This window comes from Paenilisteria portnoyi (genome assembly GCF_014322795.1).
Lineage (GTDB): Bacteria > Bacillota > Bacilli > Lactobacillales > Listeriaceae > Listeria_A > Listeria_A portnoyi.
This window is the reverse complement of the sequence record NZ_JAASTT010000006.1, coordinates 57,672-148,839: the sequence shown is the minus strand read 5'-3', so window position 1 is coordinate 148,839 and position 91,168 is coordinate 57,672. Positions and strand designations below refer to the sequence as shown.

Here is a 91,168-nt window from a genome sequence, read left to right as displayed (position 1 = left end):
GATAGCGTTGAAACACCAGTTGGGTGGTAAAGCACTCCCCTTTGTTGGGGTTGTTCGAAGTGAAGCGAGTTACAACCTCAATATGCAAAGGAACAAAGTGAGTTTGTAGTTCCTCTCTAAAGCCTGTGCTCCAGTGCTCATGTACTTTAGTACATTCCGCTCCGGTGCGCGGCTTTGCCTAGAATCTGAGCACTTGTCGCTCCGCTGAGATTTGGAGGGGAATCGTGAGATAGCGTTGAAACACCAGTTGGGTGGTAAAGCACTCCCCTTTGTTGGGGTTGTTCGAAGTGAAGCGAGTTACAACCCCAATATGCAAAGGAACAAAGTGAGTTTGTAGTCCTCCTCTAAATCCTGTGCTCCGGTGCGCGGCTTTGCCTAGAATCTGAGCGCTTGTCGCTCCGCTGAGGCTCGGCGGGAGATCGTGAAATGCGTAAAAACATCAGTTACTTTAATTCGAGTTTTATTTATTAGTAAGTCATGAAAGAACATTCTTAATCCTCAGCTCTCCTAAAATCCTCTTTACAAAAAATCCAAAAGGTGGTCAAATTATATGCCGGACATATCCATTTCCTATCTGGAAAAACTGACAATTAAAGAAATTTATGCGCTTGCAAAGGAACATAAGATTCCCTATTATAGCAAGCTCACTAAAAGAGAACTCAGCTTTGCTCTGCTAAAGGCAAGTGCTGAAAAACAAGGCTTCTTCTTTATGGAAGGCGTTCTTGACATTATTGCCTCGGAAGGTTTTGGCTTCCTGCGCCCCATCAACTATTCTGCAAGCTCCGAAGATATCTACATATCGGCTTCCCAAATCAGACGTTTCGATCTAAGAACTGGTGATAAGGTTTCAGGAAAAGTTCGCCCTCCAAAAGAAAATGAGCGCTATTTTGGTTTGCTTCACGTCGAGGCGGTTAATGACGAAAATCCCGAGGTGGCGAAAGAACGTGTTCATTTCCCAGGTTTAACGCCGTTATATCCTGATCGCCAAATACGTATGGAGATTGGTCAAGAGCCGATTTCAACGCGTATGATCGACATGATTGCCCCGATTGGTTTCGGACAACGTGGATTGATTGTAGCTCCTCCTAAAGCTGGTAAAACGATTCTTTTAAAAGAAATTGCTAATGCGATTACAGAAAATAGTCCGGATGCAGAACTGATTGTACTATTGATTGATGAACGTCCTGAAGAGGTAACCGATATTGAGCGCTCGGTCAAAGCAGAGGTTGTTAGCTCGACGTTTGATGAAGTTCCAGAAAATCATATAAAAGTTGCTGAGCTGGTCTTAGAACGAGCGATGCGTCTTGTGGAGCAAAAGCGTGACGTTATTATTTTGATGGATAGTATTACGCGGCTAGCTAGAGCGTATAATCTTGTTATTCCACCAAGCGGGCGAACGCTCTCTGGCGGTATTGATCCAGCCGCTTTCCACAGACCGAAGCGCTTTTTCGGGGCTGCTCGAAACATCGAAGAAGGCGGAAGTTTAACAATCTTGGCAACAGCACTTGTTGACACAGGTTCGCGAATGGACGACGTGATTTATGAAGAATTTAAAGGAACCGGAAATATGGAGCTCCATCTCGATCGTGCGATGGCAGAGCGACGCGTCTTCCCAGCTATTGATATTCGCCGCTCAGGAACGCGTAAAGAAGAGCTATTACTTCCAAAAGAAAACCTAGAACAGCTGTGGAAAATCCGTAAAATTATGCCGATTCAAGGCGATGCATTAGACATTTCCGAGCGCTTTATTCGCTATTTGAAAAAGACACCAACAAATGCAGATTTTTTCGAAGTTATCCAGACAGAAATGTTTAAAAAATAAGCCTTGCTAAATTAGAAAAGCATTGTTATAATGAATTTACTGTGTGCAAGTGTGCAGAAATTACTCTGTTTCAGATGATTCAGGGCGAAGGAGTTGAAAACAATGAAAGCTGGAATTCACCCGGAATACCATCAAGTGGTATTTCTTGATACTAGTACAGATTTCAAATTTCTTTCTGGTTCTACTAAGGGCTCGAACGAAACGATTCAATGGGAAGATGGCAACGAGTATCCATTACTACGTGTCGAAATCAGTTCTGATTCTCACCCATTCTATACTGGTAAACAAAAACATGCGACAGCCGACGGACGTGTCGACCGTTTCAACAAGAAATACGGCATCAAATAAAAAAGTCACCCTCGGGTGGCTTTTTTATTTGATACCTTGAACCTACGTGGGGTAAATCGGAATGTACGGCTTACGCATAAAAAATAAAAGTTGATGGCCCATCGGATGATTTTCAGACCTTTTGTGTACAGAGTACCAATCAACATAAGAGAAACATAAACCTCAAAACAAAATCCAAACATTTTCAATTCAATCTTGCTTAGGGTAGAATTGGAGGATAGAGAAATAAAGGAGGTTTTCATATGGTGGAACATTATGATTATATAGCGATTGGTGGAGGTAGTGGCGGGGTTTCTTCGGTGAATCGTGCAGCTAGTTACGGGAAGAAATGTGCGCTTGTGGAGCCGAAACATCTTGGTGGCACGTGTGTAAACGTTGGCTGTGTGCCTAAAAAAGTGATGTGGTACGGGGCTCAGATTTCTGAGGCGATGAACAAATATGCGCCAGATTATGGTTTTGATGTGAAACAAGAGAATTTTGATTTTGCGAAGTTGGTGGGAAATCGGGAGGCGTATATTGAGCGGCTTCATGGCTCGTATCAGCGCGGACTCGATCATAATAAGGTCGATATTTTGAAGGGGTACGCATCATTTGTTGATGAACACACGATTGAGGTGAATGGTACGCAGTATACGGCGGATCATATTTTGTTGGCGACGGGTGGAAAACCTGCTTGGCCTGACGTTCCAGGAGCGGAATATGGGACGGATTCGAATGGCTTTTTTGCGTGGACGGAGTTGCCTAGAAGCGTTGCGGTTGTAGGTGCTGGATATATTGCCGTGGAGCTTGCAGGCGTATTGCAGGGCTTTGGCGTGGAGACGCATTTGTTTGTTCGTAAACAGACGCCGATACGCAGATTCGATCCTTTGGTGGTGGAAACTTTAATGGAAGTCATGAAGGAGCAAGGGTTAACGCTTCATACAGAGGCGATTCCTAAAGCAGTCACGAAAAATGAGGATGGAACGGTGACGCTTCATTTGGAGGATGGTCGCACGCAGACAGTAGAGAAATTGATCTGGGCGATTGGCAGAAAACCAGTAACCGAGACGCTTAACTTAGCAGCAACGGCGGTGGAACTTGATAAAAAAGGCTACATTAAAGTAGATAAATTCCAAAATACAGCGGTTCCGGGGATTTATGCAGTCGGAGATATTACGGGGCATATTGAGCTGACACCGGTTGCGATTGCTGCGGGACGTCGCTTGTCTGAACGGTTATTTAACGGGAAATTGGATGAGCATTTGGACTATAACCTGATTCCGACGGTTGTTTTTAGTCATCCAGCGATTGGGACGGTGGGCTTGACGGAACCGGAGGCTATTGAAAAATATGGGGAAGCGCAAGTGAAAGTCTATACGTCTTCGTTTACCTCGATGTATACCGCGATTACAGAACACCTCGAACCGTGTGCCATGAAGCTGGTTTGTGTTGGCGATAATGAAAAAGTAGTTGGCTTGCACGGAATTGGGACAGGTGTTGATGAAATGATTCAAGGCTTTGCGGTTGCTATGAAAATGGGCGCAACGAAAGCTGATTTTGATAATACAGTCGCGATTCATCCAACAGGCTCTGAAGAATTTGTGACGATGCGTTAATAGGATAGATAAAGCGCCGTTCCGGGATATAGGAACGGCGCTTTAATTTTATGCTGGGCTGATTTTTGCTCCTGCTAAATCAGATGTTTTTAATTTTTTCTGGAAGGCGATGAAGAAGATAAGTCCCATGATTAAAGTGATGGTTTCGGTGACTGCCATAGACCAGATAACGCCGTGGAGGCCAAACATAGCGTGCAGAATTAGAATCATCGGGATGTAAAGAACGCCTTGTGTGACGGACATGACCATCGTTGCTGTACCTTGACCGGTCGCTTGGAAAAGGCTGATGAACAGGATGGTAAAGCCGTTGAAGATTGCGGATACGAGCATCGCCACGAGAATGTAGGTACCAATGCTTAAAACGTCAGGATCGTTCGAGAAAAGCTGGATGATTGGTGCTATAAATAGGTAAACTAAGCCAACGAATGTAACGGAAATGACACCGATGTAAAGAGAAGCTTGTTTCATTCCTGCCTTAAATCTCGGAATATTCTTACTAGCAAAGTTAAACGCGAAGAATGGGATCAAGCCTAGAATCAGACCCATAGCTAAGAATTCTGGGATTTGAACGATGCGTAGCGCGATTCCGAATCCAGCGATGACATTATCCCCATATTGGATCGCAAAATTGTTGAGCAGTAAGGTCGTCACGATTAAAAAGGCAGACTGTAATAGTTCGGAGACGCCAATTTTATAAACTTCGAGCTGGTCTTTGATGGATATTTTGAAGTGTTTTAAGAAACCTTGCAAATGTTCGCTGCGTTTTTCTAGGAAATAGAGGTAGTAAATGGCGGAACCGAGTTGGGATAAAACCATTGCAAGTGCGGCTCCGGCAACATGCCAGCCTAGACCTAAGATAAGGATTGGATCAAGAATCAAGCTGAGCCCAGTGCTGATAAAAATACCGTACATGGATTCTTTGGAGGCACCGCCAGACCGTACTAACTGCTCGAGTGCGAAGTTAAGTATGACAATGAAACCACCAGCAAATAGGGTCAATGCATATGTTTTGGCGTAATCAAAGGTTGCTACATCAGCGCCAAGTAGTTGGGCGATTGGATCAATTAAAAGGAGAGCGAGGAGTGCGAGTAAAAGTCCGGCAATGATACTTGCATAGAATGTGTAACCGGCGACGCGCTTGCCCCTTTCTGTGTCTTTTTGGCCATTGAGACGGGTGATAAATGTGCCACCACCAACGCCAAATACGTTACCAAAAGCCATGAGTACAGTGAAAATCGGTAAACCAAGCGTGATCGCGGAGAGCATGTTTGTGTCGTGTAAGAGTCCGATGAAATAGGCGTTGATGACGTTATAAATGGTGCCGACAGACATCCCAATCATCATTGGAATCGATAAATGAGCAATCGCTTTCTTCACTGGTGCGGTTTCTAAATAATATTGATCTGAAAATTTCTTTGTCATGTTCGTTCCTTCTTCCTTATAAATTGTTACTTACTTTCGTTAAAAGTGATTTTAATTGTTCGGCTTCGGTAGCGGTGAGCGATTGTGTGATACTGTTTTCAATTTCTGCAAAAATGGTATTGAATTCTTCTATTAACGCCACGCCTTTATCTAAGACATAAATATTCTTTTGACGTTCGTTATCTTTTGGAACAACGCGTTTGATGTACCCTTTTTTCTCGAGGCCTTGTAGCATGCTCGTGATGCTGGCGCCTTTGCGGTTGAATTGTTCGGCTAAATCTTTTTGAATAACACCGTGTTCTTGGTTCTCAAAAATGTAGCCAATCATGCGTCCTTGCTGGCCGTTGAGGTCTAATTCCCGAAGCCTGGCATCGGCATTCATCTTGATTTTCATCCCAACTCCGCGGAATAAATCGGAATAAGGGGTATTTAGTGGTTGTTTGGTCATTTTAATTCGACTCCTTATAGTTAGAATTCTAACTTGATAAAATGATTATAATAGATAGATATCTAACTGTCAAGTGTCTAAGTTAAATAAGGATGGTTAGTAGTCTTTTACACGTTTTCCATTCTAGATGTGATAATCTTATGAACATTGGCCTAAATGAATATTCTGATATGTCAAATAATCCTTTGCTTTATGGTGGGAAATTGCGTATAATAAGCATAATTACATGGTTTTATAACTGAGGAGGTTGACAAGTGGAAGCGAAATTAGAAGTTGGGATTTTAGGATTTGGAACAGTTGGTAGTGGTGTCATTCACATTTTAGAAGAGCATGCGGAGAAAATTAGTCAAATGACCGGCTACCAAGTGAGCGTCAAAATGGTGCTCGTGCGCGACTTAGAAAAGAATCGTCGTTACGAGACGAAAGGATTTAGCTTGACCACGGAACCTTCTGACATTTTAAATGATCCAGCCATTTCGGTGGTTGTGGAAGTTATGGGAAGCATTGAACCGGCGCGCGAGTATGTTTTGCAGGCATTGAAAGCTGGGAAACATGTGGTCACGGCGAACAAGGATTTAATTGCGTTACATGGGGATGAACTGATTGCTGTGGCGCAGGCGAACAAATGCGATTTATTCTATGAAGCGAGTGTTGCCGGCGGAATCCCGATTTTGCGGACGATTGTGAACGGGCTTGCGGCTGATAAAATCCAGAAAGTTATGGGAATCGTGAACGGGACGACGAACTTCATGTTGACAAAAATGAAGACGGAGAAGCGGGATTATGAGGATGTTTTGAAGGAAGCTCAGGACCTAGGGTTTGCGGAATCTGATCCAACGAATGATGTGGACGGAATCGATGCGGCTCGCAAAATGGTCATTTTGACGCGTTTGGCATTTGGAATGAATGTCGATTTGGCGGACGTGGACACGGTTGGGATTCGCGGGATTGCGCCGCGTGATATGGAAGTCGCGGAACAGTTGAAATACGTGATTAAATTGGTCGGCACGGCGGAAGAGAAGAACGGTTCGGTTGCTGTTAGTGTTGGGCCTGTGCTCTTGCCGAAATACCATCCGATGGCGGGCGTGAACAACGAGAATAATGCGGTGTTTGTAACAGGTGCCGCGGCTGGTGAAACGATGTATTACGGGCCGGGTGCTGGTGAATTACCGACGGCGACGAGTGTGGTCAGCGATATTATTACGGTCGCGAAAAATAGCAAGTTAGGCACAAACGGCAATGCATTCAATAGTTATAAACATGACACGAAGCAAACCGTTCCGGAAGAAATTTTCTCGAAATACTATTTGCGGATTGTCATGGATGATAAAACTGGAACGTTCCTGAAGTTAACGCAGATTTTTGCGGAAGCGGGCGTTGGTTTTGATAAAATTTTGCAAGAACCGCTGGACGAATATACGGCAACGGTTGTTGTGGTGACGCATGTGACGAGCAAGGCGCAACTGGAACAAGCGATTGAAAAAGTGAAGCTGGAACCGCAAATGCAAGTCGAAGCGAAATATCAAGTTGTGGAGGGATAAATAATGTACGAAGGATTATTGAAACGATACAAGGACTATTTACCGATTACTGATAAAACACCGATGATTGGCTTGGCTGAAGGGAATACACCGCTGATTCCGTTGCCAAATTTGTCGAAGGAACTTGGCGTGACGTTATATGGAAAATATGAAGGCTTGAATCCGACGGGATCGTTTAAGGATCGTGGTATGGTGATGGCAGTTGCGAAGGCGAAGGAAGAGGGCGCGACGGCGGTTATTTGTGCTTCTACTGGAAACACGTCGGCTGCTGCTGCTGCGTACGCGACTCGTGCTGGAATGAAGGCTTATGTGGTGATTCCAGATGGCAAAGTGGCGCTTGGTAAGTTGGCGCAGGCCGTGATGTATGGCGCGGATATCATCGCGATTCAGGGGAACTTTGATGAAGCTTTGGACGCGGTTCGTGAGCTTGCGGAAACGGAAGCCGTGGCACTTGTTAACTCGGTGAACCCGTACCGTTTGGAAGGCCAAAAAACAGCGGCGTTCGAGATTTGCGAACAATTAGGTGGTAAATCACCAGACGTGCTGGCAATACCGGTTGGGAACGCAGGAAACATTTCGGCGTATTGGAAAGGTTTCAAAGAATGGGACGGACATTTTGGCGTGGGCTTACCGCGGATGCACGGTTTTGAAGCGGAAGGTGCTGCGGCAATCGTCCAAGGCGCGCCAATCAAGAACCCAGAAACGATTGCGACGGCGATTCGGATTGGTAACCCTGCAAGTTGGGAATTGGCTGAGGCGGCGCGTGACGAGTCTAAAGGTTATATTCATTCTGTAACAGACGACGAGATTGTGAATGCATACAAAAAAGTCGCAGCGCAAGATGGTGTCTTCATTGAACCAGGCTCGGCGGCATCGCTTGCTGGCGTGATTCAACACGTGAAAAGTGGCGCGATCAAACAAGGTGAAACAGTCGTGTGTGTGTTCACTGGAAACGGCTTGAAAGATCCTGATACGGCGATGAGCGTGCACGAAGTTCCGATTTCGCACGTGGAAGGCGTGGACGCAATGCGGGAATACTTGCGCACAGGCGTGACGAAATGATTAGAATCCAAGTTCCGGCTACAACAGCGAATCTTGGACCAGGCTTTGATTCGTGTGGCCTCGCGTTATCACTTTATTTGACGCTAGAAGTTTTAGAACCAGCAAAAGAATGGCATATCGCGCATGATTTAGGCGACGGAATCCCGATGGACGCAACGAACGTCATCGTCGAAACCGCGCTGAGCATCGCGCCAAATCTCGAACCACACAACTTGAAAATGCTCTGCGATATTCCGGCAGCGCGCGGACTTGGAAGCAGTTCGGCGGCCGTGGTGGCAGGCATCGAGCTTGCGAATATACTCGCGAATTTGGAGTTGACGCCAGAACGCAAAGTTGAGATTGCCGCGGAAATCGAAGGCCATCCAGATAACGTTGCCCCAGCAGTACTCGGTAATTTTGTCGTTGGTGCAAAATTGGATGGCGAAGATTTTTACGTTCGGCACCTTTTCCCAGACTGTGCGTTGCTCGCGTTTATTCCGCAAGAAGTACTGCTAACGAGTGAAAGTCGCGGTGTTTTGCCAGACCAGCTTCCCTATAAAGAGGCAGTCAAAGCAAGCAGTATCGCCAATGTGATGATTGCGGCACTTTTACAAAATGATCTGAAATTAGCGGGTGACATGATGGAGCGCGATTTATGGCATGAGAAATACCGCGCAAAACTCGTCCCACATTTGGCGCCATTGCGTGCATTGACGAAGGAAAATGGTGCTTACGCGGCGTGTTTGAGCGGAGCAGGCCCAACGATTCTGATCTTCGCTCCAAAGTCAGAAAGCGAGAATCTAATCCAGGTCATGAAAGAATTCGATCAAACAGCGACAGTTCTTTCACTAAACGTAGAAGGCAACGGTTCAACGATATTCTCATGAAATAACTACAAGTAAAGTATCCGTTTTTGTGCTTTACTTGTAGTTTTTTGTCATGCAAATGTAAAAAATCTACATAAAAATCCCCTTTAACATGTGACTGCTTGTCCCAAATTACGCGCTGTGATAGAATGAAAAAGAGTTTTTAACATGGGAATGCGAGGTTTTGTAAGGATGGCACAGCTTTTCTTTAGATATGGTTCAATGAATAGCGGTAAAACAATAGAAATTTTAAAAGTGGCACATAATTACGAGGAACAAAATAAACCGGTCGTGATTTTCACATCTGGTATTGATGATCGCGATCAAGTCGGAGTTATTTCGAGTCGTATTGGTTTAAAACGCGAGGCAACACCAGTATTTTCAACAACAAATTTGCATGATGAAGTAGCAAAAATAGATCCTAAACCATATTGCGTATTACTCGATGAATCGCAATTTTTGGAGAAAAAACATATTTTGCAACTAGCACAAATCGCAGACGGACTCAATATTCCCGTTATTGCATACGGACTAAAAAACGATTTTCAAAATGAGCTTTTCGAAGGCTCCAAATATTTATTGTTATATGCAGACAAAATCGAGGAAATGAAGACAGTTTGTTGGTTTTGCACGAAGAAAGCGACGATGGTGTTGCGTGTCGATGAAGAAGGACAACCAATGTATAAAGGTGACCAAATCATGATTGGCGGCAACGATCGTTACTATCCAGTTTGCCGGAAATGTCACGCCAACCCGAAAATTTAATTTTTGCAACTAAAAAAAGAGGTGAACCTAAATGTATGATCGTTTACAAGCAGTGGAAGATCGTTATGATGAATTGAATGAATTGCTGAGCGACCCAAACGTGGTCAGTGACGCGAAAAAGCTCCGCGATTATTCCAAAGAGCAGTCGGCTATTACAGAAACAGTGGAGACATATCGTGAATATAAAGAAGTGACCGAGGGGCTTGCAGAAACACGTGAGATGATGAACGAGAAGCTCGACGATGACATGAAAGAAATGGTGAAAGAAGAATTCAACGAGTTAACAGCAGAGAAAAGCCGACTAGAGGAGCGTTTAAAACTATTGCTCGTTCCAAAAGACCCAAATGACGACAAAAACGTTATTATGGAAATTCGCGGAGCTGCAGGTGGCGATGAGGCCGCTCTATTTGCTGGCGACTTATTCCGGATGTATTCGCGTTACGCGGAATCTCGCGGTTGGAAAGCCGAAGTTATGGAAGCAAACGCGACGGGAATCGGTGGCTATAAAGAGATTATCGTATTGATTAACGGTGCTGGCGCTTACTCTCGCCTAAAATACGAAAATGGTGCCCATCGTGTACAGCGCGTTCCAGAAACCGAATCAGGCGGCCGGATTCATACATCGACAGCAACGGTTGCGATTTTGCCAGAAGCGGAAGATGTGGAAATCGATATTAAGGATAACGAAATTCGGACGGATACGTTTGCTTCAAGTGGCGCGGGCGGACAAAGTGTTAATACAACGATGTCAGCCGTACGTTTGACGCATATTCCGACGGGGATTGTTGTTTCGATGCAAGATGAACGTTCTCAAATTAAGAATAAAGAAAAAGCGATGAAAATTTTGCGTGCGCGTATTTTTGATAAATTTGAGCGTGAAGCACGTGAGGAATATGATACGCATCGGAAATCTGCAGTTGGTACGGGTGACCGTTCTGAGCGGATTCGGACGTATAATTATCCACAAAACCGTGTAACAGATCACCGTATTGGTTTGACGATTCAAAAGCTCGACCAAATAATGGAAGGCAAGCTTGATGAAGTTATCGACGCGCTGATTATGGAAGACCAAACGAGCCGACTCGATCATCTAAGCGACGGTATGTAAGATGACAATCGCCGAAATTTTGCATCAAGCAAAAGCTGAACTAAGCGCTCGCGAACTAGACCTCAACATAGCAGAAATCATCATCGAAACGCGGCTTGGTCTGACACGATCCGAACTATGGATGTCGACAAGTAAAGTGCTAAGTCCAAGCGAAAAGGCCCAGTTTGACAGCGATTTCGCACGTTATATAAATGGAGAGCCAGTTCAGTATATTTTAGAAGTGGCTCCTTTTTATGGTCGCGATTTTTATGTCACACCGAGTGTCCTGATCCCTCGTCCAGAAACGGAAGAACTCGTTTATGCCGCCGAGAAGTTTATCGAAAAAAATCCGGCTCGAGTTCAGCGCATTTTGGATGTCTGCACAGGCAGTGGAATTATCCCGATCACACTTAAAGCAACATTTCCCGATTGCCTGGTGACCGGTTCGGATATATCCAAGGAAGCTCTCCAAATTGCAGAACAAAATAATACCCGGTTAAAAACCAATGTCCGATTTATCCACAGCGATCTCGTCGATTATTTCCAACAAACCGGCGAAAAATTCGATATGATTCTGGCAAATCCGCCATATATTGCTGATAGCGAACGCGTGGAGATGTCAAATTACGTCTTAGATCACGAACCAGAACTAGCCTTATTCGCACCAAATAACGGTTTAGCGATTTACGAGCGTCTAATTCAGCAATTACCAAATGTTGTGGATAACCTATTTTGGATTGGCATGGAAATCGGTTACACACAAGCTTCTGCAGTAAAACATTTTTTCGAAAAAAGTTTTCCACAGGCAAGCGTCACGATTCAACAAGATATCAACGGCAAAGATCGGATGGTTATTTGTCATAACTAACTGATATAAAAGCATTTCTATGGATGAAGTGCTTTTTTATTCGGATTGATTATCCACAGCACTGGGGATAAAACTTTGTGCAAAAAAATATTTTTAATCAAATCTTAATAATTAAAACCCAGTTATCAACACACTTATGCACATTATCCACAGGTTCACAATTAGTTATCCACATTGACAAAGTTATTATCCACAGTTTGGGGATAACTTTGTGGATGAAAGCCGATTTTTCAAATAAATCGATCCCACACTGTAAAAAATGCACCAAAACCGTTAAAATAAGATTAAAGCAATGTAAAGGAGCAAATCCTAATGGAAACAAAGATTTGGCATATAACGAAGGAAAATGAAATACAGACATATCTCGAGGCTGCGAAACTTTTGCAAGCGGGAGAAACGGTGGCTTTTCCTACTGAAACGGTATACGGCATTGGCGCAGACGCTACAAATGAACAAGCCGTTTCTAAAATATACGAAGCAAAAGGCAGACCATCCGATAACCCACTTATTGTACACATCGCGGATCAATCGCAAATTCATGAATTCGTCAAGGAAATCCCGAGCAATGCAAAAAAACTCATGCGCGAATTTTGGCCAGGCCCGTTGACGATTATTTTGCCATTACAGCCCGGTCGACTAGCTACAAATGTGACGGCAGGCTTGGATAGCGTCGGTGTACGTATGCCAGAGCATCCTGTCGCGCTTGGCCTTTTAGCGGTGGCTGGGATTCCAGTAGCGGCGCCAAGTGCGAATCGATCTGGAAAACCGAGTCCGACATCTGGAGAACATGTGGAGGAAGATTTATCGGGACGGATTGCGGGTATTGTCTTTGGTGGGAAAACTGGAGTAGGTCTCGAATCAACGGTGATTGATTGCACGCTCGAGACCCCAGCGATTTTGCGACCAGGAGGCGTTTCACAAGAGAAGATAGAGGCGGTGATTGGTCCCATTATTTCAGAAGCGAAAGATATCGCACAACAAGAAGCACCGAAAGCGCCAGGGATGAAATATACGCATTACGCACCAAAAGCTCCTGTGGCGATTATTGAGGGCGATGCGACGTTTTTCCAAAAGCAGATTGACCTAGCTGAAAAACGCGGAGAAATCGTCGGTGTGCTCGTTTCAGATGAGCTAGAGGAACAGTTGCGGAAATCGGACTACATGATGGGGCTAGGAAGTAAGTCTTACCCAGAGGAAATCGCCTATCGTTTATACGACCGATTACGCCATTTTGACCATACACCTGTGACGCTTATTTACGCTGAACCTTTTGCGAAAATTGGTATTGGGGAAGCGGTAATGAATCGTCTTGATAAAGCAGCAGGCGGACATTATATCAAGCAAAGCGAGGAAAGTTAGAATGAATATTTTATTTGTGTGTACGGGAAATACATGCCGAAGCCCGATGGCCGAAAAAATGTTACAGTGGTTCAAGCCAGAATGGGAAATCCGTTCAGCTGGACTTGCAGCACAGACAGGCGCACCGATGTCGATGCAATCAAAGGAAGTGTTGCAAGAACACGGTTTGCCAACCTATCATATGGCAAAATTGCTGACCTCTGACTTAGTAGAAGAAGCCGACAAAATTTTTGTGATGACAGAACAACATCGGCAGTCCCTTGTGGGTAAGTTTCCGAATAAAAAAACGGAGCTGATTTCCCCATACGATTTTGATGTGGCGGATCCATATGGGGGAAGTAAGGCAGATTATGAGTACACCTTTGCGGAGTTGGAAGAGATGATTGCGCGACGGTTTCTATTAGATGCTTAGGGGATACTTTTCGGTGTCCTCCTATTTTTTTTGTGACTAAGGCGTGCTAAGTTTCTCGTCAGATCTACCGCTCACCATTGTGAATTACCTCACTATTTAGAATTAGATAATCTTGCGCGAAAATACTTGCAATTTAAGCGGAAATGGGGGATTATTAAACCATGTACGAAGCTTTACTAATCATTTGAGAAAAGGATGGGGATCCACACATGGTTTATCTGCAAAAGCACGACAAGGCAGTTTTTGATGCAATTGAGTTAGAGTTAGGCAGACAACGCAGTAATATCGAGTTAATCGCATCGGAGAATTTCGTAACGGAACAGGTTATGGAAGCGATGGGATCTGTTTTAACAAACAAATACGCAGAAGGTTACCCTGGCAAACGCTATTATGGTGGTTGTGAATATGTTGATATTGTAGAAAACTTAGCTCGTGATCGCGCGAAACAATTATTTGGCGCCGAGTACGCTAACGTTCAACCTCACTCTGGAGCACAAGCAAACATGGCGGTTTATCACGCTACGCTGAAGCCGGGAGACGTTGTTCTTGGAATGAATTTATCTCATGGTGGCCATTTAACACACGGTAGCCCAGCTAATTTTAGCGGTGAGTTGTATAAATTTGTGGCTTATGGTGTGGATGAAGAAACGAAACAAATTGATTATGACAAAGTTCGTGAAATTGCTCTAGAACACAAACCGAAAATGATCGTCGCGGGAGCAAGCGCTTATCCACGTGCGATTGATTTTGCTAAATTCCGTGAAATCGCGGATGAAGTTGGCGCCTACTTAATGGTCGACATGGCTCATATCGCTGGCCTTGTTGCGACAGGTCATCACCAAAACCCAGTTCCGTATGCCGACTTCGTAACAACGACAACGCATAAAACACTGCGCGGCCCACGTGGAGGTATGATTTTAGCGAAGGCAGAATGGGAAGCGAAACTAAATAAAGCCATTTTCCCAGGAATTCAAGGTGGTCCATTAATGCACGTTATTGCGGCGAAAGCAGTCGCATTTGGCGAAGCGTTACAGCCTGAATTCACAACATACAGCGAAAATATCTTAAAAAATTCGAAACAATTGGCGAAAACACTACAAGAAAACGATGTAGCAGTTCTAACAGGCGGTTCGGATAATCATCTGCTTCTAATCGATTTAAAACCACTGGGTCTAACTGGAAAAGCAGCAGAAGCAGTGCTTGACGATGTCGGTCTGACTGTAAACAAAAATACAATTCCATTTGAAACAGAAAGTCCTTTTGTAACGAGCGGTATTCGTGTAGGTGTTGCAGCAGTAACGACACGTGGCTTTGATGAAGAAGCGATTGCTAGAGTCGGAAAACTCATTGCTAAAGTATTGCATAACTTAGAAGACAAGGCTGTCCTTGCAGAAGTGAAACAAGAAGTAGCCGAAATCACAGCGGAGTATCCATTATATCCATCACTATAAACGGAAGAGGGCCTTACTATCGATTAGTAGGGCTTTTTTTGTAGTATTTTTTACGAAACGATTTAATACTTGCACAAGCGTGATTCTCTGATACAATAAGAGAAGGAAATTTACCTTAAAGGAGCGAATATAATGGCAAAAGTACACGTAATAGATCACCCGTTAGTTCAACATAAATTAACAATTATCCGCGACAAAGATACAGGGACGAAAGCATTCCGCGAATTAGTCAATGAAGTCGCAACATTAATGGCTTACGAAATCACACGCGACGTCGAGCTAGAAGATACATTTGTTGAAACACCGTTACAAAGAACACCCGCAAAAACAATTGCAGGTAAAAAATTAGGCGTTGTTCCGATCCTCCGCGCTGGACTTGGCATGGCAGACGGAATTCTGACACTTATCCCCGCTGCAAAAGTAGGACATGTGGGACTTTACCGCGATCACGACACATTAGAACCAGTTGAGTATTTCGTGAAATTACCATCTGACGTAGAAGAACGCCTATTTATCGTAGTTGATCCAATGCTTGCAACAGGTGGTTCTGCAATCATGGCTATCGACTGCCTGAAAAAACGCGGTGCTAAAAATATGAAATTCATGTGTTTAGTTGCGGCTCCAGAGGGAATTAAAGCACTACAAGAAGCACATCCAGATGTGGATATTTTCGTCGCTGGCTTGGATGAAAAACTAGACGAACATGGTTACATCATTCCAGGTCTGGGTGATGCTGGTGACCGCTTGTTTGGTACAAAATAAAACAATAGAGACACAAGAACGAGGAAGCACAAGTTTCCTCGTTTTTTCAGAAAGGGTTGGGAACTATGAGTAAAATTAAAGTAATGAGTGTTTTCGGAACACGACCAGAAGCGATAAAAATGGCTCCACTAGTTTTAGAATTTGAGAAGCAAAAAGAGTTTTTCGAGTCTCGCGTAGTCATCACCGCGCAACATCGTGAAATGCTAGATCAGGTGTTGGATATTTTCAACGTGCAGCCGGATGTAGATTTAAATATTATGCAAAAAAAGCAGACGCTAACGGACATCACAACACGCGCGATGCAAGGCTTGAATGAAGTGATTGCAGAGGAAAAACCAGATATCGTTCTTGTTCACGGTGATACGACGACAAGTTTTGCGGCGGCACTAGCTGCTTTCTACAACCAAACGGCTATCGGGCATGTAGAGGCGGGCTTGCGGACATGGAATAAATACTCGCCATTTCCAGAAGAGATGAACCGCCAACTAACGGGTGCCATGGCTGATTTGCATTTTTCACCAACTGCACAATCAAAGCAAAATCTGCTAGACGAAGGCAAGAATCCAGATACCATTTTTGTCACAGGTAATACCGCGATCGATGCGCTGAAAACAACGGTTCAAGAAGACTATCACCATCCAATTTTAGATGGCCTAGGCGATAATCGATTAATCCTAATGACCGCACATCGTCGCGAAAATCTTGGTGCACCAATGCAAGGGATTTTTGAAGCTGTTCGTGAAATTGCAGAGTCGCGCGAAGACGTTGAAATAGTCTACCCAATGCATATGAACCCGGCTGTTCGTGAAAAAGCAACCGCAATTCTTGGCGGGCATCCACGTATCCATCTTATTGAGCCGCTAGACGCAATTGATTTCCATAATTTCTTGAAAAAATCTTATCTTGTATTCACGGATTCCGGCGGTGTACAGGAAGAAGCGCCTGGAATGGGAGTTCCTGTTTTAGTGCTACGCGATACAACCGAGCGCCCAGAAGGTGTGGAAGCTGGTACATTGAAACTCATCGGCACCGCTAAAGAAGATTTGAAAAAAGAAGCCTTCGATTTACTGGATAATAAAGATGCCTATCTAAAAATGGCAAATGCAAGCAATCCTTATGGAGACGGCGAAGCATCTGCGCGAATTTTAGAGGCCATCAAGTTCCATTTCCAAAAAACAACAGAACGCCCATCAGACTATACTGTATAAAAATAACCAGACCATCTCTCGCTTCAAAAAATTCGTGCGAGAGGTGGTCTTTTATTGTCTGTTAATAGTCCGTTTTATTACGCCTAAAAACCTATGAAAAAACAAGAAATCCCAATGGAAGCGCATCATTATTACAGATATATTACGAGACAAGTTTTTGCTAGAGCTTTACAGTAGATTGTGTTAAGATGAACAATGTTATTACAAAAGAGCCTAAGATTTAGCTGTTCATGAAATGCGTAAGGGATAATTGCTGCAAGTCAGCACTGTCTCAATCCCGCCGACGTCCTAGATATCAGGACGTGGACAGAATTGACCCAAGTGTGCTGGGTAATTATAACTTCATATTCAAGTCATACGTGTCTAGCTATTTTTCACTGGAAGGAAGCTTTCGCAACCACGTACCTTGCCGAAAGTCTTTTACCAAATCAGGTGAGAGCTTTTTTTGTATAATTACTTGTGAACTTTCTAACGAACATGGAGGTGTAGCAAAAGATAAACTACTCTGAAAAAAATCCGAACACTACTGGTATTGGTGAAATGTGGATAATTTAAATGATTTTTCAAAAAAATGTTAAAAATCAATTCGCATTATTTCCTTGAAGCAGTGTTATTGTGGTAGAATTGTTACCAAGTAGGTACGGAATTTGTGAAAAGATATTGACTTTTTACTTTTGCCTATTGTATGCTAAAAACTAACGCACTGATAAGGCTTACAGCTGTGTTTAATTTTTTGTTAGCAAATGGGTAATGTGTAAAAAATCACAAACTCCAAGCTTACTTCTGTCTTAAAATCCGAGTCACATTTTACAGACGGGAAGCAAGAAATACCAATAACATTAAGAAAGGACATCTGCCGGAATGTTAGAATCACTAATAGGAATGTATCATCGTCATCAGAAATACATCATTGCTTTTGTTGGTATATGTGTAGCTGGCTGGTTACTAACCCCACATGTACATATTTTTTTGGGGCTGAAACTGGGGATTATTGTAGGTTGGTTTAACTACTGGCTGTTGATGAGACGTACACAAGCCATGACGAAAGCGATTGCCGAGAAGCGAACTTTTTATGGCATGGGCACAACAGCAAGAATGGGAAGCGTTCTACTTGCAACAATCATTGCGACACAAGTACCGGATTTCTTTCACGTTTATAGCATGGTGATTGGTTTGGGCATCGTTTATTCCGTGGTTTTCTTGGATTTTGTTATCTATTCCATCTACCGGAAGAAAAACGCTTAAAAAGAGAGAGGGGTGAACCAAATTGGAAGAGGAATTTCCAATATGGTACTTAGGGAAATTAGCATTTAACTTGTCTAATGTCCTGATGATCACAGTCACATGTGTTATCGTACTTTTTATTGCAATCTTTTGTACGAGAAAGCTACAAATGCGTCCCACAGGAAAACAGAACTTTATTGAATGGGTAATGGACTTTGTTAAAGGCATTATCAACAGTAATATGGACTGGAAAACTGGCGGGAGATTCCACGTATTAGGAATCACGTTGATATTCTTTATCTTCGTAGCCAATATGTTAGGATTGCCAATGCAAATAGCTGTCGGTGGCGAAGTATGGTGGCGTTCACCTACTGCCGATCCGATTGTAACACTAACCTTGGCCGTACTCATTATCGGGTTGACTCATTATTATGGAATCAAACTCAGAGGAGTTAAGCATTACGTTGTTGGAACTTACTTCAGCCCAATGAAATTTTTATTCCCATTGAAGCTAGTAGAAGAATTCGCCAACACATTGACACTCGGTTTGCGTCTATACGGTAACATTTTTGCAGGGGAAGTATTGCTAAGCATTATCGCTTTACAATTAGCACATATTAACCCAGTAGTTGGCGTATTTGCCATTATTCCAGCAGTGGTTTGGCAAGGATTCTCCGTATTTATCGGTGCTATTCAAGCCTACCTATTCACCGTGTTGACAATGGTTTACATGTCGCACAAAGTAAGTGACGAACACTAAGCAACACTCGCCACATCTAAGTCAAGTCAGAGCTATGAGGCAAAACTCATAATCTTTTTATAAACAAAAATAAATTAGAAGATAATTCGAGGAGGATATTTATTATGGGATTAGGTACAATTGCAGCGGCAATCGCCGTAGGTTTAGGAGCTCTAGGAGCAGGTATCGGTAACGGTCTTATCGTATCAAAAACAGTTGAAGGTGTTGCTCGTCAACCAGAAGCACGTTCTATGCTACAAACAATCATGTTCATTGGTGTTGGTTTGGTTGAGGCCCTTCCAATCATCGCTGTTGTTATCGCGTTCATGGTAATGAATAAGTAATTAGAAAACGTGGCGGGACCCACTCGCCATTCCTTTATGTGTCAAAAAACATGAAACGATAAAAAGCGAATGTATGGAAAGGAGTGAATCGAACGTGCTAGGATTTAATATTGCACTAGGTTCAGCCGTTTTTACAGCTGGTGATTCTATTTTTACCGTCGTAGCATTCTGTATTTTGTTAGTCTTAATCCGAATCTTTGCTTGGAAACCTTTGATGAATATCATGAAGGCCCGTGAAGAGCATATCGCATCGGAAATCGACTCTGCAGAAGAAAGTCGTGTACAAGCAGAAGCCCTGTTAGCCGAACAAAAAGAAGTTCTTCAACAAGCTCGTTTGGAATCTCAAACAATGATTGAGAACGCTAAACAACTTGGTGAAAAAGAACGCGAAGAAATCATCAAAGTTGCGCGCGCTGAAAGTGAACGCATTAAAGAAGAAGCCAAAAGCGACATTACTCGCGAAAAAGAAGATGCTATCAAAGCGCTTCGTGAACAAGTCGGCTCCTTGTCTGTCTTAATCGCATCCAAAGTTATTGAAAAGAACTTGGACGAAGAAGCACAAACCGCACTTGTACAAGAGTATATCGGAAAGTTAGGCGATGACAAATGAGCAAAGATTTCGAAGTTGCGAATCGTTACGCCGTAGCACTTTTTGAAGTTGCAAAAGATGAGCAATTGGTCGACCAGTTCGACGCGGAGCTCGCGGTTGTGAAGGAATCAATAGAACAAAATTCTGATTTCGCTACACTAATCGAAAATCCAACGCTCACAGATGATGCTAAGAAAAATATGATCGCAACTGTCTTTAGTGGTTTAACGCCAGTATTACAAGATTTCATTTTTCTGCTAATCGACCGTGGACGCGAGGATTATCTAGTAACTATCATCGATCGCTATCTACAAAAAGTAAAAGACGCTCGTGGCATTGCCGACGCAGACGTATATTCCGTTATCCCGCTTTCAGAGGCAGAGGAAGCAGAATTATCCAAAGCGTTCGCTGCAAAAATGGCTAAAAACGAGTTAAATATTCATAATCATATCGATCCGTCCCTTCTTGGAGGCGTACGGGTAGTTATTGGAAACCGTATCTATGACGGCAGTCTAAAATCTAAACTAAGAGACCTGGAGCGACAAATTAAATTGTAGGCTTTCAGTGTAACAAGGGGTGAATTTGATGAGCATAAAAGCTGAAGAGATTAGTTCTCTCATAAAGCAACAAATTGAAAATTATCAATCGGAGCTAAAAGTTAGCGATGTTGGAACAGTTACCTATATTGGTGATGGTATCGCGCGTGCTCACGGATTAGATAACGCAATGGCTGGAGAGCTTCTCGAGTTCTCAAACGGCGTTATGGGTATGGCTCAAAACTTAGAGACCAATGATGTTGGTATCATTATTTTGGGACCTTATACTGAAATCCGTGAAGGTGATGAAGTTCGTCGTACAGGAAAAATCATGGAAGTTCCAGTTGGCGAAGGCCTTATCGGTCGTGTTGTCAACGCACTTGGTCAACCTGTTGACGGTTTAGGCCCAATTGAATCGAGCGGCACACGCCCAATTGAAGCAATTGCACCGGGCGTTATGCAACGTCAATCCGTTAATGAACCACTTCAAACAGGAATTAAAGCTATCGATGCCCTAGTGCCAATCGGTCGTGGTCAACGTGAGCTAATCATCGGTGACCGCCAAACTGGTAAAACAACCGTTGCTATCGATACAATTCTAAACCAAGCAGACCAAGACATGATTTGTATCTACGTTGCCATTGGTCAAAAAGAATCAACAGTCCGTACAGCAGTTGAAACATTACGTAAACACGGAGCGCTTGATTATACAATCGTTGTAACAGCATCCGCATCTCAACCAGCCCCATTACTATACTTAGCTCCATACGCTGGTGTTGCGATGGGTGAAGAATTCATGTATAACGGCAAACACGTTTTGATTATCTATGATGATTTATCAAAACAAGCTGCTGCTTATCGTGAACTTTCCTTGCTACTTCGTCGTCCTCCAGGTCGTGAAGCATATCCAGGGGATGTATTCTACTTGCATTCTCGTTTACTAGAACGTGCTGCAAAATTAAATGACGCATTAGGTGGCGGTTCAATTACAGCCCTACCGTTTGTAGAAACGCAAGCTGGAGATATCTCTGCTTACATCCCTACGAACGTTATCTCGATAACAGATGGTCAAATTTTCTTGCAATCTGATCTGTTCTTCTCAGGTGTTCGTCCCGCAATCAATGCCGGGTTATCCGTATCCCGTGTTGGTGGATCAGCACAAATCAAAGCCATGAAAAAAGTTGCCGGAACGCTTCGCCTAGATTTAGCATCTTATCGTGAGTTAGAATCTTTCTCACAATTCGGATCTGATCTTGACGCAGCAACACGCGCTAAGCTAGAACGTGGTAAACGTACAGTAGAAGTTCTGAAACAAGATTTACACAAACCACTGAAAGTTGAAAAACAAGTCCTGATTCTATACACATTAGTTCACTCCTTCTTGGATGATATTCCTGTAAAAGATGTGTTGCGTTTCGAAAGCGAAATGAATACGTGGTTCGACCATAATCGTCCAGAATTATTGGAAACGATTCGTACGACGAAATCATTACCAGACGAAGCAGAGTTAGACAGTGCGATTAAAGAATTTAAAAATACATTTGTTCCTTCAGAAGCCTAAACAGTTTTTGATTAACAAACGAAACAAAGGTGGTGAAAATCTTTGGCATCTTTAATAGATATTAAGCAGCGAATCACTTCTACAAAGAAAACCAGTCAAATTACAAAGGCTATGCAAATGGTTTCTGCATCCAAACTGGGTCGTGCAGAAGAAAAAGCAAGAGCCTACGCTCCATACGTAGAAAAAATTCGAGATGTTGTAACCCATGTTGCTTCTGGTAACAGTGCAGACCATCCGATGTTAGTAACACGGGCAGTCCACAGAACCGGCTATATCGTAGTCACTTCGCATAAAGGTCTGGCAGGCGCTTATAACAGTAATGCTATCAAAGAAGTGTACAAACAAATTCAAGAAAAGCATACTTCAAGCGATGAATATGCAATTATCGCATTAGGAAGAGCTGGTGCAGACTTTTTTAAAGCCCGCAGTATGAATGTTGTTTTGGAAGTACCAAGTATTTCGGATCATCCAATCTTTGCTGAGATTAAAGATGTTGCGCGCAATACCGTTCAAATGTTCGAAGATGGCGTTTTCGATGAAGTATTCATCGTCTACAACCACCATGTGAATTCAATTTCTCAATCTATAAAAAATGAAAAATTGTTGCCACTTACAGAGTTCCATGAAAATGAGGTGGAACACGATTTGACGACATATGAATTTGAGCCTTCAGAAGGTGAGATTTTAGAGGTATTGTTACCGCAATATGTTGAAAGTTTGATTTTCGGTGCTATTTTGGATGCTAAAGCCGCGGAACATGCTGCTCGTATGACAGCCATGAGAAGCGCGACTGACAATGCAACCGATATTATTGACGACCTATCATTACAATATAACCGTGCTCGCCAAGCTGCGATTACACAAGAAATAACAGAAATCATTGGTGGCGTAGCGGCTCTTGAATAAAATTTTGAGAGTCCACGCACCTTTAAAGTTCCCGATTAGGGAAAGCAAGTGAGGAGGAAAATCGCATGACTGAAGGACGAATAATCCAAGTTATGGGTCCCGTTGTAGATGTAAAGTTCGATAATCACTTACCTGAAATCTACAGCGCGCTTAAAGTTGAACATAAAGCACTATCCGAAGAGGAAAAAAGTGTGGAACTTACGCTTGAAGTAGCTATCCATTTAGGCGACAATGTCGTTCGTACCATTGCGATGGCTTCAACAGACGGAGTTCAAAGAGGCATGACAGTTATTGACACTGAAAGCCCAATCACAGTTCCAGTTGGAAATATTACTCTTGGACGTGTGTTCAACGTACTTGGAGAAACAATTGATTTAGATGAGCCGATCGCAAGTGACGTTCAACGCAATAAAATTCACCGTCTAGCACCAACATTTGATGAACTTTCTACTACAACTGAAATCTTGGAAACAGGAATTAAAGTAGTAGACCTTTTAGCCCCTTACGTTAAAGGCGGTAAAATTGGTTTGTTCGGTGGTGCCGGTGTTGGTAAAACAGTACTTATTCAAGAGCTCATTCATAATATTGCCCAAGAACATGGTGGTATTTCGGTATTTGCCGGCGTAGGTGAACGTACTCGTGAAGGTAATGACCTTTACTTTGAAATGAAAGACTCAGGCGTTATTGAAAAAACAGCCATGGTATTCGGACAAATGAATGAGCCACCAGGTGCGCGTATGCGTGTTGCCTTGACTGGTTTGACAATTGCGGAATATTTCCGTGATGTTGAACATCAAGATGTGCTACTATTCATCGATAACATTTTCCGATTCACACAAGCTGGTTCAGAGGTTTCTGCCTTACTAGGTCGTATGCCATCTGCTGTAGGTTACCAACCAACATTGGCAACTGAAATGGGACAATTGCAAGAGCGTATCACATCCACAAACGTTGGATCTGTTACATCTATCCAAGCAATCTATGTTCCGGCCGATGATTATACCGATCCAGCACCAGCAACAACATTCGCCCATTTAGATGCAACAACGAACTTGGAGCGTAAATTAACAGAACAAGGTATTTACCCCGCGGTAGATCCACTTGCGTCAACGTCACGTGCCCTTGCTCCGGATATTGTTGGAGAAGATCATTATGAAGTTGCAACACAAGTACAGCAATTATTACAACGCTACAAAGAATTACAAGATATCATTGCGATTCTAGGTATGGATGAATTGTCTGATGAAGATAAACAAGCCGTTGGACGTGCTCGTCGCGTACAATTCTTCTTGAGTCAAAACTTCCACGTTGCCGAGCAATTTACTGGTCAAAAAGGTTCTTATGTACCAGTAAAAGAGACGGTAAAAGGTTTCCAAGATATTCTTGCAGGTAAATACGATCACCTTCCAGAAGATGCATTCCGTTCATTGGGACGCATTGAAGAAGTTATCGAAAAAGCCAAAAGCATGGGCGTTGAAGTTTAATAAAAACAGGAGGAGATACACATGGGCATTTTAAATGTAAGTATTGTTACTCCAGATGGTCCTGTTTTCAGCGGTGAAGCGAGCATGGTTATCGCAAGAACAAAAGCCGGCGAATTAGGCATTTTACCTGGCCATGTTCCTTTAGTAGCCCCTCTCAAAATTGATGTGGTGCGTTTAAAGCATGATGGCAAAGAAGAGTGGGTTGCAGTAAATGGTGGATTTATGGAAGTAAATGGTGAAGAAGTGAATATATTGGCAGACACAGCTGAACGAGAAGAAGAGATCGATATCGTTCGTGCAGAAGCTGCTAGACAGCGTGCAGAAGATGAGCTACGAGAGGCGAAGAGCAAACAAGTCGATGAATTAAAAGCGGAAGTGGCTCTTCAAAAAGCAGTAAATCGGATCCACGCCTACAACAAAAAGTGAGGCAGAATGAGTTTGGAGTTGACCATTTTAGAATGGGTACAGCTCCAAGCTCATTTACTACATTCTCTAAAGATAAAGAAGCAAAGCATATAAAATTGTTATTCAGTGAAAATACTGGTAGAATGGTAGAGGCTGATAAAATTTTTGGAGGTAATAGATGTATACAGTTATTGGACAACAAGCAATTATCGTCATGGTTTCACACTTACTTTTCATTGTTATTGCCTTTTGGGCACTTCAAGCACTCCACTTTGAAAAGCTAATACGTCGCGACCATGTGATACAAGCGAGAGTGCTATATCTCATTATTGCTGTAGCTTTAGGAGTTACAATTAGTAATTTCTTTTTAGATTACTTTATTTCAGCAAGGCAACTAGGCAATTTATTCGGCAATTGATTGGAAAAGCTTATACATGTTCGAACTTGATATAACTCTTTTAAAATTAGTGTTGAAATGTAGTAAGCATTAATGGTAAAATGTTCAGAGTATGAGTAAAGATAAGAATACATTTCAGGATTAATTTTAAGTGATGTATATCAAATATGAATAGAGTAATTAATACGCGGAGGGGTTCGTTTTGGAAAAAATTATTGTCCGTGGTGGGAATAAATTAGAGGGAACAGTGAAAGTAGAAGGTGCCAAAAATGCTGTTTTACCTGTTATAGCCGCTACCTTATTAGCTAGCAAAGGAACAAGCACGTTAAGAAATGTACCACGTCTATCTGATGTCTACACAATTAACGAAGTACTAAAATATCTAAAAGCAGATGTATCTTTTGAAGATGACGTTGTTACTGTTAATGCCACAGGAGATATCTTATCAGATACGCCGTTTGAATATGTTCGCAAGATGCGTGCTTCTATCGTCGTTATGGGACCACTTCTAGCTCGTACAGGTTCAGCGCGTGTAGCACTACCAGGTGGTTGTGCTATAGGTTCACGCCCAGTTGATTTACATTTAAAAGGGTTCGAGGCAATGGGTGCCAATGTAAGAATTGAAAATGGCTATATTGAAGCAACGGCTGAAAAATTAGTAGGAGCTAAAATATATTTGGATTTTCCAAGTGTAGGAGCAACTCAAAATATTATGATGGCTGCTACATTAGCTGAAGGTACAACGGTTATTGAGAACGTAGCAAGAGAGCCTGAAATTGTTGATTTAGCTAATTTCTTAAACCAAATGGGTGCTCGAGTTATTGGTGCGGGTACAGAAGTGATTCGTATTGAGGGTGTTAAAGAGCTTACTGCAACAGACCATTCTATCATTCCAGATCGAATTGAAGCTGGTACATTTATGATTGCAGCGGCAATTACTGAAGGAAATGTGTTTATTGAAGATATGGTACCAGAACACATCAGTTCGCTTATTGCAAAGCTAGAAGAGATGGGTGTTAAAATCGTCGAAGAAAATAATGGTGTTCGAGTTATTGGACCTAAAAATCTGAAGGCTGTTGATGTGAAGACCTTACCTCATCCAGGGTTCCCGACAGATATGCAATCTCAAATGATGGTTATTCAAATGTTGAGCACAGGTACAAGCGTTATGACAGAAACGGTTTTCGAAAATCGATTTATGCATGTTGAAGAAATGCGCAGAATGAATGCAAATATGAAAATTGAAGGCCATTCTGTTATCATTTCTGGCCCAGCTAAATTGCAAGGTGCAGAAGTAGCTGCAACCGATTTGCGCGCAGCAGCAGCGTTAGTTCTAGCTGGTTTAGTTGCTGATGGATATACACAGGTGACTGAACTTAAATATTTAGACCGGGGCTATCATAATTTCCACATTAAATTGAAAGCTTTAGGCGCGGATATTGAACGTGTACCGAATTCTGAAAAAGTTAATTTAAAGGAAACAACGAAATAAATAAACGGACTAGGTCGTAACTGATCTAGTTTTTTTATTTGTCAAAAATATTTTCTTACTTACAACTAGTGAAAAGATATATATGTTAAAAGAAATATGCTATAATGCAAAAGAGGTAGTATGAGGCAATACATATGAAACAACACAGAAAGGGGTCATTATAAACTATGGCAAAAGATGTTGGGATAGATTTGGGTACTGCAAATGTTCTTATTCATGTAAAAGGAAAGGGTATTGTATTAAATGAACCATCTGTTGTAGCAATCAATAACATTACAAATGAAGTTTTGGCGGTAGGTACAGAAGCACGTAATATGGTAGGAAGAACTCCAGGAAATATAACTGCAATTAAGCCTATGAAAGATGGTGTGATTGCTGATTTCGATATTGTTCAAGAAATGCTACGTATTTTCCTACAAAAGCTAGATTTAAAAGGATTCTTCTCTAAACCAAGAGTTTTAATTTGTTGTCCAACGAATATAACTTCCGTAGAACAAAAAGCTATACGGCAAGCAGCGGAGCAAAGTGGTGGGAAACAAGTATTTATGGAAGAAGAGCCGAAAGTAGCGGCAATCGGCGCAGGTATGGATATTTTTCAACCAAGCGGAAATATGGTTATTGATATAGGTGGCGGTACGACAGATATTGCGGTTCTATCCATGGGCGATATTGTTACTAGTAAATCAGTGAAACTCGCAGGGAATCAACTGGATGGTGACATTTTACAATATATTAAGCGCCAGTATAATCTTTTAATAGGTGAGAGAACATCTGAAGAACTAAAAATTAATGTTGCAACTGCTTCAATCGGAGCACGAAAAGAATCAATGGATATCCGAGGACGAGATTTAGTAACTGGTCTACCTAAAACTGTAACAGTAACCAGTGAGGAAATTGAGTTAGCTTTAAGAGAATCTGTGCATGTTATTGTTCAAGCTGCAAAGCAAGTATTAGAACAAACACCACCAGAGCTTTCAGCAGACATTATTGATCGTGGGATTATCATGACGGGCGGAGGAGCTTTGCTACACGGCTTAGATGAACTACTAGCTGAAGAATTAAAGGTCCCTGTCTTGCTTGCTGAAAATCCTTTAGATGCAGTTGCTATTGGAACAGGAATACTCTTGGAAAATACGTCACGTGCTAAGAAAAACTTGCTTTAGAAAAAAATTGAGGTGATGGTTTGTCTCTTAGAGTAGAACTTGTTGACCAGTCAAATTGGGAAGATATTATTAATCTGACCGTAGATTCCAACCAAGTAAGCTTTATTGAATCAAATGCCTGCTCCATTATAGAGTCGCATTATACAGCTGGCTGGTATCCGCTAGGCTTGTACTCTGAAGAAGCGTTAGTTGGCTTTGCGATGTACGGTTGTTATGAGAACGATTCTGTTTGGTTAGATCGTTTCATGATAGATGAAAGATATCAAGGGCAAGGATTCGGTCACAGTTTTTTAGTTTACTTATTGGAACATCTACAGACTCAATTTAAAATCAAAAAAATATTATTAAGCTTTACGCCAGAAAACACATACGCTAGAATATTTTATGAAAGACATGGTTTTTTTAATACAAATGAAGTAGATTCAAAGGGTGAATTAATCTTCATGTACAATTGTTCGGAGGTATATAATGTTAGATATTAGTGAAATTAAAAAGATATTACCGCATCGCTACCCATTTTTATTGGTGGATAGAGTAATAGAGCTAGAAAATAAGAAAGTAGTAGCAATTAAAAACGTTACAGCGAATGAAGAGTTTTTTAATGGACATTTCCCGGACTATCCTGTTATGCCAGGAGTCCTAATTGTAGAGGCTTTGGCTCAGGCAAGTGGAATTGCTATGATGCAAGTAGCAGGTAATGAAGGGAAAATTGGCTTATTTGCAGGTATTGATGGATGTAGATTCAAGCGTCAGGTTATTCCTGGGGACCAATTACGTTTAGAAGCTGAGATTCTTCGCTTACGTGGGTCTATTGCTAAAGCGCATGTGAGAGCAACAGTTGAAGGAGAACTAGTTTGTGAGGCAGATATAATGTTTGCTTTAACAGATGTAGTTAAATAAGAGAAGATAAGCCGCGATATTGCATTGCGGTTTTTTCTATGGAGTTATCGATAGGCTGAGTTATAGAATAGCAGACTATAGCTACGAAATAAAGAGCAGTAAAATATATCTTAACTTTGAATTTCTTTTTTTGAGTATGGTTTGGAGAGAGAGTTTCTGTTTTTCGTCTAAAAGAAAAACCTATTTTTAGCTGTGTCAAAGTACAGAAAAAATTTTTTTATGGATTTTACAGATAGGAGGTTGGGAGGTATGCTAGTGGGACTAAAAAAGAAAAGAGTGATAATATGATTAATCAGGTAACGCTAGTTGGCAGATTGACTGAGGATCCAGAAATGCGTTTTACATCAGAAGAAAAGGCGGTTGTGAATGTTACCGTAGCTTTAAATCGATTTGGGAGAGGTAGTAGACTAGATAATGAGGCTGATTTTATTCCTTGTGTAATATGGGGAAAACAAGCAGAGAATACAGCGGAGTATTGCCGGAAAGGAACTTTAGTCGGGATAAATGGAGAGTTACAGACTAGAAATTATGTTAACAGAGAAGAAAAGAAGGTATACGTTACTGAAGTATTGGTAGATAAGATACGTTTTTTGAGTAAAAATAAGGAGCAGAAAGTAGACGATATTGAAGTGGTGGTAGAAGAAAGCAATTAAAACGCAGATAATAATTGTAATCTCCTGTTATATTATACGTGGATATTAAAAAATTAGTCTTAAAAGGCTACTATTTTTGATGAATTTCATCGTATTTTTACTATTTTAGAAATGTATAAATGTACCAAAAATCATATATTGGTATGGACAATTTCTATTAATTAACTATTTTGAAACAAGCTGTGATGTGCATAGATATTACTGGGGCTTACGTTTTCTAGATACAGATGCTTTCGCCTAATAAGAAAGAAAATTCATTCAAAATAGTTTATTGACAAATATTACGCATGAAGGGGCGATTTCAAGAGCTGTGTTACGTAGCCTTAATGGTTTAGTAACCCAATGCATTCTCCCATATGATACGATTATTCTCGAAGTTATCAAGGAGGTAATTATTACATGAAGAAAACAGTAGCTACTATTGCAGCAGGTATAGTCCTGGCTGGAATTGGAACAACTCAGGTTAGTGCGGCAGAATACAAGGTGCAATCAGGAGACTCACTATGGAAAATTTCAAATGAAAATAACATCTCCATAGATCAATTGAAACGCGATAACAATTTAAGTTCAAATGTTATTTATCCAAATCAGAAATTAGAAGTTGCAACTGCCAAAACATCCACGACCCCTACAGGTACATATAAAATCGTACCGGGTGATACACTAAGTAAGATTGCTCAGAATTATAAAGTTACCGTTGGCCAATTAAAATCTTGGAATTCTCTATCATCTGATTTAATTATTGCGGGTGAAACTTTAAATATCGGTAGTACGCAATCAGAGGTTACAACTTCTGATTCAGAAGCGCCGAAGCAAGAAACTAAATCAGAAACACCAGTAGTTCAAGAAGAAACTACACAGAAACAAGAGGCAAAAACTAATACACCAAGTAAGCAAACGCAAAGTTCGAATAAAAGCTCATCTAAAAGTGTTGCAAAAACAGTAACAGTGACTGCAACAGCATACAGTAAAGCAGAGCCAGGAATGGGGCATGTGACAGCATCCGGTATTGATTTAAATGATAATCCAAGAGTTATCGCTGTCGATCCATCTGTTATTCCACTAGGATCTAGAGTCTATGTGGAAGGATACGGAGAAGCTATCGCTGCTGATACTGGTGGAGCAATCAAAGGTAATAAAATTGATGTACATTTAGATAGTGTACAAGCTTGTTATAATTGGGGCGTTAAAACTGTAAAAGTTCAAATCCTAAACTAATAAGACGTTAAAAAATTCGCGGTTGATATTATATCAATTGCGAATTTTTTATGTTGTTGTCTTAGTTACATAATGAAATGATGAGAGAATATATAATTTTAGCATAGGAAGAATCAGATATTTATGATAAACTTAGAGATATGAGAAATATAGGAGTGAACATATGAAAAGGACGGTTGAGATTCTAGGTATTCCATTTTATAATGTTTCTCAGAATGCTTTTGTAGATGAATTAATGGACGCTGCTGTGAATAAAAAGCGTAAGTTTATTGTGACAGCCAACCCTGAGATAGTGATGCATGCACAACAAGATTTGGAATTTAACCAAGTGATTCGGCAAGCGGATTACATTGTTGCAGATGGTATCGGAGTGGTTAAGGCCGCAAAGAGTATTGGGAAGCCGCTTAAGGGACGAGTAACAGGATATGATACAATGTTAGGACTTCTTGAAAAAGCAAATGAAATGAAGCTGAGAGTATATTTTATTGGTGCTAAACCAAATGTTATAGAAAAGTTAGTTGAACACGTTAATGTAAAGTATAGCAATATTGAAATTGTAGGGGCACGTGATGGTTATTTTGCTGCTTTTGAATCAGAAGCAATAGCGGAGGATATTTTAAGGAGTCAAGCGGATTTTGTATTTTTAGCTCTTGGATTTCCTCGGCAAGAAAAATGGATATCAGCCTACTTAGAAAAGTTTGAAAAGGGCGTATTTATGGGCGTTGGTGGTAGCTTTGATGTTCTTTCTGGGTGTACAAAACGTGCTCCTAGTTTTTGGGTGAAGTTTAATTTAGAATGGTTGTATCGTATCTTGTCACAACCGAGCCGCTGGAAACGTGCGTTGGCTATCCCTCGTTTTATGTTAGCGATGAAAAAGCAAAGAAGGCAAGGGTGATTTTATATGTTTATCAAGCATGCTACTCTATATCACCTTGTCATGCCTCTAAAAGAGCCTTTTAAGACTAGTTATGGCGTTATGAAGGATAAACACCTATGCATCATTAAAATCGTCTCAAACGACGGCTTAGAGGGCTATGGTGAACTTGATGCATTTTCTACTCCTTGGTACACGGAAGAAACGACTCATACAGCAAGTTTGATTATTAAAGATCACTTACTGCCTATGCTTAAGAATATAAATCTTACAAATCCCCACCAGGTTAGTGAAGTTTTTCAAGTTATCCGAGGAAATGAGATGGCGAAGGCTGCTGTTGAAACGGCTGTTTGGGATATTTTTTCAAGAATGGCGACGCAACCGTTGACAACTTACTTAGGCGGTAAACTAAGTGATATTTCTGTTGGCATTAGTATCGGTATCAAAGAAACACCGGATGAGCTAGTGCAAGTTGTATCGAGATATGTTAGTGAGGGGTATTCACGAGTAAAGCTTAAGATTAAGCCTGGCTTTGATGTGGAACATGTGGAACAAATCAGACGAAATTTTCCAGAATTATCATTAATGGTAGATGCTAATTCAGCATACGGTAAATCAGATATTGCTGCACTGAAAAAGTTGGATCAATATAACTTAGCCATGATAGAACAACCTTTTGGGGTGACAGATTTTGTGAATCACGCGTGGTTGCAAAAGCAAATGCAAACGCCTATTTGTCTAGATGAAAATATTCGTTCTTTAGCGGATGTAAAGCAAGCTGCGGAATTAAATAGCGCTAGAGCGATTAATGTCAAAATAGCACGTGTTGGCGGTCTAACTGAAGCCATCAAAATAGCTGCATTTTGCTATGGAAATGATATGATTGCTTGGTGCGGCGGTATGTTCGAAGCGGGCATTGGTCGTGCGCATAATATTGCATTAGCTTCTCGAACAGAATTTACTTTCCCAGGAGATATATCAGCTTCTAATCGTTATTTTGAAAGGGACATTATCAAAGAGGAATTTAGTATTAAAAATGGGAAAATAACGACTCCAGCGGGGTTGGGAATAGGTGTGGAAATAGACAAAGAAAGTCTAAATTTCTACTGTAAAAGACGAGAATATATCGTTTTAAACTGAAGGATGGAGCTGAAATTAATTTGCAAATATGGATTATGATTATTTGTTTTCTAATTGGAATTTTGATTATCCCGTTAGTTCGCAAATTTGCTTTTTATATCAATGCAGTTGATGAGCCTCGTGAACGGCATATTCATACAAAAATCACACCAACTTTGGGTGGACTTGCTATATTTTTGGCATTTACTGCAGGTATGTTACTGATAAATGTCGATAAAAGTGGTTTTTTACCAGTGTACATAGGTGCAGTGATTATTGTCGCAACTGGATTTATCGATGACATTATTGAATTATCACCTAGATGGAAACTTGTGGGGCAAATCAGTGCTGCACTTTGTGTGGTGTTGTGGGGGCAGATAACTATTGAATTTATCAATATCCCATTCATAGGTCCACTATACTTTGGCGCTTGGGCAATACCGATTACACTTATTTGGATTGTTGCGATTGTTAATGCGTTAAATCTTATTGATGGATTAGATGGTCTGGCTGGAGGAGTCTCAATCATTGCTTTACTAACGATTGCGGGGATGGCATTGTTGCTCCAAGACGTGTTTGTAGCGCCAGTGGCCTTTATGTTGATTGCTTGTATTCTTGCCTTTCTCGTTTATAATTTTCCACCAGCAACTATCTTTATGGGGGATACAGGCTCTTTGTTTTTGGGGTATATGATTGCAGTATTATCATTAATGGGCTTTAAAAATGTGACGTTTATCTCCATATTGGTGCCTTTAATTATTTTAGGTGTGCCGCTTTCTGATACTTTTTTTGCCATTATAAGAAGACTAAAAGCCCGAACTCCAATTTCGATGGCTGATAGATCGCATATTCATCATAGACTTATGGCTTTAGGTTTTTCACAGAGACAAACAGTATTACTGATTTATTGTATGGCTATTTTATTTTCAATAACAGGTTTCGTATTCTCCTTTTCAACGACATGGGGAGCCGTTATTTTATTATTATTATTGGCATTATGTATAGAAATAATTGTAGAGTTTATCGGTTTGATTGGAGAAAATTATCGCCCAATCTTAAATATACTATCAAAAGTAAGAAGAAAAAGACCATAATAAAAAGGCGCTAAGGCTAGAGAAATTTCTCTGATACTTAGCGCCTTTGACTATTTAATTATCTTCACTGTACGGCATTGCATTAGGAAATGGCTTATTAACACCTTGAAGCTGTCCAGCAAACTCATTGGCAACACTTTGCACAGAGTTTTCATCTAATTGGTAATAATAGACACCATCTTGTGGCGAATCGGATCCTGTTAGTGCGAGAGATTTCATGTCAATATCATTAGTCATACCATATTTAGCAATGGAAAGCATCTGTGAAAAAGTCATATTGGTCTTCATATTATCTCCAACGGCTTTAATAACATCTGAGTATTTGTTTATAGAACCAATAGAGGTTGATTTATCAATGATAGCTTTCATAACGAGTTGTTGCCGCTTGCCGCGTTCGATGTCATTATCGATATGGCGTGTTCTAGAAAGTGCTAATGCTTGTTCTCCATCGAGCTTTTGTTTTCCTTTTTTCAGTGTAATAGTTCCTGCTTGGTCTTTTGAGTTCTGCTCTGTGAAATCAACGGGAACATCGACTTCAACACCATCAAGCGCATCAACTATTTCTAGGAATGCATCGAAATTAAAACGAACATAGTAATCAACAGGAACTTGGAACAAATCTTCTACTGTTTTCATAGTTAGCTCAGGGCCACCGTATGCATGGGCAGCGTTTATTTTTGTGTACCTGTCAGTTTTACCGTCTTTACTTTCTATATGGACATAAGAATCACGCGGGATACTTGTCATCTCAAGCTTATTATCTTTTACGTTTAGTGTTGCTAAAATGAGTGCATCACTACGAGGGCTTCCGCCGTTATTTGCTTGTCGTTTTGTACTGTCATCTACGCCGATAATTAGAAAGGAAAAGCTGTCTTTAATTGGATCAACATCTTTATTGCGTAGCGATGAGGCCTCTCCACTACGTACATTATCATAGGAATTATCTACAGCAAGCTTTGCCGAACTGAACAAATATGTAGCATATCCAGCACACGCAAGTACGATTAGCATCAATGGAACCAGGACTGAAAAAAGTACCAATCGGCGGCGTTTATACTTCGCGCTTCTTGGAGCTGGGCTTTTGTTTATAGGCATGAATTATTTTCTCCTTATAATTAAATTTCTAGCTAAAACCCGAAGTAAATTATTTGCTTGTGCAATAGATGTAATTGTACCATGATAGGAAATTTGTTTTGTTACAGTATACTTACGTTTGGTTTAAAGTTATGATAAAGAACATTGCAAAAACAAAGGTGCTTTTTCTATTATACATAAGTGAGTGATAAAAGAACATTAAAATCATCAAAAATAGAGCAAAATAAGTCGTATGTAATGGCAATCCAGTTAAATTATTCCACGATAATATTGTTTTACATTTTTTAGCGATTTTGTATTCATATCCAATTCTGTTACCGTTTTATCGTAGTTGAATCCTAGCTTTTTTAAGAGTTTTATGGAAGCTTGGTTCTCTGGGTCTACTTTGGCTGTGAAGGCAAGGATGTGGCTTGTTGCTTCAATTATCTGCATAAATGCTTGGAGCACCTCGGACATAATACCCAATCCCCAATAGCTTTTTTTTAATTCATATCCAATTTCAGCAGTCATTGTGTCTTGGTACAACTCATTGATACCGAAAGAACCAATCAGTTCACCGTCGATTTTGTCGATAATAACAAACCTATTGGCTGTTTCTTCTTGAAGTATGGCCAAGATAATCTCACGCGCTTGATCTATTGTGCTAAATGTTTCAATATTCATGAAGCGCGTTACATCAGGGTCTGACCAAACGTGTAGCATTTGCGCCGCATCATTGCAATTCATCATCCTATTTTGTGTACGTGCCGTTTCGAATTCAGCGGGTATTCTTCGTAATATATCTACTAACATTTACCTCATATCCTTTTCACGATATTTTTTCCCAGTTTCAAGCATTTTAACTTGCCCATTCGTTAAGTTTGTAGCCCACTCTTGAAATAAATCAACATGACTGCTGTCAACATATACGTCAAGAACAACTTTATCGGTGAATGCAGTATCTGCAATTTGGTAGCCTTGTTTATCCAATGCATTTTCAAATTTTGCGTGGGATGAGTAATCAAGTGTGCATGAGATGATGACGGCAAGCGAGCGCTCGACAACGCCTAAAGTATTACACGTTTCGCTGACTGCATTGCTGTATGCACGTACAAGACCGCCAGCTCCCAGTTTGACACCACCGAAATATCTTGTTACAACAACAGCGACATCCTTCAATTGCTTTTTCTTCAAAACTTCAAGCATTGGAACACCAGCTGTACCGCTAGGCTCACCGTCATCATTTGCTTTTTGGTATTGATCACGCTCGCCAATCAGATAGGCAGAACAATTATGACTAGCATTCCAGTTTTTTTTCTTGATATTGAGAATAAATTCTTGCGCGGTTTTTTCGTCTGTAGCTCTAATAATAGAGCAAATAAACCTAGATTTTTCAATAATTATTTCATGTTGCCCAGCTACCTTAATTGTTAAATATTTTTCTAGCATATAGGCCTCCAATAGTTAATTTAATCGTCTTATTCCACATTCTAACGGAAAAAAGGAGACCTGTATAGTTAGAAAATGCATTTGGGTCGTATTTGAAAGATGAAGTGGTAGCAAATTCATGGTATAATGAATGTCGTTGTTACTTTTGATAGATAAAATTTCTATCGTCTAGGCATTTTTATGGGAGACTTGAAATATATCAAGTGATAATCTCTCTTTCATTATTTAGAAAATGCTTAGTAAATCCAAATAATTAAAGGACAATGCCTTCTAGAAAAGCATGAAATGATACAGAAAACGCTATAGGAATATAGTCGATAGATTAATGAGTAGCCTTTAGAGCTACTAAAGGGATAAAAATGGGAACGAATATAAAAATAAGAATTTTGAAGGAGGATTTCTCATTATGACTGTAAAAATCATGATTGTAGACGATCATCAATTATTTCGTGAAGGTATAAAACGTATACTGGAACTAGAAGATTCATTTGAAGTAGTTGCAGAAGCCGAAAATGGAAAAAATATTGTTGCTAAGGTGCGCGAATATCGACCTGACATCGTACTTATGGATATAAATATGCCCACTGTGAATGGTCTTGATGCTACAGAAATGCTAGTGAGACAATTTCCAAGTATAAAAGTAGTTGTTTTGACTATCCATGATACAGATGAATTTGTTACAGAAGCTCTGCGTGCAGGAGCAGTAGGTTATCTACTTAAAGAAATGGATGCTAAGGATCTTGTAGATGCTATTAAGACAGTAGAAGATGGTGGCGCATATATTCATCCGAAAGCTGCTATTAAATTAGTTCGTGAGTACCGTCATCTAGCTAGTACCAATAATGCGCAAGGTGCTTATGGTTACCAGCAGCCAGAAGTCAAGATGCCATTACATATTCTCACACACAGAGAATGTGAAGTTTTGCAACTTTTGACGGACGGGAAGAGTAATCGTGGTATTGGAGAAACACTTTTCATCAGTGAGAAAACTGTCAAGAATCATGTGAGTAGTATTTTACAAAAAATGAAAGTAAATGATCGTACGCAAGCTGTTGTGACCGCAATCAAAAATGGCTGGGTATTCATTAGATAAAATCGTTAAATTTGAGGTGACTTTATGGGGGAGAAAATTGCCATCGTGACTGACAGTACTGCTTATTTACCCCAAGCAGTAATCGATAAGTTTGAGATTTATAGCGTGGCGCTTTCTGTGACAATTGACGGAAAGTCTTATGTGGAGAACAAGGATATTGATGAAAGCAATTTTTACGGTATTGTGAAGGCGGCAAAATCTTTTCCGACAACTTCACAACCAGCGCCTGGTGACTTTGTTCTGCTATATGAAAAACTACGTGATAAGGGCTATGATACAGTAATTAGCATTCATTTGAGCAGTGGTATCAGTGGTACGTATCAAAATGCCGTATCTGCCGGAAAAATGGTGGAGGGTGTTCATGTTGTTGCCTACGATTCAGAAATAGCTTGTATGGCTATGGGAATGCTGGTAGAGAAAGCAGCAGAATTGGTCGCTACAAAAGCTGAACTAGGCGCGGTTTTGAGACAATTAGATGCCATGCGTGATGCTATGGGTGCCTATTTTATCGTGGATGACTTAAATCACCTTGCAAGAGGAGGTAGACTTTCCAATGCCCAAGCGATGATTGGAAGTGTCCTCCAAATTAAGCCAATCCTTCATTTCGAAGAGACAAAGATCGTTCTTTTTGAAAAAATTAGAACGCAGAAAAAAGCTTTCCGTAGAATTGAAGGTCTTTTAACAGAGGCTATAAAAAATGGTCAAGCACAGCAGGCGTATATTGTTCATGGCAACTGTTATGAAAAAGCAGAGACTTGGAGAGTTGAGTTAAAAAAGGCTCATCCTGATGTAGTTTTTCATATTAGTTATTTTGGACCAGTTATTGCAACGCATCTCGGTGAAGGCTCGTTAGCTCTCGTGTGGACAATAAAATAAATATTTTCAGCCTCCTAATTTAGGAGGTTTTTTTTAGTATAGCTTATGAGTAAGAAAAAATAAAAAGCATAAAAAAGTCCAAATCGGTCACAAAAAGTTTGAAAACCAGATAAAAAAGTAAATATTGCTATGATACATGCATCGATAAAGACATAATGGGGGCTGAGAATCTAAAATTAGCCATTGGCAATTCTTTTTTCTTTCGTGTATAAATGGATGTACGAGGTGAGGATGTTGCAAAGTAAAATAGAGGGACGGTTGTTTTTAAAAGAGGAAATTCTTGATACTACTGATATGCAACAAGTTAAAGCGATTCAAATCAATGACAGTAAGAAAATGTGTTTTAGATGTGGAAATAATCTAGAAGAGCTATTTTTTAAATCCCCTTGTAGTCAGTGTGATAGTGAAGAATGTTGGTACTGCAGGAATTGTATTATAATGGGGAAAATGACAGAATGCACTAATCTTTTCTTTTTACCGAGTGTGACTAGCGTTCCGCATCAGAAGAGTACTTACTTGGCTTGGAAAGGAGAGTTATCCCCAGGTCAAAGCGTGGCATCTGACAAAGTATATCAGGCTGTAACGGAGAGAGAAGACTTGCTTTTATGGGCTGTCGCAGGATCTGGAAAGACAGAAATGATGTTTGAAGGAATGAATGAAGTGCTAATTCATGGTGGGCGTTTATGCGTTGCGTCACCCAGAGTAGATGTCTGTTTGGAGCTATTTCCACGACTACAAGAAGTATTTCCAGATGTGGAGATGGTTTGTTTATATGGGGATTCAACAGATGTCTACAATGGCGAACGCTTTGTAGTAGCCACGACCCATCAGTTAGTGAGATTTTATGAAGCATTTGATGTTGTTTTCATAGATGAGGTGGATGCCTTTCCATATGCTAAAGATCCGTTTTTGGAGTACGCTGTTAAAAAGGCACAATTGCGTACGGGGTGTTCCATTTTTATCACAGCAACTCCAGATAGAAAATGGCAAAAAGAATGTGATAATGGCAAGCGTAATTTTGTCAAAGTTCCAGCAAGATACCATAGAAAATCGCTCCCTGTTCCTCAGAAAATATGGATAGGTAATTGGAAAAAAAGAATACAAAAACAAAAAATACCTAGCAAAATACTCCACTGGATGCGACAGAAGCTGGACGAGGGATGTCCTGTTCTATTATTTTTTCCAGAAATAAAAGTTATGTTAGAAGCAGCGGGCATTCTTGAACAACTAGATTTTGAGCCGCTTTTGACAGTACATTCTGCTGATCCAGAAAGGAAAGAAAAGGTACAGCAGATGCGCGACGGTACTATTAAATTATTACTAACAACGACAATTCTTGAACGAGGGGTAACCTTTACAAATGTACAGGTAGGAGTTTTTGGAAGTGAAGGAAGAATTTTCACAGAATCAGCACTTGTCCAAATATCTGGTCGCGCTGGACGGAAATTTGATTATCCTCGAGGAGACGTATTATTTTTTCATAACGGTGTATCTAAAAATATGGCGTTAGCGATTGCACAAATCAAAATGATGAATCAACTAGGAATTCGCCAGGGATTATTAGATGAAAAGTAAATGCTTGCTATGTAGAGCTGAATTGGTATCAGAAATTTCTTGGGGTAGTTTATTTATGCTAGAAAAGGAACGTGTGATTTGTGTTAGATGTGCATCTAAGTTGAGCCGAATTGAAGGTGTTGTCTGTGGTAAGTGTGGCAGGCAGATGGAAGGCTCCGATAAAGCAATAGTCTGTGAAGATTGCCAAAAATGGGCAGTAAAAGAGAGGCAAGGCTACTTACAAAAAAATATAGCTTGTTACGCGTATAATGAATTTGCTAAGGATTTAATGACACTTTATAAATATAGAGGAGATTATGCGATTGCCGCAGTCTTTGCAACTCCTTTAAAAAGAAAGTGGATGGAAATGGATAAAGATATGACGATACCGCTTCCAATTAGTTTAGAGCGAAGAAAAGAGCGGGGATTCAATCAAACGGAAGGGCTCCTTCACTTAGCTGATATTTCATTTGAGACGGAGCTGAGAAGGGAGCATACTGAGAAGCAATCTAAAAAAACACGTAAGGAAAGAATTGAGCAGGAACAATTCTTTTTTGTAGAAAATAAAATAGCTGTGCAATCCAAAGAAATAGTATTGATTGATGACATCTATACAACAGGGGCGACATTACATTTAGCGGCAGAAGCACTTATAAAAGCGGGTGCTAAAAGCGTATCGTCGCTCACTATTTTCCGTTAAAGCGAAATTTTCAATCATTTTAGGTTTGTATTTGAGGATTTGTGGAATGAATAGAGTAACAGCATCATACTTACAGACTATGTAAACGGTTGGAATATAGTAATTTTGCTCCGTGTAAATGTTTGCAAAATACTACATTATAACGTAGACTGTATCTAAGAAGTCATTCACTTCTTGTAAAGTATGATTTGTTTTATTTCAAAGGAGGAATTGCTATGTTAAAGTATAACATTCGTGGCGAAAACATTGAAGTAACGGAGCCAATTAGAGAGTATGTTGAAAAGAAAATCGACAAATTAGAGCGCTATTTCAGCGAGGCTCCAGATGCTAATGTCCATGTGAATCTTAAAGTTTATTCCGATAAAAATGCAAAGGTCGAAGTGACCATTCCTCTCAAAAATTTAGTGCTACGTGCTGAAGAAACGAGCGGGGATTTATATGCAAGTATTGATTTAATTGTAGACAAATTAGAGAGACAGATTCGTAAACATAAAACAAAAGTAAATCGTAAATTCCGTGATAAAGGTGCTGAGCATGATTACTTTGCTTTTTCTGAAGCAAACGGTAGCGCTGCATCAGATGAGTTTGAGAATGACAGTGAGCTAGACATTGTTCGTACAAAGGAATTTTCTTTGAAACCAATGGATAGTGAGGAAGCTGTACTCCAAATGAATTTATTAGGTCATAGTTTCTTTGTATACACAGATGCGGAGTCAGACGGGACAAACATCGTGTATCGTCGTAAAGATGGTAAATACGGTTTGATTGAAACCAATTAACTTAGATTGTCTTCTAAAAAGCCGGGATCCAAAACAAGGGGATCTCGGCTTTTGTTGTCAATACCCAATCAGAAATAAAAAAGTGAATGACGAAAAAATGAGCTTGAGAAGATATTTTTTATTTAAATAAAGCGCATAGCTTAGGCTTTTATACAGAATCAAGGGAAATGCGTCGAAATGTTCACAGGAAAACAGGTTGTAAAAGGCAGGCGAAAGATGATAGAATTGTCTAGTGTGCCTGTGATAAGGCAGTTGCGTCAGAAAATGGGAAGAACGCAACGATTTGAACTTCAGGGAAAGTATAGAAACAGTAGAGGAGAATAAGATCATGGCAGGTTTATTAAAAAAGATATTTGAATCTGGTAAAAAAGATGTCAAGTATCTAGAGAAGAAAGCAGATCAGATTGAGGCGCTAGCAGAAGAAACAGCAAAGCTTTCTGATGATGAGATACGTGAGAAAACAGAAGCGTTTAAAGAGCGATATCAGAATGGGGAAACACTGGATTCCCTTTTGGTTGAGGCTTTTGCTGTGGCGCGTGAAGGAGCAAAGCGTGCATTAGGCATGTTCCCGTTCCGTGTTCAATTAATGGGTGGTATTGTGCTACACGAAGGTAATATCGCAGAGATGAGAACCGGGGAAGGTAAAACTTTGACAGCAACGCTACCAGTTTATTTAAATGCGCTCTCAGGCAATGGTGTTCATGTTGTTACAGTCAATGAGTACTTGTCGCAACGTGATGCTGAAGAGATGGGAGTTCTATATAATTTCCTTGGTTTATCAGTTGGACTTAATCTGAATGTCCTTTCCAGCGAAGAAAAACGTGAAGCATATGCTGCGGATATTACGTATAGTACGAATAATGAATTAGGCTTTGACTACTTGCGTGATAACATGGTTGTTTATAAAGAGCAAATGGTTCAGCGCCCGCTTTCTTATGCTGTCATTGATGAGGTCGATTCTATCCTTGTCGATGAAGCAAGAACACCATTGATTATTTCTGGTCAAGCAGAGAAATCGACTATTCTATACGTTCGTGCTAATTCATTCGTTGAAACATTGACAGTGGAGAAAGACTACACGGTTGATATCAAGACGAAATCAGTGTATATGACCGAAGAAGGTATGACAAAAGGTGAGAAGTATTTCGACGTCGAGAATTTATTTGACATAGAAAGCTCCACTTTGCTACATCATATTGCACAAGCTTTGAAAGCTAACTATACAATGCATCTTGATGTTGACTATGTTGTGCAAGATGACGAAGTACTAATTGTAGACCAATTTACTGGTCGTATTATGAAAGGTCGTCGTTTCAGTGAAGGCTTGCACCAAGCGCTTGAAGCTAAAGAAGGCGTTACAATCCAAAATGAGTCACAAACAATGGCGACTATTACGTTCCAGAACTATTTCCGTATGTATAAGAAGTTATCTGGTATGACAGGTACGGCTAAAACGGAAGAAGAAGAATTCCGTGATATTTATAATATGCGTGTTATCGAAATTCCAACGAACAAGCCAATCATTCGTGATGACCGAGCCGATTTAATCTACACATCGATTGATGCGAAATTTAATGCCGTGGTAGAAGATATTGCAGAACGTTATGCGAATGGACAACCAGTACTAGTTGGTACAGTAGCAATCGAAACGTCTGAGGTTATCTCCCATAAATTAAAACGCAAAGGTGTACCACATAGTGTTTTGAATGCGAAACAACATGAAAAAGAAGCTGAAATTATCCAGTTTGCTGGGGAAAAAGGCTCTGTAACGATTGCAACGAATATGGCTGGTCGTGGTACGGATATTAAACTCGGTGAAGGTACAATTGAAGCTGGTGGTTTAGCTGTTATCGGTACAGAACGCCATGAATCAAGACGTATTGATAATCAGTTGCGTGGTCGTGCAGGTCGTCAAGGTGACCCAGGTGTGACACAATTCTATCTTTCGATGGAAGATGAATTGATGAAACGTTTCGGTTCAGATAACATGAAATCAATGATGGAACGATTTGGAATGGACGACGAAGCTATTCAAAGTAAAATGGTTAGTCGTGCTGTTGAATCTGCTCAAAAACGTGTCGAAGGAAATAACTTTGATTCACGTAAACAAGTACTGCAATACGATGATGTTCTACGTCAGCAACGTGAAGTTATTTATAAACAGCGTTATGCAGTTATTACCGCTGAGAATAATTTACGCTCTGTTATCGAACCAATGATTCAAAACGTCGTGAATTTTGTGGTTCAATCCAATGCACCAAGACAAGAAGATCGCGAAGAATGGAATTTACAAGGAATTATCGATTTCGTGGAAGCTAACTTGCTACAGGAAGACGTAATCAGTGTAGATGACATTAAAAATATGGAAACTAGCGATATTCAAAAATTCATTTTAGAAAAAGTGAATGAAGCTTATAATGAAAAAGAAACATTGCTTCCAGAAGAAGAATTTAATGAGTTCCAAAAAGTAGTATTGCTGCGTGTAGTGGATACGAAATGGGTAGATCATATTGATGCAATGGATCATTTACGTGATGGTATTCATTTACGTGCGTATGGTCAAATTGATCCGTTACGTGAATATCAATCTGAAGGCTTCGAAATGTTTGAAGCGATGATTAATTCTATCGATGAAGAAGTAGCACGTTACATTATGAAAGCTGAAATTCGTCAAAATCTTGAACGTGAACAAGTGGCTAAGGGTGATGCTATTGACCCGAATGAAGGCAAACCACTTGCTAAGAAACAACCTGTCCACAAAGATCAACACATTGGGCGTAATGATCCGTGTCCTTGTGGAAGTGGCGAAAAGTATAAGAATTGTCACGGAAAAGAGAAATAGTAAGGAGCAAAAACCAGGAAAATTCCTGGTTTTTTGTTTGGAATCGCTATACTAATCGCAGTTTCCGGTCAAGTATGCTATATTATTAAAGGTGCATTATTTTATGCATGAAAATTGAAAAAGAGGTGTTGAGAATGGAATTAGCTGAAATTCGCAATGAACTAGAAAAGACAACCCAACAAATCAAAGACTTTAGGGGGTCTCTTTGACTTAGATAGCATAGAAGTTCGAATTGCTGAGTTAGAGGATCAAATGTTGGATCCAGAATTTTGGAATGACCAACAAGCGGCGCAGAAAGTCATCAATGAGGCGAATGGTTACAAAGAGACGTACAATGCGTTTCATGAGTTGGAGGAAGAGCAAGAAAACCTAGAACTTAGCTTGGAACTGTTACGTGAAGAGGCAGATGAAGAGCTGCAAACAGAATTAGAAACAGAATTAGAGAAATTTGTGGCAAAGTTAACCGATTTCGAATTGAAATTAATGTTAAGCGAGCCTTACGATAAAAATAACGCGATTTTAGAACTGCACCCAGGAGCTGGTGGAACGGAGTCACAAGATTGGGGATCGATGTTACTGCGCATGTACCAACGCTGGGCTGATAAGAAGGATTTCAAAGTCGAGATGTTGGATTACCAAGCAGGGGATGAAGCGGGAATCAAAAGTGTCACATTGCTCATTAAAGGACATAACGCATATGGCTACTTAAAAGCGGAAAAAGGCGTTCACCGTCTCGTCCGTATTTCACCATTTGATTCTTCAGGACGTCGCCACACATCTTTCGTATCATGTGATGTAATGCCAGAAATGGATGATGATATTGAAATCGAAGTTCGCCCAGAGGATTTAAAAATTGATACGTATCGCGCAACCGGTGCAGGTGGTCAGCATATTAACACGACCGATTCAGCCGTTCGAATGACACATATCCCATCTGGAATTGTTGTCACATGCCAATCCGAGCGTTCGCAGTTGAAAAATCGTGATCAAGCAATGAAAATGTTAAAAGCGAAATTGTATCAAAAAGAGCAAGAGGAGAAAGAGAAAGAGCTTGCTGAACTTCGCGGGGAACAAAAGGAAATAGGCTGGGGAAGCCAAATACGATCTTACGTATTCCATCCATATTCGATGGTGAAAGACCACCGTACAAGCGTTGAAACAGGAAATACACAAGCGGTGATGGATGGCGATATTGATGAATTTATCAATGGTTATCTGCGCTCGCGGATCGATTAAGGTGAAGAGATGAAAGAGATGAAACAAGTCAAACGGCGTAAACTGACGCCTAAATTAGCGAAGGCGATGGAGTATGTCAATGTTATTTTAGGCGCGTTCATTATTGCTGTAGCATTTAATGTATTACTACTTCCAAATCATGTTGCTTCTGGTGGTGTGAGCGGGATTAGTACGATTATTAACTATTTAACAGGATGGACGCCTGCTTATATTCAATGGGCTTTTAACATCCCGCTATTCTTTGCAGGGGTATTTTTCTTAGGCTATCAGTTTGGTATTAAAACCTTTGTTGGCACGATGATTATGCCACTATTCGTTTATTTGACATCGGATTGGGCGGTTTGGACGCATGAACCACTTGTTGCTGCATTATTTGGTGGTGTGCTAGTTGGGATGGGTCTGGGTATTGTTTTCAGGGGTAAAGCATCGACTGGCGGTACGGATGTTATCGCCCAAATTTTACACAAATTCACGAATCTTTCGCTGGGCATTTGTGTGGCGCTGATTGACGGATTTGTCGTTATTGCGGCTATGTTTGTTTTTGATATCGAGTCGGGGTTATACGCGCTTATCGGCTTGTTCGCTACGAGTAAAACGATTGACCTTGTTCAAGTCGGGCTCAATCAATCGAAAACCGTGCTTATTATTTCTGAAAAACAAGATGAGATACGTCACGCCATCCTTTACAAAATTGATCGAGGCATTACACGCCTATCGGCAAAAGGTGGTTACACAGAAGATGATAGACAGATTTTGTTGTGTGTCATTGCTCAGTCAGAATTTTCAAGGCTAAAAGGGGTTATAAAAGAGATCGATCCAAACGCATTTGTGGTTGTTATGAGCGCAAGTGAGGTTATGGGAGAGGGCTTCAATCTATAGTTAGACCATAAAATAGAGCAGCATTGACCGATTATGTTAATGTTGCTTTTTTGTAATACAGTTTTTAAAATAGAGTATGCTTTGTATAACAGTTGTGTAACAAGAAGTTAATTCAGAGTACCTAGGAAGGAATTTGGGTGACGGAAGTGGTCTATTCCAATTGATTTCACTGTAACTATTTTTAATATCCCTGTAATGTTAATTCACTGGAAAACGCGGTACAATAGGAGAGTAGTAAAACAGTGCGGAAATTCGGGCACGTTTTTTTATGGTCTTTTACAGAAAGAGAATGACGTAAGATTTTTAACGATTAAAATGAAATGTAAATAAGTATGTTGCGAATAAAATAAAACTTGTCATTGGTTGAAATATAACTGTAACCTAATTAACCTGAACCTGAAAGATTGAAGTGTTATAATTGTACTATGCGTTGTGACTTCAAGTGCTTCAGCAAAAATGGTGAGTCTTGCTTGAGACTTCATTGTACAATTCGGGTTATCTTACACGTTATATCATTCGAACTTGATTTAAGAAAGGCATAGTTAGGTGATAAAATGATTATTATGGAAGATGTCTACAAGAAGTATCCCAATGGTATTACAGCCGCGAATGGATTGAACATTCGGATTGACCAGGGAGAATTCGTTTATGTCGTAGGGCCGAGTGGTGCTGGTAAATCGACTTTTATCAAGATGATATACCGCGAAGAGCGAGCGACAAAAGGAACGATTAATGTTGGTAAATTTGATTTACTCAATATGAAGAATCGCGAAGTACCATTTTTAAGAAGACATGTCGGTGTTGTTTTTCAGGATTTTAAATTGCTTCCAAGCAAAACCGTTTATGAAAACATTGCTTATGCGATGGAAGTAGTAGAAGAAGATCCGAAAGTCATCAAAGACCGTGTCATGGAAGTGCTTGACCTAGTTAATTTGAAACATAAAGTCAGAATGCTACCAGATGAGTTGTCTGGCGGTGAGCAACAACGGATTTCGATTGCTCGCTCGATTGCAAATATGCCACAGGTTTTAATTGCAGATGAACCAACTGGGAACCTCGATCCTGATACTTCATGGGAAATCATGAATATCCTTGAAGAAATAAGTAATCGCGGAACGACAATCGTGATGGCGACACACAATAAAGAGATTGTTAATACTCTGAAGCACCGTGTAATCGCTATTGAAAACGGCAGAATCGTTCGGGATGAACAGCAAGGAGATTATGGCTATGAAATTTAGAACAGTAGGTAGACATTTTAAAGAGAGCTTTAAGAGTCTCTATCGTAACGGTTGGATGACATTCGCTGCAGCTAGTGCGGTAACAGTAACTTTGATTTTAGTCAGTGTGTTCTTCGCAATTATGATGAACATGAACAAGTTAGCAGATGATGTGGAGAATGACGTTGAAATTAACGTGCATATCCAACTTACTGCGACAAAAGATCAACAGGATGAATTAAAAGCCAATATCGAAGAGCTTAGCGGCGTCGATAGTGTCACATTTTCTTCCAAAGATGAGCAAATGGAGAAGTTAGTCTCTACATATGGTAAGGATTTCGAGTTGTTCCAACAAGATAATCCACTTTACGATGTGTTCATTGTTCAAGCGAAGGAGCCGAGTGAAACGGCCAAAGTTGCATCCGAGATTCAGGAAATGAAATATGTCGCAAAAGTGAACTATGGTGAAAAAACAGTAGATAAATTGTTTAATGTCTTGAAATGGGGACGATATGCTGGTATCATATTAAGTGCTGGTCTTTTATTAACAGCCATGTTCCTAATCTCCAATACGATTAAGATTGCGATTTACTCGCGTCGAACCGAGATTGAGATTATGAAGTTGGTAGGGGCGACAAACTGGTTTATCCGGTGGCCGTTCGTGTTAGAAGGCGCTTGGCTAGGTCTGTTAGGATCTATTGTGCCAGTGATACTAACATTTGTAGGTTACATTAACACTTACAATCTTATCAACCCAAGACTTGGAGAAGGCACTAACCTTTCCTTATTAGCACCAAGCCCATTCATGTATGAAATATCAGGGCTAATCATTGCTATTGGAGTATTGATTGGTATATGGGGAAGCGCAATATCCATCCGTAGATTCTTGAAAGTTTAACAATTAAATGCGTATCAGAGGAATGAACGCATTCTAAAAAATAAAAAAAATTCTATGAAAGAAAAGCCTAGGGAGCTTTTTAGGAGGTAAAATCTTTGAAAAAAAATACTTTAATCGCTGCGTCAATGGCAGCTGTAATCAGTTTATCACCGGTTTTTACAACAAATGTATTTGCGGACGTTAACACAGATATCCAACAGAAGGACGCAAAACTAAACGACCTTAAATCTAAGAAAGCTGATTTACAAGCTGATCTATCATCTTTAGTAACGAAATTAGAATCAGCGCAAGCGAAATCGAAAGAACTACAAGCGAGCTTCAACAAATCAGCAGAAGATTTAAAGAAATTAAATGCTGATATTGCAGCTATTAACTCACGCATTAAAGAACGTGAAGCAGTGCTTAAAGAGCGTGCTCGTTCTATGCAAGTAAACTCAAACTCAAACGTTTATCTTGACGTTGTTCTAAGTGCAGACAACTTTGGCGATTTAGTGGATCGTGTATCTGCAGTAAACACAATTGTTGATTCTGATAAAGCTATTCTTGATGAGCAACAAAAAGACGAAGATGCTTTGAAATCAAAATCTGCATCTGTTAAAAAAGAACAAGAAAAACAACAAAAAGCAATTGCAAGTTATGAAGAACAACAAAATAAAATCGAAGCCCAAAAAGCTGAGAAAGAAGCTGTTGTAGCACAATTGGCAGCACAACAAGCAACTACACAACAAGAAAAATCTACTTTAATCGCGCAACGTGACAGAGAAGCAGCAGCAGCAGCAGCTCGTGCAGCAGCAGCGAAAGAAGCAACAACTGTTCAACCAGTTGCAGCTACTACAGAAAAGAAAGCTGAATCATCATCAGATGCAAGTTCAAGTTCTTCAAATGAATCTTCATCTGTAGCATCTTCTTCTAATGATGCGTCTAATGATAGCAGTTCTAAATCTGAAAGCACTACGGCGAAAAAATCATCATCATCAAATACTTCTAGCTCAACAAATAATAATATTGCAGCACCAACAGGTTCTGGTTATGATGCAATGATTTCAGCAGCTTACGCGCAACTAGGTAAACCATATTCACTAGGAGCAACTGGACCAGGTTCATTTGACTGTTCTGGATTCACTTCTTATGCATTCCGTTCAGCTGGAATCTCCCTTCCAAGAACGTCAGGTGCTCAATATGCAGCATCGACTAAAATTAGTTCAAGCCAAGCAAAACCAGGCGATTTAGTATTCTTCAGCTATGGTAGTGGGATTGCTCACGTGGGTATCTACATTGGTGGAGGCAAAATGATTAACGCGCAAAATGACGGCGTTAAAATTGATAGCCTTTCAAGCAGTTTCTGGGCTCAATCTCTTGTAGGTTTTGGTCGCGTAGCTAACTTTTAATTCTAAAATATAACAAGTGTTTTTGAAAATAGAAAAGTACCTTTGTATGATTATTTACGAGGGTACTTTTTTTCTACCTCAACAAATGGAAAAAATAGTAATATATGAATCTGATCTAGGAGGAAACAATAGATGGCATATAAGAAATTACTCGTAAACAGTCTTGCAATAACTGTAGCAGTTGGTCTTTTTAGTACAGTGCCGACCAATGTCAAGGCTGCTGATTTAAATGAACTCCAGAAACAACAACAAGCAATCCAGCAACAGCGATCTGCGGTAGATAATCATATTGACGAGAAGAATCATGAAGTATCGATTCTTGAAAGAAAGCAACAAACAACAGCTGCTGAACTAGAGAGCTTAGTGAAAAGCATTACGGAAACGAATAAAAAATTGCAAAAGCAGCAGCAAGAAGTAGCTGTAACGAATGCGGAAGTAAGTAAGCTGAAAAATGAAATCATCGTGCTACAAAAAAGCATTGATGATCGCCTTAATTTATTGAAAGATCGTGCACGTGCTATTCAAGTGAATGGAAACGGTCAAGAGTATATGAATGTTATTTTAGCATCTGATAATTTCAGCGATTTTATTGATCGCGCAACGATGGTATCGACGCTTGTCAACGCGGATAAAGATATTATGAATGATCAGAAAAAGGATGAGGACGCGCTAAATGGAAAGCAAAAGCAAACAGAGAAGAAATTGGCGGGTTTGAAGAAGCTATCCACTGAAATCGCGCTTTCTAAAAACAACTTAGAGAGCCAAAAAAGTCAAAAAGATGAACTGATCTTAGCCATTGCTGCTGAAAAAGATCTAACACAGCAACAAAAGAATGATTTGTTGGCTCAACAAGGTGAATTAGCAGCGAATGAACAAGCAATTGCTGGGAATATTCAAGCAGAGAAAAATCGCCAAGCACAGCAACAATTGGCTGCAGCGCGTAAAGCAAGTGAAGAACGGGCAGCAAGAGAAGCCAGAGAAGCAGCTGCACAAGCTAGATCGAAAGTTGTTACGAGGACAGAAACAGCGGCTGCTACAACACAAGAAGAAGCGCCACCAGTTTCCATTCCATCAATTAGTGCTGGTTCTCAAACTGGCATGTTCATTAAACCAGCAGCAGGAATCTTAACATCTGGATTTAGCGATAGAACAAATCCAGTAACTGGCCAACATGAATCCCATAAAGGGCAAGATATTGCTGCGGGCGGTAGTGTACCGATTTATGCAGCTGCTGGCGGAACGGTTGTTTTCTCTGGATTCGGTGCTCCTGGTAGCGGTTATGGCGGCTACGGGTATGTTGTTGAAGTGGATCATGGTAATGGCTATCAAACATTGTACGGTCATATGAGAGCGGGAAGCTTGCAAGTCGTTGCAGGACAAAGCGTTTCTCAAGGGCAAGGCATCGGCATGATGGGCTCGACTGGTCAATCAACGGGGCAACATCTTCACTTTGAGATTCATAAAAATGGTGTTCCTATAGATCCAACTCCTTATATCTAATATCAAACTCGGCTAACCGCTATTGGTAGCCGAGTTTTTGTATGATACTAAGGCAATACTTAACTCTGAATTTATGATATGATAAAAAGGTAGCATTATTATTGGGAGGTACATTATGGGGATTATCGCGGGAATACTGATTGTTTTGCTAGTAATCAATCTATTTTTTGCAGCTGTGATGGTGTTTTTAGAAAGACGCGACACATCGGCAACATGGGCTTGGTTACTTGTCCTGACTTTCATACCTGTTCTTGGATTTATTATATATTTAATATTCGGCCGAAAGCTCTCACATCGCAAAATTTTTGACTGGAAGGGACAGGAGAAAATTGGATTGCGAGAGTCAACGGATAATCAGATTAGCATGATTAGGCAGCAAGAATTTCCTTTTAGCGATCGAAATGTAGCGAAACATCGGGATTTAATATATTTATTATTGGTGAACGATGGCGCGATTTTGACGCAGGATAATGAAGTGACGATTTTCACAGATGGGCATGAGAAGTTTGATGCGTTGATGCGAGATATCGAGATGGCGACGGATCATATTCATTTGATTTATTACATTATTCATTCGGATATGCTGGGGAATCGTTTGCAGAAAGCGTTGATTAAAAAGGCGGAGGAAGGGCTTGACGTCCGTGTGATTTATGATGCGATGGGATGCCGGACGACGAAAAAAGCTTTTTGGACTAAACTGAAGCAGAATGGTGTCAAAGTATGGCCGTTTTTCCCTTCGAAATTACCGTTGATAAATTTCCGACTGAACTATCGAAATCATCGTAAACTGGCGATTATCGATGGAGAAATTGGCTATATTGGGGGATTCAACGTTGGCGATGAGTATTTAGGGCTTGATGCTAGTTTTGGATATTGGCGTGATACGCATCTGCGTGTTCGTGGAAAAGCTGTTTTTGCGATGCAGACGCGCTATATTATGGACTGGAACTCTGCATCATCCGCGAGTCAGAAGTTGGATTACCAAAAGCGCTATTTTCCAAGTTTTCATGGTAAAGGGCAGACGAGTATGCAGATTGTGTCGAGTGGTCCTGATACGGAATGGCAACAAATCAAGAATGGTTATATCAAAATGATAAATTCGGCGAAGAAATCGATTTATTTGCAGTCTCCGTACATTATTCCTGATGTGAGTTTGCTAGAGGCGCTTAAAATTGCGTCGCTGGCGGGTGTGGATGTGCGTTTGATGATTCCAAATAAGCCGGATCATGCCTTTGTTTACCGCGCCACGACGAGTTATTGTGGGGAATTGATTGAGAGTGGTGCCAAAGTTTATATTTATGATAATGGCTTTATTCATGCAAAAACGCTCGTTGTAGACGGGGAAATTGCCTCAGTTGGAACGGCTAATATGGATTTTCGCAGTTTTAGACTAAATTTTGAAGTGAATGCGTTTATGTATGAGAAGAAGATTGCGCAAAAGTTGGAAGATATTTTTCTGCAAGATATTTTAAAATCATATCAGTTGACGGAAGAGCTGTATGCAGAGCGATCGTTTTGGATAAAAGTGAAAGAGGCGGTGTCGCGGCTACTTTCTCCGATACTATAAGAGGTGGATAAGATGGAGACAATAATAGTAGAAGTTGTAAAAGGACTTGGCAGTATTTTGGTGCAACCGGCATTATATGTGTCGATATTGATAGCGATTATTGCTGGGTTTAATCGGATAAAATGGGAACGGAAATCTTTTCATGTGCGGATACATTCACCTTGGCAGGAACTAAAAGGATTCTTCGGATTAGGGATAGTTTTTGGTGTGGCACTCTCGATTATCATGGTGTTTGTAGGCTTTACGTTGACGATTGGATGGATAGTGATATTCAATGTTGTCCTCATTGTGTTGCTATTAGTTGGGCTATTTCGGATGGCTTCGACTGCCTATACGATTGGCATTGCTAGTCTTGTTTATTATGCGGCCTATTATTTTGATTGGCAGTTGGCGCCGTTTGAGGATTGGATGTTGCCGATTCGTGATTTGTATATTGATAATTTCATGATTGTCATCGTGTTTGTATTGGCATTATTACTTGCGGTAGAGGCATTCTTGATTCAATTCTCAGGGGCAAATCAAGCTTCACCAATGCTTCGAAAAAGTGGCCGTGGAAAATGGATTGGCGCATTTCAGTTACGCCGTTTATGGTTGTTACCACTCGTTTGTTTTATTCCAGGACACGGTTTTGCAGCGTTGTTTGATTGGTGGCCGATTTTTCAAATTGGGAACCAGACGTTTTCCATTATGGTATTGCCAATTGTGATCGGGTTCCAGCAACAAGTGCAGTCCCAGCTACCGGCACAAGCCACGCATAAAATTGCGGTTCGAGTGACAAGTTTATCAATTTTGATTGCGCTACTTGGCGTTGTGAGTATTGTGATACCAATTCTGAGTTTGCTCGCATTTATCGTGGCAATCGCGGGCCGTTTCTGGATTTCCTACCGCCATCGTAACGAGGAACGGGATGCCGCGTTTAAGTTTACACCACAAACGGACGGTATTATAGTCTTAGGCGCCCGAAAAAATACGCCAGCTAGCCGAATGGAAATTTTAGCAGGAGAAGTAATAATGGAGGTAAATGGCATACCAGTGATGGACCGCGAAGATTTGTATGAGGCGCTAAACGAAAACCGAGCCTACTGTAAACTAAAAGTACGCGACAACAACGGCGAACCACGAATCGTCCAAACTGCTATCCATGAAGAAGACTCCTTCGAATTAGGCCTATTCATGGTAGAATCCAAATAAAGACGTGATGAACTGTGATGACGAGTAGCCAAAAACCGCGACTCAGGGCTGCGAGAACTGCCCAGGTTCTAGGAAAAAGCGAGTACCGACGCGGAATGTACGACTGTACACGAGCATCGGAACGGAACTTTTAACGACGGAGATGAGTAGTTCTCGTGCCCCTGATTTTTAAGATTGTGTTAAGAGTGATGGTTTTCTACCCGGAAAAGGGAAATTCGTGCTATATTTTAGTGGAAGAATACATAACAAGGTTGTGGCGAAAATGTAAAGGCCGCGCGTTATGAATGGGGAGGAAAGAGCATTGACCAAGATTTTAGTAGTAGATGATGAGTCTTCTATTGTAACTTTACTGCAATTTAACATTGAAAAGGCTGGCTTTGATGTAGTGACAGCGGAGGATGGTAGAACAGGGTACGAGCTTGCTTTGGCGGAAAAACCGGATTTGATTGTGCTCGATTTGATGTTGCCTGAGATGGACGGGATTGAAGTATGTAAGCAGTTGCGCCAAGATAAGGTGGAGACGCCGATTTTGATGTTGACGGCAAAAGATGACGAATTGGACAAAATTATTGGTCTGGAGCTTGGTGCAGATGACTATTTGACGAAACCGTTTAGCCCGCGTGAGGTTGTGGCGCGAATCAAGGCGATTTTGCGACGGAGTGCTGGGAAAGCGGCGGACGTGGAACCAGAAGAAACGCAGAAAGAGAAGGCTTTGCATGTTGGTGAGTTGAAGATTCTGACGGAGAGTTATGAGGTGTATTTGCAGGATGAATTGCTGGATCTGACGCCGAAGGAATTCGAGTTGTTGGTATATTTGGCGAACCACAGGGGCAAAGTTTTTTCGCGAGACCAGTTGCTGGACGCGGTTTGGAACTATGATTATATTGGTGAGACGCGGATTGTGGATGTGCATGTGAGTCATTTGCGGGATAAAATCGAGGCGGATACGAAGCAACCGCAGTACATTAAGACGATTCGCGGTTTTGGCTATAAGATGGAGAACGTGAAATCATGAAAAAATTATGGCTGAAAATAGGACTATCTTTTTTTATCTTATTTTTTATTGTCATGGTCATTGTAGGTTTCTTTTCGGGGGAACTGATGAAGAGCGTCTACTTGCATATGAAAGAAAGTCAGTTGCAGGATGACGCGAAAATATTATTGACAACGACGAAGCTGGAAGATGTTGATCTAGATCAGGATGCGGATAAAATTCAGTCGGACTTAAAGCCGCTGGAGGATAAAATTGACGCACGAATTACGGTCATTGATCGGGCGGGGCATGTGGTTGCTGATACGAAGGAAGACCCGCACAGTTTGGGAAGCCATATGGATCGTCCCGAGGTGCAGGAAGTTCTTAAGCAAGGAAAAGAGGTTGGAATAGCCACGCGAAAAAGTTCTACGCTTGGCTACAGTATGCTATATGTAGCAGTTCCAATTACGCATAATGGTGTAACGGACGGAGTGCTCCGGATTTCAATTTCATTAGAATCAGTCGAAAAAGCAGTCCATCAATTATGGCTCAACCTCACCTTGATATTTGGGTTGGCACTGGTGGTTATTGGCTTCATAAGTGCAGTGATTGCACGGCGGATTACGCGACCAGTTAACGAGATTATCGACGTGTCGATGGACTTGGCGAACAATCGTTATTACAGCAGAATTACTGGAAAAACGAGCGGCGAGTTGCAGGATTTATCGCTAAGTGTGAATCAATTGGCGCAAAGTTTAGAGAAGCAGATGCAGGAAATCGAGCTTAATCAGCAACGACTAAGCGGCATCGTGCAGAACTTGGTGAGTGGCGTGATGCTGATTGATCAACGAAAGCTGATTGTGATGACAAATCCAATGATGGAGCAGATTATCGGCGAAAAAGATCTCACTGGAAAAGCATATTATGAAGTTCTGAAAAGTTTTGCTTTGACGCAACTTGTCGATCAATGCTTAGAGCAGAAAGTCTTCCAACAAGAGGAGATTACGATTTATTTCCCAAGGGAGCTAATTTTAGACGCTAACGTTTCACCAATTTTATCAAAAACGGGTAATATAACGGGCGTGATTTTGCTGCTACATGACATTACGGAAATTAGACGTTTGGAAAATGTGCGCTCGGAGTTTGTCGCAAATGTGTCGCATGAACTGAAAACACCGGTAACCGCGCTGAAAGGTTTTGCAGAAACGCTACTTGATGGTGCGATGTATGATGAAGCGCTACTCAAGAAATTCCTCACCATAATAAAAGAGGAGAGCGATCGTTTACACCGATTAATCATGGATATTTTGGAATTATCGCGAATTGAGCAGAAACATGTGTCGATGAATTTGGAGCAGGTGGATGTGGAAGACGTGGTGATTACGACGATGGATACGGTTCGCTCGATGGCACTCGAAAAAGGGATTCAGCTTGTGCCGCCGAATTTGGCTTCACCAGTTATTATTCAAGCAGAACGTGATCGATTGCAGCAGATATTGATTAACCTCATTTCAAACGCGATTGTGTACACGCCACAAGATGGAAAAGTATCAGTCGGCGTGACGGAAAACAAGGCGAATGATACGATTGCTATCACGGTGACGGACAATGGAATCGGCATACCAGTCAAGGACATTGATCGTATTTTTGAACGTTTTTATCGGGTTGACCGAGCACGTAGCCGACATTCTGGGGGAACAGGACTCGGACTTTCTATCGTAAAACATATCGTGGAAAGTTGTGGTGGTCAGATTCAAGTGGAAAGCATCGAAGGTTCAGGTACAACTTTTACCGTAACGCTTCGAAAATAAAGATGTAACGCAAGTCGTAGTTTTAGCGGCTTGCGTTTTTCTTTACATAAAATCTAGCTTCTAACCACCGAATCTGCGGTCTTTTTGTCATTTTTTGATAAAGAAATTTACATAATCATCATCTTTACATTCTCTTAACATTAGCTACACATCACCTTAATCCAGAAGAGGTATAGTAGGTTTGTAAGTTAAATCGATAAAAAAGGTGGTTTACAGTTTATGAAGAAGAGATTTTTAGGAATAGTAGCTGTTATTGCAGCATTCACAATGATTATAGCAGGATGTGGGAATTCGAGTACATCATCAGATAAAGCAAACGGAAATTCAGGTAGCAAGGAAGTTTCTGGTTCTATCACGGCGGTCGGCTCAACAGCGCTACAACCTCTTGTCGAAGCTGCTTCGAAACAATTTACAGCTGAAAATCCTAAAGCACAAATCAACGTGCAAGGTGGCGGATCTGGTACTGGCCTAACGCAAGTGCAACAAGGCGCAGTAGATATCGGCAACTCGGATGTTTTCGCTGAAGAAAAAGACGGCGTTGATGCTTCTAAACTAGTAGACCACAGAGTCGCAGTTGTCGGCATGGCACCAGTCGTTAACAAAGACGCTGGCGTGAAAAATATTTCAAAACAACAATTAATCGACATTTTCACTGGCAAAATTACAAACTGGAAAGATGTTGGCGGTAAAAACGAAAAAATCACCATCATCAATCGTGCAGAAGGAAGCGGAACACGCGCAACTTTTGAAAAATGGGGCTTAGATGGCGCGACTCCAATTAAAGCGCAAGAACAAGATTCCTCAGGTACCGTTCGTAAAATCGTAAGCGAAACACCAGGTGCTATCAGTTACCTAGCTTTCTCTTATATTGACGATTCGATCCAAGGACTTTCCCTTGATAATGTAGAGCCGAAAGAAGAAAACGTAGCAACAAACGATTGGAAAATTTGGGCTTACGAGCATATGTATACAAACGGTGAAGCGACAGGACTTGCGAAACAATTCCTAGCTTACATCACGAGCGAAGACGTTCAAAATGACTTGGTGCCACAACTTGGTTACCAATCGATTCACTCAATGAAAGTAGAACGCGATGCTAAAGGAAATATCACAGAAGTTAAATAAAAAATATATTGGGAAAGCCGCTTAAGTATAGAAATAACCTTTGAATAAAGTAAGAAGCATCAGACCCTAGTTGGGTAGGATGAAGATTGTGCTTTAAACAAATTGAGCGAAAGCGTTTGGATTCAGGCTGTTTGGTGGAAGCCGGAAGCGGAGTGTACGACTTGTACATGAGAACCGGAAGTCTATCAAATTGCCTGAATGCGAGCGCTTGTCGCCGATTTATATGGGGTATGTTCTATTCTTAAGGGCGCAAACCCGTTGTTGGGAAGAAACGAACCTCAGCATCGGAAAGGAGTCTACGCAGTGGAAGCAAGAGAAAAAGCATTAACGCAAACTTCCAAAAAAGCCCGTCTTGAAAAAAGAGGGAAAATCATAACTTTTATCTGCATCAGCATCATGGTGATTGCAGCAGCATCCATTCTTTTCTTTGTTATTTCGAAAGGACTGGCTACTTTTTTTGTCAATGATGTTTCGTTTGTTGACTTCATTACAGGGACAGATTGGAACCCTTCCAAAACAGATGCCGCTGGAAATCCACTCGTTGGCGCCTTGCCGATGATTCTTGGTTCTTTTGGTGTAACATTACTCGCAGCTTGTATTGCTGCACCGCTCGCGATTGGCGCTGCTATTTTTATGGTGGAAATATCGCCAAAGTTTGGTAAGAAAATTTTACAACCGGTGATGGAGTTGCTCGTGGGGATTCCATCCGTTGTTTACGGGTTTATCGGACTCAGCGTTGTTGTTCCGTTTATTCGGGAACATATTTCAGGAAGTGGTTTTGGGATTGCAGCGGCGACCGCGGTTTTGACCGTCATGATTTTGCCGACTGTGACCAGTTTGACAGTGGATGCGATTCAATCGGTACCACGTCATTATCGTGAGGCTTCGCTTGCGCTCGGTGCAACGCGGTGGCAGACGATTTGGAAAGTAATTCTGCGCAGTGCACGACCGGGTATTTTGACCGCCGTTGTTTTCGGAATGGCGCGCGCGTTTGGGGAAGCACTGGCTGTACAAATGGTTATCGGAAACTCCGTGGTTATCCCGACTTCGTTATTCGAACCGGCCTCCACGTTAACTAGTATTTTAACAATGGGAATGGGAAATACCGTCATGGGGACACTTGATAATAACGTGCTTTGGTCGCTAGCTATGGTGCTACTGGCAATGTCGCTGTTCTTTATCATTATGATCCGCTTCATCGGCCGTAGGAGGAAAGTCAAATGAATGTAAAAACAAAAGATAAGATTGCGACCTCCGTTTTCTATTTGATTGCGCTACTCATTGTCGTTATTTTAGCTGGATTACTTGGCTATATCCTAGTTCGAGGCGTGCCTCATCTGAGCTGGCATTTCCTAACCTCGCCACCAGAATCGTTCAAAGCGGGCGGTGGGATTGGTCCAGAAATCTGGAACTCCTTTTACATGTTGCTTATCACGATGATCTTATCCGTTCCAATCGCGCTTGGAGCCGGTATCTACATGGCAGAATACGCCCGCAAAAATTGGATTACAGACTTTATCCGTACAACGATTGAAGTCCTGTCTTCTTTACCATCGATCGTGGTCGGTTTGTTCGGCTTCTTAATTTTCGTGTTGCAGATGGGGTGGAGCTTCTCGGTTATTTCCGGGGCACTGACGCTAACCATCTTTAATCTACCGCTACTCATTCGCGTTATTGAGGAAGCACTCAATGCCATTCCAAATACGCAACGAGAAGCAGGGCTTGCACTAGGCTTGTCGCGCTGGGAAACCATAACACGGGTTCTAGTTCCAGCCGCGCTACCAGCCATCGTGACCGGCGTTATTTTAGCCGCAGGACGCGTATTTGGTGAAGCAGCCGCCTTAATCTACACTGCTGGACAAAGTACACCAACACTGAACTTCGGGGACTGGAATCCAATGAATCCGACGTCACCGCTGAACATTTTCCGCCCAGCAGAAACACTCGCCGTTCACATTTGGAAAATTAATGGGGAAGGAATCATGCCTGACGCCGCAGCCGTATCAGCGGGAGCGTCCGCCGTACTCATTCTTTCCGTGCTACTTTTCAATATTTTAGCCCGCATTCTAGGAAAATACGTATTTAAAAAGATGACGTCTTCCTGATTTGGTGGACAAAAGGAGTTTTGTAAAATGATGGCAACTACTAATATGTCGTTCGCGATAAATGAAGCAAAAGACGAAATCGTGACAGCAGGCGCGCCCGCAATGGCAACCAATGATTTGCACGTCTATTACGGCGACAACCACGCGATTCAAGGTGTCGACTTAGAATTCCATGAAAACCAAGTGACAGCTCTGATTGGCCCGTCCGGATGCGGGAAATCGACGTATCTCCGCGCGCTCAATCGAATGAATGACGAAATCGATGGCTGCCGAATGGAAGGCGAAATTCTATATAACGGCATCAACATTAACCGCAAAGAAGTGGATTTATATAACGTTCGCAAAGAAATCGGGATGGTATTCCAAAAGCCGAATCCATTCACAAAATCGATTTTTGAAAATATTGCTTTTAGTTTGAAGCGTCACGGTATGAAAAATAAAGCCGAGCTCGCAGAACGTGTCGAGAAGAGTCTGCGTAGCGCCGCACTTTGGGATGAAGTTAAAGATGATTTAGGCAAAAGCGCCTTATCTTTGTCTGGCGGACAGCAACAACGCCTATGCATTGCGCGCGCGATTGCGATGCAGCCAGAAGTTTTGCTACTAGACGAACCGGCCTCCGCACTTGATCCGATTTCAACGAGTAAGATAGAGGATTTAATCCATGAATTGAAGAAAAAATACACGATTATTATCGTAACACACAATATGCAACAAGCCGCTCGGGTATCCGATCACACTGCCTTTTTCTACCTCGGAAAAGTAGTGGAAGTGAGCGATACGTCGACATTATTCACCAACCCGTCTAATAAACAAACACAAGACTATATCTCCGGAAACTTTGGATAGGAAAGGAGCCACCCCAATGACAACAGTAACGGACACAGAATTCGTCATCGAAACAAGAGACGTAGACCTTTTCTACGGGCAAAAACAAGCGCTAAATAAGATTAGTCTAAACTTCAAGAAAAATCGGGTCACAGCGCTTATAGGGCCGTCTGGATGTGGGAAATCTACTTTTCTCCGCACATTGAACCGAATGAATGATCTGATTCCAAACGTCACAATCAAAGGTGAAATCAAAGTCGCCGATCAAAATATCCAAAGCTCCAAAATCGACACGGTAAATTTACGCAAAAAAGTCGGGATGGTCTTCCAACAACCAAATCCATTCCCCTTTTCGATTTACGATAACGTTGCATACGGACCAAGAACACACGGCGTCAAAAATAAGAAAAAACTTGATGAAATCGTCGAACGTAGCTTACGTCAGGCGGCGCTTTGGGATGAAGTACATGATCGTTTGCACAAATCAGCGCTAGGCATGTCTGGCGGACAGCAACAACGGCTTTGCATCGCGCGGGTTCTGGCAGTACAACCAGAAGTTATCCTAATGGATGAGCCAACCTCTGCGCTCGATCCAATTTCCACAGCTAAAATGGAAAATCTAATTTTAGAGTTGAAAAAAGAGTATACCATCGTTATCGTGACGCATAATATGCAACAAGCATCGCGTATTTCTGATGAGACAGCCTTTTTCCTCAACGGAGAAATCATTGAATTCACTGATACAACCACCATTTTCACGAATCCAGCAGAACAACAAACGCAAGACTATATCTCAGGACGATTTGGATAAGGAGCGAAGCATATGCCAGTTAGAAGAATTTTTAATGAACAGTTAAATGAGCTGCACCAACACTTACTCGAGATGGGAATGCTAGTCAACGAGGCGATTTACAAAGCCGTTAAGTCTCTTGTTAACCGAGATCATGAGTTAGCGGAAAACGTGATTGCAAGCGACCGCTCTATCAATAATATGGAGTTGGCGCTGGAACAAAGATCGTTTGAACTCATTGCGCTTCAACAACCAGTAGGCATTGATCTTCGCAAAATTGTCACGGTTTTAAAAGCGAGTTCGGATTTGGAGCGAATTGGTGACCACGCCGTCAGCATTGCAAAAACAACCATTCTAGTCGGTCGAACAAAAGTCGTGAAGCCAATTCCAGAAATTCAAGAGATGGGCGATATCGTCAAAATAATGGTACATGACGTTCTCAAAGCCTATCTGGCAGAGGACGAAGAGGCGGCTCGCGAAATAGCAACGCGTGATAATGAAGTAGATAAACTCCAACGCGTCATTTATACAAAATGTATCCATTTCATGCAAGAAGACCCAGATCATTTAGAGGAGATTTCGTATTTACTCCTTGTTGCACAGTATTTGGAGCGGATTGGGGACTATGTAACGAACGTCTGCGAATGGATTGTGTATTTGAAGAGTGGCGAAATTGAAGAATTGAATAACTAATGTAAAAAAACTCTGCCACGGTGATGTGACAGAGTTTTTCATGTATCAATTATTTAATTTCCGAGCTTGTTTCAAAGTGAATTCAAGGGAATCCATAATAAATTCTGTCGTTTCTTCTTGCAAGTATTCCCCGTTTAAATGTTGATGTTCCTCGTAACGCAAATCCTCAATTATTTTTTCGATTCGTTTTGCGATGTCGTTCTTTTCTTTCGTTGTGACCGGTTTATATGAGGGTTCACTATTTTGGCCAATTAGATAATCTACCGAAACATCAAATAACGTTGCAATATGGCGAACCGTATCCAAATCCGGTTCTCGAATGCCATACTCCCAGTTACCGTATGTAGAAGGGGCCTTCAGTCCGAGTCTTCTTGCTGTTTCGGCTTTCGACCAGCCTTGCTTTTCCCTTAAAACTGTCAATCGTCCGCTTAAATCTGGCATGCTATCACTCCTTTGTGTAAATTATATCATGATTTTGCGGATTGAGCTCTTTTTTTACATAAATAAACTCATTTTGTACATAGTGACTGAAATACTTGCAATTTTATCAAATCTATATTAATATATGTGTATATAAACATATATTAAAAGTTGTGCTGGCTAAACCTTGCTAAGTTTCGTTTTTTGGTCTATTATATGTGTATGTGAACATATACGAGAATTGGAGTGATAAGAGATGGAACAAAGCAAACAACTATTAGGCGAAGAAACACTTTTTGGTGTAACGCAAATTTTTAAAGCATTGGCTGATCCGACGCGTGTTCAAATTTTAAACTTGGTGCAAGATCAAGAGTATTCGGTGAACGATATTGCGCGGACACTGGGTTTCAATCAGACGACAGTTTCCCATCAATTACGCTTTTTAAAAAATTTACGCTTAGTGAAATCAAGACGTGAAGGCACGACGATTTATTATACGCAAGATGACAACCACGTTCTGGAACTGCTCTCGCAAGCGATTAGGCACGTGGAACACACAAATTGAGAAGGGACGAGGAGGACAATGGCAGAATTCAAATTAAGTGGGCTTTCTTGTGCACACTGCGCGCAAGAAATGGAAGCCGAAATGAAGCAATTGAAGCATGGCAAGGATGCGAAAGTACTCTATAACTCTGGGAAAATGATTATTTCGAATAAGATGGCGATGCCGGAAGTAGAAAAAATATTGAAACAAGAAGGTGTTTCGATTGTGCAACCAGATGGCGAGCACGATCATGACCACAGCCATGGCGACACGAAGCTCATCGTTCAGATTGTCATTTCAACGCTGCTATTCTTCCTCGCCTTTTTTACGGATAAATATATGCCAACGTGGGGATCTTTCAGTATTTATTTCGTTGCGGCAGCACTCAGCGGGTACCAAACGTTCTTCAAAGGGCTCAAGAATTTATTCCGTTTGAAGTTTAATATCGATACATTGATGACGGTTGCGCTAGTCGGTGCCTTTATTATTGGGGACTGGCGTGAAGGAACGGTCGTTGCGATATTATTCGGCGTGAATGAATATTTGGAAGGCTTCGGAATGCGCCAAGCACGCAAGTCGATGGCTGAATTATTGAAAGTTGTGCCAAAAACGGCGAACCTTTTGAAAGATGGTGTTGCAACAGAAGTACCGATTACTGACTTGCGACTTGGCGACATGATTTTGATTAAAGCAGGCGGAAAAGTACCGTCTGACGCTGTGATTGTTGATGGAAAAAGCTCTGTGAACGAAGCCGCGATTACGGGGGAGTCGATGCCCGTTGAAAAACAAATTGGTGACGCCTTGTTTGGCGGTTCGGTCAATAATGAAGGAACGCTAAAAGCTGAAATCACTGCTGTTTATGAGGACTCGTCGCTAGCTAAAATTTTGCATTTGGTAGAGGAAGCACAGGAAACGAAGACGCCGACAGAACTATTCATCGATCGGTTTGCGAAATATTACACACCAATTATTATGATGTTTGCCGTATTAGTGACTATCGTGCCCCCACTTTTCTTCGGTGGAGCTTGGAGTCACTGGGTTTATGAAGGACTCGCCGTATTAATTATCGGTTGTCCATGCGCGCTAATCCTATCTTCACCCGTTGCGATTGTTTCTGGAATTACACGTAGCGCCAAGAACGGTGTTTTGATTAAAGGTGGCGTTTTCTTAGAACAACTTGCCAAAACGAAACAAATTGCGTTCGATAAAACAGGGACGCTAACAGAAGGAAAACCAGCTGTTGAGAAAGAAATTGTGTATGATGAAGCGAACTTTTTCCAAATTTCCAGTATGATGGAACAAAGCTCAGGACATCCGATCGCAGCTGCCATCATCGCTCGTATCGGTTCAGTGAGTGCAGAAATGGACAGCTTAACGACGATTGGCGGAAAAGGACTCGTTGGCACATTCGAAGGAAAACAGTATTTCTTGGGTAACGAGCAACAAATCCCAGAATCGAGTTGGACAGACGCGGCTAGAATGGACGTCAAAGCACTGAAAGAAGCAGGATATACAGTCGTTATTACTGCATCAGAAACCACAGTTCTCGGCATGTTTGGTATTCAAGATGCTCTGCGCAAAGAAAGTAAACAACTCGTGACAGAGCTTCATAAAGAGGGCATAACCAATATTATTATGCTAACCGGCGACCATGAAAAAACTGCTGAAAAAGTAGCGAACGAAATCGGCATCGATCACTATTATGCAAGTTTGCTACCAGAAGATAAATTAACTAAAATCGGCGAACTTCAGACTCAAAATGGTAGTATTGCAATGGTTGGCGATGGTATTAACGACTCCCCAGCCCTCGCAACCGCTGACCTTGGAATCGCAATGGGTAAAGGGACCGACAGCGCGATTGAAGTGGCAGATATCGTACTTATGCAGGACCATTTAGGCAAATTACCAATTACAGTAAAAATCGCTAAAAAGGTACGATTCGTCGTAGGATTCAATATCGCTTTCGCGTTAGGCCTCAAAATAGTAGCGTTATTACTCGCTCTAACAGGCTATCTAACCCTATGGATGGCAATCATGGCAGATATGGGCGCAACCATCGTTGTAACCATCTTCGGACTTTCCATCTTATTCCGAAGTAAAGCTGAAAAAGAAATTAAATAAGCGAGCAAAAAACAAGGAGTAGCAATGCTTCTTGTTTTTGTTGAAATAAACCGATAAACCGCATACTAGCAAGTGTTTTAGGTTGCTATCAATACGCATCCTCGTTATACTAGTAAAAAAAGAAAACCATTTGGGGGAAGAACATGAAGCAACTATCTAATAGCAAAAAAATAATCGTTATTTTAGGCATCATAGTCCTACTAGCCGTCTCTGTTGCAGCAGTAATGTTCAACGATGATCTAACATCAGTCATTATCATTTCTATCGTCCAATTCATTTTGATTCAAGCGGTTTGCTATGTTGGGATTTATTCCGTTATGAAAGTTGGCGTCACGCGCGGGCATAAATTATTCACGTGGGGAATCTTGACGACACTTATTTTTATGGGACTTATCTATATTTTTGCAGCAGACAATTTCAGACAATATTCGGCGGCTATTATCGCCTTACTCGGCTTCAGCTCGGCTTTAATCATGCGTGAAGTAGAAAATACGCATCCAGACAATAAAAAACAAGATGAACAATGAGGAGTGAAGCAAAATGGGAATCCATCAATACTTTCGCAGCTTATCTGATTTAGAGAATATTTACCGTTGTCCAGGCAAGTTCAAATATCAAGAACACTCAGTTGCGGAGCATTCATTCAAAGTGACTCAAGTGGCGCAGTTCTTAGGTAACGTAGAGGAACAAGCTGGTCAAACCGTTAATTGGCGGGCTTTATATGAAAAGGCACTGAATCATGATTATCCAGAATTATTCATTGGGGATATCAAAACACCCGTCAAATATGCCACCGCAGAACTTCGCGAAATGCTATCCGAAGTAGAAGAAACGATGACGCGAAACTTCATTAACAATGAGATTCCGAAAGAGTTTCAAGCGATTTATCACGTTTTACTTAAAGAAGGCAAAGACGATACGTTAGAAGGACAAATTTTGGCGGTGGCTGATAAAGTAGACTTGCTGTACGAATCATTCGGCGAAATCCAGAAAGGCAATCCAGAACCAACCTTCACAAAGATTTACAGCGAAGCACTAGAAACGATCTATCAATTCCGCGACATGAACTGTGTCCAGTACTTCTTACGTGAAATATTACCAGACCTACTCGCAGAAAAAGGGATTGAAAAAACGGATTTACCAGCTTTAACAGATGAAATCAAAGCACGCGTTTTAAAAGCGGATAGTTAAAAAAGAGGGAGAGCGAAGCCTATGTGGGATCAGCTAATTTCGGCATTAATTTTTCCAGGATTGTTGGTTATCATATTATCGCGAATTACGTACCAGCGTTTCGTAGGTTTAGGGTTAACCGTGATTTTAATAGCTGTTTCTGCTCGCATGGGTTTCACAAATACGTGGTGGCTCATATGTCTAGACGCGATTTCGATGACGGTGGGATTCTTCCTAGCAACACGGATGCTGGGCAGGTTGCGTCAGGCAGACAAAGAAGTGTGAAAAAGGCGCGTGTATATGATGAAAGAGGTTGAGACAAATTCAAGATAAAGCAAAAACGCTCTCCCATTTCTTCGGGTAGGACGAAAAATTCTGCTTTACACAAATCGAGCGAAAGCGTTTGTATTCAGGGGATTTGGTGGAAGCCGGAAGCGGAGCATACTTGTGTATGTGAGAACCGGAAGTCCGCCAAATCCCCTGAATGCGAACGCTTGTCGCCGATTTATTAGGATTATGTTCCATCCTCTTCGTGTTACATGGATGCGAAAATACGTTCGCTTTTTACTAGCGAATTTGGAACAATTATGATAAAATGAATACATGTGATGAGTCTGGGATTTGCCTAGACTCACTTTCGTTTTGCTAAAGGAGGAGAAAAGGTGAAGGATACATTTCAACTAGTTTCGAAATACACGCCACAAGGGGATCAACCGAAAGCTATCGAGAAATTGGTTGCAGGCCTTAACAACGGTGTAAAACATCAAACCTTACTTGGGGCAACTGGAACAGGGAAGACGTTTACAGTTTCTAATGTGATTCAAGAAGTCAATAAGCCAACCCTGGTCATCGCTCATAATAAGACGTTGGCAGGACAACTATATAGTGAATTTAAAGAGTTTTTTCCAGATAACGCAGTGGAATATTTTGTAAGTTACTATGATTACTATCAACCAGAGGCATATGTACCGCAAACAGATACCTTCATAGAAAAGGATTCCAGTGTGAATGATGAAATTGATAAATTGCGACATTCTGCGACAGCATCTTTGTTTGAACGACGAGATGTTATTATTATAGCCAGTGTGTCCTGTATTTACGGATTGGGTTCTCCAGAAGAATATGGTGCTATGCTTGTTTCCTTGCGACCTGGAATGGAGATTAGCCGCGATCAATTGTTACGCGATTTAGTAGAAATACAGTATGATCGTAACGATATTGATTTCCAGCGCGGTCGTTTTCGTGTCCGCGGAGATGTTGTGGAGATTTTCCCAGCGTCACGTGATGAACACTGTATGCGTGTCGAATTTTTTGGCGATGAAATTGAGCGGATTCGTGAAGTGGATGCCCTAACAGGTGAAATAATTGGAGAACGGGAACACGTATCTATTTTCCCAGCGTCCCACTTTGTTACGCGTCCAGATATTATGAAGAAGGCAATTGTGAACATTAAGGCGGAGTTAGAGGACCGCTTGAAAGTACTGCGTGAAGATAATAAACTGCTCGAGGCACAGCGTTTGGAGCAACGTACGAATTATGATATTGAAATGATGGAAGAGATGGGTTATTGTTCGGGCGTTGAGAACTATTCACGTCATTTAGGTTTGCGCGAAGCTGGCTCCACGCCTTATACGCTGTTAGACTTTTTCCCGGATGATTTCCAAATAGTTATTGATGAATCCCACGTAACGATGCCGCAAATTCGTGGTATGTACAATGGGGACCAAGCGCGCAAACAGATGTTGGTAGATCATGGTTTCAGGCTTCCATCGGCACTGGATAATCGTCCGTTGCGTTTAGAGGAATTTGAGAAGCATGTCAATCAAATTATGTATATTTCGGCGACACCGGGTCCATATGAACTGGCCTTAAATCCAGATGTTATTCAACAAATCATTCGTCCTACAGGTCTGCTTGATCCGATTATAGAAATTCGACCAATCGAAGGACAAATTGATGATTTGATAGATGAAATAAATGAACGTATTAAGAAAAATGAACGTGTTTTGATTACAACGCTAACGAAGAAAATGTCAGAGGATTTAACGGATTATTTGAAGGAAACTGGTATTAAAGTGCAATATCTGCATTCAGAAGTTAAGACGTTGGAACGGATTGAGATTATTCGGGACTTGCGACTTGGTGTGTATGATGTCCTTGTTGGGATTAACTTGTTACGTGAAGGAATCGATATACCAGAGGTCTCGTTAGTCACAATTCTTGATGCTGATAAAGAAGGCTTCCTCCGCTCAGAGCGTTCTCTCGTCCAAACAATTGGTCGTGCCGCGCGTAATCAGAACGGTAAAGTTATTATGTATGCGGACAAGATGACGGATTCTATGAAGTTTGCAATTAGTGAGACATCGCGCCGTCGTGAGATACAAGAGGCTTATAACTTAGAGCATGGTATTACGCCGCAAACGATTATTAAGGATGTTCGTGGGGTCATCGCTGCAACAACTGCTGCTGAAACAAGAGAAGCTGAGCACCTGAAAGACCTTAGCAAGATGAATAAGAAAGAACGAATGGCATTTATCGAAGAATTAGAACATGAAATGAAAGATGCGGCAAAAGCACTCGACTTTGAACGTGCAGCGCAACTTCGTGATACCTTACTCGAGTTAAAAGCGGAAGGATGATTAGAGTTGGAAAAAGATAAAATTGTGATACAAGGCGCAAGAGCCAACAATTTAAAAAATATTAATGTCGAAATTCCACGAGATAAGCTTGTTGTTATGACAGGCTTGTCTGGTTCGGGGAAATCGTCGCTAGCTTTTGATACGATTTACGCAGAAGGACAACGACGCTACGTGGAATCGCTATCTTCTTATGCACGTCAATTTTTAGGTCAAATGGATAAACCGGATGTAGATTTAATTGAAGGTTTATCACCAGCGATATCTATTGACCAAAAGACAACGAGTCGAAATCCACGATCAACAGTAGGGACTGTCACGGAAATCCATGATTATTTACGTCTGATGTATGCACGAGTAGGACATCCGGTTTGCCCCAATCATGGTATTGAGATTTCATCACAAACGATTGAGCAGATGGTAGATCGTGTTTTAGAATTGCCAGATAAAACGCGTATACAGATTCTAGCACCGATAGTTTCAGGTAAAAAGGGTGCACACAAGAAAACGTTAGAAGGTATTAAAAAAGAGGGCTATGTGCGCGTTCGTATCGACGGAGATATGTATGATATTGGAGACGAGATTGAGCTTGAAAAGAACAAGAAACACTCTATTGATATCGTGATTGACCGTATCGTTGTGAAGGAAGGCGTTACCTCTCGCTTATTCGATTCTATCGAGTCGGCATTGAGATTAGCAGATGGTTATGCTGTTGTTGATGTTATTGGCGATAAAGAATTACTATTTAGCGAACATTACGCTTGTCCATACTGTGGTTTTTCTGTTGGTGAGTTAGAGCCAAGAATGTTCTCCTTTAACAGTCCATTTGGTGCTTGTCCAACATGTGATGGCCTTGGGACGAAATTAGAAGTAGATATTGATACAGTTATCCCAGATATGAGTCTATCACTTAACGACGGAGCTATTATTCCTTGGAAGCCGATCAGCTCTCAATACTATCCGAAAATGCTTGCGGCGGCTTGTAAAGAGTTCGCTATTGACATGGATACACCATTAGAAGATTTACCGAAAGAGCATTTAGATATTATCCTGAACGGTTCAAACGGTAAAGAGTTCTACTTTGAATATAAAAATGATTTTGGAATGACGCGTGAAACAAATATACCGTTTGAGGGCATCATCCTCAACGTGGAGCGTCGTTATCGCGAAACAAGTTCAGATTTCACTAGAGAGCAAATGGCACAATACATGACGGATTTACCATGCCCATCTTGTAAAGGCTATCGTCTTAAAGAAGAAGCGCTAGCCGTTAAAATTAATAAGACACATCTCGGTGACGTGAGTAATTTCTCCATTATTGAAGCACTGAATTTTTTCGATGAAGTGACCCTATCTGAAAAAGAAACGCAGATTGCGAAACCAATTTTGAAAGAAGTAAAACAACGCTTAGGATTTTTGAAGAATGTTGGATTGGATTATTTAACATTGAGCCGCGCTGCTGGAACGCTTTCGGGTGGAGAGGCGCAACGGATTCGGTTGGCAACACAGATTGGTTCACGCTTAACAGGTGTATTGTATATTTTGGATGAGCCTTCGATTGGATTGCATCAACGCGACAACGATCGACTGGTTCATACACTTCAAAGCATGCGCGATATTGGTAATACACTGATTGTAGTAGAACACGATGAGGATACAATGCTCGCAGCGGACTATTTAATCGATATTGGTCCAGGTGCTGGAGAACATGGTGGAGAAGTTGTCGCTGCTGGAACGCCTGAAGAAGTGCGGAATAATAAGAATTCTATCACAGGCGCCTATTTATCTGGAAAGAAGTTTATCCCAATTCCCTCTGCTCGTCGTAAAGGCAGTGGTAATAAGCTAGAAGTCGTCGGTGCCAAAGCAAATAACCTAAAAAATGTGACCGCGACATTCCCATTAGGAACTTTTACATGCGTGACTGGGGTTTCTGGATCTGGAAAAAGCTCGCTAGTGAATGAAGTACTTCGCAAAGCTTTATCGCGACATCTTAATCGGGCACACGCCAAACCTGGGGAACACAAAGCAATAAATGGAATGGAGCACCTAGAGAAGATTATCGACATCGATCAATCCCCAATTGGGCGGACACCTCGTTCCAACCCAGCTACTTACACAGGCGTATTCGATGATATCCGTGATTTATTCGCGTCCACAAACGAAGCAAAAATTCGTGGCTACAAAAAAGGTCGCTTCAGTTTCAACGTAAAAGGTGGTCGTTGTGAAGCATGTAAAGGCGATGGCATTATCAAAATAGAGATGCATTTCTTGCCTGATGTGTATGTACCGTGTGAAATTTGTCATGGTAAACGGTATAATAGTGAGACACTAGATATCCGTTTTAAAGGGAAAAATATTGCTGAAGTATTAAATATGACGGTAGAAGAAGGCTTAGATTTCTTTAAAAACCTTCCGCGTATAAGCCGTAAACTACAAACAATAGTAGACGTGGGGCTAGGATATATTCGTTTAGGACAACCCGCAACGACGCTATCAGGCGGAGAAGCGCAACGTGTGAAACTAGCCTCCGAATTGCACAAACGCAGTAATGGTAAGTCATTCTATATTTTAGATGAGCCAACAACTGGTTTACACGCAGATGACATCGCGCGCTTACTCAAAGTATTACAGCGTTTAGTAGATGAAAATGGCGATACCGTTCTAGTAATAGAGCACAATTTAGACGTTATCAAACAAGCCGATCATGTCATTGACTTAGGACCAGAAGGCGGAGATGGTGGCGGCCAAATCATCGCAAAAGGCACACCAGAACAAGTCGCAAAAGTAGCCAAATCTTACACTGGAAAATACCTCAAGCCAATCCTAACCCGTGATAAAGCCAGAATGAAAGAAAAAATAGCAAGCAAAGCAGACTAACAAAATAAGCTGAAGAGCGCCCAACCCAATTTTCTTGGTAGGACGTAAACTAAGCTTCACACAAATCGGCGGCAAGCATTCGCATTGCGAACGCTTGCCGCCGATTTTTTTTGCGTATACACCTATTCCCAGAGTGCCGAAAGTCTAAAGCAATAATCATACTCTGGTTGTATGACAGAAATCGTCTTGTCCGTCATAATAGAGTTATCAGTTAGAAACCAATAATTTAGTTTACAAATACTTAATGGATATCGCTATATTTCCACGAGGAGGAAGAAACAATGGAAAACGAACGCAAACGAATTTTAGAATTAGTGAAACAAGGTATTATTTCCACGGAAGAAGCGCTAACCTTACTTGAGAATATTTCCAAAAAAGAAGGTAAAAGTGCAGCGGCAGAGGATATTCGTTCTTCTCAAACAGTAGACGATGTGGAAGAAGAGGTTGTGGAAGAAGAATACGATTATTCGCAAGGTTGGAATACGAAAGAAAATCCTTATCGTGGTGGTGCTTCTTACAAGAAACGCCCACAACCAAAACAAAAACCAGAAGCTGGTCAAGAGAAACAGCAAGACACTGGTCGCCAAATCATGGATGAGCTTTCTCAAGCAGGAGAAAAGTTCGGTAAATTTTTGAACAGTGCTTTCGAGCAAGTGAAGGATATGCCAATTCCATTCTTGACATCTACGAAATTAGAACGTGATTTTGTTTATCATGACACGACTTTATCGATTTTAGAGTTTGAAATTGCGAACGGTAATGTGGAATTCAAGACATGGGATAGCAACGACGTGAAGGTACACGCGAATATCAAGCTTTTCAAAGAGTATCCAGAAGAGGAAGCATTACAAATCTTCTTTGACAAAACGACATTGCGTGTGGACGAAGAGACTTTACGTTTCCAATCACCATCAAAACAAGTGGTAACGAACTTGACGGTGTACTTGCCAGAACGCGAATATGATTATGTATCTATCAAGATTTTGAACGGTAATCTTCATATTGAAGGCTTGACAGGTCGCGACATGTTTGCAAAAACAACGAATGGTAATATCAGCATAGGTACGTTGAACACGACACTAACAGAGATTGAATCTATCAATGGAAATGTCCGTGTCAACAGTGGTACGGTTCGTGACTTGTCGCTAAAAACATTCCACGGTAATGTTTCTGCTAAAGGTGCATTCGATTCAACTAATCTACAAACAAAAACAGGAAATATTTCATTTACATTAACGAACCATGATTCTAGTTTCTTGAAAACAAAAACTGGTGTTGGTAACATTGATGTTCAAGTGCCGAGTGAGCTAGGTGTAGATGGTAAATTGCACACGAATCTAGGTAAGATTAATCTAGGAATTTCAGATGCGGACGTGCTTGACGAGACATCTGATTCTGTAAACAAAACGATTCTTTTCACAAAACTACCAAAATCGAATGAAGCTGTTTTGAAAATCGAAGCAGAAGCAACGACTGGTAACGTGAGAGTAAAAGACGTGAAATAAGAAAGATGCGCTATCGCTTGGGATTATCTCATTCGAAATAGTTTCAGGGATAGCGCGTTTTGTTACATATTTATAAATGAAAGGAAGGAACAATGATGGACAAAAAATTAAGGAGATCCAGATCAGATCGTAAAATAGGCGGGGTTTTTGGCGGATTATCTGAATATCTCGGCATCGACGCTAACATTTTACGTATTATCTATGTTGTACTTATTATTATTTCTTGGAAAACGATGATCGGGGTTATTGCTTATATTATTGCCTTGTTTATCATCCCTTCCGAGAATACAAGCTACGATGAAGTAATCGATCGCCACCAGCAGAAGATGAAAGACAAGTACAATCGCCACGAAAGAAAAATGCAATCAAAAGGTGAGCGTATCAAACAAGCGCAAGCGATGCATACAGAGCGCGCTAAAGAAATGCAACAGCGTCATATCGAGCGTGCAAGAGAAGTTCGTGAGCGCCACGGCAATCACCATCAAAATCGTAGAAACATAGAAAATAAAATCCACGGGCAACCAAAGACTGCGCGTCCAAGACCAATTCGTGAATTTGAGTTTAACAATACGACTTTCCGTACGATGGAATTAAAAATCGCGACGGGTGACATCATTATTCGTGCTTGGGATAAAGACGACGTGAAGATGCGTACGGTGCTTTCCGTGCATAACAAAGCTAGAGCAATCCAACAACTAAGCGAAGAGAAGCTGTGGGACTATTTCTTCAGCCAAACAACGCTTGAAATGACCAACGATCGTTTTGTTTTTGAATCCAAAAATGATGCATTGAAAACAGATGTCGTATTAACTATTCCAAAACGTGCCTACGAGCAAGTGAGAATTCAATTGTTGAATGGTAACCTGAAATATGACGATATGGAAGTGGATGATAGTACGCTTAAGGTTCGTCACGGTGATATCAGATCAACTGGTACTGCAGGGAAATTCCTCGTTGCTAGCACGGAGGACGGTGAAATTCTATTCAAGAGTGGCAAAGTTGAAAACATCGAGTTGCATACGACAAAAGGTGATGTCTCTATTACAGGAGATTTCCAAACAACCGTCGCTGTCGCCGAAAATGGTGATGTAGGCTATATTCTTCAAAATGATCAAGCGACAGCTGCTGACTTGAAGGCACCGCATGGCGATATTCGTATCCAAATTCCAGCAACATGGAACGTGGATGGCACACTTGGAACGAAGCGTGAAAAAATTTATTTTGATTTGAAAAATGCTAAAGTTTGGGATGAGTCTAATAAATCCCTTGTGTTCACACAAAATTCAGAAGAGATGAGTGTTGCGACATTGCAAGCAGCAGTGGACAATGGCATCATTAAAATTACCGAATTAGAAGAAAAACAAGTATAATCTACCTTAGGAGGAACTAACATGAGAAAATTAACAAAATCATCATCACAAAAAATGCTAGCAGGCGTATGTGGCGGAATCGCCGAATACTTCGGATGGGACGTTACATTGGTCCGTATTGGATGGGCAATTCTATCGCTCTTTTTCGGAACTGGAATCTTCATCTATATCATTCTAGCCGTTCTTATGCCAGCTAATACAAGTTGGGAGTGATCCAAGTAAATGCGTTGGATAGCAGGAGTTTTAATTAATGCGATATTATTTGTCGCACTATCTGGATTCTTTGATAGTTTCCATGTAGAAGGCTTTACAGGAGCCGTGATAGCGAGCTTTGTATTGGCAATTTTGAACATGTTGGTGAGACCAATTCTCCTCATTTTAACATTGCCAATCAATATTTTTACTCTCGGATTGTTCACATTCGTTGTGAACGCGATGATGTTAGAATTGACCTCATTCTTCCTAGATACGTACATTCAAATTGATGGGTTTGGGACAGCGTTATTAATCGCGCTACTGATGTCGCTTGCTAATATGGTAATCAATTCAGTACTTTGGAGTAAAGAACCACGATAAGATGAGACCTCGAAATAGCAGGACTTCGCAAAATGGAGAATCGCTTACTTTCGGGGTTTCTTTTTGCATGTACAAAAATAGGTAGCCTTAAAAATGAGAAAGTGCTAAAATGAGATATAGATTGTAGACAAAAAGGATTAGCAGGATGGGCTGTGTTTTGAGCTTTGTGCCTGTTGACTTAATGGAGGTACTTTCATGACAAAATCAGTAATGGTGAAAGATTTAATGGAACGTCTAAATTTGGAATTGATTTGTGGGGAAGAGGGATTGGAACGACCAATCTTGACGAGTGACTTATCACGTCCAGGCTTAGAATTGACTGGCTTCTTTTCTTATTACCCAGAGGATCGGGTGCAGCTTTTTGGAATGACGGAGATTTCTTTTTCGGAGGGGATGTCGAGCGATGAGTGTTTGAAACGATTCCGCCAAATGTGTACGAATCGGACGCCAGCATTTGTTGTGTCGCGCCATTTGGAAGCGCCGAAAGAGTTGGTGCAAGCTGCGACGGAAGCGAAAATTCCTGTTTTGCGCTCGAAGTTGAAAACAACGCGTTTATCGGTATATGTGACGAATTATTTGGAAAGTAGATTGGCGCCTGTGATTTCGATGCACGGTGTATTGGTCGATATTTACGGACTTGGTGTGATGATTATGGGATCGAGTGGTGTCGGTAAAAGTGAGACGGCGCTTGAGCTTGTGAAGCGTGGACACCGGTTGGTTGCGGATGATAATGTGGAGATTAGACAGGAAGATGAGTTGACGCTTATTGGGCAGTCACCACCGATTATTGAGCATTTGCTTGAGATTCGTGGTTTGGGAATTATCAACGTGATGACGCTATTTGGTGCTGGTGCTGTGCGTTCGAGCAAGAAAATCACAATTGTTGTACATTTGGAAAGTTGGGATCCGGACAAGCATTACGACCGTGTTGGCTTGGATGAAGAGAGGATTCGGATTTTTGATATTGATGTGCCTAAGATTACAGTGCCGGTTCGTCCTGGGCGTAACTTGGCGGTTATTATTGAAGTTGCGGCGATGAATTTCCGTTTGAAAAACATGGGTTACAATGCAGCGGAGCGTTTTACACAAGATTTAAACAACCTTATTGGTCAAAATAGTAGCATGACAGATTGAGATTGATCTGTTTTAGAAAGTAGGGGAACGATGAATTTAAACTTAGCGGCGCTGGATCCAGTGGCCATTCAATTAGGTGGAATATCGATACGTTGGTATGGCGTTATTATTGCGACGGCTGTTGTTGTGGCGTTACTTATTGCGTTACAGGAAGCGACAAAGCGTAATGTAGATAAAGAAATATTGGTGGATTTACTTATTTGGGCGATTCCGATTGCGATTATCAGTGCACGTATTTATTATGTGTTGTTTGAATGGAGCTACTACAAGGATCATTTGAACGAGATTATCAAAATTTGGCATGGCGGGATTGCGATTCATGGAGCGTTGATTGGCTCTGTGTTGACCGCGATTATCTTTTCTCGCATTAAGAAAGTTTCGTTTTGGCAGTTGGCAGATATTGTAGCGCCGAGTTTGATTATTGCGCAAGCGATTGGACGTTGGGGCAACTTTATGAATCAAGAGGCTCACGGTGGGCCAACGACGCGTGCTTTTTTAGAGAGTTTGCACTTACCTGATTTTATTATTAATCAGATGTATATTGACGGTATTTATTATCAGCCGACTTTTTTATATGAGTCGATTTGGAATGTGCTTGGCTTTATTGTATTGCTTATATTGCGTCGGATGCGAATTTTGCGTGGAGAGTTGTTCTTGTCGTACGTTATATGGTATTCGGTTGGGCGTTATTTTATCGAAGGCTTGCGGACGGATAGCTTGATGTTGACGGATACGCTTCGGATGGCGCAGTTTATTTCGATTGTGCTCGTGGCGCTTTCGGTGGCATTGATTGCTTATTTCCGAGTGAAGCGGGATCGTCCGTATTATTTGGAAGACAAGTACGGTATTGCGAAGAAGAAATAGGGTTTTAGAGAGGGAGTACACATGACTAGGAAAATTACGACATTGTTGTTTGACTTAGACGGGACTTTGATTAATACGAATGAATTGATTATTAAAACGTTTCAACATACGCTGGGAGCTTATTATCCAGAGCGGACGTTTGAACGTGAAGATATTTTACCGTTTATTGGGCCTTCGTTGATTGACACGTTTACCGGCTTTGATCCGGAGCGCGCGCAGGAGATGGTGGATCATTATCGGGCGTTTAATAAGGAGCATCATGATGAATTGATTCTGGAGTATGATGGTGTTTATGAGGCGATTAGAGCGCTGTATGAGGAAGATTATAAATTAGCAATCGTTTCTACTAAGATGTACGATATGATTCTTAAAGGGCTTAAAACGACTGGTCTGGATAAGTATTTCCAAGTAGTGATTGGTTTGGATCAAGTGGCATCGCCAAAACCAGATCCGGAAGGAATTAATATGGCGCTGAAATTGCTAAATTCGACGGCGGATGAGGCGATTATGGTTGGGGATAATTATCATGACATGGAGGCCGCTCATAATGCGAACGTGAAAAGCGCGGGTGTTTCTTGGGCGATTCGTGGTGCAGATTATTTAAGAGGCTATAATCCAACGTATATTTTGGAATCGATGGGTGACCTTTTGGAGATCGTGAGGGAAGAATAGTGCGCAAAACGAAACGGTTTGAGACAAATCATGGTGTCAATCCACTTTGGAACGTATATAAAACCGTGTCGTTTGGCCGTACATTGAAGAATACGCTTGTGATTGAATTCGGGCGTATTTTTCCTTTTATGCGCGGAAAACGGTGGCTTTATCGGCATGGATTAGGCATGAAGATTGGTGAGAATACATCGATTGCTTATAAAGTGACGATGGATCTTTTTTATCCGGAAAAAATTACGATTGGGCGGAATTCGGTGATTGGTTTTAATACGACGATTTTGACGCATGAGTATTTGATTCGAGAGTACCGTGTTGGGGAAGTCGTGATTGGCGATGAGGTTATGATTGGTGCTAATGTGACGATTTTGCCAGGTGTGAGTATTGGCGATGGGGCGGTAGTTGGTGCAAGTACAGTTGTTTCGAAGGATATACCGGCTCGATGTTTTGCTCGGGGGAATCCGGTTAGGATAAGTGAATTAGAGAATTAATCGGCTTGGAAGCGAACGATGTTTTTTTATGGAGACATTTTTCGTTTTATTGCTGTAATATATGGTATACTCAACTTACTTGGAAAATGCGCGGAGGTTAAAAATTTGAAGAATAGTAAAGAAGATAGTAACAAAATTTATCCGTTTAGGCCGAATGGTGAGTTTTATTTTCAGCGAGGTATTGAGGCTTTTCGTAATCAGGAGATGCCAGAAGCATTGCGGTATTTGGAGCGGGCAGCTTTTTTTGAGCCGGACGAACCTGTAATTATGTGTCAACTGGCGATTTGTTACACGGAATTAGGTCAGTTTGAAAAGTCGAACCAGATTTTGCGTCGTGTTTTGGATGAGGCGGATGATATTCATTATTGTTATTATTTCATGGCGAACAATTATGCGTATACGAAGGATTTCAAACAGGCATTGCAGCACGCGAATAAGTATTTAGCGCTCGTTTCTGAAGGGGAATATGTCGAGGAAGCGAAAGATTTAATCCAGCTTATTATGGAAGAGGCGCCCCTTGCAAGTTTTGGTGTGAGTGATATGTCGGAAATAGAGAAAGCATCTTTTGCGTTCAAAACGAAGGTAGATGAGCTTGTTTCGGAAGATAAATTGGATGAAGTCAGCCAGTTTCTTATTGCTGAAATCGAGGATAAACCTACTTTTTGGCAGGCGTATATTGAGCTTGCGGGTATTCGTTTTAAAGAAGAACGGTTTGCAGAAGGACTTTCGATATTGGAAGAAGTGTTGGCACGTGACCCAGGAAATTTTATGGCGTTGTGCGAGCTTTATTTGTATGCGTACTATCAAGCAGAGTGGGAGCAGGCAGATGCGGTTTTGAATGAGCTTGTAAAAGTGGAGCCGTTTATGTCGTCGCAGCGTGAGAAGTTGGCGCGGATTTATGCGATGTCGGGGGATTATGGACATGCGGATCATCTCTTTGCAAAAGTGGATCAGCTGGAAATTCTAGATCGGTATGCGTATTATTACTATCAAGCGGAGACGGCGTTCTTTTTGGGGCGTTTGGATGAGGCTCGGGATTTTTGGCAGCATTTTAAGCAGATTGATGGGGAAGAGCTCGATTTCCCGTGGGATTATCCTGGTTTATTGGCGAATGATGAGCGTGCGGTTTTGGAGAAGTTGGCGAGTAATAATCGGGCAGAGCACTTATTTGGCGTGTATTTACTGACGGTTTCGGGTAAACAACCAGCGCTGATTATGTTCAATGATTATTTCGATATGACTGGATGGGACTTCTTCGAGCATTTGATTTTCTCAGAGTTCGAGTTTTTGCCGGATAGTCGAGACGCTGCTAATTGTAATGCTGCTGTTGCAATATTAGGTCGTTTGGAAGAATTGGATTTTCCTGCGACAGTGGAGACGGCTCCGATGTATTTGTTCGTTCTTGATTTTATGAAGCGTTCGATTGATCAGAAATATGATTTACGAATCAAAAATTTAGATGGAGTGGCTGCGGCGATTTTGTACCGTTATAAATTTGGAACGCAGAAAGTGGTTGCGGATTTATTTGATATTTCAGTTGCGACACTTCGTAAATATACGCTTGAAATCAAAGGGTTTTGAGCAGATAAATGGACGGAAAACGCGTGAGGGTTTACGATAGTTCTAGAGTTAGATTGGAGGAATAACAGTGAGTGAAGAGAGAATTTATGACGTTATTATTATCGGTGCTGGGCCTGCGGGAATGACTGCGGCGCTTTATACTTCCCGTGCTGATTTAGATACTTTAATGATCGAACGCGGTGTTCCAGGTGGTCAAATGGTAAACACGGCGGATATTGAAAATTATCCTGGTTTTGACAGTATTCTGGGTCCAGATTTGTCGGAAAAAATGTTTTCTGGCGCGAAACAATTTGGTGCGGAATATGCGTATGGTGATATTAAATCTGTGGAGAATGGCGAGGAATACAAGACGGTTGTCGCGGGTTCCAAGACGTTCAAAGCACGTTCGATTATTATTGCAACAGGTGCGGAACATCGTAAACTAGGCGCGGACGGCGAAGATAAATACAGTGGTCGCGGCGTTTCTTATTGTGCGGTGTGTGACGGTGCATTTTTCAAAAATCGGGAGCTAATTGTTGTCGGTGGTGGAGATTCGGCTGTAGAAGAAGGCGCCTATTTGACGCGTTACGCAAGCAAGGTAACGATTGTGCATCGTCGCGATAAGTTGCGTGCGCAACAAATCTTGCAAGATCGTGCTTTCAAAAACGAGAAGATCGAATTTGTTTGGAACAGCACAGTGGAGGAAATTGTGGGCGATGACATGAAAGTAACGGGTGCCCGTCTTGTTTCAACGGTGGATGGTTCTACCTCTGAATTAAGTGCGGATGGTGCGTTTATCTATGTCGGTCTTGTACCGCTTTCGAGTGCTTTTAAAGGACTTGGAATTCTGGATGATGAAGGTTATGTTATCACAGATGAAGAAATGGAAACATCGATTCCGGGAATTTTTGCAGCAGGTGATGTTCGTGTGAAATCGCTGCGCCAAGTAGTTACAGCGACTGGTGATGGTGGTTTAGCTGGACAAAATGCACAAAAATTTGTGGAAGAATTAAAAGAAGCTTTAGTAGAAAAAACACAATTATAAGGTCAAAAATATAGAACAGCTGATGAAATCTAGATTTTAGATTGAGTTGGCTGTTTTTTTGCGTGCTATTTTTGATAACTATCGTATTTTAGCGATTTCGCTTTTTTAGGAATGGTACCCATGGTTCTTGTAAACGCATCGCGGAAACCGTTTCCTGAATCATAACCACTTTCTTGCTGTGCTTCGATAATTGGTGTGCCGTTTCGAATATGATTGAAAGCAAAACCGAGTCGTCTAGCTCTGGCGTATTCAATGAACGTCATGCCGAATTGTTTTTTGAATTGGCGTCTGGCTGTGTTGCGCTGATAGCTAACTTGTCAAAGTCTTTATCGCTCCACTTACGCTCGGGATTTGCTTCGATTGCTTGGACGAGGAGTTTGACTTCATTAGAAAGTTTACTAGTACTACTCAGTGGTCGGCATCTTTTGCATGGCCGGTAAGAGGCTAAAAGGGCTTCTTGGGCTGTTTCGAAAAACTCGCAATTTTCTTTGTTAGGCTTTTTGGCGGGGCAGGTTGGGCGACATAATATCCCGGTTGTTTTCACGCCAACGTAGAAGATACCTTCGTAATTGGACTCTTTTTTTACAAGCATGTCGTAAAAATGGTCGATTTTTGCTTGTTCCGTAATCATAATTTCGCCTCGTTGGTATATAGATTCATTTTAACATCTCTAAATTGGTTGAGCGATACCAAGAAAATTAACACCAATGTCAGACGCTACTAAAAATATTTAGTAAAATTAGTTGATAAAGTTTACTAAATAAATTATAATGAAGCCAAGAGATTTATTTTGAAGGTGGAGGTATTGGGAAAATGGATTATTCAAAACTGAAAGCGGATTTTGCGCGGATTTTTGATCGGACGGATGGTGCGTTGTTTTTTGCACCGGGTCGTATTAATTTAATAGGGGAACATACGGATTATAATGGTGGGCATGTTTTTCCGTGTTCGATTACGTTGGGAACTTATGCGGCGGCGGCGAAGCGGGAGGATACGTTGGTTCGATTGATATCGCTTAACTTTGAGGATTTGGGGATAATTTCGTTTGATGTGACGGATTTGGATTATCGGAAGGCGGATAATTGGACGAACTATCCGAAGGGCATGATGAAGTACTTGAAAGAGGCGGGGCATGCGATTGATCAGGGAATGGATATTCTGTATTGGGGTAATATTCCAAATGGGGCGGGACTTTCTTCTTCGGCTTCGATTGAGTTGCTGACTGGTGTTGTTTTAGAGAATTTGTTTGGATTGGAACTGGCGAATTTGGAGTTGGTTTTGACGGGGAAACGGGTGGAAAATGAGTTTATCGGTGTGAACTCGGGAATCATGGATCAGTTTGCGATCGGTATGGGACAGAAGGATATGGCGATTTTGCTGGATTGTAACACGCTTGAGTATGAAATGGTGCCGGTGAAGCTTGATGGCTATACGATTGTGATTATGAACACAAATAAACGGCGTGAGTTGGCGGATTCGAAGTATAATGAGCGGCGTAGTCAATGTGAGCAGGCATTCGCGGAGTTGCAAGCCGAACTATCGATAAAGTCGCTGGGTGAGTTGGATATGGAAACGTTTGAAAAGTATCAACATTTGATTTCAAGTGAGACGTTGATGAAGCGGGCGCGTCATGCTGTGAGTGAAAACCAGCGAACAATTTCAGCAACAAAAGCGCTTAAAGATGAAGATTTGGTGACGTTCGGTGAATTAATTAATCAATCTCACATGTCTTTACGTGACGATTATCATGTTACTGGTGTAGAATTAGATATGCTAGCAGAAACGGCTTGGAAGAAAACAGGCGTTTTAGGAGCGCGGATGACCGGAGCTGGTTTTGGCGGATGTGCGATTGCCATCGTGGAAACGGCTCGAGTGGATGCGTTTATTCAGGAAGTTGGAACGGCCTACGAGCAAAAAATTGGCTATCCAGCAGCGTTTTATATTGCAAATATTAGTGATGGAGCAAAAGCCATCAAGGAGGAATAGGAAATGAGTATTTTAGTATTAGGTGGCGCAGGTTATGTCGGTTCGCACGCGGTGGATCAATTGGTAGACAAGGGTTATAAGGTTGTTGTCGTCGATAATTTACAAACGGGTCACGCGGAGTCTTTACACAAGGATGCTGTATTTTATGAAGGTGATATTCGGGATAAAGCTTTCATGCAAGATGTCTTCAAAAAGGAAACGATTGAGGGCGTAATTCATTTTGCGGCGAATTCTTTGGTTGGGGAATCGGTGGAGATACCACTGGAATACTTTAATAATAACGTGTATGGGACGCAGGTTATGCTTGAGGTGATGGAAGAGTTTGGCGTGAAAAATATTGTCTTTTCTTCATCGGCCGCGACATATGGCGAACCGAAAGTGATCCCGATTACGGAAGATGCACCAACGAATCCAGAAAGTCCATATGGCGAAACGAAATTGATGATGGAAAAAATTCTGAAGTGGTGTGATAAGGCTTACGATACGCGTTTTGTAGCGTTGCGTTATTTCAATGTTGCGGGTGCGAAGTTTGATGGAACGATTGGTGAGGATCATAATCCAGAGTCGCATTTGGTTCCGATTATTTTACAAACAGCGCTTGGTCAACGTTCGGAACTCTCGATTTTTGGTGACGATTATCCGACAGAGGATGGGACGTGTATTCGTGATTACGTGCATGTGGTAGATTTGATTGATGCGCATATTTTGGCATTGGAATATTTGAAGGATGGCGGCGAAAGTAATATTTTCAATCTGGGTAGTAGTCAAGGTTTTTCGGTGAAGGAAATGCTAGAGGCTGCTCGAAAAGTGACTGGAAAAGAGATTCCGGCGAAAATCGTGCCAAGACGTGCAGGTGATCCTAGTACGCTGATTGCTTCGAGTGATAAGGCGCAGGCCGTTTTGAAGTGGAATCCTCAGTTTACGGATGTTAATAAAATTATTGAGGATGCTTGGAATTGGCACTCTAAGAATCCGGATGGTTATGCTAACTAAAAACAATGGGGTGCAAAAATAATGATAGTAGATCAGTTTATTGATATAGCGGTAAAAAGGGGCGAATTGGCGGAATTGGATCGGGTTTATGTGACGAACCGGTTGCTCGATTTGCTAGGCTGGTCGGAAAAGCGTGCGGTGGCAGTGGATGCTGCCGCAGATCGCTTGGCAATACTCGATCAGTTGACGGAATTAGCCGTAGAATCTGGTGTCATTGGTGAGGCGCTTACGGAGCGGGAAATTTGGCAGAGTAAGGTGATGGATTTATTTGTTCCTAGACCGTCGGAATTGAATGCAGAATTTTGGGAATTATATGAACGGTCTCCTCGGGAAGCAACGGATTATTTTTATGAAGTTAGTAAGGCGAGCGATTATATTAAGACGCGGAGTATTGCGAAGAACATTGAATATTTGGTGGAAACGATGTATGGAGAGCTGGAAATGACGATTAATTTGTCGAAGCCAGAGAAGGATCCGAAGCAGATTGCATTGGAGAAAACTGTGAAAACGGTTGCTTATCCGTTGTGCCCGCTTTGTGTGGAAAATGAAGGCTATGCGGGACGGGTGGATTTTCCAGCGCGGACGAATCATCGGATTATACGGATGCAGGTTGGTGATGAGGTGTGGGGATTGCAATATTCGCCGTATGCGTATTATGATGAGCACTGTATTTTCCTTTCGGCGGAGCATCGGCCAATGGTGATTGAGCGGGAGACATTTGCTCGGTTAGTCGAGATTACGAGGCAGTTTCCGGATTATTTTGTAGGATCGAATGCGGATTTGCCGATTGTTGGTGGGTCGATTTTATCGCATGATCATTATCAGGGTGGCGGGCACCAGTTTGCGATGGTGAAAGCGCCTGTACATAAGGCTTTTCCGAATTATTTGTGGGAGGCTTTTCCGGATGTGACGGTGGAAATTGTGAAATGGCCGATGTCGGTGATTCGATTGCGTTCGGCGAGTGCGACGGCGATTGTGGATGCGGCGGATGCGATTTTGCAAAAATGGAAGGGTTATTCGGATGCATCGGTTGGAATTTTGGCGTATAGTGGTAAGGAAAGGCATAATACGATTACGCCGATTGCGAATCGTTGTGTGGTGGACGGGGAATCGTTGTTTGAGTTGTCGCTGGTGTTGCGGAATAATCGGCGGACAGCGGAGCATCCTGACGGGCTTTTTCATCCACACCAAACGTTACATCATATTAAGAAGGAGAATATTGGCCTGATTGAGGTGATGGGGCTTGCGGTATTGCCGCCGCGTTTGAAGCCGGAGCTTGAGGAGGTTGCGCATTACTTGTTGGATCAGCCGAATGAGATGGCGGATTATCATAGGGAATGGGCGGACGAATTGGGGCGTGATGGTGGCTTTGAAGCGGAGACGGTGGATTACTTTTTACAGCAGGAGGTTGGGAAGGTGTTTCTGCAAGTGTTGACGGATGCTGGTGTTTTTAAGGATACGGAGAATGGAAACCGCGCGTTTGGTAGGTTTATGAAATCGGTGATGGAGACGGGGGAATAGATGATGAGGATTAGTGAGCGTAAATTTGGTGCGTTGAATGGGCAAGATGTGACGGAGTATTGTTTGGAGAATGATAACGGTGTGCGAGTTCGGGCGCTGGATTATGGTGGGATTGTGACGGAGACGTGGGCGCCTGACGCGAAAGGTGATTTTACGAATGTTTCGCTTGGCTTTGCGACGCTGGACGAGTATTTGGCACATTCTCCTTATTTTGGTGCGCTTGTTGGACGGGTTGCTGGGCGGATTGGTGACGCGCGTTTTGAGTTGGACGGGAAGGCGTATCAACTGGCGAAAAATGAGGGCGAGAATATATTGCACGGTGGCCCGGATAATTTTAGTAAGCAGATTTGGCGTGCGGAACGTTTGGAAACGGCGGACGAGATTGGGGTTGTTTTCTCGGTTACGAGTCCGGACGGGCATAATGGTTTTCCTGGGAACTTGGATGTTCGCGTGACGTATACGTTGAATAATGCGAATGAGTGGAAAATTAAATATGAGGCGAAATCGGACGCGAAGACGGTGTTTAATCCAACGAATCATATTTATTTTAACTTGACGGGAAATGTGGCGAAGACCGTTTTGGAGCAGGAATTGCAGATGAGGAGTAATCGTTTTGTAGCTCTGCGCGAGGACTCGATTCCGACTGGGGAATTAGTGGATGTGACGGGGACAGTGTTTGATTTCCGGACGCCGCGCGTGATTCGAGATGGTGCGAAGAGTGATCATCCGCAAAATGTGATTATTAAAAATGGATATGATCACGCGTTTGTGTTGGAACACGATGATATTTTGCCGGATGCGCGTTTAGTTGATCCAGAGAGTGGGCGTGTTGTGGAAATGCGTACTGATTGTGATTCTGTCGTTGTTTATTCGGGAAATCAGTTGACAGGGAATTTTGCAATAGATGGTGTTACGGTTCCCAAATATGCGGGTGTGACGATGGAAACGCAAGGACTGCCAGACTCGATGAACCATGAAGGATTCGGTTCGGCGGTTATCGATAAAGATGAACTTTTTGAATCTGAGACAATTTTTACATTTAAGACACTATAAGCATCGGGTTAGGAATGTGATGTTCCTAACCCTTTTATTGTAAAAAATAGACGTGGTGAGGCTTACCTGATAAAATGGAGGTGAAGCTTCATGGAATGCGGACAGGAGGGCGTGTTAGATAATGGCAACAATTAAAGATATTGCAGAGCAGGCTGGCGTTTCCATTGCTACGGTTTCGCGGGTGCTGAATTATGACGAGACGCTTTCTGTTGGAGATGATACGAAGAAACGTATTTTTGAGGCGGCAGAAAAGCTTTCTTATACAAAACATAAACGGAAGCAGCAAAAGAAGAATGCAAAAATCGCAATCGTGCACTGGTATTCAGAAAAAGAAGAATTGAATGATTTGTATTACTTGTCAATTCGTGTCGGTGCGGAGCGTAAAGCGGAAGAGGAAGGTTATCAAGTGTTGCGAGTTTTTCAAGATATTCCAGAGCAAACGCTTGGCAATGTGGAGGGGATTATCGCGATTGGGAAGTTCAGTCAGGCACAAATACGGGCGCTGACGGACTGGAATCTTAACATTTGCTTCGTGGATTTTGACCAGTCGGTGCAGAAATACGATTCGGTGATTGTCGATTTTCAGCAGGCGACGATATCGGTGTTAGATCATTTTATTGAGAAGGGGCATCGGAATATTGGATTCATCGCTGGCGAAGAGCAGTTTAGCGATGACTCGGCGAATATTATTGATGCGCGATGGCTTGCTTTTCGGGATTACATGAAGCGAAAAGGGCTCTATGAAAAGAAATACTGTTTTTCGGGTAAGTTTTCCGTCAAAACGGGATATGAGTTAATGATGAGGGCGATTGCGGAACTCGGTGAGGATTTACCAACGGCGTTTTTTGCGGCGAATGATTCGATTGCGATTGGGTGTTTACGGGCGCTTCAAGAGCAGGGAGTCGCTGTGCCGGAACGTGTGAGCGTGATTGGTCTGAATGATGTGAGTGTTTCAAAATATGTTTTCCCACCGCTTAGCACGGTGAAAGTATATACAGAATTGATGGGTGAGACTGGCGTAGAACTTTTACAAGAGCGCTTGCTGGCTGGCCGGTCGATTACGAAAAAAGTAACGCTATCTACGGATTTAGTCATTCGGGAAAGTAGTTTGTGAAAGGGGCAGAAATGATGAAGTGGAGAGAAGAGTACGAGAAATGGTTGGCGAATGATGGCCTTGAAACGAGTTTGAAAGAGAGATTGCATGCGGAGAAAGATGAGAAAGTACTCGAGGATAGTTTCTATCGTAATATGGAATTTGGTACGGCTGGGATGCGTGGCGTGTTAGGCGCTGGTACAAACCGGATGAATATTTATACGATTCGCAAGGCGTCTGAGGGTTTGGCGCGTTACGTTGCGGAAAATGGCGAAGAAGCGAAGAAGCGTGGCGTTGTGATTGCGTATGATTGTCGCCATATGTCGACGGAATTCGCGTATGAATCGGCGCGTGTGCTTGGTTATCACGGGATTAAGAGTTATGTGTTTGAGACGCTACGTCCGACGCCGGAATTGTCGTATGCGGTGCGTTTCTTGAATACGTTTAGTGGGATTGTCATTACGGCGAGCCATAACCCTGCGGAATACAACGGTTACAAGATTTATGGGGAAGACGGTGGACAAATGCCGCCACATGGTGCGGATGCGGTGACGCGTTACATTGATGAAATTACTGATATTTTTGCGGTCAAAGTCGCGGATAAAGATGCGCTGATTGCGGATGGTATGCTTGATGTGATTAGCGAGAAGGTCGACACGCCTTACTTAGAAGATGTAAAAACCGTGATTGTGAATAATGAGTTGGTTGAAAAACACGGCAAGGATTTGAAAATTGTTTTCACGCCACTTCATGGGACTGGTGGCATGCTAGGTTTGAAAGCACTGGAAAGCGTTGGATTCACAAATGTGATTCAAGTTGCCGAACAGTTCAAGCCTGATCCAAACTTTACGACGGTGAAGTCGCCGAATCCAGAAAACCGGGAAGCTTTTGAAGTTGCGATTGGCTATGGCGAGAAATATGATGCAGATTTACTTGTTGGAACGGACCCGGATGCCGATCGTCTTGGCGTTGTGATTCGTACGAAATCTGGAAAATATGATGTGCTTAGCGGAAACCAAATTGGCGCGCTGATTTTGCATTATTTATTGAAGCAGAAAAAAGCACAAAACGAGCTTCCGAAAAATGCGGCAGTCTTGAAATCGATTGTTACATCTGACTTAGGAACCTTAATCGCGAAGCATTTTGATGTGGAGATGATTGAAGTTTTGACTGGATTCAAGTTTATTGCGGAGCAGATTCATAACTTCGAAACGACTGGCTCGCATACGTATGAGTTTGGTTATGAGGAAAGTAATGGTTTTATGGTGAAGCCGTTTACGCGTGATAAAGATGCGATTCAGGCACTGCTTGCGATTTGTGAAGTGACGCTTGACAGCAAGCAAGCTGGGAAAACATTAGCGGAAGATTTAGAGGAAATTTACGAGCAGTTTGGCTATTTTAAAGATGATTTAGTTTCCTTGACGATGAGTGGTAAGGACGGATCGGAGCAAATTAGCAATATTATGAAGTCGTTCCGCGAATCAATGCCGGCAGAAATGGGCGGCGAAGCGATTGTGAAGGTTGAGGATTACCAACTGAGCGAGCGTCACTATCTGGACAGTGGCAAGAAAGAGACTATCGATATGTCAAAATCAAATGTTATCAAATGTTTCTTGGAAGGTGGCTCGTGGTTCTGCCTACGTCCATCTGGAACAGAGCCGAAAATCAAGTTTTACTTTAGTATCAAAGGTGAGACGGAAGCTAGTGCCACGGAGAAATTAGAACGGGTGCGCAAAGGCTTGTTAGCAATAGTAGAGAAATAGGGAGAATGAAATTGGCTTGGAGGTTTGCATCTCTGGGCCTTTTTTGTGGAGGAGGGGTAAAGATGGAGGTCAGAGTGGTTTATCAGAAATTACTAGATCGCATGGGGTATCAAAACTGGTGGCCTGCGGAGACGGATTTTGAAATGATGATGGGCGCTATTTTAGTGCAGAATACGAATTGGAAAAACGTGGAGAGTGCGTTTGCTAATTTAGATGGACTACTGGAACCTGCGCTAATGCGAGATATGCCGGTGGAGGAACTGGCGCAGCGCATCAGACCAAGTGGTTATTTCAATCAGAAGGCTATCAAAATAAAGGCTTTTCTGGTCTGGTTTGAGCAGTATGATTTCGATATAACGGAGGTAAAAGCGTTGCCGTTTTCGCGATTACGCATGGAATTACTTGCTGTTCATGGGATTGGGCCTGAGACGGCGGATTGCATGTTGGCCTATGCGTTTGACAAACCGATACTAGTAATTGACGCTTACACGAGGCGAGTTTTTGGGCGGTTGGGTTACGTGGTGCCTAAAAAATATGATGCATTTCGGGAGATGTTGGAACGGGATTTGCCGAATGAGTTACTGGTTTTGCAAGAGTTTCATGCTTTATTGGTAATGCACTGCAAATTTCATTGCTTGAAAACGCCGAGATGTGAAGGTTGTCCATTGGAGAATGAGTGCCTCAAAATCGGTATTTCGAGTTAGTTTGCAGAATATGATTATTCGCATATTTCAATGTAAGCCTTTTTTGCGTTGGGTGAGTTGGGCGGTGACGAAATGTTCGTCTACATAGGATGAAAGTTCTAAGCTGAATTTGATTTTGCGGATGCCTAGTTGTTTTCTGCTGGTTTGGATGAACAGGACGCCAAGTTCGAAAAAGAGATAGCTCAGTTGGAACGTACTATTTTGTTTTTTGCAACAGGCGATACCGAGATGGATGTATTCGATTGCAGTAAGGTTTTCGTTTTGCTTGGCGTATGTGCGGGCCACGTTTAAGTAAATAGTTGGCATGAATGGGCTAGGTTCCGTTTGTTTATGTAGAAAATGTAGACACTTATTTAGATGTTTCAATGCGTGAATTTCATGGTTATCGTCAACATAGGCAAGCGTTAAGTAGCTACTAATTAGCGCTTCATGACTCGTAATCGTGCTGAAACGACGCTCGTTTAATGTGATTGCTTTTTCCAAGCAGGAAATGGCGTTTTTACTATTTTCTTTATATATTAGTTCGCAAACACCTAGGAAAAAATAATAGTCGCCTGCTTGGGAATGGGTTTCAAACAAGGCGAGTGTTTTTTTTATGTAAACTGGCATACAATGTTTCAAAATCATGACTGAAAAAGAGCTCTTGTAGCTCTTTTTTTAATTGGATAAACGGAGAATCAAGCTCGGAGGAGAATAGAAGAGAGTCTACAGTTACGCCTAGTTTTTGGCAGATGTTATGGATGATGAGGACACTTGGTATTTCTAAACCTTGTTCTACACGGCTGAGAAGGCTTTGAGAACAGATACCGTCT

Annotated in this window: 86 protein-coding genes and 3 pseudogenes (1 of these 89 running past the window's edge); 80 read left to right on the top strand and 9 right to left on the bottom strand. The window is 41.6% G+C overall.

From position 1 onward, the window contains the following. Positions 1-550 precede the first annotated feature (550 nt). From rho to gorA, 3 genes are all read left to right on the top strand, one after another. Positions 551-1,822: a transcription termination factor Rho gene (gene rho, locus HCJ66_RS06260; RefSeq protein WP_187132347.1), complete on the top strand. Its 1,272-nt coding sequence runs from the start codon at positions 551-553 to the stop codon at positions 1,820-1,822. A gap of 102 nt (positions 1,823-1,924) precedes the next feature. Beyond that, positions 1,925-2,170 (top strand): type B 50S ribosomal protein L31, encoded by a 246-nt coding sequence (locus tag HCJ66_RS06255; RefSeq protein WP_187132346.1) that lies wholly within the window; start codon positions 1,925-1,927, stop codon positions 2,168-2,170. A gap of 242 nt (positions 2,171-2,412) precedes the next feature. Continuing rightward, positions 2,413-3,765 carry a glutathione-disulfide reductase gene (gorA, locus tag HCJ66_RS06250; RefSeq protein WP_187132345.1) on the top strand — a complete coding sequence of 451 codons (1,353 nt, stop codon included), beginning with the start codon at positions 2,413-2,415 and terminating at the stop codon, positions 3,763-3,765. 48 nt (positions 3,766-3,813) lie between these two features. Here gorA and HCJ66_RS06245 read toward each other — a convergent pair whose 3' ends face one another. Together HCJ66_RS06245 and HCJ66_RS06240 are read right to left on the bottom strand one after the other, a co-directional pair. Next, on the bottom strand, positions 3,814-5,187 hold the full coding sequence (locus HCJ66_RS06245) for an MATE family efflux transporter (protein WP_187132344.1): 1,374 nt from the start codon (positions 5,185-5,187) through the stop codon (positions 3,814-3,816). 16 nt (positions 5,188-5,203) lie between these two features. After that, a complete protein-coding gene (locus tag HCJ66_RS06240; RefSeq protein ID WP_187132343.1) occupies positions 5,204-5,635 on the bottom strand; it encodes a MarR family winged helix-turn-helix transcriptional regulator in 432 nt (143 codons plus the stop codon). Positions 5,636-5,889: 254 nt separating this feature from the next. Between HCJ66_RS06240 and HCJ66_RS06235 the strand changes: the two genes are divergently transcribed. From HCJ66_RS06235 to HCJ66_RS06085, 31 genes and pseudogenes are all read left to right on the top strand, one after another. After that, entirely contained in the window at positions 5,890-7,176 is a 1,287-nt protein-coding gene (locus HCJ66_RS06235) for a homoserine dehydrogenase (RefSeq protein ID WP_187132342.1), read from the top strand. A gap of 3 nt (positions 7,177-7,179) precedes the next feature. After that, the gene (gene thrC / locus HCJ66_RS06230; protein ID WP_187132341.1) at positions 7,180-8,238 is read left to right on the top strand and encodes a threonine synthase; all 1,059 of its coding nucleotides are present in this window, start codon (positions 7,180-7,182) and stop codon (positions 8,236-8,238) included. Then, the gene (gene thrB / locus HCJ66_RS06225; protein ID WP_181676475.1) at positions 8,238-9,104 is read left to right on the top strand and encodes a homoserine kinase; all 867 of its coding nucleotides are present in this window, start codon (positions 8,238-8,240) and stop codon (positions 9,102-9,104) included. Before thrC ends, thrB begins: the two co-directional genes overlap by 1 nt. A 171-nt stretch (positions 9,105-9,275) precedes the next feature. Beyond that, complete coding sequence (locus tag HCJ66_RS06220) at positions 9,276-9,848, top strand: thymidine kinase (protein WP_187132340.1); 573 nt, start codon at positions 9,276-9,278, stop codon at positions 9,846-9,848. 31 nt (positions 9,849-9,879) lie between these two features. After that, a complete protein-coding gene (gene prfA / locus HCJ66_RS06215; RefSeq protein WP_187132339.1) occupies positions 9,880-10,956 on the top strand; it encodes a peptide chain release factor 1 in 1,077 nt (358 codons plus the stop codon). Position 10,957: 1 nt separating this feature from the next. Beyond that, complete coding sequence (gene prmC, locus HCJ66_RS06210) at positions 10,958-11,803, top strand: peptide chain release factor N(5)-glutamine methyltransferase (RefSeq protein ID WP_187132338.1); 846 nt, start codon at positions 10,958-10,960, stop codon at positions 11,801-11,803. A gap of 77 nt (positions 11,804-11,880) precedes the next feature. Then, positions 11,881-12,153, top strand: a complete 273-nt coding sequence (locus HCJ66_RS06205) for a hypothetical protein (RefSeq protein ID WP_187132337.1) — start codon at positions 11,881-11,883, stop codon at positions 12,151-12,153. Then, positions 12,116-13,162, top strand: coding sequence for an L-threonylcarbamoyladenylate synthase (locus tag HCJ66_RS06200; protein WP_187132336.1), 1,047 nt, complete (start codon positions 12,116-12,118; stop codon positions 13,160-13,162). The genes HCJ66_RS06205 and HCJ66_RS06200 overlap by 38 nt, the downstream gene beginning before the upstream one ends. 1 nt (position 13,163) lies before the next feature. Then, the gene (locus HCJ66_RS06195; protein WP_187132335.1) at positions 13,164-13,574 is read left to right on the top strand and encodes a low molecular weight protein arginine phosphatase; all 411 of its coding nucleotides are present in this window, start codon (positions 13,164-13,166) and stop codon (positions 13,572-13,574) included. 209 nt (positions 13,575-13,783) lie between these two features. After that, positions 13,784-15,025, top strand: coding sequence for a serine hydroxymethyltransferase (gene glyA, locus HCJ66_RS06190; protein ID WP_187132334.1), 1,242 nt, complete (start codon positions 13,784-13,786; stop codon positions 15,023-15,025). A 132-nt stretch (positions 15,026-15,157) separates the two neighbouring features. Then, the gene (gene upp, locus HCJ66_RS06185) at positions 15,158-15,787 is read left to right on the top strand and encodes a uracil phosphoribosyltransferase (RefSeq protein WP_036089667.1); all 630 of its coding nucleotides are present in this window, start codon (positions 15,158-15,160) and stop codon (positions 15,785-15,787) included. Positions 15,788-15,852: 65 nt separating this feature from the next. Continuing rightward, on the top strand, positions 15,853-16,995 hold the full coding sequence (gene wecB, locus HCJ66_RS06180; RefSeq protein WP_187132333.1) for a non-hydrolyzing UDP-N-acetylglucosamine 2-epimerase: 1,143 nt from the start codon (positions 15,853-15,855) through the stop codon (positions 16,993-16,995). 861 nt (positions 16,996-17,856) lie between these two features. Next, positions 17,857-18,256: pseudogene (locus HCJ66_RS06175) on the top strand (ATP synthase subunit I). Positions 18,257-18,262: 6 nt separating this feature from the next. Then, positions 18,263-18,979: a F0F1 ATP synthase subunit A gene (gene atpB / locus HCJ66_RS06170; protein WP_181677951.1), complete on the top strand. Its 717-nt coding sequence runs from the start codon at positions 18,263-18,265 to the stop codon at positions 18,977-18,979. 104 nt (positions 18,980-19,083) lie between these two features. Beyond that, positions 19,084-19,302: a F0F1 ATP synthase subunit C gene (gene atpE, locus HCJ66_RS06165; protein WP_036059642.1), complete on the top strand. Its 219-nt coding sequence runs from the start codon at positions 19,084-19,086 to the stop codon at positions 19,300-19,302. 73 nt (positions 19,303-19,375) lie between these two features. After that, positions 19,376-19,912: a F0F1 ATP synthase subunit B gene (gene atpF, locus HCJ66_RS06160; protein ID WP_222717419.1), complete on the top strand. Its 537-nt coding sequence runs from the start codon at positions 19,376-19,378 to the stop codon at positions 19,910-19,912. Further along, positions 19,909-20,448, top strand: a complete 540-nt coding sequence (locus tag HCJ66_RS06155; RefSeq protein WP_187132331.1) for a F0F1 ATP synthase subunit delta — start codon at positions 19,909-19,911, stop codon at positions 20,446-20,448. The genes atpF and HCJ66_RS06155 overlap by 4 nt, the downstream gene beginning before the upstream one ends. 28 nt (positions 20,449-20,476) lie before the next feature. Beyond that, positions 20,477-21,988, top strand: coding sequence for a F0F1 ATP synthase subunit alpha (gene atpA / locus HCJ66_RS06150; RefSeq protein WP_187132330.1), 1,512 nt, complete (start codon positions 20,477-20,479; stop codon positions 21,986-21,988). 42 nt (positions 21,989-22,030) lie between these two features. Next, the gene (locus HCJ66_RS06145) at positions 22,031-22,894 is read left to right on the top strand and encodes a F0F1 ATP synthase subunit gamma (protein WP_187132329.1); all 864 of its coding nucleotides are present in this window, start codon (positions 22,031-22,033) and stop codon (positions 22,892-22,894) included. A gap of 65 nt (positions 22,895-22,959) precedes the next feature. Then, a complete protein-coding gene (gene atpD / locus HCJ66_RS06140) occupies positions 22,960-24,378 on the top strand; it encodes a F0F1 ATP synthase subunit beta (protein ID WP_181677948.1) in 1,419 nt (472 codons plus the stop codon). A gap of 21 nt (positions 24,379-24,399) precedes the next feature. Continuing rightward, positions 24,400-24,804, top strand: a complete 405-nt coding sequence (locus HCJ66_RS06135; protein WP_181677947.1) for a F0F1 ATP synthase subunit epsilon — start codon at positions 24,400-24,402, stop codon at positions 24,802-24,804. 157 nt (positions 24,805-24,961) lie between these two features. Further along, positions 24,962-25,201: a DUF1146 family protein gene (locus tag HCJ66_RS06130; protein ID WP_181677946.1), complete on the top strand. Its 240-nt coding sequence runs from the start codon at positions 24,962-24,964 to the stop codon at positions 25,199-25,201. Positions 25,202-25,382: 181 nt separating this feature from the next. Beyond that, positions 25,383-26,672 (top strand): UDP-N-acetylglucosamine 1-carboxyvinyltransferase, encoded by a 1,290-nt coding sequence (gene murA / locus HCJ66_RS06125; protein WP_187132328.1) that lies wholly within the window; start codon positions 25,383-25,385, stop codon positions 26,670-26,672. Positions 26,673-26,839: 167 nt separating this feature from the next. Beyond that, on the top strand, positions 26,840-27,835 hold the full coding sequence (gene mreB / locus HCJ66_RS06120; RefSeq protein WP_181677944.1) for a rod shape-determining protein: 996 nt from the start codon (positions 26,840-26,842) through the stop codon (positions 27,833-27,835). A 20-nt stretch (positions 27,836-27,855) separates the two neighbouring features. Then, positions 27,856-28,317 (top strand): GNAT family N-acetyltransferase, encoded by a 462-nt coding sequence (locus tag HCJ66_RS06115; RefSeq protein WP_187132327.1) that lies wholly within the window; start codon positions 27,856-27,858, stop codon positions 28,315-28,317. Further along, positions 28,304-28,735, top strand: a complete 432-nt coding sequence (fabZ, locus tag HCJ66_RS06110) for a 3-hydroxyacyl-ACP dehydratase FabZ (RefSeq protein WP_187132326.1) — start codon at positions 28,304-28,306, stop codon at positions 28,733-28,735. Before HCJ66_RS06115 ends, fabZ begins: the two co-directional genes overlap by 14 nt. A 284-nt stretch (positions 28,736-29,019) precedes the next feature. Beyond that, positions 29,020-29,388, top strand: a complete 369-nt coding sequence (locus tag HCJ66_RS06105; protein ID WP_187132325.1) for a single-stranded DNA-binding protein — start codon at positions 29,020-29,022, stop codon at positions 29,386-29,388. A gap of 399 nt (positions 29,389-29,787) precedes the next feature. Next, positions 29,788-30,606, top strand: a complete 819-nt coding sequence (locus HCJ66_RS06100) for a LysM peptidoglycan-binding and 3D domain-containing protein (RefSeq protein WP_187132324.1) — start codon at positions 29,788-29,790, stop codon at positions 30,604-30,606. Between the two features lie 163 nt (positions 30,607-30,769). Further along, a complete protein-coding gene (locus HCJ66_RS06095; protein WP_187132323.1) occupies positions 30,770-31,501 on the top strand; it encodes a WecB/TagA/CpsF family glycosyltransferase in 732 nt (243 codons plus the stop codon). Positions 31,502-31,507: 6 nt separating this feature from the next. Next, positions 31,508-32,633: pseudogene (gene menC / locus HCJ66_RS06090) on the top strand (o-succinylbenzoate synthase). 22 nt (positions 32,634-32,655) lie between these two features. Next, complete coding sequence (locus tag HCJ66_RS06085; protein WP_425489623.1) at positions 32,656-33,693, top strand: glycosyltransferase family 4 protein; 1,038 nt, start codon at positions 32,656-32,658, stop codon at positions 33,691-33,693. A gap of 54 nt (positions 33,694-33,747) precedes the next feature. Here the strand turns inward: HCJ66_RS06085 and HCJ66_RS06080 are convergent, their stop codons facing one another. From HCJ66_RS06080 to HCJ66_RS06070, 3 genes are all read right to left on the bottom strand, one after another. Further along, entirely contained in the window at positions 33,748-34,788 is a 1,041-nt protein-coding gene (locus tag HCJ66_RS06080; protein ID WP_187132320.1) for an LCP family protein, read from the bottom strand. Between the two features lie 249 nt (positions 34,789-35,037). Further along, complete coding sequence (locus tag HCJ66_RS06075; RefSeq protein ID WP_187132319.1) at positions 35,038-35,580, bottom strand: GNAT family N-acetyltransferase; 543 nt, start codon at positions 35,578-35,580, stop codon at positions 35,038-35,040. Beyond that, the gene (locus HCJ66_RS06070) at positions 35,581-36,216 is read right to left on the bottom strand and encodes a YigZ family protein (RefSeq protein ID WP_187132318.1); all 636 of its coding nucleotides are present in this window, start codon (positions 36,214-36,216) and stop codon (positions 35,581-35,583) included. It abuts the gene before it with no gap. Positions 36,217-36,622: 406 nt separating this feature from the next. On the opposite strand from HCJ66_RS06070, the gene HCJ66_RS06065 reads away from it, so the two are divergent. The 22 genes from HCJ66_RS06065 to phoU all read left to right on the top strand — a co-directional run bounded on the left by HCJ66_RS06065 (position 36,623) and on the right by phoU (position 62,261). Continuing rightward, positions 36,623-37,309, top strand: a complete 687-nt coding sequence (locus HCJ66_RS06065; RefSeq protein ID WP_036087343.1) for a response regulator transcription factor — start codon at positions 36,623-36,625, stop codon at positions 37,307-37,309. 24 nt (positions 37,310-37,333) lie between these two features. Then, a complete protein-coding gene (locus HCJ66_RS06060; protein ID WP_187132317.1) occupies positions 37,334-38,185 on the top strand; it encodes a DegV family protein in 852 nt (283 codons plus the stop codon). Between the two features lie 231 nt (positions 38,186-38,416). Then, complete coding sequence (locus HCJ66_RS06055) at positions 38,417-39,760, top strand: ATP-dependent helicase ComFA (RefSeq protein WP_187132316.1); 1,344 nt, start codon at positions 38,417-38,419, stop codon at positions 39,758-39,760. A 55-nt stretch (positions 39,761-39,815) separates the two neighbouring features. Beyond that, entirely contained in the window at positions 39,816-40,439 is a 624-nt protein-coding gene (locus HCJ66_RS06050) for a ComF family protein (RefSeq protein WP_187132315.1), read from the top strand. Positions 40,440-40,654: 215 nt separating this feature from the next. After that, positions 40,655-41,218: a ribosome hibernation-promoting factor, HPF/YfiA family gene (hpf, locus tag HCJ66_RS06045; protein WP_187132314.1), complete on the top strand. Its 564-nt coding sequence runs from the start codon at positions 40,655-40,657 to the stop codon at positions 41,216-41,218. A gap of 328 nt (positions 41,219-41,546) precedes the next feature. After that, a complete protein-coding gene (gene secA, locus HCJ66_RS06040) occupies positions 41,547-44,060 on the top strand; it encodes a preprotein translocase subunit SecA (RefSeq protein ID WP_187132313.1) in 2,514 nt (837 codons plus the stop codon). A gap of 134 nt (positions 44,061-44,194) precedes the next feature. Further along, positions 44,195-45,296, top strand: a protein-coding gene (gene prfB, locus HCJ66_RS06035) for a peptide chain release factor 2 (protein WP_187132312.1) whose coding sequence is annotated in 2 segments (ribosomal slippage) — positions 44,195-44,266 and positions 44,268-45,296 — 1,101 coding nt in all. Because the reading frame shifts where the segments join, the coding sequence is not laid out codon by codon here. Positions 45,297-45,314: 18 nt separating this feature from the next. After that, positions 45,315-46,175, top strand: coding sequence for a YitT family protein (locus HCJ66_RS06030; RefSeq protein ID WP_187132311.1), 861 nt, complete (start codon positions 45,315-45,317; stop codon positions 46,173-46,175). A gap of 554 nt (positions 46,176-46,729) precedes the next feature. Continuing rightward, positions 46,730-47,416, top strand: coding sequence for a cell division ATP-binding protein FtsE (gene ftsE, locus HCJ66_RS06025; RefSeq protein ID WP_181677414.1), 687 nt, complete (start codon positions 46,730-46,732; stop codon positions 47,414-47,416). Then, positions 47,406-48,293: a permease-like cell division protein FtsX gene (gene ftsX / locus HCJ66_RS06020; RefSeq protein WP_187132310.1), complete on the top strand. Its 888-nt coding sequence runs from the start codon at positions 47,406-47,408 to the stop codon at positions 48,291-48,293. Before ftsE ends, ftsX begins: the two co-directional genes overlap by 11 nt. A 95-nt stretch (positions 48,294-48,388) precedes the next feature. After that, complete coding sequence (locus HCJ66_RS06015; RefSeq protein WP_187132309.1) at positions 48,389-49,681, top strand: C40 family peptidase; 1,293 nt, start codon at positions 48,389-48,391, stop codon at positions 49,679-49,681. A 132-nt stretch (positions 49,682-49,813) separates the two neighbouring features. Next, entirely contained in the window at positions 49,814-51,181 is a 1,368-nt protein-coding gene (locus tag HCJ66_RS16315) for a murein hydrolase activator EnvC family protein (RefSeq protein WP_187132308.1), read from the top strand. A gap of 115 nt (positions 51,182-51,296) precedes the next feature. After that, the gene (gene cls / locus HCJ66_RS06005) at positions 51,297-52,748 is read left to right on the top strand and encodes a cardiolipin synthase (protein ID WP_187132307.1); all 1,452 of its coding nucleotides are present in this window, start codon (positions 51,297-51,299) and stop codon (positions 52,746-52,748) included. A 12-nt stretch (positions 52,749-52,760) separates the two neighbouring features. Continuing rightward, a complete protein-coding gene (locus tag HCJ66_RS06000) occupies positions 52,761-53,939 on the top strand; it encodes a PDZ domain-containing protein (protein WP_187132306.1) in 1,179 nt (392 codons plus the stop codon). A 301-nt stretch (positions 53,940-54,240) separates the two neighbouring features. Further along, positions 54,241-54,954, top strand: a complete 714-nt coding sequence (locus HCJ66_RS05995; protein WP_187132305.1) for a response regulator transcription factor — start codon at positions 54,241-54,243, stop codon at positions 54,952-54,954. After that, positions 54,951-56,723, top strand: a complete 1,773-nt coding sequence (gene pnpS, locus HCJ66_RS05990; protein ID WP_187132304.1) for a two-component system histidine kinase PnpS — start codon at positions 54,951-54,953, stop codon at positions 56,721-56,723. Before HCJ66_RS05995 ends, pnpS begins: the two co-directional genes overlap by 4 nt. 219 nt (positions 56,724-56,942) lie before the next feature. Next, positions 56,943-57,848 (top strand): phosphate ABC transporter substrate-binding protein, encoded by a 906-nt coding sequence (locus HCJ66_RS05985; RefSeq protein ID WP_187132303.1) that lies wholly within the window; start codon positions 56,943-56,945, stop codon positions 57,846-57,848. A 303-nt stretch (positions 57,849-58,151) separates the two neighbouring features. Beyond that, the gene (gene pstC, locus HCJ66_RS05980) at positions 58,152-59,072 is read left to right on the top strand and encodes a phosphate ABC transporter permease subunit PstC (RefSeq protein WP_181677405.1); all 921 of its coding nucleotides are present in this window, start codon (positions 58,152-58,154) and stop codon (positions 59,070-59,072) included. Then, positions 59,069-59,953, top strand: a complete 885-nt coding sequence (gene pstA, locus HCJ66_RS05975) for a phosphate ABC transporter permease PstA (RefSeq protein ID WP_036089747.1) — start codon at positions 59,069-59,071, stop codon at positions 59,951-59,953. Before pstC ends, pstA begins: the two co-directional genes overlap by 4 nt. A 45-nt stretch (positions 59,954-59,998) precedes the next feature. After that, positions 59,999-60,799, top strand: coding sequence for a phosphate ABC transporter ATP-binding protein PstB (gene pstB / locus HCJ66_RS05970; protein WP_246438587.1), 801 nt, complete (start codon positions 59,999-60,001; stop codon positions 60,797-60,799). 16 nt (positions 60,800-60,815) lie between these two features. After that, the gene (pstB, locus tag HCJ66_RS05965) at positions 60,816-61,589 is read left to right on the top strand and encodes a phosphate ABC transporter ATP-binding protein PstB (protein ID WP_187132302.1); all 774 of its coding nucleotides are present in this window, start codon (positions 60,816-60,818) and stop codon (positions 61,587-61,589) included. Between the two features lie 12 nt (positions 61,590-61,601). Continuing rightward, a complete protein-coding gene (gene phoU / locus HCJ66_RS05960; RefSeq protein WP_187132301.1) occupies positions 61,602-62,261 on the top strand; it encodes a phosphate signaling complex protein PhoU in 660 nt (219 codons plus the stop codon). A gap of 45 nt (positions 62,262-62,306) precedes the next feature. Here phoU and HCJ66_RS05955 read toward each other — a convergent pair whose 3' ends face one another. Then, the gene (locus tag HCJ66_RS05955) at positions 62,307-62,702 is read right to left on the bottom strand and encodes a helix-turn-helix domain-containing protein (protein WP_036076692.1); all 396 of its coding nucleotides are present in this window, start codon (positions 62,700-62,702) and stop codon (positions 62,307-62,309) included. Positions 62,703-62,937: 235 nt separating this feature from the next. On the opposite strand from HCJ66_RS05955, the gene HCJ66_RS05950 reads away from it, so the two are divergent. From HCJ66_RS05950 to trxB, 17 genes are all read left to right on the top strand, one after another. Continuing rightward, positions 62,938-63,246 (top strand): ArsR/SmtB family transcription factor, encoded by a 309-nt coding sequence (locus tag HCJ66_RS05950; protein WP_036089755.1) that lies wholly within the window; start codon positions 62,938-62,940, stop codon positions 63,244-63,246. Positions 63,247-63,264: 18 nt separating this feature from the next. Next, on the top strand, positions 63,265-65,346 hold the full coding sequence (locus tag HCJ66_RS05945; RefSeq protein WP_187132300.1) for a heavy metal translocating P-type ATPase: 2,082 nt from the start codon (positions 63,265-63,267) through the stop codon (positions 65,344-65,346). A 143-nt stretch (positions 65,347-65,489) separates the two neighbouring features. Next, positions 65,490-65,873 carry a hypothetical protein gene (locus HCJ66_RS05940; protein WP_187132299.1) on the top strand — a complete coding sequence of 128 codons (384 nt, stop codon included), beginning with the start codon at positions 65,490-65,492 and terminating at the stop codon, positions 65,871-65,873. Between the two features lie 13 nt (positions 65,874-65,886). Then, positions 65,887-66,537: an HD domain-containing protein gene (locus HCJ66_RS05935; RefSeq protein WP_036131767.1), complete on the top strand. Its 651-nt coding sequence runs from the start codon at positions 65,887-65,889 to the stop codon at positions 66,535-66,537. Between the two features lie 21 nt (positions 66,538-66,558). Further along, the gene (locus HCJ66_RS05930) at positions 66,559-66,801 is read left to right on the top strand and encodes a CsbA family protein (RefSeq protein ID WP_187132298.1); all 243 of its coding nucleotides are present in this window, start codon (positions 66,559-66,561) and stop codon (positions 66,799-66,801) included. A 377-nt stretch (positions 66,802-67,178) separates the two neighbouring features. Beyond that, positions 67,179-69,155: an excinuclease ABC subunit UvrB gene (uvrB, locus tag HCJ66_RS05925; RefSeq protein ID WP_187132297.1), complete on the top strand. Its 1,977-nt coding sequence runs from the start codon at positions 67,179-67,181 to the stop codon at positions 69,153-69,155. 6 nt (positions 69,156-69,161) lie between these two features. After that, on the top strand, positions 69,162-72,029 hold the full coding sequence (uvrA, locus tag HCJ66_RS05920; protein WP_187132296.1) for an excinuclease ABC subunit UvrA: 2,868 nt from the start codon (positions 69,162-69,164) through the stop codon (positions 72,027-72,029). 281 nt (positions 72,030-72,310) lie between these two features. Next, positions 72,311-73,534: a DUF4097 family beta strand repeat-containing protein gene (locus HCJ66_RS05915; RefSeq protein WP_187132295.1), complete on the top strand. Its 1,224-nt coding sequence runs from the start codon at positions 72,311-72,313 to the stop codon at positions 73,532-73,534. A gap of 95 nt (positions 73,535-73,629) precedes the next feature. Beyond that, a complete protein-coding gene (locus HCJ66_RS05910; protein WP_187132353.1) occupies positions 73,630-74,904 on the top strand; it encodes a PspC domain-containing protein in 1,275 nt (424 codons plus the stop codon). Positions 74,905-74,925: 21 nt separating this feature from the next. Beyond that, positions 74,926-75,117 (top strand): PspC domain-containing protein, encoded by a 192-nt coding sequence (locus HCJ66_RS05905; protein ID WP_187132294.1) that lies wholly within the window; start codon positions 74,926-74,928, stop codon positions 75,115-75,117. Between the two features lie 9 nt (positions 75,118-75,126). Further along, entirely contained in the window at positions 75,127-75,480 is a 354-nt protein-coding gene (locus HCJ66_RS05900) for a phage holin family protein (RefSeq protein WP_181677394.1), read from the top strand. 195 nt (positions 75,481-75,675) lie between these two features. After that, positions 75,676-76,614: an HPr(Ser) kinase/phosphatase gene (gene hprK / locus HCJ66_RS05895; protein ID WP_187132293.1), complete on the top strand. Its 939-nt coding sequence runs from the start codon at positions 75,676-75,678 to the stop codon at positions 76,612-76,614. A 30-nt stretch (positions 76,615-76,644) separates the two neighbouring features. Then, positions 76,645-77,478: a prolipoprotein diacylglyceryl transferase gene (gene lgt, locus HCJ66_RS05890; RefSeq protein ID WP_187132292.1), complete on the top strand. Its 834-nt coding sequence runs from the start codon at positions 76,645-76,647 to the stop codon at positions 77,476-77,478. A gap of 21 nt (positions 77,479-77,499) precedes the next feature. After that, a complete protein-coding gene (gene ppaX, locus HCJ66_RS05885; protein ID WP_187132291.1) occupies positions 77,500-78,150 on the top strand; it encodes a pyrophosphatase PpaX in 651 nt (216 codons plus the stop codon). Further along, on the top strand, positions 78,150-78,638 hold the full coding sequence (locus HCJ66_RS05880) for a DapH/DapD/GlmU-related protein (protein WP_187132290.1): 489 nt from the start codon (positions 78,150-78,152) through the stop codon (positions 78,636-78,638). Before ppaX ends, HCJ66_RS05880 begins: the two co-directional genes overlap by 1 nt. Before the next feature lie 105 nt (positions 78,639-78,743). Next, a complete protein-coding gene (locus HCJ66_RS05875) occupies positions 78,744-80,219 on the top strand; it encodes a tetratricopeptide repeat protein (RefSeq protein ID WP_187132289.1) in 1,476 nt (491 codons plus the stop codon). A gap of 67 nt (positions 80,220-80,286) precedes the next feature. Next, a complete protein-coding gene (trxB, locus tag HCJ66_RS05870; RefSeq protein ID WP_181677389.1) occupies positions 80,287-81,243 on the top strand; it encodes a thioredoxin-disulfide reductase in 957 nt (318 codons plus the stop codon). Between the two features lie 89 nt (positions 81,244-81,332). On the opposite strand, the pseudogene HCJ66_RS05865 reads toward trxB, so the two are convergent. Further along, positions 81,333-81,874: pseudogene (locus HCJ66_RS05865) on the bottom strand (bifunctional transcriptional activator/DNA repair enzyme AdaA); the annotation flags it as partial. A gap of 182 nt (positions 81,875-82,056) precedes the next feature. Between HCJ66_RS05865 and HCJ66_RS05860 the strand changes: the two are divergent. The 7 genes from HCJ66_RS05860 to HCJ66_RS05830 all read left to right on the top strand — a co-directional run bounded on the left by HCJ66_RS05860 (position 82,057) and on the right by HCJ66_RS05830 (position 90,356). Further along, positions 82,057-83,229 (top strand): galactokinase, encoded by a 1,173-nt coding sequence (locus HCJ66_RS05860; RefSeq protein WP_187132288.1) that lies wholly within the window; start codon positions 82,057-82,059, stop codon positions 83,227-83,229. Between the two features lie 3 nt (positions 83,230-83,232). Further along, positions 83,233-84,222, top strand: coding sequence for a UDP-glucose 4-epimerase GalE (gene galE, locus HCJ66_RS05855; RefSeq protein WP_187132287.1), 990 nt, complete (start codon positions 83,233-83,235; stop codon positions 84,220-84,222). Between the two features lie 21 nt (positions 84,223-84,243). Continuing rightward, on the top strand, positions 84,244-85,743 hold the full coding sequence (galT, locus tag HCJ66_RS05850; RefSeq protein WP_187132286.1) for a UDP-glucose--hexose-1-phosphate uridylyltransferase: 1,500 nt from the start codon (positions 84,244-84,246) through the stop codon (positions 85,741-85,743). Beyond that, complete coding sequence (locus HCJ66_RS05845; RefSeq protein WP_246438581.1) at positions 85,744-86,796, top strand: aldose epimerase family protein; 1,053 nt, start codon at positions 85,744-85,746, stop codon at positions 86,794-86,796. A gap of 121 nt (positions 86,797-86,917) precedes the next feature. Beyond that, positions 86,918-87,910, top strand: coding sequence for a LacI family DNA-binding transcriptional regulator (locus HCJ66_RS05840; protein WP_187132285.1), 993 nt, complete (start codon positions 86,918-86,920; stop codon positions 87,908-87,910). 14 nt (positions 87,911-87,924) lie between these two features. Beyond that, positions 87,925-89,652, top strand: a complete 1,728-nt coding sequence (locus HCJ66_RS05835) for a phospho-sugar mutase (protein WP_187132351.1) — start codon at positions 87,925-87,927, stop codon at positions 89,650-89,652. A gap of 62 nt (positions 89,653-89,714) precedes the next feature. Beyond that, entirely contained in the window at positions 89,715-90,356 is a 642-nt protein-coding gene (locus tag HCJ66_RS05830) for an endonuclease III domain-containing protein (protein ID WP_187132284.1), read from the top strand. 27 nt (positions 90,357-90,383) lie between these two features. On the opposite strand, the gene HCJ66_RS05825 is transcribed toward HCJ66_RS05830, so the two are convergent. Next, the gene (locus HCJ66_RS05825; RefSeq protein ID WP_187132283.1) at positions 90,384-90,983 is read right to left on the bottom strand and encodes a tetratricopeptide repeat protein; all 600 of its coding nucleotides are present in this window, start codon (positions 90,981-90,983) and stop codon (positions 90,384-90,386) included. Further along, positions 90,928-91,168: the 3' portion of a helix-turn-helix domain-containing protein gene (locus HCJ66_RS05820; protein ID WP_187132282.1), read on the bottom strand. 65 nt of this gene lie beyond the right edge of the window; the window shows 241 of its 306 coding nt (coding positions 66-306); its start codon lies beyond the right edge, outside the window; the stop codon is at positions 90,928-90,930. The genes HCJ66_RS05825 and HCJ66_RS05820 overlap by 56 nt, the downstream gene beginning before the upstream one ends.

What these genes read in the sequence shown, in the direction of transcription:
- rho (WP_187132347.1), top strand. Translation starts at nt 551, where the DNA reads ATGCCGGACATATCCATTTCCTATCTGGAAAAACTGACAATTAAAGAA.
- HCJ66_RS06255 (WP_187132346.1), top strand. Translation starts at nt 1,925, where the DNA reads ATGAAAGCTGGAATTCACCCGGAATACCATCAAGTGGTATTTCTTGAT.
- gorA (WP_187132345.1), top strand. Translation starts at nt 2,413, where the DNA reads ATGGTGGAACATTATGATTATATAGCGATTGGTGGAGGTAGTGGCGGG.
- HCJ66_RS06245 (WP_187132344.1), bottom strand. Translation starts at nt 5,187, where the DNA reads ATGACAAAGAAATTTTCAGATCAATATTATTTAGAAACCGCACCAGTG.
- HCJ66_RS06240 (WP_187132343.1), bottom strand. Translation starts at nt 5,635, where the DNA reads ATGACCAAACAACCACTAAATACCCCTTATTCCGATTTATTCCGCGGA.
- thrC (WP_187132341.1), top strand. Translation starts at nt 7,180, where the DNA reads ATGTACGAAGGATTATTGAAACGATACAAGGACTATTTACCGATTACT.
- HCJ66_RS06220 (WP_187132340.1), top strand. Translation starts at nt 9,276, where the DNA reads ATGGCACAGCTTTTCTTTAGATATGGTTCAATGAATAGCGGTAAAACA.
- prfA (WP_187132339.1), top strand. Translation starts at nt 9,880, where the DNA reads ATGTATGATCGTTTACAAGCAGTGGAAGATCGTTATGATGAATTGAAT.
- prmC (WP_187132338.1), top strand. Translation starts at nt 10,958, where the DNA reads ATGACAATCGCCGAAATTTTGCATCAAGCAAAAGCTGAACTAAGCGCT.
- HCJ66_RS06200 (WP_187132336.1), top strand. Translation starts at nt 12,116, where the DNA reads ATGGAAACAAAGATTTGGCATATAACGAAGGAAAATGAAATACAGACA.
- HCJ66_RS06195 (WP_187132335.1), top strand. Translation starts at nt 13,164, where the DNA reads ATGAATATTTTATTTGTGTGTACGGGAAATACATGCCGAAGCCCGATG.
- glyA (WP_187132334.1), top strand. Translation starts at nt 13,784, where the DNA reads ATGGTTTATCTGCAAAAGCACGACAAGGCAGTTTTTGATGCAATTGAG.
- upp (WP_036089667.1), top strand. Translation starts at nt 15,158, where the DNA reads ATGGCAAAAGTACACGTAATAGATCACCCGTTAGTTCAACATAAATTA.
- wecB (WP_187132333.1), top strand. Translation starts at nt 15,853, where the DNA reads ATGAGTAAAATTAAAGTAATGAGTGTTTTCGGAACACGACCAGAAGCG.
- atpE (WP_036059642.1), top strand. Translation starts at nt 19,084, where the DNA reads ATGGGATTAGGTACAATTGCAGCGGCAATCGCCGTAGGTTTAGGAGCT.
- atpF (WP_222717419.1), top strand. Translation starts at nt 19,376, where the DNA reads ATGGAAAGGAGTGAATCGAACGTGCTAGGATTTAATATTGCACTAGGT.
- HCJ66_RS06155 (WP_187132331.1), top strand. Translation starts at nt 19,909, where the DNA reads ATGAGCAAAGATTTCGAAGTTGCGAATCGTTACGCCGTAGCACTTTTT.
- atpA (WP_187132330.1), top strand. Translation starts at nt 20,477, where the DNA reads ATGAGCATAAAAGCTGAAGAGATTAGTTCTCTCATAAAGCAACAAATT.
- atpD (WP_181677948.1), top strand. Translation starts at nt 22,960, where the DNA reads ATGACTGAAGGACGAATAATCCAAGTTATGGGTCCCGTTGTAGATGTA.
- HCJ66_RS06135 (WP_181677947.1), top strand. Translation starts at nt 24,400, where the DNA reads ATGGGCATTTTAAATGTAAGTATTGTTACTCCAGATGGTCCTGTTTTC.
- HCJ66_RS06130 (WP_181677946.1), top strand. Translation starts at nt 24,962, where the DNA reads ATGTATACAGTTATTGGACAACAAGCAATTATCGTCATGGTTTCACAC.
- mreB (WP_181677944.1), top strand. Translation starts at nt 26,840, where the DNA reads ATGGCAAAAGATGTTGGGATAGATTTGGGTACTGCAAATGTTCTTATT.
- fabZ (WP_187132326.1), top strand. Translation starts at nt 28,304, where the DNA reads ATGTTAGATATTAGTGAAATTAAAAAGATATTACCGCATCGCTACCCA.
- HCJ66_RS06105 (WP_187132325.1), top strand. Translation starts at nt 29,020, where the DNA reads ATGATTAATCAGGTAACGCTAGTTGGCAGATTGACTGAGGATCCAGAA.
- HCJ66_RS06100 (WP_187132324.1), top strand. Translation starts at nt 29,788, where the DNA reads ATGAAGAAAACAGTAGCTACTATTGCAGCAGGTATAGTCCTGGCTGGA.
- HCJ66_RS06095 (WP_187132323.1), top strand. Translation starts at nt 30,770, where the DNA reads ATGAAAAGGACGGTTGAGATTCTAGGTATTCCATTTTATAATGTTTCT.
- HCJ66_RS06085 (WP_425489623.1), top strand. Translation starts at nt 32,656, where the DNA reads ATGATTATTTGTTTTCTAATTGGAATTTTGATTATCCCGTTAGTTCGC.
- HCJ66_RS06080 (WP_187132320.1), bottom strand. Translation starts at nt 34,788, where the DNA reads ATGCCTATAAACAAAAGCCCAGCTCCAAGAAGCGCGAAGTATAAACGC.
- HCJ66_RS06075 (WP_187132319.1), bottom strand. Translation starts at nt 35,580, where the DNA reads ATGTTAGTAGATATATTACGAAGAATACCCGCTGAATTCGAAACGGCA.
- HCJ66_RS06070 (WP_187132318.1), bottom strand. Translation starts at nt 36,216, where the DNA reads ATGCTAGAAAAATATTTAACAATTAAGGTAGCTGGGCAACATGAAATA.
- HCJ66_RS06065 (WP_036087343.1), top strand. Translation starts at nt 36,623, where the DNA reads ATGACTGTAAAAATCATGATTGTAGACGATCATCAATTATTTCGTGAA.
- HCJ66_RS06060 (WP_187132317.1), top strand. Translation starts at nt 37,334, where the DNA reads ATGGGGGAGAAAATTGCCATCGTGACTGACAGTACTGCTTATTTACCC.
- HCJ66_RS06055 (WP_187132316.1), top strand. Translation starts at nt 38,417, where the DNA reads ATGTTGCAAAGTAAAATAGAGGGACGGTTGTTTTTAAAAGAGGAAATT.
- HCJ66_RS06050 (WP_187132315.1), top strand. Translation starts at nt 39,816, where the DNA reads ATGCTAGAAAAGGAACGTGTGATTTGTGTTAGATGTGCATCTAAGTTG.
- hpf (WP_187132314.1), top strand. Translation starts at nt 40,655, where the DNA reads ATGTTAAAGTATAACATTCGTGGCGAAAACATTGAAGTAACGGAGCCA.
- secA (WP_187132313.1), top strand. Translation starts at nt 41,547, where the DNA reads ATGGCAGGTTTATTAAAAAAGATATTTGAATCTGGTAAAAAAGATGTC.
- HCJ66_RS06030 (WP_187132311.1), top strand. Translation starts at nt 45,315, where the DNA reads ATGAAACAAGTCAAACGGCGTAAACTGACGCCTAAATTAGCGAAGGCG.
- ftsE (WP_181677414.1), top strand. Translation starts at nt 46,730, where the DNA reads ATGATTATTATGGAAGATGTCTACAAGAAGTATCCCAATGGTATTACA.
- ftsX (WP_187132310.1), top strand. Translation starts at nt 47,406, where the DNA reads ATGAAATTTAGAACAGTAGGTAGACATTTTAAAGAGAGCTTTAAGAGT.
- HCJ66_RS16315 (WP_187132308.1), top strand. Translation starts at nt 49,814, where the DNA reads ATGGCATATAAGAAATTACTCGTAAACAGTCTTGCAATAACTGTAGCA.
- cls (WP_187132307.1), top strand. Translation starts at nt 51,297, where the DNA reads ATGGGGATTATCGCGGGAATACTGATTGTTTTGCTAGTAATCAATCTA.
- HCJ66_RS06000 (WP_187132306.1), top strand. Translation starts at nt 52,761, where the DNA reads ATGGAGACAATAATAGTAGAAGTTGTAAAAGGACTTGGCAGTATTTTG.
- pnpS (WP_187132304.1), top strand. Translation starts at nt 54,951, where the DNA reads ATGAAAAAATTATGGCTGAAAATAGGACTATCTTTTTTTATCTTATTT.
- HCJ66_RS05985 (WP_187132303.1), top strand. Translation starts at nt 56,943, where the DNA reads ATGAAGAAGAGATTTTTAGGAATAGTAGCTGTTATTGCAGCATTCACA.
- pstA (WP_036089747.1), top strand. Translation starts at nt 59,069, where the DNA reads ATGAATGTAAAAACAAAAGATAAGATTGCGACCTCCGTTTTCTATTTG.
- pstB (WP_246438587.1), top strand. Translation starts at nt 59,999, where the DNA reads ATGTCGTTCGCGATAAATGAAGCAAAAGACGAAATCGTGACAGCAGGC.
- pstB (WP_187132302.1), top strand. Translation starts at nt 60,816, where the DNA reads ATGACAACAGTAACGGACACAGAATTCGTCATCGAAACAAGAGACGTA.
- phoU (WP_187132301.1), top strand. Translation starts at nt 61,602, where the DNA reads ATGCCAGTTAGAAGAATTTTTAATGAACAGTTAAATGAGCTGCACCAA.
- HCJ66_RS05955 (WP_036076692.1), bottom strand. Translation starts at nt 62,702, where the DNA reads ATGCCAGATTTAAGCGGACGATTGACAGTTTTAAGGGAAAAGCAAGGC.
- HCJ66_RS05950 (WP_036089755.1), top strand. Translation starts at nt 62,938, where the DNA reads ATGGAACAAAGCAAACAACTATTAGGCGAAGAAACACTTTTTGGTGTA.
- HCJ66_RS05945 (WP_187132300.1), top strand. Translation starts at nt 63,265, where the DNA reads ATGGCAGAATTCAAATTAAGTGGGCTTTCTTGTGCACACTGCGCGCAA.
- HCJ66_RS05940 (WP_187132299.1), top strand. Translation starts at nt 65,490, where the DNA reads ATGAAGCAACTATCTAATAGCAAAAAAATAATCGTTATTTTAGGCATC.
- HCJ66_RS05935 (WP_036131767.1), top strand. Translation starts at nt 65,887, where the DNA reads ATGGGAATCCATCAATACTTTCGCAGCTTATCTGATTTAGAGAATATT.
- HCJ66_RS05930 (WP_187132298.1), top strand. Translation starts at nt 66,559, where the DNA reads ATGTGGGATCAGCTAATTTCGGCATTAATTTTTCCAGGATTGTTGGTT.
- HCJ66_RS05915 (WP_187132295.1), top strand. Translation starts at nt 72,311, where the DNA reads ATGGAAAACGAACGCAAACGAATTTTAGAATTAGTGAAACAAGGTATT.
- HCJ66_RS05910 (WP_187132353.1), top strand. Translation starts at nt 73,630, where the DNA reads ATGGACAAAAAATTAAGGAGATCCAGATCAGATCGTAAAATAGGCGGG.
- HCJ66_RS05905 (WP_187132294.1), top strand. Translation starts at nt 74,926, where the DNA reads ATGAGAAAATTAACAAAATCATCATCACAAAAAATGCTAGCAGGCGTA.
- HCJ66_RS05900 (WP_181677394.1), top strand. Translation starts at nt 75,127, where the DNA reads ATGCGTTGGATAGCAGGAGTTTTAATTAATGCGATATTATTTGTCGCA.
- hprK (WP_187132293.1), top strand. Translation starts at nt 75,676, where the DNA reads ATGACAAAATCAGTAATGGTGAAAGATTTAATGGAACGTCTAAATTTG.
- lgt (WP_187132292.1), top strand. Translation starts at nt 76,645, where the DNA reads ATGAATTTAAACTTAGCGGCGCTGGATCCAGTGGCCATTCAATTAGGT.
- ppaX (WP_187132291.1), top strand. Translation starts at nt 77,500, where the DNA reads ATGACTAGGAAAATTACGACATTGTTGTTTGACTTAGACGGGACTTTG.
- HCJ66_RS05860 (WP_187132288.1), top strand. Translation starts at nt 82,057, where the DNA reads ATGGATTATTCAAAACTGAAAGCGGATTTTGCGCGGATTTTTGATCGG.
- galE (WP_187132287.1), top strand. Translation starts at nt 83,233, where the DNA reads ATGAGTATTTTAGTATTAGGTGGCGCAGGTTATGTCGGTTCGCACGCG.
- galT (WP_187132286.1), top strand. Translation starts at nt 84,244, where the DNA reads ATGATAGTAGATCAGTTTATTGATATAGCGGTAAAAAGGGGCGAATTG.
- HCJ66_RS05845 (WP_246438581.1), top strand. Translation starts at nt 85,744, where the DNA reads ATGATGAGGATTAGTGAGCGTAAATTTGGTGCGTTGAATGGGCAAGAT.
- HCJ66_RS05840 (WP_187132285.1), top strand. Translation starts at nt 86,918, where the DNA reads ATGGCAACAATTAAAGATATTGCAGAGCAGGCTGGCGTTTCCATTGCT.
- HCJ66_RS05835 (WP_187132351.1), top strand. Translation starts at nt 87,925, where the DNA reads ATGAAGTGGAGAGAAGAGTACGAGAAATGGTTGGCGAATGATGGCCTT.
- HCJ66_RS05830 (WP_187132284.1), top strand. Translation starts at nt 89,715, where the DNA reads ATGGAGGTCAGAGTGGTTTATCAGAAATTACTAGATCGCATGGGGTAT.
- HCJ66_RS05825 (WP_187132283.1), bottom strand. Translation starts at nt 90,983, where the DNA reads ATGATTTTGAAACATTGTATGCCAGTTTACATAAAAAAAACACTCGCC.